Below are 109,983 nucleotides of genomic sequence, written 5' to 3' on the forward strand. Positions count from 1 at the left end.
GTCTTCTCCAGCAGCGCGGGCCATTTCGCTTGCGCCTCCTGGACGCGGTTCTCGCCGAACACGCGCTGGCCGGCATCGATCAGCGGCGTGATCGCCTCGACGGGCTGGGTTTTGGAGACCGCGATCAGCGTTGCCGATCCCGCGGGCCTCGCCGCGAGCGCGGCCGCGCGGTCGAACCGGCTCTCAATATCGGCAAGCCGCCGGGAAGCATCGCTGGTCGTCATCGCGGCTGCTATAGGCAGGGCGATGCGCGCCCGCCACCCCCTGCCCCGGCTATGGCTGATGACCGACGAACGGATGGGCGAGTCGCTCAGGGACGCGATCGAGCGGCTGCCGCGCGGTAGCGGCATCGTCTTTCGCCACTATGGGTTGCCAGCGGCGACCCGGCGCGCGCTGTTCCAACAGGTGATGCAGACCGCCAGGCGGCGTCGGCTGATCGTCGTGCGTGGCGGGGCCGATCGGCTCGGTCGTGGCGACTCGGGGCAGCATGGCCGCATCGCCCGGCGCGATCGCGGACTGAAGACCTGGCCCGCCCACAATGCCCGCGAGCTGATCGCGGGACAGCGCGCCGGCGCCGACCTGATCTTTGTGGCGCCGGTGTTCGCGACCCGGTCGCATCCGGGCGCCCGTCCGCTCGGGACGCTTCGCGCGCTGGCCCTGGCGCGGCAGGCCCGCGTCCCGGCGATCGCGCTCGGCGGGATGAACGCCAGGCGCGGACGGATGCTGATCGGTCTCGGATTTTACGGCTGGGCAGCGATCGACGCCTGGGCTGCGCCCAAAGGTTAGAAGCGGAGCGCCGTGCCGATATAGACGGCCTGGCTGTCGCGCCGGTTGTCGGCAAGCCGCTCGAGCCGGTTATTCTCGGTCTTGTAGCGAAGCCCCGCCGTCAGATCGACATTGCGGGTGAGCCGATACGAACCACCGACATCGACCGCATAGCTTGGATCTTCGCTGACCAGCTTGGGCCCGATCGGCAACGGACGATCGGCGGTCGCGGTGACGCGCCCCGTCACGCGCTTGCCGGCATAGCTCAGGCCCAGATCAAAGGCTTCGCGGCTGCCCGGCGCGTTGGCCAGCTCGACTCGCGTCACGTCTCCGGAAAGCGCGAATCGCTTCCAGCCGACCGAGACGCCAAGATTATAGGCGATCGGCGCCAAGCCGACCGACGCGCCCTGAATTTCCGGCTCGGCGCCATGCTGCGGGCCGATCACCAGCGATGACCGCGCGCGCACCGCGACGGTGACGGCACGGCTGACCGTGCGGCGCGATTCGGATGGGGTAAAGCGATAATCGCCGCCTTCGAGCCCGCTGCGTGCGATCAACGCGGCGAGCCGCGGATCGGCAGACGCCGGGGTAAAACTGGTGATGCTGCGGGTCGCGCTCAGCGACTCGACCGGAACCAGCCGGGCGTTGACGTCCGATGCCCCGATCGCCGGCGCGACGAAACCGGTGACGACAAGCGCCCCCACTATGGTTCCCGCGATCAGCCGACGACGCACGATGCAAAAGCCTCTCTTTATCTTCGTTTCGCCTAACACAATTCGATCGTGCCATACCACTGCCTTGATTCACTTTATTAGGGACTGTGGCATTCCGCCCACAATCGAAGCGCCCGGCTTCGATCGCGCCGCCCGGCGCCGCGCTTGCGGCGGGCGGCAGACCATCTATAGATGCCAGCCGATCGATTTTTTTCGTCCAGGATGTTGCCCATGACTCGCCTGTTGCGCACCGCGCTGATGGTTTCGCTCGTTTTTCCGGTAGCAGCCTGTGGCGGCGGCCGTGATCGCCCACGCGGCGATCTGGCGGCGTCCCGAGTCACCACGATCGGCGTCAACAGCTATTTGTGGCGCGCGACGCTCGACACGCTGAGCTTCATGCCCCTGCTCCAGACCGATTCGGCGGGCGGCGTGATCGTCACCGACTGGTATGCCAATCCCGCGGCCCCGGCCGAGCGGATGAAGGTCACCGTGTCGATTCTCGATCAGGATTTGCGCGCCGATGCGGTCCGTGTCGCCGTGCTGCGGCAGATCAATCGCAACGGCCAATGGATCGATGCCCCGGCCCGCGCCGCGACCGCGCAAAAGCTTGAAGACATCATCCTCACGCACGCCCGCGATTTGCGGCGTGCCGCGCTCGCCAGCTAGGCGCGGCCTATGGCGTCGCGCTTCAACGCGCTGAAGGCGGACGCGGCGTGGCAGGCGGTTTGGGAAGAACGCGGCACCTTCGCGGCTTCCGATACCAGTGATCGACCGCGAACCTTCATCCTCGAGATGTTCCCCTATCCCTCGGGGCGCATCCACATGGGGCATGTCCGCAACTATACGATGGGCGATGTGCTCGCGCGCTATCGCCGGATGACGGGCATGAACGTGCTCCATCCGATGGGGTGGGACGCGTTCGGCATGCCCGCCGAAAATGCCGCGATCGAAAAGGGCGTCCATCCCGGTGCCTGGACCCGCGCCAACATCGCGACGATGCGCGCGCAGCTCAAACGGCTCGGCTTCGCGCTCGACTGGAGCCGCGAACTGGCCACCTGCGAGCCCGATTATTACGGCCCCGAACAGGCGCTGTTCCTCGATCTTTACGAAGCCGGCCTCGTCTATCGCCGCGAATCGGCGGTCAACTGGGATCCGGTCGACATGACCGTGCTCGCCAATGAACAGGTGATCGACGGGCGCGGCTGGCGTTCGGGCGCGCTGGTCGAGCGGCGCAAGCTCAATCAGTGGTTCCTCAAGATCACCGATTTCGCCGACGACCTGCTCGACGGGCTCGGTGCGCTCGAAAACTGGCCCGATAAGGTCAAGCTGATGCAGGAAAACTGGATCGGCAAGAGCCAGGGGCTGCAGTTCCGCTTTGCGCTGTCCGACGGTGCCGATGTCGCCGTGTTCACCACCCGGCCCGACACGATCTTCGGCGCCAGTTTCGTCGCGGTCGCCGCCGATCACCCGATCGCGGCGGCGCTGGCCGAAACCAGCGCCGATGCCACCGCCTTCATCGCCCAGTGCCGCCAGGGCGGCACCACCGCTGCCGAGCTCGAAACCCAAGAAAAACTTGGCTTCGCCACCGGGCTGACGGCAACGCATCCCTTTGATCCGACCTGGCAATTGCCCGTCTATATCGCCAATTTCGTGCTGATGGACTATGGCACCGGCGCGGTGTTCGGGGTACCTGCGCATGATCAGCGCGATCTCGATTTCGCCCGCAAATATCGCCTGCCCGTGCGCCGCGTCGTCTCCGAAGGCGATCATGAGGATCCGGTGTTTCTCGGCGACACCGCCTATACCGGCCCGGGTACGCTGGTGAATTCGCATTTTCTCGACGGGATGGATGTCGAGGACGCCAAGCGCACCGTGATCCGCCGCGCCGAAGAAGATGGCTGGGGCGCCGGGCAGACCGTATACCGCCTGCGCGACTGGGGGGTCAGCCGCCAGCGCTACTGGGGCACGCCAATCCCGATCATCCACTGCGTCGCGTGCGGCGCGGTGCCGGTGCCGCACGATCAGCTCCCGGTCGTGTTGCCCGAGGACGTCAGCTTCGACGTCCCCGGCAACCCGCTCGAACGGCATCCAACGTGGTCGCACGTCGCCTGCCCGACGTGCGGCGGCAACGCCCGGCGCGAGACCGATACGCTCGACACCTTCGTCAATTCGTCGTGGTATTTCATTCGGTTCGCCAGCCAGCCGGGTGACAAGCCCTTCGACCGCATCGAGGCCGAAAAATGGCTGCCGGTGACGCAATATATCGGCGGGGTCGAGCATGCGATTCTCCACCTGCTCTATGCGCGCTTCTGGACCCGCGCGCTCCAGCGCACCGGCAAGCTCGACATTGCCGAGCCGTTCGAAGGCCTGTTCACCCAGGGCATGGTGACGCACGAGACGTACAAGTCGGCCGATGGCAAATGGCTGTCGCCCGACGAGGTCGTCGCCGACAATGGCGTGATGGTCACGCGGCTCGATCAATCGCCGGTGACGATCGGCCGTGTCGAGAAAATGTCGAAATCGAAGAAGAATACGGTCGATCCCGAGCCGATCGTCGATCAGTACGGCGCCGACGCGGTGCGCTGGTTCATGCTGTCGGACAGTCCGCCCGACCGCGACCTCCCGTGGAGCGAATCGGGCATCGAGGGCGCATGGCGCTTCGTCCAGCGACTGTGGCGGCTGTTCGACGCGCCGGTGACCGCCGCCTCGGACGCCGAGCGCGATGATGCGCTCGATCGCAAGCTTCACCAGACGATCGCCGGCGTGGCGGGCGATATCGAGGCGCTTGCCTTCAACAAGGCGGTCGCGCGGCTCTATGAACTGACCAGCGCGATCGAACGCGCCGCACCCTCGCCGTCGCGTACCGACGCGCTCGATACCCTGCTGCGGCTGGTATCGCCGATGGTCCCGCATCTCGCCGAAGAGGCCTGGGCGGTGCGCGGCGGCAGCGGCCTGATCGCCGATGCGGCCTGGCCTGCGGTCGACCCCGCCCTGCTCGTCGAGAATGACGTGACGATCGCGATCCAGGTCAATGGCAAGCTGCGCGACACGTTGACGCTGCCGCGCGGCACCGATCGTGCTATCGTCGAGGCGGCGGCGCTGGCATCGGACAAGATCGTCCGTCTGCTCGACGGCAAGCCGCCGCGGAAGGTGATCATCGTGCCCGATCGTCTGGTCAATCTCGTCGCATGACCCGCAGGATGAATCGCCCCCCGCTCGCGCTCGCGCTCGGTCTGCTGCTGGCGGGCTGCGGGCTGCATCCGCTCTATGGCGGCGGCGGCGGCGGCCGAGTGGCATCGATGCTCGGGCATATCGAGGTCGCGCCGATCGAGGGCAAGGCCGGCTGGCTGGTGAGCAATGCCGTCCGGGATCAGCTCGGCGCCGATCGCGGCACCTCGCCCACCTATCGACTCGAGGTCCGGCTCGACGACAAGGTGACCGGTCTCGGCGTACGCGGCGACGACACGATCACCCGCGAACGCCGCACCTTGCGCGCGCGTTATCAATTGATCGATCTCGCCAATGGCGCAGTGCTGCTCGATGCGACGGCGGGTTCGGACGCGGGCATCGATGTCGTTGGTTCGGAATATGCGACGATTGCGGCCGAGAATACCGCGCTCGAACGGCTTTCCGGAACGATCGCCAGCCAGATCGTCTCGCGAATCGCGCTTTACGCCGAACGGACGAGCCCCGCCGAACCGTGAAGGCCAATGTCAATCAGCTCCGCACGGCAATTGATTCGGGCAGCAGCGGCGTCCGCCTCTATCTCCTCCACGGGCCCGACGAATCGGGCGCGCGCGAATGGGCGGCGCGGCTCGCGCGGACGATGGGGCCCGATGCCGAGCGGGTCGATCTCGATGGCGCCGCGCTCAAGGCCGATCCGGGCCGGCTCGTCACCGAAGCCGCCTCGCTGTCGCTCTTCGGCGGCGCACGCCACATTCGAGTCACCGGCGCGGGTGAGGAGAGCCTCGAGGCCGTCGAGCTGCTGATTGCGGCGGAACGCGCGGGCAATCCGGTCGCGATGATCGCGCCGGGAATCAAGGGCACGGGCAAGCTCGTCAAATACGCGATTGCGACGCCGTCGATCCTCAGCCTGCAATGTTACCCGCTCACCGGCGCCGACAGCACCCAGCTCGCGACGATGATCGCCGCCGAACACGGCTTGCGCGCGACACCGACCGCCGCCGCGCGACTCGTCGCCGCGACCAACGGGGACCGTGCCGTCCTGACGCGCGAGGTCGAGAAGCTGGCGCTGTTTCTCGATGCCGCGCCCGATCGACCGGGCCCGCTCGACGACGCTGCGATCGACGCGATCGGCGCCGACCTTGCCGATGCCGAGATGGCGAGCGCCATCCAGGCAGCGATCGACGGCGACGCCGCCTTGCTCGGCAACGAACTCACGCGCCTGAGCGAGGCCGGCGTCTCCCCGATTCCGCTGCTGCGCGGACTGGTCCGCCGGCTGATGGCGCTCGCCGAGATGAGCGGCGAGGTGGCCGCCGGCGCGCCGATCACCACCGTGGTGGACCGGCACAACGTGTTTTTTCGAGAAAAGACGGGCACCGCGCGAGCGCTGCGGCACTGGACCCCGCGCCGCCTGAATGCCGCGATCGATCATCTCCGACGTGCCGAGCGCGCGATCATGGCGTCAGCAACCGCCGGGCAGGTCCTCGCCGATGCCGCCTTCGTCGCCGTCGCGCGCGCCGTTCAGCGCCGATAGTGGCTACAGCGGCTCGCCGCTTAGCCGCTGGCAGATCATGTCGAGCTGGTCGAGCGTTGAGTAGGTCAAGGTCACGCTTCCGCCCTTTGCGCCGAAGGTGACCCGCACCCCCAGCCCGAGCAAATCGGCGAGCTGGCTCTCGAGCGCGGCAACGTCATGGTCTTGCCCGTCGGCGCCCTTGTGGACCGTGCGCCCGGTCGCGGGCTTGGCAGTGCGCGCGAGCCGCTCGGTCTCGCGCACCGACAGCCCCTTGCTGACGATTTCACCCGCCAGTGCTTCGACATTGGCGGCGCCGATCAGCGCGCGGGCATGCCCCATCGTGATCGCGCCCTCGACGACCCTGCTCTGGACGCTCGCCGGCAGGTCGAGCAGCCGCATCAGATTGGCGACATGGCTGCGCGACTTGTTGACGATCCGCGCCAGCGCATCCTGGGTATGCCCGAAATCGCTGATCAGCCGCGCATAAGCCTCGGCCTCTTCGATGGCGTTCAGATCCTGGCGCTGGATATTCTCCACCAGCGCGACTTCGAGCGTTTCGGCATCATCGAAATCGCGAATGATCACCGGTACTTCATGGAGCCGCGCGCGCTGTGCCGCGCGCCAGCGGCGCTCCCCGGCGACGATCTGGAACCCCTTGCCGTGCGGGCGTACGACGATCGGCTGGATCAGCCCACGCGATCCGATCGAATTGGCGAGTTCTTCGAGCGCTGCCTCGTCGAATCGCCGACGCGGCTGGTTGGGGTGCGGCGTCAGCGACCCGACCGGCAACATCCGCAAGCCGGGTCCGGGAGTCGATCCGGGGGCGATCGGTTCCTCGCGGGCGATATCACCCATCAGTGCGTTGAGCCCGCGCCCCAGCCCTGGCCGGGGCTTGCGCGGGGCAACGGGGGTCGGAGCGGTTGGTTCGGTCATGCAGCTCTGGCGCTTCTGGGGGCGGGTTGGGGGGCATGATCGGGCAACCGCGCGATCAACTCACGGGCAAGGGCGATATAGGCTTCCGATCCGGGACAGCGATGATCATAGATCAACGCGGGCAGGCCATGGCTCGGCGCTTCCGAAAGCCGCACGTTGCGTGGGATGACGGTATCGAACACCACCCGGCCGAGCACCGCGCGAACATCGTCGGAAACCTGTTCGGTCAGCCGGTTGCGGCGATCATACATCGTCAGCGCGACCCCGAGAATCGACAGCCCGGGATTGAAGCGCGTGCGGATTCGCTCGACGGTGTTGAGCAGCTGGCTCAGCCCTTCGAGCGCGAAGAACTCGCATTGCAACGGCACCAGGAGCGAATCGGCCGCGACCATGGCGTTCATCGTCAGCAGCCCAAGCGACGGCGGACAATCGATCAGCATCACGTCCCAATCGCCTTCGGCGCGACGAATTGCCTTGTCGAGCCGGTGGGTGCGCTCCTCGAACTCGACCAGCTCGATTTCGGCGCCCGACAGATCGACCGTCGCCGGGATGATGTCGAGCCGCGGCACCTTGGTCGGGATCGTCGCCTCGTCGAGCGTCGCGTCGCCGACCAGCAGATCATAGGAGGAGCGTGCGCGATCGGCGCGGCTGATGCCGAGCCCCGTCGAGGCATTGCCCTGCGGATCGAGATCGAGCAGCAAGACCTTCATGCCCGTCGCGGCCAGCGCGGTACCGAGATTGATCGCGGTCGTCGTCTTGCCGACGCCGCCCTTCTGATTGGCAATCGTGATGCAGTTCATCGTCGGGCCACACCCTTTGCGGTGATGATGAGCGATCCGGCTTCGGTAATGCTGTGTTCCACGTGAAACGAACCATGCCACGTCTGCGCCGCGGCTGCCACCTCTTCCCGCGCTGAAGGACCTTTTGGCAGCAGCCATAAAGTCTCGCGATGTGACAGATGCGCGGCGGCGGCGAGCAATTCGGGGAGCTGCGCCACCGCACGCGCCGAAATCACCGACGCGGTCATCGTCACCTGCTCGGCGCGTCGGGCGTGGACGACGACGCGCCGCGCCAGCCCGAGCGTTTTTGCGGCATCGGTGAGGAAATCGGCGCGCTTGCGGCGCGGCTCGATCAGCGTCACCGGGCGATCCGAGAGCAAGGCGATGATCATCCCGGGAAACCCCGCGCCGGTGCCGATATCGATCCAGTGGCCATCCTCGGGCGCCCCGGCGAGCGCAAGCAATTGCGCCGAATCGACGATATGGCGCCGCCAGATCTGGTCCATGCTCGCTGCCGATACGAGATTCTGACGCGTCGATTCGGCGACCAACAGATTGACAAAACGCTCGACCAAGGTTTCACGTGAAACGCCGAAACGCTCGACGATCCAGCTGCGCGCCTCCTCCTCGGTCATGCCCTCTTCGGTCATGCCGCGCGACGGCGGCTGTGGAGCAGGATTGCCGAGAGCGCCGCCGGGGTAATCCCCCTGATCCGCCCCGCCGCCGCCAATGTCGTCGGCCCGGCGCGAGTCAAACGCTCGATCATCTCGGTCGACAGCCCAGGGATGCGCGCATAATCGATCTCGGTCGGCAAGGGCAGCGCCTCGTCGCGGCGCAGCTGGGCGATCTCGATCGTCTGGCGCTCGAGATAGGGCGCATAGCGCGCATCCTCGGCGATCTCGGCGAGTAATGCCGCATCGACATCGTCGATCAGCTCGGGGGCGACAGCGCTCACCGCCACGCCCGGAAACCGCAACCAGTCACGCGCGGTCCGCCGCACACCGTCCTGAACGACACCCGCCGCCGCGAGCGCGCCCGCAGGCAGCACGCGCTCGAGCGCTTCATCCACCCGCGCCGATTCCTCGCGCCGCACCCGATAGCGCGCGAGTCTGGCCTCGCTGAGGCAGCCGGCCGCGTCGGCAAGCGCGCCCAGCCGCGTTTCGGCATTGTCCGCGCGGAGCCGCAACCGATATTCGGCGCGCGCGGTCAGCATGCGATAGGGCTCGGTAACGCCGTGGAGCACCAGATCGTCGATCATCACCCCGAGATAGCTCGACGCGCGATCGAGCAGCACCGGCGCGGTATCGAGCGCGTGCGCCGCCGCATTCAACCCCGCGATCAGTCCCTGCCCTGCGGCTTCCTCATAGCCGGTGGTGCCGTTGAGCTGGCCGGCACAGAAAAGTCCCGGCATCGCCCGCAGCGCCAAAGTCGGGCTCAGCGCGCGCGGATCGATGAAATCATATTCGACCGCATAGCCCGGCACGGCGATCTCGGCTCGTTCCAGCCCGGCGATCGATCGGATCATCGCCGCCTGGACGTCGATCGGCAATGAGGTCGAGATACCGTTTGGATAGACCAGAGGATCGCCCAGCCCTTCGGGCTCGAGAAAGATCTGGTGCCCGTCGCGGTCGCCGAACCGGCTGACCTTGTCCTCGATCGACGGGCAATAGCGCGGCCCCGGTCCGCCGATATCGCCCGAATGGAGCGGCGAGCGATCAAGGCCTTCGCGGATGATGTCGTGCGTCCGGGCATTGGTCCGGGTGATCGCACAGAACAGCTGCGGTAGCGCACGCGTGCGCGTCAATGGCGACATCGTCCAGCCGTCACCATCGGAAGGCTGCTCACCGAGCAGGGCCCAGTCGATCGTCCGGCCGTCGAGCCGTGGCGGCGTCCCGGTCTTGAGCCGGCCCATCGGTAAGGCAAGCGCGCGAAGCTGCTCGCCGAGCTTTGTCGCGGCGAATTCATCGATCCGGCCGCCCGCCATGCGCTCCTCGCCACGGAACAGGCGCCCACCCAGAAAGGTGCCCGTCGCCAGCACGATCGATCGCGCTCGCATTAAGCTGCCGTCACCGAGCACGACGCCGGCAACACGCTCACCCTCGACGACCAGCGCCGCCGCTTCGCCGGCAACGATCGTCAGCCCCGGCTGCGCCGTGAGCATCGTGCGGATCGCGCGGGCATAGAGCAGCCGGTCGGCTTGGACGCGGGGGCCCTGCACCGCCGTGCCCTTGCTTCGGTTGAGCATGCGATAATGGATGCCGGCGGCATCGGTCGCCCGCGCGATCAGGCCGTCAAAGGCATCGACCTCGCGCACCAGATGCCCCTTGCCGAGCCCGCCAATCGCGGGATTGCATGACATCGCGCCGATCTTGGCGGGGTCGAAACTGATCAACGCCGTCCGCGCGCCACGCCGCGCCGACGCCGCTGCGGCCTCGGTGCCGGCATGACCGCCGCCAACGACAATGACATCGAAGTTTCCCATGCCGGTTCGCTAGGGCCTTCAAACACCCAAGTCAAAACTGTTCCACGTGAAACGCTATTTCCCGATGCAGAAGCGGCTGAACAGCGCATCGAGCATATCCTCGACCTGAGCCGCACCGGTGATGCGGTCGAGTGCCCCCCGCGCCAGCCGCAACTGTTCCGCCACCACCAGCATATCCTCTTCTTCCACCGCGGCGCGGAGCGCCGCCGCACAATCGGCACAATGTCCCCGCTGGCGCGCGTTCAACGCAAGTTGGTCCTCGCGCGGCACCAGCGAAGTCGCCCGGTCGACGATCGCCGCCCAAAGCGCCGATATCCCCGCCCCGGTCACCGCCGACACCGCCAGCCGACCCGTGGCCCCCGATCGGTCGAGCCGATCGGCCTGCGCAGCGAGCCAGAGTACCGAACTGCCTGCCGCTGGCGGATCCTCGCCGAGCCAGAGGACAAGGTCGGCACCCGCCATCGCTTCCTTCGCGCGCGCGACCCCGATTGCCTCGATCGCATCATCAGTTCCCTCGGCGAGCCCCGCCGTATCGGTCAGGATGAACGCCATCCCGCCACGTACGACACTTTGCTCGATCCGGTCGCGCGTCGTCCCCGCGATCGGCGAGACGATTGCAGCCTCGCGCTCGACCAGCGCGTTGAGCAAGGTCGATTTGCCGCTATTGGGCGGCCCCGCGAGCACCACGCGTACGCCATCTCGCAGACGCTCGACCGGTGGCGCGCCGAGCATCCGCTCGATCTCCTCCTTCAGCTCGTGCAACGCGGCGCACACCGCTGCAATGTCGGGCGCGCCAACATCATCCTCATCGGCAAAGTCGAGTGCCGCTTCGATCGTCGCCGCCGCGGCGAGCACGCGCAGCCGCCAGCCTTCGACCGCGCGGCTGATCGCCCCCTCGGCGACCCTCAGCGCGGCGCGGCGCTGGCTTTCGGTCTCGGCGGCCAGCAAATCGCCCAGCCCCTCGGCTTCGGCAAGATCGATCCGCCCGGCGATCAACGCGCGGCGGGTGAATTCGCCCGCCACTGCCGGCCGCACACCGTCCATCGCTGCGAGCGCCTCCGCTACCGCCGCGACCACAGCGCGCCCGCCATGGAGATGCAATTCGACCATATCCTCACCGGTCACACTGTTCGGCCCGGGAAACACGATCACCAGCGCCCGATCGAGCAGTGACCCGCGCGCCGATCGCAGCGCGCGCACGGCAGCGCGGCGCGGCGGCGGCAAGGTGCCCGCAAGCCGTGTCGCGACGTCGATCGCCAGCGGCCCGCTGATCCGCATCACCGCGATCGCGGCGGGCGGCGGGCCGCTTGCCACCGCGAAGATCGTCGCCATCGCTCAGCTCTTGGGCTTGGTCGCGCCGTCGAACAATTGCCGCCAGAAAGTCATGCCCGCCTCCCCCATCGGCGCCCAGCTGCGCATCACCGCTTCGATCATTTCGGGCTTGACGGTGCCGTCCATCGATTCGAGCAGATTGCCGACATATTTTTCGTGCAGCGGTGTCAGGTCGGGGAGCCCCATGAACCGGCGCGCCTCTTCGGGCGTGCATTCGACTTCGACGTTGATTTTCATCGGACTGACTGACTCCGCTTGAGCGACGGCCTGCCGACGGGCATAGCCTCGCCATGTCTTTGCGCGATCACGCTCAAATCGCAACGCCGATCGGTGTCATCTCCGTGACAGTGGACGGGCCGGTCCTGACGGCGGTCAGGATTGGTGCCGGCTCGGTTTCACGTGGAACATCGGCGCTGCTCGCCGAGGCGCTTGACCAGCTCAACCAATATTTTGCCGGCGAGCGCCACGCTTTCGATTTGCCGCTTGCTCCAGCGGCGACGCCGCGCGGCGGGGCGCTGCGCGCCGGGATCACTGGCATCGGCTATGGCCAGACGGCAAGCTATGGCGACCTTGCCCGGATGTTCGCATCGAGCCCGCGCGCGATCGGCCAGGCCTGCGCGCGCAATCCCTTCCCGATCATCGTCCCCTGCCACCGCGTCCTCGCCGCCAACGGCGCGCTCGGTGCCTATTCCGCCGGCGAAGGCCCCGCCACCAAGACGTGGCTGATCGCGCATGAACGACACCACCTCGGAGACCGACAATGAGCCAGATGATCACGATCGACACGCTTGGCGATGATCGCCAATTCGCCGCTTATTGCGCCGCCCCCGAGGGCGCGCCGCGCGCGGCGATCATCGTCATTCAAGAGATTTTCGGCGTGAATGCCGGCATCCGCCGCAAATGCGACCGGCTCGCGGCGCAGGGCTATCTCGCGATCGCGCCCGATCTCTTCTGGCGGCTCGAACCCGGCATTACGCTCGATCCCGATGTCCCCGCCGAATTTCAGCGGGCGCTCGGGCTGATGGGCGACTTCGATCAGGATCTCGGGGTGCGCGACATCGAAGCGACGATCCGTGCGGCACGCACGCAGATCGGCGGCGGCAAGGTCGGGCTGGTCGGCTATTGCCTTGGCGGCCGGCTCGCCTTCATGGCCGCTACCCGCACCGACACCGATGCGAGCGTCGGCTATTACGGTGTCGGAATCGATGGCCTGCTCGGCGAAAAACACGCGATCGCCCATCCGGTGCTGCTCCACATCCCCCAGGACGATCACTTCGTCGATGCCGCCGCGCAGCAGCGGATGCATGACGGGCTCGACGAACACCCCAAGGTGACGCTGTTCGATTATCCCGGCGAGGATCACGGCTTCGCCACCGAGATGGGCGCGCGCCGGTCCGAAGCCGCTGCCACCCTCGCCGATCAGCGCACCGCCGATTTCTTCGCCCGCACGATTGGGTGACCGGGCGTGATGGTCGAGCGGTTGGCGCGCGCGAGGCGCGCCCGGCCCGAGCTCAGCCCAACGTGGCCAGCATCGGCGTCATATCGTGCCAGCCTTCGAAGATCATCCGCCCGGCGACATAGAGGATGACGACGAGGCCGATCCACGCGATCCAGCGATAGCGCTCGATATATTTGGCGATGACATTGGCGGCGATCCCCATCAGCGCGACGGAGAGCACCAGACCGATCACCATGATCCCGGGATGCTCCTTCGCGGCGCCTGCTACCGCGAGGACATTGTCGAGGCTCATCGAGACATCGGCGACCGCCACCGCCCAGGCCGCGCTTAGAAAGCTCTTGGCGGCAGGAATGCCGCTATCCTCACCATCGGTATCGATCGGCGACGCCCGCGGCCGGAGCTCGCGATACATTTTCCAGCTCACCCAGAGCAGCAACAAGCCGCCGCCGAACACCAGCCCATATTGCTTGAAGCGATCGAGCCCGTAGATGATCGCGACCGCAAACACGATCCGCAGCACCAGCGCTGCGGCGATTCCGACGCCGATCACCCGGCGCCGCTGATCGGCGGGCAACCCGGCTGCCAGCGCGCCGACGACGATCGCATTGTCTCCCGCCAGCGCAATATCGAGCAGCACCACCGTGCCGAACGCGATCAGCGCCGAGGGTGACCCGAAATTGGCGAAGTCCGCCAGGATCTGCTGCCAGAGCGATCCCATCGTCACCGTCTCGGCGGCCAGCAGGGCGGCAATCACATTTGCCTCCTATTGGTTCATCGAATCGAAGAAATCCTCGTTGGTCTTCGAATCCTTCATCTTGTCGAGCAGGAACTCCATCGCGTCGATCGTCCCCATCTGCATGAGGATCCGGCGCAGCACCCACATCTTCGACAGCTTGCCCTTGTCGACGAGCAGTTCTTCCTTGCGGGTGCCCGATTTGCCGACGTCCATCGCCGGGAAGATGCGCTTGTCCGAAACCTTGCGGTCGAGCACGATTTCGGAATTGCCGGTGCCCTTGAACTCCTCGAAGATCACTTCGTCCATCCGGCTGCCGGTGTCGATCAGCGCAGTGGCGATGATCGAGAGCGATCCGCCCTCCTCGATGTTGCGCGCGGCACCGAAGAAGCGCTTCGGGCGCTGCAGCGCATTGGCGTCGACGCCGCCGGTCAGCACCTTGCCCGACGACGGGACGACGGTGTTGTAGGCGCGCCCGAGCCGGGTGATCGAATCGAGCAGGATCACGACGTCCTTCTTGTGCTCGACGAGGCGCTTGGCCTTTTCAATCACCATTTCGGCGACTTGGACGTGGCGTTGCGCGGGCTCGTCGAACGTCGAGGAGATCACCTCTCCCTTCACCGATCGCTGCATGTCGGTCACTTCCTCGGGCCGCTCGTCGATCAGCAGCACGATCAGAAACACTTCGGGGTGATTGTCGGTGATCGCGCGCGCGATATTCTGGAGCAGCATCGTCTTGCCGACGCGCGGCGGCGCGACGATCAGCGCGCGCTGACCCTTGCCTTGCGGCGCGACGATATCGATAACGCGCGCCGACTTGTCCTTGACGGTCGGATCCTGGGGATCGAGCGTCAGTTTTTCATCCGGGTATAGGGGAGTCAGGTTGTCGAAATTGACGCGATGACGCACGACATCGGGATCGTCGAAATTGACCGAGGTCAGGCGGGTCAGCGCGAAATAGCGCTCGCCGTCCTTGGGACCGCGGATTTCGCCCTCGACGGTGTCACCCGTCCTCAACCCGAATTTGCGGACCTGGTTGGGCGAAATATAGATGTCGTCCGGTCCAGCGAGATAATTGGCTTCTGGACTGCGCAAGAAACCGAAACCGTCGGGCAAGACCTCGATCGTCCCGAGCCCCATGATCTGCTCGCCATTTTCAGCCTCGATCTTGAGGATGGCGAACATCAGATCCTGTTTGCGCAGCGTCGACGCACTTTCGATCCCCAGCGCTTCGGCCATTTCCACGAGCTCGGCGGGTTTTTTCTTCTTGAGGTCAGCGAGATGCATCTAAATCGATCCGAAAAAAGGAGTAAGTGCCTGAGGAAAGCGTCAGTCTGCGAGGAAGCTACGCGACGATGCTGATAGGAAGGCCGGCCCATGACATGAAACGGCCATGGTGGTCAGGGCAAATTAGGTCCGACGCCGCCCCAAGTCAAGCAATCCTCGGTCAAGCACCGGATCCCGACCGGACGGAAGTCAGAAGGGCTGGACGATCACCAGGATCACGATCAACGCCGCCGCAACGCCCGGCACCTCGTTGAGCAGACGCAATTGCCGCCCGCTCAGCCGGCGCTCGCCCTTCGCCAGCTTCTTCGAATAAGCGGCAGCCCAGCCATGATAGCCGCTGAGAAGCAGCACCAGCGCGATCTTGGCATGCAGCCAGCCCAGGCCAGGCGCGCCGCTGAACAGCCCGAGATTGGCCGCCAGCACGAGCCCCAGAACCCAGACGATCACCAACGACGGCGTCAGGATGATCGAACGCAGCTTGTGCTCGCGATCGATCCAGCGCTCGGCCTCGGGCGATCCCTGTTCGGCTTCCTGATGATAGACCAGGTAGCGCGGCAGCATGAACAGCCCCGCCATCCAGAAGATCACGAAGATCAGATGCGCGGCCTTCACCCATGGATAGGCAGCGCCAAGGAACCCGATCATGCGACCGATTCCCGAACCGGGGTCCGCACCCGCGCGAGCAGCCGATCGACATGGGCGATGGGGGTGTCCTGCAAAATGCCGTGGCCGAGGTTGAAGACATGGGGTCGATCGGGGAACGCCGCGAGCACGCGATCGACCGCGCGGTCGAGCGTTTCGCCACCCGTGACCAGCGCGAGCGGGTCGAGATTGCCTTGCACCGGCATCCCGGCGGGCAGCACCTGATCGGCCCAGACGGGATCGAGCGTCTCGTCGAGCCCCACCGCATCGACCCCCGTCTCGCGCGCATAGGCGACGAGCTTCGCCCCCGCGCCCTTGGGGAAACCGATCACCGGTGTATCGGGATAGCGCGCGTGCAGCGCCGTCGTGATCGCCGCATTCGGCGCGATCACCCAGCGCTCGAACTGTGCAGGCGACAAACTGCCCGACCAGCTGTCGAACAGCTGCACCGCCTCGACACCCGCCTCGATCTGCTTGCCGATATAGCCGATCGTCAACGCCGCGATGGCATCGATGATCTCGGCAAAGGCGGCAGGATCGCGATAGGCGTACCGCCGGGTCTCGGCCTGATCCTTGCTCCCATGCCCGGCGACCATATAGGTCGCAACCGTCCAGGGGCTGCCGGCAAAGCCGAGAAAGGTCGTCGCGGGGTTCAGCATTGCCGCCACCCGGCGCACCGTTTCGTAAACGGGCTCGAGCCGTTCCGGCGCTGCCTCGAGCGATCCGAGCGCGGCGTCGATCAACGGCGGCGCCAGCGCGGGACCCTCGCCTACGCCAAAGCTCAGCCGCTGGCCCATCGCCGAAGGGACCATCAAAATATCCGAGAACAAGATGGCACCGTCAAAGCCGAAACGACGCAGCGGCTGCACGGTCACTTCGGCGGCCGCCTCGCTGTCGTTGACCAGATCGAGAAAGCCCCCCTTGTCGGCCCGCAGCGCGCGATATTCGGGGAGATAGCGGCCCGCCTGGCGCATCAACCAGATCGGCGGGATGGGCTGTCGTGCCCCGCGAAGCACGGCGAGCAAGGGCTTTGTGTCGGTCAGCGTCGGTCTCCAACTATTCAAGAAAGGAATCTTTAAAAGGATGTTGTGGTGATGGCACTGCCAAAATCGGGGCTTATGCGGCAATCCCGTAATTGCCAACAACTTGACCCGCCCTGATCGGCGGACAGCCGCCGAGTCCAGCTTTGCTATCCCCCTTGTCCACAGTCTGTTGAGCGACGATCCCCCTGTCGATGGCTGTGTGGATGATTGGCGTGTTATCCCCAGTGCGAGCAGGTTTGGCAGAAACAGCGGGTTGCGCTAGCGCTTGTCGGCATGTTGTCCACAGATTCCTCCCGATGACCCAGCTGCACCTGCATTTGCTGTCGGATTCGACGGGCGAGACGCTCGAAAACATCGCCAAGGCCGCGCTTGCCCAATATGACGACGTCGAGACGATCCGACATTTCTGGCCGATGGTGCGGAGCGAAACCCATCTCGAGCGAATTCTCCAGGAGATTTCGCAGAATCCGGGCCTGGTGCTGTTCACACTGGTCAACTTGCAGACCCGTCGGACGCTCGAGACGCGGTGCCGCGCCCTGGGTCTTCCTGCGGTCGCGCCCCTCGATACCGTCACCGATGCGCTTTCCGGGATGCTCGGCCAGCAGGCCAAGGCGCGGCCGGGTCGCCAGCATATGCTCGATGCCGCCTATTTTGCCCGGGTCGATGCCATCCAGTTCACCATTGCCCATGACGATGGCATCGCCAGCGAAGATTGGGAAGAAGCCGACATCGTTCTCGCCGGGGTATCGCGCTCGTCGAAGACGCCGACCGCAATCTATCTCGCCAATCGCGGTTTCAAGACCGCCAATATTCCGATCGTGATCGAAGTGCCACCGCCCGAAGCGCTTTATTCGCTCAAGCACCCGCTTGTCGTGGGGCTGACCACCAGCGTCGACCGGCTCGTCCAGGTACGCCGCAATCGGCTGCTCTCGCTCAACCAGGCGCCGGAGACGAGTTATGTCGATCATGATGCGGTCACCCGCGAACTCACTTATGCGCGCCGCATGTTCGCTGACAATGGCTGGCCGGTGATCGACGTCACCCGGCGCTCGATCGAGGAAACCGCCGCCGCGGTGATCGCCTTGGTCAATGATCGCCGGGCCGGGGGATGACCCTCATCCTCGCCTCGCACAGCGCCTCGCGCCAGGCGATGCTGGCGGCGGCGGGCGTGCCGTTCCAGGCGGTGCCGAGCCATGCCGACGAGGCAGCGATGAAGGCAGCGTTGCAGGCCGAAGGCGCGTCCGGCCGGACCCTTGCCGATGCTCTGGCCGAGCTCAAGGCGCTCCGGGTCGCCGCGCGCCATCCCGACGCGCTCGTGCTCGGCAGCGATTCGCTGCTGGTGCGTGATGATGGCGTGCTCCTCGACAAACCCGTCGATCGGGACGATGCCGCCGCACAGCTCCGCGCGCTCTCGGGCAAGCGGCATCAACTGGTCAGCGCGGCAGTGATCGTTGAAGCCGGGCGTCCGGTCTGGCGCTTCGTCGATAGCGCCCGGCTGACGGTACGGTCGCTGAGCGACAACTTCATCGACACCTATCTCGACGCCGAGTGGCCGGCAATTGCCGATTGCGTCGGGTGCTTCAGGATCGAAGGGCTCGGGGTTCAGTTGTTCGATCGTGTCGACGGCAGCCATTTCACCATCCTTGGCATGCCGCTGCTGCCCGTGCTCGATTATCTGCGACTGCGAGAGAAAATCTTGTCATGACCATGCCCTTTGCCGAAGTGATCGGTGATCCGATCGCCCAGTCTAAGTCACCGGTGATCCATCGATTCTGGATGGAGTCGCTCGGGATCGAAGCCGACTATCGCCGACGTCATGTCCTGCCGGCGGATCTGGGTGATTATATTCGCGCCGCGGCTGGCGATCCCGGCTGGCGAGGCTGCAACGTCACGCTGCCCCACAAGATCGCCGTGATGCCATTCGTCACCGATCCCGGCGACGTCGAAAGCAGCATCGGGGCGATGAACACGATCCTGCGCCAGCCCGATGGCCAGTTGATCGGCACCAACACCGACGCTGCCGGCTTTGCCGCGCCGCTCGCGGCAATCGATCTGACCGGGGTGCCCGTCGCGGTGATCGGTGCCGGCGGCGCCGCGCGCGCCGTTCTGTTCGCGCTCTCGAAGCTCGGCGTCGGCCCGGTCACGCTCTACAATCGAACCCCGCTCAAGGCGGCGGCGCTGCTCGCGCACTTCGGCCTCAAGGGCGACGTCAAGCCGATCGGCGCCCCGCTCCCGCCGGTGGCGCTCCTCGTCAACGCCAGTGCGCTCGGCATGGCCGGTCAGCCGCCGCTCGCGGTCGATCTGGCGCCGCTGCCCGAGGGCGCGCTAGTCTATGACATCGTCTATGCCCCGCTCGAAACGCCGTTGCTCGCACAGGCGCATGAGCAGGGTCTCGAGACGATCGACGGTCTCGAAATGCTGATCGGCCAGGCCGCGTTGGCCTTCGAGCTATTCTTCGGAATCGCCCCGCCGCGCGACCGCGACGAGGCGTTGCGCGCCCTGTTGACGGTATGATCAAACTGGGGATCACCGGGTCGATCGGGATGGGCAAATCGACCGTCGCGGCCATGTTTGCCGATGAAGGCGTGCCGGTGTTCGATGCCGACGCCGTCGTCCATCAAGTGCAAGGGCCTGGCGGCGCCCTGCTGCCCGCCATCGAATCGGCCTTCCCGGGCACGACCGGAATAGCGGGAGTCGACAGGGCGAAGCTCGGCGCTGCAGTGTTTCATGATGATGCGGCGATGAAGCGGCTTGAGGCGATCGTTCACCCTGTCGTGGCAGCCGCGCGCACGCGTTTTCTGGCCGATCATGGTGATCGGCCGCTGGTGGTGTTCGACGTGCCATTGCTGTTCGAAACCGGGGGGGACGCGCATGTCGACCGAATTGCGGTGGTCTCGGCGGCGCCTGCCGTGCAGCGCGCGCGCGTCCTCGAACGCCCTGCGCAGCATGTCGAAAAATTCGAGGCGATCCTCGCGAGGCAGCTCCCCGATACCGACAAGCGCGCGCGCGCCGATTTCGTCATCCCGACCGACGTGCCGATCGAACAGACGCGGGCGGCAGTGCGCGCGGTCATCGCTTGCCTGTTGGCCCAGACAGGTGAATAACGTCCCGAATGCGTGAAATCGTCTTCGATACCGAAACGACCGGTCTCAGTTTTTCCAATGGCGATCGTCTGGTCGAAATCGGCTGCGTCGAACTCGTCAACCGGGTCGAAACCGGGCGCACCTTCCATGCCTATGTCCACCCCGAGCGGCCGATGGCGCCCGAGGCGCAGGCGATCCACGGACTGAGCGACGCTTTTCTCGCCGATAAGCCGCTCTTTTCGGCGCTGTGTGACGATTTGCTCGATTTCCTCGGCGACTCGCCTTTGGTGGCGCACAATGCCAGTTTCGATTTCGGCTTTCTCAACGGCGAGCTCAAACGATCGGGCCGGTCGCCGCTGGCGATGCACCGGATGGTCGACACCGTCGCGCTCGCGCGCACCCGTCATCCCGGCGCCAAGCATTCGCTCGATGCGCTGTGCAGCCGCTATGGCATCGATCGCAGCCACCGTGTTCTCCACGGCGCGCTGCTCGATGCGCAACTGCTTGCCCAGGTCTATGTCGAGCTCACCGGTGGTCGCCAGATCGGCCTTGGTCTCGTCAGCGAGCAGGTGGTGACCACGGTTCAAACGAGCGTGACCGTTACGGCGGTTGCCAGACCGCCGCGATCGTTCGCCCCACGGCCCGACGAACTGGCGCGGCACGCGCTGTTCATGGCGAGCGTAACCAATCCGCTCTGGGGCGTTGTTGCCCCGGAGTGATGCGAGACTGGGCCGCTAGGTGCTGCAGCCCTTTTGTTGGAGAAAGACTATGGAAATTCGGCTCTCCGGCCATCAGGTCGATACAGGCGACGCGATGCGGCAGCATGTCAGAGACCGGCTCCAGGGCATCGCCGACAAATATTTCGCCCGCGCGATCAGCGCGCACGTGACGCTTGGCAAGGGGCCGCACGACAATGGCTTCACCTGCGATATCGTCGCGCATGTGATGCAGGGGCTGGTGCTCAAGGGCAGCAACAGCGCGATGGAAGCCCATGTCTCGTTCGACGGCGCCGCCGACAAGATCGAAAAGCAGCTCCGCCGCTACATGCGCCGGCTCAAGGATCGCCATGCGACGACCGCGAACGGCATCGAGGCCGCCGCTGCCGACATCGCGGCGGACAATGCCGGCTATACCGTTTTCTCCGAGGCGCCCGAAGAAGTCGAAGCGGTCGATTTTCCGGCGATCGTTGCCGAAACCCGCGTCGACGTCCCCGATGCAACCGTCTCGGATGCGGTGATGATGCTCGATCTGCGCAACACCAACGCGCTGCTTTTCCGCAACAACGGCACCGGCGCCTATAATATGGTCTATCGGCGGGGCGACGGTACGATCGGATGGGTCGAGCCAAACCGCGCCGCCTGACGCTTCCGTCGACGGCCGTTCGGCGGTATGCGCTCTGCTTCGCACGACGAGGCAAGATCGGCTCGATCAGTCGCGCGTGAAGGACGATAATGACCGATTTCAGTGATTTGCTCCTGCCGCAGACGGTACTTCAAAACGTCACGGCCGGCAGCAAAAAGGCCTTGCTGGGGCAGCTGGCAAGCGTTGCCGGCGACGTCTACGGCCTCGATGCCAAGATGGTCGCCGCCGTGCTTGGCGCGCGCGAGCGGATTGGGTCGACCGGCTTCGGCGCGGGAATCGCCATTCCGCACGGCAAGATTGCCGGAATCGATCAGGTCGTCGGCGTGTTTGCGCGAGTCGCACAGCCGATCGATTATCAGGCGATCGACGATCTCCCGGTCGATCTGGTCTTCATGATGCTCTCTCCGCCCGATTCGGGGGTGCATCATCTGAAGGCGCTGGCGCGGGTATCGCGTCGCATGCGCGATGCAGGCTTCGTTGCCAAGCTGCGCGGGACGGGATCGCCCGATGCACTCTATGCGCTCTGGACCAGCGACGAAGAGCGCGATGCCGCCTGATGCCGCGGGGGCGCCCGAAGGCGCCGACGCGCATTATCGGGCGCTCGAATCGCTTTACGCGGCCGCGCCGATCAACCAACTGTTCGAATCGAGCCTCACCATATCCAGGCGCGGCGAGGCGCGAATAAGCTTCGCGCTCGACCGCCGCTTCTTCCACGCCGCCGGTGCCGCGCACGGCACGAGCTATTTCAAGATGCTCGACGATGCCGCCTTTTATGCCGCCAACAGCCTCGTCACCGATCGATTCCTGCTGACGACCGCGTTCAACCTGTTGCTGACCCGCCCGCTCGGCGAAGGGCCCGTCGTTGCCGAAGGGCGCTGGATCAGCGGCCAGCGGCGCGTCTTGATCGCCGAGGCGCGGCTGATCGACGCCGACGGCGAAGAAGTTGCCCGCGGCACCGGCACGTTCATGCGATCGCGGATCGCGCTGGCGAGCCTGCCCGGCTATCGATCGGTTGACCGCTGATGTCCGATCGGTTGCCCAGCCAAATTCTGGTCGGCGCCCTGCTACGCCGGGTCAACGATGCCGGGGGGATTGGCGCGGTGCTGGCCAAGGGCGATCCCCAGGCGGGCGCGATCCTCGTGGTAACATGTGAAAAGGGCCGGAATTTCAAAGTCGTAGAGCGCGGCTTGACGGCAACGGGAGAGACTGGTCTGGTCACCGCCGGACCCGGAATGTCGCAGAATTCTGCGGATATCGACGCCTATTGGCGGCAGCGGCGCGCGCGCGATCCCGATTTGTGGGTCGTCGAGGTGGATATCGCAGCCGCAGAACGCTTCGCCGCTGAAACGATTATCGCGGGTTGACTATATTGCGGCGCACCATCAAAGGCCGCGCCTCGATTAAAGCGTTGTGCCGATCAGTGTGCGATACTGGCGGTGACGCAGTCGGGGGGTAGGCCCGGAACGATGCCGCAAGGCGATCGTCTGCCGCGCTCCCACCGCATTTTCAGCAGTATCAATGTCGAATATGTTTCGTGCCGCAACGATCACCGCGATTTGTTGCGTGCTCAGTTTTTCCACCGGAAGCACCGCCGGCCTGGCGATCGCTCCCGACAAGACCTTTCTGTCGGCCTCGCTTGGCGCCCTCGATCTGATCAACGTACCAACCACGCCGATCGTTCCCGTCGCCCCCAAGACCGATGCGCCGTCACCGCCGGTCTCCACCGACGACGAGTCGAACGACGACCCCCATCCTGCTTTCGCCTCGCTGTCCGAGGCGGTTGCCGCCCAGGAACGGCCGGCAACGATCGATCCCGAACTCGGCTGCATGGCTGGCGCGATCTACTACGAGGCCAAGGGCGAACCGCTCGCCGGCCAGCTCGCCGTCGCCCAGGTCATTCTGAACCGCACGACCTCGGGCCGGTTCCCGAGCTCGATCTGCTCGGTGGTGCTCCAGCGCGGTCAGTTTTCGTTCGTCAGAGGCGGAAGGATGCCCAAGGTCAGCTCGACCAATGCCGCCTATCGTACCGCGCTGGCGATCGCCCAGATCGCGATTGACGGGGCGTGGGATGGCCCTGCCCAGGCTGCGCTCTATTTCCACGCCAAGCGCGTGTCGCCCAATTGGGGACGCGCGCGCGTCGCCACCATCGGCCGGCACATCTTCTATCGCTGAGTCGATTGTCGCCCTGGCCGGGCCCTCGGGCGCCCGGCCATCGGGTGATGCGCGGCCGTTGCACCCTGCCGTGCAAGGTATAGCGTTGCGCCATGATCCCGATCACCGATCCCGATCCCGAGGCCGATCATGGCCCTTCCGAGGCGACGCGCCTGCTCCGCGCGACCGACGTTGCGCGGGGGGTGACGCGCCTGCTGCTTCGGCACGATCTGGTGGCGATGGCCGAAGTGCCGCTCGACAATGGGCGCCGGGCCGATTTGATGGCCATCGATTCGCGCGGGGGCATCGTCATCGTCGAGATCAAGGTCAGTCGGGCCGATCTGCTCGGGGACGCAAAATGGCCCGATTATCTGGCGCATGCCGATCGGTTCTTCTGGGCCGTTCCCGATGGGTTCGACCTCGCGCCGTTCGACCACGCCGCCCTGCTCCCCGATCGGACCGGGCTGATCATCGCCGATCGTTATGACGCTTCGGTGATCCGCGAGGCGCCGGTCTTCGCGCTTGCCGCCCCCGCGCGCAAACGCAACACGCTCGCCTTTGCGCGCCGCGCCGCGCGCCGGCTGATCCTGTCGATCGATCCCGATGCCGAAGCGATATAGGCGGCGTCAGCCGCGCGGGCGGGTCCACAAAGCCGGGTCGCGCGGAGCAGGCCGGTAGAGTCGCCGTCGTGCCGCTGCCTGGCCGCGTGCGGTCGCCATGAAAGCGATCTTCTGCCATGTCGAGGTGGTCACCCGGTGATCCCAGGCGTGCTCGCCCCGCGCCGCGACCTGGCGCCCGATCGCGCCGTAAATCGCCGCTGCCGCCAGGATCGCCCAGGCAGAACGGAAATCGAGCGCGGGGGTGCCGTAACGCGCGCTGTCCTCAAAAGCCGCCGCGCGATCGGCCAGTCGCTGCGACAGCACCGTAAGACGGGTGCGGAAGGGCGGTTTCATGTGCTGGCCCGGCGGGATGTCCATCTCGACCAGCCAGTCGATCGGCAGATAACAGCGCCCGACCCGATCGTCCTCCTCGATATCGCGCGCGATATTGGCAAGTTGGAAGGCCATGCCAAGGTCGCAGGCCCGGTCGAGCGTGACTTCGTCGTCGCGATCGACACCCATCACGATCGCCATCATGCAGCCGACGACGCCGGCGACATGATAGCAATAGCGCATCAGGTCATTCTCGCTGCGCGGTCGCCAGTCATCGGCGTCGAGCGCGAATCCCGCGATATGATCGCGGACGAACTGGTGCGGCAGGCGCGTTTCGGCGGCGACGAAGCGCAGCGCGTCGAAGGCGGGGTCGCCGACCCATTGGCCGGCCAGCGCCGCTTCGGTGCGCGCGGTCAGCAGCGCCAATCGGGCCTGGGGATCGGCAACGATGGTCATCCCGTGCCCATGGTCCTGCCCGTCGGCAAGATCGTCACAGGCGCGGCACCACGCATAGAGCAGCCAGGCGCGTTCGCGCGTTTCCGGCGCGAACAGGCGGCTCGCGGCAGCGAAGCTTTTCGAGCCGCGCGCGATCGATTCATGCGCGGTCGCGACGATCGCGGCGCGGGAAGGGCGGGCGGGGCTGCTCGACATTCGTCAGCTCAAACAGAACTCCGTTCGTGCCGAGCGGAGTCGGGACGCCTTAGCGCAGCGCTTGGGGCATGTCCCACGACTTCGCCCGAGACGAACGGCGGGTGGCGGACAGATCACAGGTCCCGGCTGCCGATCTGCGAGATCGTCGTCGCGGGCACATGCGTCGCCATCTTCGCGAGCAGGCCGTCGAGCGTGGCGTCGACGATCATCAGCCCGCGATGCTGCGGGCGGATGAACCCGACTTCCGCCATCTTGGCGGCAAAGGTGACCAGGCCGTCATAGAATCCAGCGACGTTGAGCAGGCCGACCGGCTTGGCGTGATAGCCGAGCTGCGCCCAGCTGAGCGCTTCCCACAGCTCGTCCATCGTGCCGGTGCCGCCGGGAAGCGTGACGAAGCCGTCGGAAAGATCGGTAAACGCCTGTTTGCGCTCGTGCATCGTCCGGCAGACGTGGAGTTCGGTCAGCCCGCGATGCGCCACTTCGGCATCGACCAGCGCCTGCGGGATGATGCCGGTCACTTCGCCGCCGGCGGCGAGCGCGCTGTCGGCGATCGCCCCCATCAGCCCGAGCCGGCCGCCGCCATAGACGACGCCGATGCCGCGCTCGGCAAGCGACCGCCCGACATGCCGGGCCGACTCGATGTACACCGGATCGGTTGGCGTGGCAGAGCCGCAATAGATGGCGAGACGATTCATCATGCCCCCGCTACTGGTGCCGGGTGCGCTTGTCGATTGCTAGCGTGCCTCTTCGAGCATCAACCGCGCGGTCGCCTTGGCGCTGCCGACGACGCCCGGAATGCCGGCGCCGGGATGAGTGCCCGCCCCGACGAAATAGAGGTTCGGGATATTGTCGTCGCGGTTGTGGACGCGGAAGAACGCCGATTGCAGCAGGATCGGCTCGAGGCTGAACGCACTGCCCAGATGGGCGTTGAGATCGGCGGTGAAATCGCTCGGCGCGTAGTGGAATTTGGTGACGATCCGATCGTGGATATCGGGGATCAACCGCTTGCCGACCTCGTCGAGCACGCGCTTTTCGAGGATCGGGCCGACTTCCTTCCAGTCGACCGGGAACTTGCCCTGATGCGGTACCGGGCACAGCACGTAAAAGGTCGAATGCCCCTCGGGCGCCATCGATGGATCGGTGACGGTCGGATGATGGAGATAAAGCGAGAAATCCTCGGCCAGCACGCCGTGATCATAGATGTCGGCGAGGAGACCCTTATAGCGCGGCCCGAACAGGATCATGTGGTGCGGGATGCCGGGCCAGGTGCCCTTGACGCCGAAATGGACGACGAACAGCGACGGCGAATAGCGCTTGCGTGCCAACCGCGCCTTGGTTCGTTGCGCGCTGCGCGAGGTCTTGAGCAGATCCCGGTAGCTGTGCATGACGTCGGCGTTGCTGGCTACCGCATCGGCGGCCTGCGACCAGCCGCTTTCGGTGGTGACGCCGGTGGCGAGATCACCGAGCGTATCGATGCTCGCGACCGGATCGCCGAGCCGCAGCACGCCGCCAAGTCGCTCGAACTGGGTGACCATCGCCGCAATCAGCTTGTTGGTGCCGCCCATCGCGAACCAGACGCCGCCGTCCTTCTCGAGCTTGTGGATCAGCGCATAGATGCTGCTCGTCGTCATCGGATTGCCGCCGACGAGCAGGGTGTGGAACGACAGCGCCTCGCGCAGCTTGGGGCTCTTCACGAAGCTCGAGACGATCGAATAGACGCTCCGCCACGCCTGGTATTTCATCAGGCTGGGCGCCGCCTTGATCATCGAGGCGAAATCGAGAAAGGCAGCATGGCCGAGCTTCAGATAGCCTTCCTTGTAGACCCCGGCCGAATAGTCGAGGAAACGGCGATAGCCGTCGACATCCTCGGGATCGAGCTTGGCGATCTCGGCGGCGAGCGCGGGTTCGTCGTTCGAATAATCGAAATTGGTGCCATCGGGCCAGTTGAGCCGGTAAAAGGGCATCACCGGCGCCAGCGTCACGTCATCGGCCATGTCACGGCCCGACAGCGCCCAGAGTTCCTTGAGGCAATCGGGATCGGTGATCACGGTGGGACCGGCATCGAACACGAAGCCGTCCTTTTCCCAGACATAGGCGCGCCCGCCCGGCTTGTCGCGCGCTTCGACGATGGTCGTCTGGACCCCGGCGGATTGCAGCCGGATGGCGAGCGCAAGGCCGCCGAAGCCAGCCCCGATGACGATGGCGGATTTCATGCCGGCTTGCTCCTGAGTGCCCTGATGGCATTGGTGATGGTCACCGGGGGTTTCCCGGTGAGAATCCGCGCCTGATCGAACATGGTGGTCTGTCCCGCATAGAAGCGCCCGATCAGCGCAGGGTTGAGCCGATAGAACCGCTCGAGAATGCGATATCGTTCATCGGGCTCACCCGCGCGATACAGCATTTTGTCCAGCATGCGATAGAAGCCGCGGCGCTGCCAGGTCTTCCTGGCAAAGCCGTGGGTCAATTCGTGCAGCGCCTCGCCCGAAAGATCGCTGGTCCTCGCGATCAGCGCGGCGGTGCGCACCGCATCGGGCAGCGAATAGCCGGTCGTCGGGTGAAACAGCCCGGCCCGCATCCCGGCCTTGGCGACGCGGTTGCCGCCCGAGCGCCAATATTGCTCGAAATCGCCCCCCAGCGCGACCGGGAGCGCGCCGCTTTCCTCGCGGATCACATGGTCGGTATGCCATCCCTTGGCGGCGGCATAGGCATCGACCCGCTGGGTCAGCGCGGCCCGATCGATCGTCGGCGTGTCGCTGTAATAAGTGTCCTCGACGAACATCCGCGTCGCCGCAAAGGGCAAACTATAGACGAATCGATAGCCATCGATCTGCTCGACGGTCGCATCCATCACGATCGGGCGGGCGAGATCGTGCGGCTCGCTCAGCGCATATTCGCGCCCGACGAATTTCTGCCAGCCGAGGTCGAGCTTGCCGAGATCCCCCGCGCCGCGGGCGTCGATCACACCCTTGGCCTCGATCCGGTCACCATCGGCGAGCACCACCGCCTTGGCCGAGGCGCCGAGCACCTTGCATCCGGTCATGATTGCGGTGTCGGGCAGCGTCGCGCGCACCAGCGCGTCGAGCCGTTCGGATTCGATCGAATAATAGCTCGCTTTGAGCATCCGGGCGTGCGCCGGGAAGGCGATGTCATACGAGGTCCAGCCATAGCTGATCAGCGGCGCGATCAGCCAGCGATCGGCCTCGGCGACGTCGCTCGCAAAGAACGACCAGAGATGATTGCCGCCGATCGACGCCGATCCCTCGATGATCCGGATATCAAGATCGGGCCGCGTCTTGTGGAGCGCGAGCGCGATCAGCCCGCCGGCGAGCCCCCCGCCGACGATCGCCAGGTCGCAGCGCAGATCGTTCCTCATACGCAAACCTCGCCACCCGACGCGCCCCGGCACCAGCCCGCCGCCCGTCCATGCCGCGGCAACGCATTCCCGACTTCGATCCCAAGGAAAAGCAACTATCGTCCCATCGGCATACCGCACGCTGCGCGGCAGGATCGCATCCCTCAATCCTGTTCCCGATACCGCCGGACAGGTCCCCGGCGGCACCGCTGATGTCCTGCACGATCCGGTTGGCGAACGCTACCCCGAACACGGTTTCGCGGATGCCATGCGGGCAGCGATGCGCCATTTTAAGGTGCATCGTCTGCGCGATCGGGCTAGCGCGTCACTTTCGGTGGCCGTTCAGGGGTTGATGACGCGATGGCGGGGGGTCTGGTAGCCTTGCTCGACGATATCGCCGCGCTGACCAAGCTGGCGGCGGCGTCGCTCGACGATGTCGCGAGCGCGACGGCTGGCGCAGGCAGCAAGGCGGCGGGCGTGGTGATCGACGATGCCGCCGTCACGCCGCGCTATGTCGTCGGCCTGACGCCCGATCGTGAATTGCCGATCATCGCCAAGATCGCGCTGGGGTCCCTCAAGAACAAGCTCGTCATCCTGCTGCCGGCCGCGCTGTTGCTCAGCGCCATCGCCCCCTGGGCGATCACGCCGCTGCTGATGCTCGGCGGCAGCTATTTGTGTTTCGAGGCCGCCGAGAAGATCCATGAAGCGCTGGGTGGCGGTCATCATGCCGAGCGCGCGACGGTGATCACCGATCCGCGCGTGCTGGAAGAGCGGCAGGTCAGCGGCGCGATCCGCACCGATCTCATCCTCTCGGCCGAGATCATGGCGATCGCGCTGGGCGAATTGCCCGCGCAAACGCTGGTGATGCAGGGCATCGTTCTCGCCCTGGTCGGCCTGGGGATCACGGTGGGCGTCTACGGGGTCGTCGCGCTGCTCGTGAAGATGGACGATATCGGGCTCCATCTCGCGCGCCGCCGCCATGTCACGCTCCAGGCGATCGGCCGCGGGTTGGTCAAGGCAATGCCGCTGGTGTTGCAGGCGCTGTCGACGATCGGCACGGCCGCGATGATATGGGTGGGCGGCGGGATCATTCTGCACGGCGGCGAAGCGCTCGGTCTGGCAGCACCGGCCGAATGGCTCCACCATCTCGCCGAAACGGCCGGGGCGGCGGTGCCGCTCGCCGGCGGCCTCGTTGGCTGGCTTGTCTATGCGCTTGGGGCGGCGGTCGTCGGCTTGCTGCTCGGCGCGGTGTTGGTGGCCGGCATCGGGCTTGCCACGAAACGGCGCGGCGCGGCATGATCCGCACGGTGCGCCGCAGCTGCCCGTTTCGTTGCGGCACCAGATCGGCTAGGCGGTCGCCATGGTAACGATGCCCGTGATATTCGCGCTGCTCTATGCGGCCATGGCCATGACGATCATCGTCGGCGGCCGCTATCTGATCGTCAGCGGGGCATTCGCGGCGCTGACGAGTTGGCGTTTCCCCGGCCTCTATGCCGGACTCGATCGCCAGATCAGGCGCGAGATCGGGTGGAGCCTGGCCAGCGCCGGGATTTACGGCCTGCCGACCGGGATCGTCGCCTGGGGCTGGCAAAATCGCGGCTGGACGCAAATCTACACCCCGATCGATGCGATGCCGCTCTGGTATCTGCCGGTCTCGATCCTGCTCTATCTGGCCGCCCACGATACCTGGTTCTACTGGACGCACCGGTGGATGCATCGCCCCGGCCCGTTCAAGCTCGCTCATGCCGTCCATCACGCCAGCCGACCGCCAACTGCCTGGGCTGCCATGGCATTTCATCCCATCGAGGCGCTCACCGGGGCGGTCGTGATCCCGTTCCTTGTATTTTTTATCCCCATCCATGTCGCCGCGCTCGGAATAGTATTGGCGGTCATGACCGTAATGGGTGTAACGAATCACATGGGGTGGGAGGTTTTTCCGTCGTTCATGTGGCGGGGCCCACTGGGCCGCTGGTTGATCACTGCGAGTCATCATCAGCGGCATCACGCCGAATACAGGTGCAATTATGGGCTATACTTTCGCTTCTGGGATCATGTCTGCGGCACCGATCGCGGGCTCGGCCGATTCGTCGATCGGTCCGGGTCAGCGATTCGCGCGTCGGCTGGGGGCAGCGCTGATGGTGGTCGCGTCGCTGCCGGGGGCAACCCAGACCGGCTCGCTTGACATCGGCATCGACAAGGTGCGGTCGACCAAGGGCGTGCTGCGCATCTGCCTGACCGCCGACCCAAAGAATTTTCCCGGCTGCATCGACGATGCCCGCGCCGTCACGCGAACGGTGCCCGCCAGCGACCGCAACGTCCGCATCGATGGACTGCCCTATGGCGGCTATGCGATCGCGATCATCCATGACGAGAACAACAATGCCAAGCTCGACACTTTTCTCGGTGTGCCGCGCGAGGGGTTCGGCTTTTCGCGCAATCCGGTGATCAGGTTCGGCCCTCCGAACTTCACCGCCGCCGAATTCGACGTGGGCGCCACCCCCGATCGGCAGCTCGTCAAGATGCGCTATCTTCTCTAGCGCACGCGCGCACGCGGATATTATGGGGCAGATCGGCGTTCAGCATCCGACGACATCGAGGTTGGAGAGATACGTGGCCCCCTTTAAAACTGTTTCCCTGGCGGTAATGCTTGGTTGTGGCGGCGCGATGCCCGCGCTGGCGCAGGACGCATCGTCGGGCTCGACCCAGTCGGCCCCCAAGCTGCAGGTCGATACCGCCGATCTCAACCGCGATACGCTCACGGTCGGCGGCGGGATCGGCTATGTGCCGAGTTATGAAGGCTCCGACGATTATGTCATCGTGCCGGCCGCGGCCATTCGCGGGCGCGTCAACGGATTCAATTTTTCGACGCGCGGACTCGAAGCATCGGTCGACCTGATCCGCGGCGCGTCGAAATGGGATTTTCAGGCAGGGCCGGCGGTTTCGCTGACCGTCAATCGCACCGGCAGGATCGTCGATCCCCGGGTGCGCGCGCTGGGCAAGCGCAAGGTCGCCTTTCAGGTCGGCGGCTTTGTCGGCATCAGCAAGACCGGCATCATCACCAGCCCCTATGATTCGCTCGGGGTGCGTGTCGAATATGCGCGTGACGTGACCAATGTGCATGAAAGCTATCTGATCAGCCCGTCGATCACCTATGCGACGCCGCTCAGCCGCCGCGCCTATGTCGCGATATCGGGGACGGCGTCGATCGTCGGCGACGGCTATGCCCGCACCTATTTCGCCGTCGATCCGGCGGGCAGCGCGGCGAGCGGCCTGCCCGTCTTCGCCAATCCGAAGGGCGGCGTGAAGAGCTATGGCGGCGTCGTCCTGGTCAATTACGCCCTGACCGGCGATCTGCTCCACGGGCTCGGCCTGTTCGCGACCGGATCGTACAACAAGCTGCAAGGCGATTTCGCGCGGTCTCCGCTGACCAGCGTCGCGGGATCATCGAACCAATGGTACGGGGCGGTCGGCCTCGGCTATACATTTTGATTGCCGGCGCCTAGATTGTCGCCATTCCCCGGGGGGACGCTGACGGGTGCCATCGAATCGCCGATTTGATGGATATCCGCCACGGCGTCTGAGAGGCGATCACGAGATCGCGACCCGCCGAACCTGATCCGGCTGACACCGGCGGAGGGAGGGAGCGGTTTTCTGACCCGAAACCCGTCCTCGCTCCGATTATTGGAGCATGACGACGATGGCAGATATCCCCGCCCGCACCGAAATCGGTGTAACCACCGGCCCCATTCGCGGCAGCCGCAAGGTGCATGTCGGCCCGCTCAAGGTCGCGATGCGCGAGATCATGCTCGAGCCATCATGCGGCGAGCCCCCCTTGCGCGTCTACGACACCTCGGGCCCTTACTCGGACCCTGACGCCATGATCGACATCGCGGCGGGCCTCCCCAATCTCCGCCGCGACTGGATAATCGCGCGCGGCGACGTCGAAAACTATGACGGGCGCGAGACGCGCCCCGAGGATAACGGCCTGTCCGGCCCCGATCGCTCGGCGGGCGTCCCGCAATTCCCGAACGTCGTGAAGCGCCCCTTGCGCGCCAAGCCCGGCATGAACGTCAGCCAGATGCACTATGCCCGGCGCGGCATCATCACGCCCGAGATGGAATATGTCGCGATCCGCGAGAATATGGGTCGCGAGGCGGCGCGCGAGGCGCTGATCCGCGACGGCCAGAGCTTTGGCGCGAGCATCCCCGATCATGTCACCCCCGAATTCGTTCGCGATGAAGTCGCCCGCGGCCGCGCGATCATCCCCAACAACATCAACCACCCCGAATCCGAGCCGATGGCGATCGGCCGCAACTTCCTGGTCAAGATCAACGCCAATATCGGCAACTCCGCCGTGGCATCGGACGTGGCCAACGAAGTCGACAAGATGGTCTGGTCGATCCGCTGGGGCGCGGACACGGTGATGGACCTGTCGACCGGCCGCAACATCCACGACACGCGCGAATGGATCATCCGCAACTCGCCCGTGCCGATCGGCACCGTCCCCATCTATCAGGCGCTGGAAAAGGTCGGCGGCGTGGCCGAGGACCTGACCTGGGAAATCTTCCGCGATACCCTGATCGAACAGGCCGAACAGGGCGTCGATTACTTCACCATCCATGCCGGCGTGCGGCTGGCGTACATCCCGATGACCGCCAAGCGCGTGACCGGCATCGTGTCGCGCGGCGGCAGCATCATGGCGAAATGGTGCCTTGCGCATCACAAGGAATCGTTCCTCTACGAACGCTTCGACGAGATCACCGAGATCATGAAGGCCTATGACATCGCCTATTCGCTCGGCGATGGCCTGCGCCCCGGCAGCATTGCCGATGCCAATGACGAAGCACAGTTCAGCGAGCTCTATACGCTGGGCGAGCTCACCCACCGCGCGTGGAAGAGCGACGTCCAGGTGATGATCGAAGGCCCCGGCCATGTGCCGATGCACAAGATCAAGGAGAATATGGACAAGCAGCTGGAAGTCTGCGGCGAGGCACCCTTCTACACGCTCGGGCCGCTGACCACCGATATCGCGCCGGGTTACGACCATATCACCAGCGGCATCGGTGCGGCGATGATCGGCTGGTACGGCACGGCGATGCTTTGTTATGTGACGCCCAAGGAGCATCTGGGCCTGCCCGACCGCGACGACGTGAAGGTCGGCGTGGTGACGTACAAACTCGCCGCCCACGCGGCGGACCTGGCGAAGGGCCACCCGGCGGCGCGGTTGCGCGACGATGCGCTGAGCCGCGCGCGGTTCGAATTCCGATGGAGGGACCAGTTCAACCTGTCGTTGGACCCGGATACGGCGGAGCAATATCACGATCAGACCCTCCCCGCAGAAGGCGCCAAGACCGCGCATTTCTGCTCGATGTGCGGGCCGAAATTCTGCTCGATGAAGATCACCCAGGAAGTCCGCGACTTTGCGGGCAAGCAGAACCAGGGGGTTGAGGGGTTTATCGCTACCGGCCCGACTGGCGCGGAGACGGCGGCGGCGAGTAAGGCGGCGGCGATCAAGGGGATGGAAGAGATGGCCGCCAAGTTCCGCGAGACGGGGAGCGAGATTTATATGGGGGCTGGCGGACGGGAGCGCGATTAGGCAGGCCGCGCATCCGGCGCAGCAGACTCATTTCCTCACTGCTTGATCCGTTCGTGCGAGCGTCACAAGTCTTTGAACTTGAGATTCCAAGCTACGCGCTCGAGCGAGACGTTAAGTGCGCGTGAGTTCGTCCTCTGCACGTCGAGCTTTCAGCCTCGCAGGCTGCAATTTCTTAATTACAGCGACAGTTTACGAAATGCACGAAACTCGAGGTGAAATGACGGTGACACGTGCAATACCACCAAAGCCGAATTCCGGGGCCACATTACTAGGTCCCAAACCTCAACCGACACCTGTTGCCCGGCGCGATCAGCAGTTCGCCCTGCCGCAGGATGTCCATCCCCAGCAGGACGTCGAAGCTGAAGCTGTCGAGTAGTTCGAATCCCACAACCTCTTCGAAGATATAGGGAAAGGTCGGTGCGTCATTGTCGGCCGCGCGACCGTCGAGGCCGATGCGGAAGATATAGCGGTCGATCTGCCGCTCGCCGCCGATTGTCGAAACCGGCCGTTTGCCGATGCTCCGCAAACCCAGGATTACGGTGACAGTGCACTAGGTCCCGCCCCTCACCGATAAACATCTGGGTGATAAATCACGGTTATCAGTTCCGCGGACATATTATTCCGCGGACATAATATCAAACTGATTGATCGTTGCCGCCAGGCCACAACCGGCGACCGACGTCGCGCGACACGAACCCGCCCCGACCGATTGCCCTCGCCCTGGCCGCCCCTTATGCTGCCGCCATGCCCGGCTTCCGCTCGCCCGTCGCCGCCAGCACGCTCGAGCCGCAGATGCTGCACCAGCTCGACGCGCAAGGCTATCTCCTCCTCCGCGCCGCCATCCCCGCCGACTGGCTGGCGCCCTTGCGTGCCGCGTTCGACGCCGGCGTGCTCGCGTCGGATCAATGGCCGGTGCCGCGCGGGGCGGAGTGGCGCCATGCGCAGGTGGATCTCGACCCCCATGTCCAGCGCGCGTGCCGGCTGCCGGCGCTGCTCGACGCCGTGCATCATGGCCTGAAAGGGCCGTTCTTCCTGTCGCAGCTCGAAGGGCGCGCGCCGCGGCGCGGCAATGCGCCGCAGCCCCTCCACCGCGATGCGCCCGGCGCGCCCGGGCAGCTGATGGCGGCGATGGTCTGGCTCGACGCCTTTGGCCCCGACAATGGCGCCACCCGGATCGTCCCGGGCTCGCATCGCGGCGACGATGCCGCGGGTGCCGTGGAGGTGTTGCGCGGGGCGGCGGGCGACCTGCTGGTCTTCGATCCCGATCTGCTCCACGGCGCGACGACCAACACCAGCGGCGCGCCGCGACGGTCGCTGCTGCTCTCCTATGCGCGCGCCGAGCAGCACGCGCAGCACCGCGCGACCGAGGCACTGCGCGGGGTGCGGATGGCGACGGGCGAGATCTTCGGCGATCGGGCGCTCGTTCCTCAGGGACATTGACTTATGATGGGGATACGGGCGCCGGTGACCGCCCAATTCAGTGCGACAATTCAACGCCATCGGCCCGGCAAAGCCGATGGCCCTGCGTCTGCGCCGGGCACCAGCAAGGATCGGAACCATCTGCCAGTGCGCCCGTTGGCGAAGGCATGAAACACGCTATTCGTGCCACCACCGCCCTCGCGCTCGGTCTCGCCGCCTGCGCACCGTCAGCCACCAATTCGTCCTCGACCGCCAATATGGCATCGACCGACACGATGGCGCCGATGACCAATGACATGGCCGCCGCCCCGGCCGACAATGCGCTGACCAATCCCGCGCCTGTTGCCTCGCCGGTGGCGATGGCGGGTCCAAAGGTGCTGACGCTCGAGGGTCTCGGGGCACTCAAGATCGGGCAGCCGGTGCCAAAGGACAGCGACTGGACGGTGCGCGGCGCACAGGAACCCAATGGGTGCGGTACCGTTTCGTCGCCCGATTATCCGGGTGTCTATGCGATCGTCGAGGGCGGCAAGGTCCGTCGCATCTCGGTCGGCGCGCGGTCGGACGTCAAGCTGCGCGAAGGGATCGGCGTCGGCGCGACCGAGAAGCAGGTCATGGACGTTTTCGGCGGCTTTCGCGCCACCCCGCACAAATATGAGGACGCTCCCGCCAAATATATCAGCGCGCCCAATGCCGAAAGCGGCGATTCGGCGCTGCGTTTCGAGATCGGATCGGACGGGAAGGTGAGCATCATCCACGTCGGCGCCGCGCCGGTGCTCCAATATGTCGAGGGGTGTTCCTGACGCTCGAGGGCCCCGTCCGCTCGCAGCCGACGTCTCGGTGGCATCGGTGCGGCTTCTCCTCCGCCCATTTCCCGCATTACCGCGAAGCGAACATGGGTTGGCAAGATAGAGTGACCCCGAAAGAAGTAAAACTGCACGCTATTCTGTTACGACGTTATCAATCTCCTGATATCCAAAATAGCTGAGACCGGCGCATCTCGTTTTAATATGAGTGCAAGGTATATTGGAATGATGAGTACATATGTAACTTGATATATTCATGAATATATAAATAATTATTTGGGCAGAGATTATCGATCATTCGATCTCATTCAGGATAAATATCGAAATACGGAACAATTGACCATCTTATCCGTTCAATAGGTATGCATTCACTCTAACAAGGAGATCGCCCCATGGCTTTCGATACCAACAGCAACACCCTCGAACGCACCGAAACCCGCGACCTGATCTCGTCGGACAAAGTCGACGGGACGGCGGTGTATAACCGCGAGAAGGAAAAACTCGGCACCATTCATCACTTCATGGTAGGCAAGCGCACCGGTAAGGTCGAATACGCCGTGATGAGCTTCGGGGGCCTGTTCGGCATGGGCGAGGATTATTATCCGCTGCCGTGGAAGATGCTCGATTATGATACCGACAAGGGCGGCTATTGCGTCAACATCAGCAAGGATCAGCTGACCAAGGAGGCGCCTACGTACAAAAAGGGCTCCGAGCCGAACTGGACCGGCGATTTTGGTGGTCGCGTCGATGCGCACTATGGCCGTATGGCGGCGTAATCGATTCCGCGAACCCAATGACCTGAAGACAAAAGGGCGGCCTGGCGGTCGCCCTTTTTGTCCGTGCGTGCCATCGGGCGCGTGCGTGCCTGCCGCGAAGCGGGTTTGGCGGTGCCGATGCGCCGCCAAGACGTGCGCCGCCACGCAAATGGGCGATCTTGCCGGCGCGAGACGGCACCGAATGTGGTACGTTGGAGTGCGACCGAATCGGGGGACGAGCATGGGGCGGCGATTGGCATGCGTTGCAGTGGCAGCTAGCGCAGCGGTAGCGATCGCCGCGCCGAACGTACCCGCCGGGGCGGCAACCGGCTGCCTCACCGATGCCGAGATCGATGCGACGATCGGCGCGCAGATCCGGGCGCGATCGTTCACGATCAACACTGGACCGCTCAACGATCGCCCGCTCTGTTCGGGGCTGACGCTTGCCCAGCGTGTCCAGCAGATGCGCGAGGCCACCTTCCCCGAAGAGCGGGCGGCCGCCGAGGCGCGCGCCGCAGAAACTGCCCGCCAACGGGCGCTTGCCGTCGCTCAGGCGGCCGAAGCACAACGGGCCGCCGATGCTCGAGCGGCGACCGCGGCGGCGCGCCCTGATCCGCGTCCAGAGCCGGTCTCGACGGGTACCGCGATGCGATCGTCAGGGCCGCTCGTCTTTACCACCGCGGCGCTGGGCATTTCGCTCGATACGCTGCTTGATCGCATCGTCGAGGCCGATTCGCAGTCGTGGATGGCCAATCGCTACCAGCGCGGCTCGATGCACGGCGCGCGCTACCTCACCAGTAACAAGGCGCACACGACCTATACCGCGCAGGGCAATTATTCGTTCAGTGGTTTCGCCAGCGGGACCGGGTGGGTGCGCGTCCGCGTCCGCGACGGCGCGCTCGATTGCCTCGAATTCTGGGACCAGGCCGGCAGTTGCCGCCCGCTCTATCATTCGCTCTCGCAGCAGAATTTCGTCGCCGGCGCGGTCGGGCTGATGACCAGTGGCGGCGGGAGCAGCAGCCAGCCGAGCCGCCCCGACGATTATGATCTCGATCGCAATCGCAATCGATCGAGCGACAGCCCGCCGCCGCCCCCGCCGCCGCGCGTTACTCCGATCGGCGGCGAAGGCGGGCTCTATGGCTGCGCGGCGCCGCCCTGCATGTAGCGCGGCGCACCCCGGGAGCGCTTCGACGAGGCAAACGGGGCGTGCCGGAGCATCGGCTCATCCCACCGGGGGCAGCGTCCAGTCGATCGGGGCGCGTCCGTGTCGCTCGAGAAACGCGTTGGCCTGCGAAAAATGGCGGCAGCCGAGAAAGCCGTTGTGCGCCGAGAGCGGGCTCGGGTGTGCGGCCTTGAGCACCAGATGGTGGCCGCCCGCCGCGACGCTCGATACGAAAGCCGCCTTTTTCTGCGCATAGCTGCCCCACAGCAGAAAGACGACGGGATCACTCTTCGCCGCCACCAGCCTGATCACGGCATCGGTAAAACGCTCCCAGCCGCGCTCCTTGTGTGCAGCGGCCTTCCCCATCTCCACCGTCAGCACGCTGTTGAGCAGCAACACGCCCTGCCGCGCCCAGCTTTCGAGGCAACCATGGCGCGGCGGCTCGATGCCGAGATCGGCTTTGAGCTCCTTGAAGATATTGCCGAGGCTCGGCGGCGGGCGGACGCCGGGCGGCACCGAGAAGCACAGGCCGTGCGCCTGGCCCGGGCCGTGATACGGGTCCTGCCCGAGAATGACGACGCGGACAGCGTCGAGGGGGGTCAGATCGAGCGCGCGAAACCATTGGCTGCCCGCCGGATAGATCCGTTTGCCCGCCGCCTTCTCGGCGACGAGATACGCGCGCAGCACGGTCATATAGGGTTGCTCGAATTCGGTCGCGAGCGGGGCGCGCCAGCTCTCGGCCAACGCCACTCTTGGCTTGCCATCCGCCATCAGTACCTCCTTCGCGTCGACGATGCGCGGACCGCAGCGCCGCCGTCAATCGTCCCGGCGCATGGATGGGCGACAAGGCCGGGTCGCTGCGCTAGCCTGTGCCGATGCTGCCAGCGTTCCTGATGATCGACGATTTCCTCGCCAACCCGGCCGAGGCGCGCCGCGCCGCCCTCGCGCTCGATTATGATCCCGCGCTCAAGCACGGCAATTACCCCGGGTTGTTGTCCGATCGTCCGCTCGTCATCGCCGGGCTAGAAGAAACGGTCGGGCGGTTGGTTGGCGTTCCGCTCACGCCCGCGCCCGGCACCAGCCACGGCCACTGTCGGCTGACGCTGAAAGGCGATCGCGGGATTTCGGGGGTACATGTCGATCCGTGCTTCTATTCGGGCATCCTCTATCTCAGTCGGCCCGAGGATTGCCGCGGCGGCACCGATTTCTTCCGCCATCGCCGCACCGGGCTCGATCGCATCGTCACCGATCCCGATGCGCTGGCGGCGATCGGCTATGCAGATCCCAACCGGCTGATCGAGGAGGTCGTCAATGCCGACACGCTCAAGCCCGGCAAGTGGGAAAAGAGCTTCACGGCGCCGATGCGCTACAACCGGCTGATCCTGTTTTCGCCCTGGATGTTCCACAATGCGGCGCCCGGGTTCGGCGAAACCGCCGATCATGGCCGGTTGGTGCACCTGATGTTCTTTGCAGCGCGTTGATGCGAGCGGTGGCGAAAGTGCCGTCCGCCAAGTCGAGATCCAGGGACCAATAATGACCTTGCCCGCTCTAAGACACTTGCCCGTAATGCCCATCTTGGCGCTCGCGCTGGCCGGGTGCGTCGCCACGCCACGGATCGGCCCGGTGGCGGCAGCCCCGGCCTTCGTCCCCAATGATTTTTTCAGCGGCCGGAGCGAAGGCACCGCCTCCCTCAAGGTGATCTTCCGATCGGCGGTGCCGGTGCGGGTCGAAAGCCTCGGCAGCATCAACGCCGATGGCGCGCTGGTGCTCGATCAGACCGTCTTCGAGGGAGACAAGCCGCCGCGCCAACGCCATTGGCTGATCCGCCGAACCGGCCCCAACCGCTATGCGGGCACGCTCAGCGATGCGACGAGCCCCGTCATCGGCGAGGTCACCGGCAACCGGCTGCATCTCGGCTTCGGGATGAAGGGCGGGATGCACGCGCAGCAATGGCTGACGCTCGCGCCCGATGGGCAATCGGCGCACAACATCATGGTGGTCCGCAAATTCGGCCTGACCCTCGCGGTGCTCGACGAGACGATCCGCAAGATCGATCCCGCCGGCTGACGGAGGTGCGCCGCTTCGCTGCCCTGCTCGATTCGCTGATCTACACGCGGTCGCGGCGCGCCAAACTCAAGCTGATCGCGGATTATCTGCGCGCCGTGCCTGATCCCGATCGCGGCTGGGCAATGGCGGCGCTGACCGGCGATCTCGACATGCCAGCGATCAAACCGGCGGTGATCCGTGCGCTGATCGAGGCGCGGGTCGATCCGGTGTTGTTCCGGATGAGCCGCGACTATGTCGGCGATACCGCCGAGACGGTATCCTTGCTCTGGCCCGATCCGACGGTCGCGGTCGTGCACGGCCCGCCATTGACGCTCGACCACATCGTCGGCACGCTCAGCAGCCTGTCGCGCACGGAGGCCCCGCCGGCGCTGGCCGCGATGCTCGATCGGCTCACCCCCGCCGAGCGGTTCGCGCTGCTCAAAATGGCGACGGGGGCGCTTCGGATCGGCGTGTCGGCGCGGCTGGCCAAGACCGCGCTCGCCGAGGCCTTCGGGCTGGACGTCGAGGCCGTCGAGGAAGTCTGGCACGGGCTCGAGCCGCCCTATCCGACGTTGTTCGCCTGGGCCGAGGGGCGCGCCGATCAGCCGCTCGCGGACGATCTGCCCGTGTTTCGCCCGTTCATGCTCGCGCATCCGCTCGAGGATTTGCGCGTCAGCCTCGATGACTATGCCGCCGAATGGAAGTGGGACGGGATTCGCGTCCAGATCGTCCATGTCGGCGGCGAAACCAGGCTCTACAGTCGCGCGGGCGACGACATCACCCGCAGTTTTCCTGAAATCGCCGCCAGCTTCGTCACCCCGGGCGTCGTCGACGGCGAACTGATGGTCAAGGGCGCGGCGCAGGGCAGCGACGACGAAGGCGGCAGCGCGGCGAGTTTCAACGCGCTCCAGCAGCGGCTCGGGCGCAAGCTCGTCTCGGCGAAAATGCTGTCGGCTTATCCGGCGTTTGTCCGGCTCTATGATGTCCTGTTCGACGGGCCGGCCGATCTGCGCGCGCTCGGCTGGACCGAACGGCGCGCGCGGCTCGAGGCTTTTGCAGGCGTGCTCGATCCGGAACGTTTTGATCTCAGCCGGCTGATCGATGCGCCCGATTTCACCGCGCTCGAGGCGATTCGCGAGGGCGCGCGCGATGCCGCGATCGAAGGGGTCATGCTCAAGCGGCGCGACGCCCCCTATGTCGCGGGGCGGCGGACGGGGCTGTGGTATAAATGGAAGCGCAACCCGCTCACCGCCGATTGCGTCATGATGTATGCCCAGCGCGGCAGCGGCCGGCGTTCGTCCTTCTATTCCGACTATACCTTCGGCTGCTGGACCGAAGACGGGGCGCTGCTCCCTGTCGGCAAGGCCTATTCGGGGATCAGCGATGACGAATTGAAGCAGCTCGACAAGTTCGTGCGCGATCACACGCTCGCGCGCTTCGGCCCGGTGCGCGAGGTCGAAAAAACGCTGGTGCTCGAAATCGCCTTCGACTCGATCCACGCCTCGACGCGCCACAAATCGGGCGTCGCGATGCGCTTTCCCCGAATCGCCCGGATCAGGACCGATAAGCCGGCGGCCGAGGCCGATACGATCGCTGGGCTCAAACGGCTGGTGACGTAAGGCCTCTTACCCCACCGCCTGCGCCGATTTCGACCGTGCAGCAAAGCTCTTGCGCAGCTTGTTGAGCTTGGGCGGGATCACCGCGATGCAGTACGGATTGCGCTGGCCTTCGCCGTCCCAATATTCCTGATGGTAATCCTCGGCGACGTACCAAGTGCTCAGCGGTTCGATCGTGGTGACGATCGGCGCCGGCCAATCGGCCGATGCGCGCTTGATCGCCGCGATCGCTTCTTCGCGCTGTTCGTCCGAATGCGGGAAGATCGCCGAGCGATACTGCGTGCCGACGTCATTACCCTGACGGTTGAGCGTCGTCGGGTCGTGCGTTGCGAAAAACATGTCGAGCAGGTCCCCATAGCTCAGTTGATCGGCATCGAAGGTGATCCGGATCGCCTCGGCATGGCCGGTATCGCCGCCGCACACCTGGCGATAGGTGGGATTGGGCACCGATCCGCCGATATAGCCGCTCTCGACCTTCTCGACGCCGATCACGTCGTTGAACACCGCTTCGGTGCACCAGAAGCATCCCCCAGCAAAGGTCGCGATCTCGGTCGTCATCACCCACTCCTCAATTGTCTCTCCACCTAGATAGGCATGGGCTCGCGCGAGACAATCGCCGTTGCTAGGGCGGACCCAACAAACGGGAGCGGCGATGATGCAAACGGGTTCGATATTGGTCACTGGTGGCGCTGGCTATATCGGCAGCCATGCCGTGCTCGCGCTGCTCGACGCGGGATGGCCGGTGGTCGTCGTCGACAATCTTGTCACCGGCTTCGCCTGGGCGGTAGATCCGCGCGCGACCTTGGTCGAGGCCAATATCGAAGATGACGACAAGGTTCGCGGCGCGATGCGCGCGCATGACGTGCGCGCGGTGATGCACTTTGCCGGATCGGTGGTGGTGCCCGAATCGGTCAGCGATCCGCTCAAATATTATCGCAACAACACCGTCGCCAGCCGCGCGCTGATCGAAAGCGCGGTCGCGTGCGGGGTGCCGCATTTCATCTTCTCGTCGACCGCCGCCACCTATGGCATTCCTGAAGTCGTGCCGGTGCGAGAGGACAGCCCGACCGTTCCGATCAATCCCTATGGCATGTCCAAGCTGATGACCGAGGCGATGCTCAAGGATGTCGCTGCCGCGTATCCGATCAACTTCTGTGCGCTCCGCTATTTCAACGTGGCGGGTGCCGATCCGCAAGGACGGTCAGGCCAGTCGACTGCGGGCGCCACGCACCTGATCAAGGTCGCGGTCGAGGCGGCGACGGGCAAGCGCGATCATGTCGGCATCTTCGGCACCGATTTCGCGACCCCCGATGGCACCGGCGTGCGCGACTATATCCATGTCAGCGATCTCGCCGCAGCGCATGTCGATGCGCTCGACCTGCTGATCGCTCGGCCGGGCGAGAGCCACATCATGAATGCTGGCTATGGCCGCGGCTATTCGGTCAACGACGTGCTCGATGCGGTCGATCGCGTCACCAACCGGACGATCGACCGCCGCAATCTGGGCCGCCGGGCGGGCGACCCCGATGCGCTCGTCGCCGACAACAGCACGATCCTGGCCACGCTCCCCTGGCGGCCCAAGCTCGACGATCTCGATACGATCGTCGCGCACGCGCTCGCCTGGGAACGGACGCTCGCCGAGCGCGGCTAGAGGCTGAAGCGCGCAGTGAGGCGGATGTCTCGCCCGGCGAGCGGGGCGAAATCCTTCAGGAAGCTTGCCGCGCGCCGCGCATCGACATCGAACAGATTGTTGGCGCTCAGCGTCAGCGTCGTCTTCTTGCTGGCGAACGGGCTGAGCGAAAGAGACGCGTTGACCAGCGTATAATCGCGGGTCGGGGTTTCGAATGCGGCGACGCGATTCTGTGCGAAGACATGCTCGGCCTCGATCCGGCCGCTCAGCAAATCGGATTGCGCCTCGATCCCGCCGAGCACCCGCCCTGCCGGAATGCGGGGCACCGGACCCTGGCCGACGATCGTCGCATGGACATAATCGCCCAGCGCGTCGACATTGACGGCATAGGCGCCCCATTGCGCCAGCTTCACCGAGCCGTCGAGCTCGAAGCCATAGTATCGGGCATCGGCCTGGGCCGACTGGAAACAGGGCAGATCGACGGTCCGGCCGCTGGCCGCGGCGGCGGCTTCGCACACGCTCTGCGGCGCCTGATTGTCCGAGATATAGTTGGCGAATGTGTTGTAATAGGCCGATCCGTCGAGACTGTAGCCGTCGCCATGGACATGGAGCGTCGCCTCGATCCCGTCGCTTTTCTCGATACGGAAATTGGGATTGCCAAGCTCATAGGCCTGCGTACCCGCATGGCCGCCATTGGCGAACAGCTCCTCGGCCGAGGGGGCCCGCTCGGTGTGCGAGAGGTTCACGCCGATCCGCACCGAGTCGCTGAGCGCATAGGAGCCCCCCAGCGCGCCCGAAAGTGCCTCGAAATGCCGTGCCCCGTTGAAGAATCGGGCGTCGCCCGGCAGCGCCCGCGAGTCGACATCGGTAACCTCATAACGAATCCCCGCCTCGATCTTGACCTTGCCGAAATCGAGCTGTTGCTGCGTGAAGATCCCGGTCTGCGCGGTCGCGTTGCGTGGCAGAAACGCCTCGTCGCCGATCACGTTGAACTCGCGATTGGAAAATTGCACGCCCGACGCGCCAAGCCACGGCCCGCGCCGCGCCTGAACGAGCTCGAGTCGGCCTTCGAACCCCTTGTTGAGAAAGGTGGTGGCGATCGCCCCGTTCGGCTGCAACTCGAACTGGCGATAATTGGCGGCGCCCGCGCGGAAGCGGATTTCCTTGAACACGTCGCCGCCGGTATCGACCGCCGCACGGATGTCGAGCCGGTTCTGGACGATGTCGATGCGCGGCGATTCCTGCCCTTGGCCGGGCAGCGTCGCATAGCGGATCGGGACGCCGTACAGGCTGTCATAATGGCTGTAGGAGACACCGAGACTGCCACCGTCGGTGATCAGCGCGGCACCGACACCGGCAGTCCAGGTTTCGCTCGCACTGTTGGGCAGGATACCGCGGATCGCGGCGTTGCCGGCAAAATCGATCATATCTTCACCCGGCGCCGGGGTTTGCGGCAGGCGGCTGGTGGCAAGCGCCTCGGCGCGCCGCTCGGGGGTGAGCGCGAAGCCGCCGATGCGTAGATTATCGGTCTTGAGATAAGAACCGTCGGCATGAAGCACGATCTGGTCGCTGAGCTTGACGTCGCTTGCCGCGCCGATCGTCCGTTCGTTCGCAGCCGAACCGTAGGTGGCGATTCCGTCGAGACGATAGCCGGCCGATGGCACCGAACGCGGGATACGTTTGTCGATCACGTTGACGACGCCGCCGACCGCCGACGAGCCATAGAGCAATGCGGCCGGTCCGCGCAGCACCTCGATGCGTTCGGCGAGCAGCGGATCGATGATCACCGCATGATCGACCGAGGTATTGGACACGTCGATCGAGCCGATGCCGTCGGTCAGCACGCGGATCCGGTCGCCCTGAAAGCCACGCAGGATCGGGCGCGATGCATTGGGACCGAACGAGGTGGCCGACACCCCCGGCTGGTGCGCAAGCGTTTCGCCGATCGTCGGCTGCAGCGAGCGGGTCAGTTCCTGGCCGCTGACGACCGAGGTGCCCGACAGCACATCGGCCTCGCTATGGACGATCGGGGCGCTGACGATGATGTCCTTGCTCTGGTCGATCGCTGCGGGCTGATCGCTCGATAGGGCAGCTGGCGGTACCGCTGTCGCCGCATCGGCCGGCGCGGCCGCCGCATTGCTTGCCTGCAAAGCCGCCAATGCTACTCCGGCAAGCATCATCGATCGCACCATCATGTCATCCCTTTGTCTCGATTGCTGCACCGCAATAGAGGTGATGGTATAAAGTATCAAACCCATTCACCGCTTCCGCGCCACGGCTCGGCCATGCTAGCGCGATGATGAACAACGCCGGAATGCCCATGACTCGTTTGCGCTCACTGCTTTTCGTCCCCGGAGACCGGCCCGAACGGATGGCGAAGGCGGCTCTGCTCGAGGCCGATGCCCTGATCCTCGATCTCGAGGATTCGGTGACTCCCGCCGCCAAGTCGGCCGCGCGCGCGGCGATTGCCGGCTTTCTCGCCGAGCCGCGCCGGCAAATGTTATTCGTGCGGGTCAACCCGCTCGATTCGGGGTTGCTCGATGACGATCTCGCTGCCGTGCTCCCCGCGCGCCCCGACGGCATCGTTCTGCCCAAGGCCGAAGGCGGCGCGTCGGTCGCCGCGCTGGCGGCGCGGCTGAGCGGTCCGGCGCTGATCCTGCCGATCGCGACCGAGACCCCGGCAGCGATCTTCAGCATGGGCAGCTATGTCGGGGTCAGCGAGCGGTTGTGCGGGTTGACCTGGGGCGCCGAGGACTTGCCCGCCGCGATCGGCGCGTCGTCGTCGCGCGAGGCCGATGGCAGCTATACCGCGCCCTATCAACTCGCCCGGTCGCTCACGCTGTTCGGCGCGCACGCCGCCGGGGTGCCCGCGATCGAGACGGTCTATCCCGATTTCCGCGACACCGAGGGGCTTGCCGCCTATGCCGCGCGCGGCCGGCGAGATGGTTTTACCGGCATGATGGCGATTCACCCCACCCAGGTGCCCGTGATCAACGCCGCCTTCTCGCCGAGCGAGGCCGAAATCGCCAATGCCCGCGCGATCGTCGATCTGTTCGCCGCGAATCCCGGCGCCGGCGCCCTCAGCTTCGACGGCAATATGATCGACGCGCCCCACCTCAAGGCAGCACAGGCACTCCTTGTGCGCGCCGGCTCTCTATCCGCCTGAGCCTGATCCAGCCCCCAAGCGACCACCACGCCAGCGCCCACAAGGTACCGAAACCCCATCCCGCGAGCACGTCGCTCGGCCAATGCACCCCCAGATAGATGCGGCTGACGCCGATCACGATCACCAGCAGCATCGCGACCGCAACCATGTACCAGCGCGCGATCCGGCTCTCGACGATCTGCATCAGCAGCAAGGCGACGGTCAGGTAGATGATTGCGCTATTGGCGGCGTGCCCGCTCGGAAAGCTCGCCGACCAGACCTGAACGATATGGTCGATCAGCGCGGGGCGGGGGCGCGCGACCGTCGTCTTGATCAGCGCCACTGCCCATGAGCCGCTGATCGTGCCACCGAGCACCAGCCAGAAGGTCAGCCAATGGCGCCGGATCGCGAGAAAGCCGGCGGTGATGATGACGATGATCGTCAGCACCGTCTCGCCGCCGAGCGCGGTCACGTCGACCATCACTTGTTTCAGCCATGTTGGCCCTTCAGGCACGCGCATATTCTCGGGCTCGCGCATCGCCAGCATGATCGCGCGGTCGAACGCGAACTGGTGCCCGCGCGCGATCGTCGCCCCGAGCACGGCGATGATGAGCACCGCCAGCGCCAGCGCGCCGGCGGCATAGAAAAGCCAGGGCGGGTGGCGGATGTCGTCGATCGGTGCTGGGTCTGGCATGCGATGGTAACCCCCAGCTAAGTTTGAGCCAAGCGTCGCCTCGTAGACGAATTTTCCCCACCTGGCCAAAAAATTCCCGGCCAGCTAATTGGGCCGGGCCGCGACATTGCCGGTTTGCTCTTGGCCGCCGTGATCGCACGGGTTCGAACGCCGCCTCCAGCATTCGTCGATCCGGGTCGTTCTTCCATCCCGAGGCTGCTAATCAGGCCGAAGGACGAACATTGGGATATGGTATAGGCACACCAAGCTGGCCCCAATCGCTGGCGGTTAGGTAGCGATGATGTTCCCGTCGCGATCGAACCTGCTCCTAGTTGCGGCATGTCTGCTGACTGCCTGTGGCAGCAAATCAACAACTTCGCCTCCCGCTCCTGCAAAGGCTGAGGCCGTCGCGCATGAAAGCGATTTGCTGCGGCTGACCTTGACGCGCGAGGCGCAGGTGCGGCTGGGCATCACCACCGTGCGGGCAGGCACGAGCAGCGCCAGCGTGACGCGCGCGACGAGCGGCGAGATCGTCGTGCCCGCTGGCGCCGGCGGCGTGCCGACCAATTCGATGAGTAATCTCCAGCAGCTCGGTATTCAGCAAGTCGCCGCCGATGGCGAGGCTGCGCGAACGCGGGCGCAGCTTAGGCTCGCGCGGATCGCGTTCGATCGTGCCGCCGCTCTGGTGCGCGAGGAAGCGGGCAGTCTTCGCGCACGAGACGAAGCCGCAGCCGCCCTTGCCGCCGCTAAGGCTGCTGCCGATGCGGCCCGTGCACAACGACGTTTGTTGGGGCCGTCCATTCGGTCGCTGGCGGACCAATCAACCTTGTGGGTCCGGGTGCCGGTATTCGGCAGCGATGTCGGTGCGGTCGAGCGCGGGCGGGCGGCGATGATCCGGCCTCTGGGCGACACCGGCGCGGCCCGCGCTGCCCGTCCGGTTCAGGCACCGCCATCGGCCAATGCCGTGGCCGGCACGGTCGATCTCTATTTCGCGCTCGACAATCGCGACCGCGCTTACCGCGTTGGCCAGCGCGTCGGCGTTACGCTGCCGATTGCGAGCGGCACGAACGATGGCCTGTCGCTGCCGACATCGGCGATCGTGCGGGATATCTATGGTGGCGAATGGGTCTATGCGAAGACCGCGCCCGGCGCCTTCATCCGCCAGCGGATCGAAGTTGCGTCGACACAAGGCGACCGGGCGATCCTCTCGCGCGGGCTAACGCCGGGCGCGGAAGTCGTCACGGCGGGTGCAGCTGAATTGTTCGGCACCGAGTTCGGCGTGGCGCACTGATGCTGGCGTGGATGGTTCGCGCCGCGCTCACCCAGCGCGTGCTGGTGCTTGCCTGTGCGGTGTTGCTGGTGGTGCTCGGGGTGCGCGCGTCGACCGATGTGCCGCTTGACGTCTTCCCCGAATTCGCGCCGCCCAAGGTCGAGATTCAGACGGAAGCACCGGGCCTGTCGACCGAGGAGGTCGAGAGCCTCATCACCGTGCCGATCGAAACCGCCGTCAATGGCGTGCCCGATCTGGCGACCTTGCGCTCCAAATCGGTGCTCGGCCTGTCGTCGGTGACGATTCTGTTCGATCGCGGCACCGATGTGATCCGCGCGCGTCAGTTGGTGCAGGAACGCGTCACGCAGGTGCAGAGCCGCTTGCCGAGCGCCGCCCGGCCGCCGGTAATGCTGCCGCCGCTGTCCTCGACCAGCCGCGCGATGAAGATCGGTATTTCGTCGAAGAAGCTTGACCAGATGCAGCTTTCCGAGCTGGTGCGCTGGACGATCCGGCCTCGACTGATGGCGGTGCCTGGTGTCGCCAATGTTGCGGTGTGGGGCTATCGCGACCGGCAGCTGCAAGTGCTCGCCAATCCCGACCGTCTGAACGCCGCGGGGGTGACGCTCAACGAATTGCGGCTCGCGACGGGCGATGCGGTGCTGGTTGGCGGCGGCGGCTTTGTCGACATGCCCAACCAGCGCCTCGCCGTGCAGCAGGCGGGCGCCATCCAGACCGCCGATGACCTGTCGCGCACGGTGGTCAAGATTGCCGGCGACGCACCGGTGCGGATCGGCGATGTAGCGCGCGTGGCTGAAGGGTTTGCCGCGCCGATCGGCAATGCGATCATCGATGATGGTCCCGGGCTGATGCTGATCGTCGAGAAGCAGCCAACCGGCAACACGCTGCAACTGACCCGCGATGTCGAAGCCGCCGTGGCCGAGCTTCGGCCCGGCCTCAAGGACGTCAAGGTCGACACGACGATCTTCCGCCCCGCCACCTTCATCGAACGGTCGATCGACAATCTGTCGCGCGCGTTGATGATCGGCTGCTTATTGGTGGCAATCGTCCTGTTCGTGTTCACGCGCGATTGGCGGCAGGCGGTGATCAGCCTGGTCGCGATCCCGCTGTCGCTGCTCGGCGCCGGGCTGATGTTGCTGTGGAGCGGGGCCACGATCAACACGATGGTGATCGCCGGGCTGGTGATTGCGCTCGGCGAAGTGGTCGACGACGCCATCATCGATGTCGAGAATATCGCGCGGCGGCTGCGGCTCAATCGCGAGGCGGGCAATCCGCGCTCGGCGTTCGACGTCGTGCTGGCGGCCTCGCTGGAGGTGCGCACGGCCGTCGTGTTCGCCTCGCTGATCGTGATGTTGGTGTTCCTGCCGATCTTCTTCCTTGGCGGGGTCGCGGGCACGTTCTTCCAGCCGCTGGCGATTGCCTATGTGCTGGCGATTGCGGCGTCTTTGCTGGTCGCGCTGGTGGTGACGCCCGCGCTCTGCCTGTTCCTGTTGCCGAATGCGCCGATCAAGGCGGAGGGTGACACGCGCTTGGTCGGCTGGTTGAAGCAGCGTTATGCCAACACGCTGCCTCGCCTGATCGCCCGGCCAAGCATGGCATTCGGTATCGTCGCGGGCGGACTGCTGCTCTCCGGGATCGGCTATGCTGGCTTCAAGGACCAGTTCCTGCCCGATTTCCGCGAAACCGATTTCCTGATGCACTTCGTCGAAAAGCCCGGCACCTCGATCGAAGCGATGGACCGCATCAGCATCCGGGCGTCGAAGGAATTGCGCGCGATCCCGGGGGTGCGCAATTTCGGTGCGCATATCGGCCGCGCGGAGGCCGCCGACGAAGTGGTCGGGCCGAACTTCACCGAATTCTGGATCAGCCTGGACGAGAAGGCCGATTACGATGCCAGCGTCGCGAAGATCAAGGCGGCGATCGATGGCTATCCGGGCCTCTACCGCGACGTGCTGACCTATTTGCGCGAACGGATCAAGGAAGTGCTGTCGGGCGCAGGCGCGACCATCGTCGTGCGTATCTTCGGCCCCGATCAGGAGGAGCTACGCGCCGCCGCGGAACGGGTGCGCGGGCGGGTTGCTGGCATCACGGGCGTGGCCGATCTCAAGGTCGAACAGCAGGTGCTGGTCCCGCAGATCCAGATCCGTCCGCGCCCCGCGGATCTCGTCATCTTCGGGCTGACACCGGGCGAAGTACGTCGGCAGGCGCAGACTTTGGTGGCGGGGCAGAAGCTCGGCGAGATCTACCGCGATCAGAAGTCGTTCGATGTCGCTTTGTGGGGCGAGCCCGCGGTGCGCGGCGACCAGCATGCGCTGGCCGACATGATGATCCAGACCCCAGCCGGTGCGCCGGTACGGTTGCGCGATGTCGCCGATGTGCTGGTCGTGCCCGCCCCCAACGAGATCAAGCGCGAGAACAGCCAGCGCCGCATCGATGTGACGCTCAATGTGAAAGGTGCCGATCTCGGCTCGGTCGCGCGCGCGGTCGACGCCGCAGTGGTGCAGGTGCCGTTTGCGACCGGATACCATCCGCAAGTGCTCGGCGAATATGCAGCACTTCAGGAATCGCGTCAGCGGTTGTGGACGATTGGCCTTGCCTGTCTGGTCGGTATCCTGCTGTTGGTTTGGCTGGAGTTTCGCTCGACCCGGATTACCGCGCTCGTCGGCGTCAGCTTGCCCTTCGCGTTGGTCGGCGGGGTGGTGGGCGTGGCGTTGACCGGGGGCGTGTTGTCGCTCGGGTCGTTGGTCGGCTTCGTCACGGTGATCGGAATCGCGGCGCGCAACGGCATCATGCTGTTGTCGCATTACGATCATCTCCGTCGGTTCGAGGGCGAGGCGTTCGGGCCGCAGCTCATCATCCGTGGTGCGGCCGAGCGGCTGGTGCCGATCCTGATGACGGCGCTGTGCGCGGGGCTCGCGCTGCTGCCACTGGTGGTTGCGGGCAATGCGCCGGGACATGAGATCGAGCATCCGATGGCGATCGTGATTCTGGGCGGATTGGTGTCGTCGACGGCGCTCAACCTGTTCCTGATGCCCGCGCTTTACGCACGCTTCGGTCAAGAGCGGCCGGCGCTCGACGCGCATCCCCAGGCGGTGACGGCGTGAAGCGCTTCGCTCCGCTGATGGCGCTGCTGGCGAGCGGCTGCATGACCGCGCCTTCGCCCCCACCCACCACCGCGCCCCCGACCGCAACGGGCGCCTTTGCCGATCTACCGAGCGCGTCGATCGATCCAGTGCCCGACGACTGGTGGCGGCTGTATGACGATCCGGTGCTCGACCGGCTGGTGCTCGCGAGCCTTGCCGCCAATGCCGACCTGCGCGTGGCCTATGCCAATCTCGACGGCGCGCGCGCGGCGCTGCGCCAAGCGCGGGCGGCACGATTGCCGCAGACGACGGTTGAAAGCGGACTGACCGTCGACAATACGGCGGGCCAGCCAAGCGCGTCATCCAACGTGCCCACCACCGATTATGATCTTGCGGTGACCGCGAGCTGGGATGCCGATCTGTTCGGGCGGCTGCGATCGGCGGCGCTTGCCGCGCGCGCCGATGCAGCCGCGCAGGAGGCGGCGCTGGACGGCGTCCGGGTTGCCGTGGTGGCGGAAACGGTGCTCGCCTATGTCGAGCTGTGCGGCGCGACACAGGCGCTCGGCGCGGTCGCCGAGCAAGTACAGGTTCAGCAGGATGCGGTGTCGGTCGCGCAGGACCAGTTGCGTGCGGGCGAAGTCTCGCCGCTGGAAGTGTCGCAGGCGACGAGCCTTCTGGCCTCGACGACCGCGCTCCAGGCACCGCTCGAAGCGGGACAGGCCAATGCCCGCTTCCGCCTTGCGACGCTGGCCGGGCGGCCACCGGCGGAGGCGCGCACGAACCCCGTCACCTGTGTGAAGCTGCCCAAGTTGCGCACCGCCGCGCCTGTCGGCGATGGTGCAGCGCTGTTGCTACGGCGCCCGGATATTCGCGAGGCTGAGCGCCGCCTTGCTGCCGCCGCCGCACGCATTGGCGTGGCGCGCGCCGATCTCTATCCGCGCGTCAATCTGGGCGGCGCGATCGGGTTGCTGACGGGGCGGTTGGTCGCGACCGGCTCGCCACTCGTCAGCTGGGCCTTCCCCAACCAGGCACCCGCGCGCGCGCGGCTTGCGCAGGCGCGGGCGAGCGAACGTGCTGCACTTGCCGGTTGGGACGTCGCCGTGTTGCGCGCGCTGCGCGAAGTCGAGACCGCGCTTGCCGCTTATGATGCGGAACAACGCCGCAATCACACGCTGGCGGAAGCGGACAAAGAGGCTCGGCTCACCGCCCGCCGCGCCGCCGCTCGGGTGCGCCTAGGCGATGCCGCGCCGCTGCTGCGCCTCGATGCGGATCGCACGGTGGCGCAGGCATCGCTCGCTGTCGCCCAGTCCGATCTTGCCATCGCTCAGGCGCAAGTCGCGCTGTTCCGCGCGCTCGGCGGAGGCTGGCGAACTGCTTCGCCGCCGTTAGAATGATGCGATGCGTATCTTGATCGTCGAGGACGACGCCGACACCAACCGCTTCGTCGCCCGTGGCCTCACCGAATTGGGGCACCAGATCGTCGCCAGCGCCGATGGCCGCGACGGGCTGTTCCAGGCGACCGAGGGCGGGTTCGATGCGCTGGTGGTCGATCGGATGCTCCCCGGCCTCGACGGGCTCTCACTGGTCAAGGCGCTGCGTGCTACCGGCGACACCACGCCCGTCCTGATGCTGACCGCGACCGACGGCATTGCCGACCGGGTCGAGGGATTGGAGGGCGGCGCCGATGACTATCTGGTCAAGCCCTTTGCGTTCAGCGAACTCGCCGCGCGGGTAATGGCACTGGGTCGTCGCCCGGTCGCGTCGGTGCAGCCGGCGCGGCTGGAAGTCGGCGATATCGTCCTCGACCTCGATCGCCGCACAGCCACGCGCGCCGGGCGCCGCGTCGCGCTCCAGCCGCGTGAATTCGTGCTGCTTGCCGAACTGATGCGCAATCCCGGGCGAGTGATGACGCGCACCATGTTGCTCGAGCGGGTCTGGGATTTCGACTTCGATCCCAAGACCAATATCGTCGAGACGCATCTGAGCCGGTTGCGATCCAAGATCAACGCCGGGTTCGATACCGACCCGATCGAGACGGTGCGCGGCGCGGGCTATATGATCCGGGGCGACGGGTGACACGCTGGTGGCGCGGCACATTCGGGCTGGTCGCGCTGGTCGCCTTCGGGTTTGCGCTGGCGACGCTGGCGATCGGCGTCGTGGCGTTCGAGACGACGCATGAGGCGCTCGAACAGCAACTCGATCACCGCATTGCTGCCGAGACGAAGGCGCTCATTGACGAGGGCGATGACGGGCCGACCGGCATCGCGATGGCGATCCGCCGGCGTGAGGCAGCGCGCAGCACCGCGAGCCTTACATATCGACTGGTGGATGCCGCCGGTCGGCAAGTCGCCGGGCAGCTCGACACTCGCGTGCCCAAGATACCGGGTTATGTCGAACTGCTGCCTTACACGTCGGATGGCGAGCGCCGCGTCGCACAGTCGCTGACGACAATCTTGCCGAGCGGGCACCGGCTGCTTGTCGCCGCCGATCGCGGGATCATCGACGAGATGGATGCCACGCTGCTGCGGCTGTTCGCCGGCGCGTTCGGCGCGATGCTGTTGCTCGGCATCGCCGCTGCGTGGATCGTCGGCGCGGTCACGCGCGCGCGGCTGGCCCGGATCGACCGCACGGCCTTGGCGATCATCGATGGCGACCTCACGCAGCGGGTGCCGGTCACTGGCAGCGGCGACGAGTTCGACGGGGTCGCCGCCACGCTCAACCGCATGCTCGACCGGATCGGTGGGCTGATGGACAATCTGCGCCAGGTGTCGAGCGACGTCGCGCATGACCTTCGCACGCCGCTTACACGCCTGCACAACCGCCTCGACGAAGCGCTGGCGAGCGACGACCGAGCCGTCCAGCGCGAAGCGATCGAGGCGGCCGCGACCGAAGCACGCGACTTGCTGGAGATCTTCGCCGCACTGCTGCGGATCGCCGAGGTCGAGGGCATGAGCGCCCGCGCCCATTTCACCGACGTGGCGCTGAGCGCACTCGTGACCGACGTCACCGAGGTTTATCGACCGGCCATGGAAGCCAGCGGGCATCGATTGGCAACTGCCATCGCCACGGGCATCATCATTCATGGCGATCGCCGGTTGGTCCAACGGCTGCTAAGTAATCTGCTCGACAACGCGATCGTGCACACGCCTGCCGGCACCAAAGTGACAGTCTCGCTCGAACGGATCGCCGCCCGGGTCCGGTTGAGCGTCGCCGACGACGGCCCCGGCGTGTCGCCCGAAGCGGCGGCCACCGTGTTCCAGCGTTTCGTGCGGGCGGACAGCAGCCGGTCGACCAGCGGACACGGGCTTGGTCTGGCAATGGTCTCCGCGATTGTCGTGGCGCATGGTGGGTCCGTCGCCGTTCAGCCGTCCCCCGGTTTCTCGATCACTGTCGATATCGACGGCAGATAGCCGAGGTCTAACTGCGTGCACCCGGTCTCGGCACAGTTTGCCCTGGGCTAGCCGTCACCCACATGAGCAAACCATGGGGTCGCCGATCTGATCTACTGTGACGTGTTGCAGGTCAGGCCGATCGGTGGGCTGATCGGTGCTTACAGCTTGAACCAGCGTTCCGCATTGGTCTGCATGAATTTGCGCTTGGTCTCCAGCGGCATGTCCATGGCATCCATTGCCCGAACCTCGTCGAGTTCGTACTGATAGGGGTAGTCCATCGCGTACATCACCCGGTCCACCCCCATCACCTCCTGGCAGAATTTGATGGCGGGCGCCCATGCCACACCGCTCGATGTTACCAGGATGTTCGACTGGAAATAGCCCTGGATCGTCTTCTGGAGCGGCTTCATGCGTTCGTAGCGCTGGCCGCGCACGCCCGCCTGATGCATCCAATCGAGGCGATAGAGCCAGTAGGGTAGCGCCTCTCCCATGTGCCCGACCATGATCTGCAGCGTTGGGTAACGATCGAAGATACCGATCGTGATCAGCCGGAGGAGATGCATGCCGGTTTCCACGCCGAAGCCGAAGATGGCACCGTCGAGCCCGGCCTCGAGCATCGGATCGATCATGGCGTCGGGTGGCGTCGAGGGATGGAGGTATAATGGTTGATCGGCCTCGGCGAGCGCGCGGAAGATGGGGTCGAACTTCGGCTCATCGAGATACTGGCCCTGCGTATGGCTGTTGATGATCGCGCCCTTGAAGCCAAGCTCGCGCGCGCCGCGAAGGATCTCCGCTGCCGACCATTCGGGATCCTGCGGGGCGACGGCGGTCAGCCCGACGAAGCGATCGGGATGCGCCTGCACGGCAGCGGCAAGCTGTTCGTTGGCGTCGCGCGCGAGCGCACAGGCCTCAGCCACGTCGCGAAAGGGCTGGACACCCGGCGCCGTTAGCCCAAGGATGGCGAGGTCGATGCCCGCCGCGTCCATGTGCGCGATCCGCTGGGTGCCGAGGTCGAGCAGGCGGTCGAGCACCTCGGTCGCCCGCTGCGACGGGCTCGTGCCGTAAAAGCCCCAAAGCGAGCGAATGCCTTTGTCCGCCGTGCCGTCGCGCAGGCTGCGCAGGATGGCATCGACCTGCCCTCTGGTGGCGAATGTTTCTTCGGTCGCGATCCGGAGGTAGCCCCGATCGCCGCCGGTGTTCAGTTCGTGCGACATGCTCGTTCCTTGTGCTTGTTTGTTGGTCTCGGTGCCTGGTCACAACGACGACCGGGCCAGGTTGATGGTCTGGCGGGCTGAGCCCGGCTTATGTAGCGGAGGGCTCGGCGGCCTCCGCGATTCGAAAACTCCCGGTACGACGCCGCGTGATGACGCCGATCGCCAGTGCGCCAAGCCCTCCCAGCAGCATCGGCCCCGCCAGCGCGAGCAAGAGCACAGTCACCGGAACCTTCATCGCGAGCATTTGCGCCCCGAAGAGCGGGCCGAGCACCGACCCGATCCGTCCCACGGCAAGTGCCGTTCCCACCCCCTTGGCGCGGCAGGGCGTGGGATAAAGCAGACCCGCCGTGACGTTACAGCCAAACTGCGCGCCAAGGATCGCGAAGCCAGCAAAGCCGGCGAGCAGGCCGAGCCAGAATGCGGGGATCTGCGGCAGACCGAAGGCGATCACGGCAGGGGTCGCGAGCAGCAGCAGCACCGCGACCGCAAGCATCCCGAACCGGCCGAGCAGCGCCGCCATCGCAACGCCGCCAAGCGTACCGCCAATATGAAAGCAGGTGACGATGAGCGCTGCATTGCGGTCGGTCACGCCTTTCATCTCGAGCAGCAGCGGGAGCCAGCTATTGAGAAAATAGTTCGCCATCAGTGCAGTCGCGAAGCAGAGCCACAGGAGCAACGTGACCGGCGCCAACCCGCCACGAAACAAGGCCCGGATCGACGCGTCGTCGGCGCGCTGCTCGGGAGGCGGCGCGAAGCGCGTGCCGTCGGGCAGTGCCACGTCGCGGCGCATGCGGCGCAGCACGTGCAATATTTCGGTATCGCGTCCGCCGCGGCGGTGCAAATATTTGACTGATTCGGGCAGGAAAAAGAACAGCCCGATGGCGGCGACAATCGCCACCGCGCCACCGACGACGAAGATGAGCCGCCAACCATAGTCAGCCATCCCCCAGAGCGCGACCAGCGGCGGCGTGGCGCTGCCGGCACTGATCCCAAGGAACATCAGCGTGACCAACGCCGCCCGCAGCCGCTTCGGGCTGAGTTCGGAATTGAGCGCGATCGCATTCGGCATGACGCCGCCCATGCCGATCCCGGTCAGGAAACGCAGCATGGTGATCTGCTGGACGCCGTTCGCGAAGGCAACCGCGAATGTTGTAACCCCGAACAGCAGGCATCCGACGATGATCGCCTGGCGACGGCCGTAACGGTCTCCCAGCGTGCCGAGCAGCGGCGCGCCGATGAAGATGCCGACCAGGCTCGCGCTCAACATCGAGCCGAGGCTGCTCGCGGGCACACCCCATTCGCGGATCAGGTGCGGCGTCGCGAGGCCGAGTGACGAAATCTCGAAACCGTCCGCGAAAAGGGCGGCGAACGACCAAAACAGGAGGCCCAGATTGAACGCACCGAAGCGCTGCCCGTCGACAAGCGTGTCGATGTCAGCAGCCGGGCGCACGGCGGCGATCATGGCTTCGGAGTCCACTGCGCAGCGGCACGGAAAAAGGCAACCGCTTCAGCGGCAACCTCTCGCCCGGCATCCGGGGGATAGTAGCTCAGCTTGACGATCACCGTGCGAGTCGCGGGATCGACATAGATATATTGTCCCTGCTGGCCGACGGCGGCATAGGCGGTGCTATCGTCGAGCCGCCAGAGCTGAAAGCCATAGCCGCTGCCAGGCGCGCGCTCGCCGTCGGGCGTGAAGGGTACGATCGTCGTCATCTGATCGACCCAGCCCGCAGGCAGGATCCGGCGACCGCCTGGTCCGATTCCCTTGGTCAACATCAACTGGCCAAGGCGCGCATAATCCCTGAGCGTTGCATTGAAGCCCATGCCGTTCATTTCTCGCCCGACACCCGGCGGCCCGTCGGCAAGGAAATAACCATAGGATTCCATCCCGGCGGGCTCCCACAGCCAGGTGGTCATGAAGGTCGCGAGCGGTTGTCGTACGGCGCGCTCCAAGACCCAGCCCAGCATCGCGGTATCGAAGGTCGAATAGTTGAACCGCGACCCTGGCGGCGCCGCACGCGGCGCCCCGAGGGCAACCTCGGCGAAGCGCATCCGGCTGGCGACCACGACGTCGTCGAAGACGCGCTGCCCCTCCGTCGGTCGGCCGTTCACCAAGCCGCGATTCTCCCGCACGTCGGCGCCCGATCGCATCTGAAGAAGCTGTCGGATCGTGACGCCGTCATAGGCGGTGTTCTTGAGTTCGGGAACGTAATCGGCGGCGCGGTCGTCGATCGACCGGATCAACCGCTTGTCCAGCGCGATGCCGATCAGCATCGCGGTGATCGTCTTCGACATCGAATAGGCGATGTAGTGATCACCGTCGCCGCCATTGTTGAAATGACGCTCGAAAACGATTCTGCCATCCTTCATGATCAGCAGCGCGTTGGTGAAAGTTCGGTCGATGAACGCTTCGCCCGGGTAAAGTGTCGAGCCGCACGTGTAGCTGGGCAGCGCATCGGCGTCTCGGCGCGGCAGCGTCCACACCGGGCCGCTGCGCGGCACCACGCGCGTGTCGAAGATTTCGTCCATGTTGCGGAACGTCAGCGCATTGACCGTCGCGTCGACGCGGTGTCGCCGCAGTTGCTGAACCGCTGGCGGCACCTGCCCGTCGTCCGTGTACGAGGCGGGCGGCGTTTGGGCCTGGGTCGGCACAATCGGTGCCACCGCGAGAACGACCCCTCCGGCGATCCGGCACCAACTAATCCTTGCCATCCGCCCATGCTCCACCGTGCGCATCAGAACGCCACCCGGGCGCCCAGCTTGAAGCGCCGGCCTATCAGATCGTAGGGATTGCCAGTCAGGATGCCGGTCGCGGCAAAGGTGGGCGGCGGCTTGTCGAGGAGGTTCTCGACCAGGCCGAACAGGGTGAACTCGGTCCCACCGGCCGTGACGCGCTGCTGCAGGCTGAGGTCGAGGTACACGGCGCTGGGGAATTTGTTGATGTTGACGCTGTTCGGCAGCGTCGGGCTGTAGGCCGGGTCGTCGGGCCCAATGCGCGTGACGTCGTTGATAGCCGCCTGGATATAACGTCCACTGAGCGTCGAGGAGAAGCCCCCAAGGGCATAAGTGAGATCGGCCGTGGCGACCCATTTGGGCAAGCCGCCATTCGCCAGCGAGCCCGCCCGCTCGATCACCGTGCCGCGGTCATAGGTCTTCAGTTCCAGGATTCGCGTGGCAAGCACGTGGAGGTCGAGGCGGCCGGCGCTTTTGGGCAGCGGCACGCGATACGCGAGCTCGAAATCGAGCCCTCGTGTCCGTAAACGGTTGAGATTGAAAGACAGCTGCTGAACATTTGCGATCCCAAAGGTCGAATTGTCGAACTGGATCTGCGGGCAGTACACCGTCTCGCCCGCAAAGCAGCGCGCGATCACCTGCGTACCGGCGACTTGGGTGATGAGCCCGCGGACGTCGATGTCGAAATAGTCGACCGATAGCTTTAATCCGCGCGCCCAATCCCACTCCGGCTGGAACACGATGCCGAAGCTCTTCGTCCGTGCGACTTCGGGTGCGAGATTCGGATTGCCGTTGCTCGAAGTGGCGAGCGCACCCGTCTGGTTGTTGAAGGGGTTGACCGTGCTGTTCACTGATACACCCGACCCTGTGTACGCGAACAGCTCGGAAAGATTGGGCGCGCGGATGTCCCGCGACCAGGTGCCGCGCAGGCGGATGGCGGAAATGGGCTCATAGGTGATGCCCACCTTCCACGTCGTGACGGCGCCGCTTGTGCTATAGTCGGTACGGCGGAACGCGCCGTTCAGGTCGAGCGATTTGGCGAAGGGCAGATTCCTTGCCAGCGGAATGCCGACTTCACCGAAGAATTCCGACACATTGACGCGCCCGCTATAGGCCCCATAGTTGCCCGCCGCAGCGATCGCGGCGAGCGAATAGGGATCGGACGTCGCGATCAGCTCGTCGCGTCGCCACTCGCCACCAACCGCGACCTGGACGTCGCCCGCCCAAGTCGCAAAAGGCGTTCCGCGCAGATTCGCCGCTCCCACAAATCGGCGATTGCTCCAGTTGTGATAGGTCTCCGGTCCGATATAGGCGATCGCGGCGGCGGATGGGGAACCCTGGCCAAAGATGTTGATCGGCACGCAGCCCGGCTGCACTTGCAAGCGCTGCGCCGGCGTTAGATTTGGATTTGTCGCGATCGGACCACAGACGATGTTGCCGCTGGCATCGCGCACCGCATTGACTGCCGCGCGGTAGTTCGCGGGGATGATCTGCGAAAGGAACCGGAACTGGTTGTTTGATTCGCCGTACTGAACGCTCGCGTCCCAGCTCCACTTGCTTCCCAAACGTCCGGAAAGGCCACCGATGATGCGCCACGTTTCGAAGCTATTGCGCTGGGGAACGCCGCCATTCTCGGTGAGAAGTCGACCGACCGTGATCGTTTGCAGATTGTTCGCGACCATCGCCGCGCGCGTGGCGGCTGGCAGATAGGCATTGTCGCGCGAGATGATGAAGCTGCTCTGATTGAAGCCGGTATAAGTCTCCGCAACGGTTCGGCCATAGCTGCCGACCAGCGAGGCGGTGATGGCGTCGGTCAGTTCATATTCGACGCGGCCAAGCGCGGCGATGCGGTCGAGCGGCGTCACCAAAGGCCAGTGGAACACTTCGCTGCCCGGGTTCGACCCGCCGACCATGAGGTTGCTGTAGACCGTGCCATATTGAAACGGGTAAGTGCTGCCGTCGGGAGCGAATGCTTGGCCGCGCAAGGGACCCGCCGTGATCAGCCCTCCAACCGACTGCGCCGAATAGTTGACGCCGGTGACGAGCCCCAACGCGGGCGTGCCGGCGGGGCGGGGCGTTCCGTAGGTGATCTGTCCCGGCAGTTGCCTGCCGAACTCGCGATCCAGGATGACGCCGACACCGTCGTTACGCGTTGCTTCCAGGCCAGCGATGATATGGCCGCGACCGCCGGCGAACGAGGTGCCTGCCGCCAGGCTGATCGCCGGCGATGCACCGTCGCCGCGTTCGGTGATTCCGGTCTGCGTCGATATGCGCACCCCGCTCAGCTTCCTGGCGAGCACGAAGTTGACGACGCCCGCGACCGCATCGGAACCATAAGCGGCCGAAGCGCCGCCAGTCACGACGTCGATTCGCTCGATCAGCCCGATCGGGATCAACGCCGTGTCGACCGTGCCATCCTCGAGCGTGGGCGTGAAGCGGTTGCCGTCGACAAGCGTCAGCGTGCGGACGGGGCCGAGCCCGCGCAGGTCAACCGGCGACGTGCCGCCGCCGAACTGACGCTGGTTGGAAGACGGGCTGACCGAGTTGCGGACAGCGGGCAGTCGATTGATCACTTCCGCGATCGACACCGGCGCGCGAGATGCGATGACGTCGGCGCCGACCACCGTGGTCGGCGTTGGTGCGGTGAAGCCCGCACCCTGCAGGCGCGATCCGGTGACGACGATATCCGAAGCCGAACCGTCGGCGCGCGCGCCTTGTTGCGCTTGCGCGGGGTCAGTCGCTTCCTCGCGCTCGGTCGCGGGGATCTGCTCGGTTGGCAGTGGCGTGGCTGGCGGCGTTTCCTGCGCCCGCACTTCCGTTGCGCCGACGGTGGCCGTGACAGCCAGCGCCAGACGCAGCGCCGCACTCGCCCGCAAGCGGCTGCGCAACAATGAATGCCTCACGATTCCTCTCCCCTTTTTCCGGTTCTCAACCCGCAGTGGCGTTCTTGCCGCTCACCGATGTCCCGGGCCGGTCCGTTTCGATATTGTTCGGACAAGATTCACATCTCGTAGACGTATCGCGGCGCAGCAGGCCTGGCGGTCGGGTATCTTCCGATCCCGACAGGGTCATGATGCCCGCGATAAGCCTAGGGCTAGGCACTCCGATCCGCGGCGTCCAATACCGAGTTGCTTTCGGAGCTAAAAGCTGGTGTTATAGCTCGTATGGCGTTGGATCTTCGCTGGTTGCGGGCCTTTTCGGCGATTGCACAGGAAGGCAGCTTCGTTGCCGCAGCGGGAAAACTGCACCTTTCGCAGCCCGCGCTCGGCCAGCAGATCCGCAAGCTTGAAGAGCATCTCAGTACGCGGCTGCTCGCGCGGCACGCGCGGGGGGCGCGGCTCACGGAAGCGGGCGCCCTGTTTCTGCCCCATGCGACCGCGATCCTGCAGCGGGTGACTGAAGCCGAGCACGCAATGCGCAAGCGCGCAGGCGGGCGCGGGCGCAAGTTGGTCCTGGGCGCCACACCCGCGGCGGCGCGCGCCTTTGGGCCGCATATCATGGCTGCATGCGCGGGTCAGGACGATCTCGAACTCGGCATCCGCAGCGTCATGACCGCAACGGCGCTGCAGCAGTTCGGCGAGGGCAAGCTCGATCTGGTCATCTGCTACCTGCCCCCGCCCAAGGCGGTCCGGGTGGTGCCGTTATATCAGGAGGCCTTCTGCCTGGTCGGCCCCGCCCCGCTGCTGCCCGAGGGGGGCACGACGATACCGCTGCGCGCGCTGGGCAGCTTCAGGTTGATCCTCGACCCCACCAACCGCATCCTCGTCGAGGAGCTGTACCGCGCCAATGCCGCCCCCCTCGACGTCGCTGCCGAGGTCGAGCCGGCGGGGATCACGCCCGACTTGCTCGAGCGGAGCGGTTGCTGCTCGATCCTTTCGCGCGCGCTGTTCGCCGACGAAATTGCCGTTGGGCGTTTGCGGTGCCTGACGATCGTCGATCCCGCGCTGATCCGCACCATCTCGTTCAGCGCGCGCGCGGAGGTCCCTCCCGACGACATCGAGCTGGTGCTGAGGGTCGTGTCGGAGCGGGTCGATCAAGAAATTACCGCTGGCTTGCGCGGCTGGCTCCCGCCGCAGCGAGCACGCGCAGAGGATCCCCTCACGTTGGCGTGAACCCGGATACCGACCATCTGGATTTGAACGCCCCTGATGTCCTTGCCGGCACGTTCGGTGCCTTTGCCCGAAGTGCGGCTCCAGAGCGTGAGTGGCTCAGGTTGACGGACGAATGGGCGCGCAAACACTTGCAAAAGGTCAATCAAGACTTTGGGAAATCCTATGGCTATCCCGTAGACCCTCGCCGTCCCCGCCAAATACTCCACCAAAGCCCATTCTTTGGCCTATCATGGGCAAAGATCGCCAATTAAACGAGGTTAAAGCAGAGGCTGCTGCACTTGCGGATGGACGCCTTACCGTCCCGGACCTCGTCAACTCGGCTTGGCGGCTAAAATCCTAGGTCCGACGTTTGGCGTGATCAGCCGCGTTGCAAGCTAGCTTCTTCGTCCGGGCACGCCTTTCCGTGCGCCGAGCTTCTCAGTAAGACGTGGCTTGCGCCATCCGCTGGGAGGCGGCGAGGCCCACCATTCGAGATCGGCGGCAAAGCGTGGAAAACGCTGGCCGAGCACCTCGCCATCCTCTCGCTGAAGGCCACCTTGGGCATGCGTGCCTCGTCGACGTGAGCGAGCACGAGCGCGTTCGAGATGACGACCATGCCAGCTCCGACAGCGTCGGATGCCAGGCCATTGCCGCGCATGCACCGCCAATCTGTCCAGGCGAAGAGCGGTGCGCCACGCTGGCTGACAGGGCCTCGCCTGCTCCGGCAAGCGAGGCCCGTCATTTCGGGGTCGTCAACCTGAGGATCGGCTCAGTTGCCGTGATGGACGTCGGACGACAGCAACACCGCGGCGACCTTGCCGTGGTTGATCCAGTAATGCGAAATGCCGTCGGCTTCGCGCGCAACGTCGCCCGCCTTGTGGAGGATCGGCACCGTGCAGCTGCTGCGATATTCGGTGATTTGGCCGCTCACGGTGTAGATCAGCGCCGGGCGGTCCTTGTGGCTGTGCAGCGGAACGATGCCGCCGGGTTGAACGACGAGGCGCCGCGTGCGCAGCTGGCGATCGGGCACGCCGATTTCGGCATTGAGGTCGACCGAGCCGATCACGGTATCGGTTACGCCTTTGGGCATGGTCGGGGCGCCGGTCAGCAGGCTGGCGCCTGCCTTGTTGGCCGGGCACTCGCCCGCGAAGGCGGGCGTGGCGAAGGTGGTCGCGGCGAGCAGTGCGCATACGGCGCCCTGAATGATCGTTCTGGTCATGATCGGTCTTCCTGTTGGTGGCCATGGGGTGGGCAAGTCGGCGGGCCGGCTTGCTGACACGCCCTGGATTTACGCCGCAGCCTGGCGGGCACCCAATCGCTTTGCCGTATCGAGTCGATGCAGAAACGGCATTTCAAATTGATCGCCGGTATCGGCAGTTTCTGGTCATCATTTTCAAAAAAAGGATGCCCGTCATGGACTTGCCGCCCACTGCGCTTTCCTCCCCGAAACCACTCGCCCGGCGAGTCGCCGTCGTTACCGGATCGACCAGCGGAATCGGGCTGGGAATTGCTCGTGCCCTTGCCGAAGCCGGCGCCGACCTCGTGATCAATGGCCTGGGCGATAGCGACGCGATCCAGGCGACCTGCACGGCGCTGGCGCTACATGGCGGGCGCGTTGCCTATGACGGGGCCAACCTGCTCGATGCCGTCGGTGCTGCCGGCCTGATCGAGAACAGCATCGCGCGGTTCGGTCAGGTCGACATTCTCGTCAACAATGCCGGCATCCAGCATGTTTCGCCGATCGAGAATTTTCCCGTCGACAAATGGAACGCGATCATCGCACTCAACCTCTCGGCGGCGTTCCACACGACCCGCACCGCTTTCGCAGCCATGAAAGCGGCGGGATTTGGCCGCATCGTCAACGTCGCCTCGGCGCACGCGCTTGTCGCCTCGCCGTTCAAGAGTGCCTATGTCGCGGCGAAGCACGGCGTGCTTGGGCTCACCAAGACGGTTGCGCTCGAAGGCGCGGAGGTCGGCGTCACCTGTAACGCGATTTGCCCGGGCTACGTATGGACTCCGCTGGTGGAGAACCAGATTGCCGACACCGCCCAGGCTCGCGGCATCGATCGCGAAGCGGTGATCCGTGACGTGCTGCTCGCCGCGCAGCCGACGAAGCGGTTCGCGACGGTCGAGGAACTTGGCGCGCTCGCGGTGTTCCTATGCGGACCGGGTGCCGCTTCGATCACCGGCGCCGCGCTTCCTGTCGATGGCGGTTGGACCGCTCAATAACGACAAGGCGTGCGTCTGGTTGGCGGCGCGCGGACATCATCGCTGATCAGGAGAGACCAAAATGAAGACCCTTCACGACGAGATTTCGAGCTACGGCCAGATCGTTCTGGTGCTCCAAGGCGGCGGGGCGCTCGGCGCCTATCAGATCGGCGTCTATCAGGCGCTGGCTGAGGCAGGGATCGCCCCCGACTGGGTGGTTGGCACGTCGATCGGTGCGATCAACGCGGCGCTGATCGCGGGAGGCCCTGCCAACGACGGCCTTGCCCGGATGCGTGAATTCTGGAAGCGCGTCGAGAGCGACCGGTTCATGGGCATGCCGCTCCCCAGCTGGTTTCCGGTGGCGGCGCGCAACATGATGGCCGTCACCACCGGCATCCCATCCTTCTTCCGACCCAACACGGCCGCCTTTGTCAGCGCGCATTCGCCGCTCGGCGCCGAGAGCGCCGGCTATTATTCGGTCGCGCCGCTCGCCGAAACGCTGACCGAGCTGGTCGATTTCGACCAGATCAACAATGGCCCGATCCGGCTGACGGTCGGCGCGTCCAACGTCCAGACCAGCGAAATGACCTATTTCGACAGTCGCGATCGGACGATCGATCTCCGCCACGTCATGGCATCGGGCGCGCTGCCGCCCGCCTTCCCGGCGGTGCGGATCGACGATCAGCTCTATTGGGACGGCGGAATCCTGTCGAACACCCCGGTCGAAGTCGTGTTCGACGACAATCCGCGCAAGAACGGGATGGTTTTCGCGGTCCATCTCTGGAACCCGCACGGCAAGGAGCCCGAGACGATCTGGGAAGTGATGAACCGCCAGAAGGACGTGCAATATTCGAGCCGCTCGGCCTCGCACATCCGGCGTCAGCGCCAGCTCCACAAGATGCGCCACATCATTGCCGAAATGACCGCGCTCATTCCGGAGGAAGCGCTGGAAAGCCTCAAGCAGCGCGGCCTCACCGGCTATGGCTGCACCACGCAAATGCACGTCATCCGCCTGCTGGCGCCCGCGCTCGACTATGAGGATCACGCCAAGGACGTCGATTTCAGCGCCGACGGTATCCGCCAACGCTGGGAGGCGGGTTATCGCCACACCTGCGAGACCCTCGAGAAAGCGCCGTGGCGCGCCGAGGTCGATCCGAGCGAGGGGTTCGTCCTGCATGAAGCCTGTGCCGGGGAGATGGTCGAGACCGCCGCCGCCAAATGATGGGCGCTCTACCCACGCAGGATTGGCGTGTGGTACGAGCTTTCGAGGAGACCCATCAATGACCCATCCGCTCGTCGCAGCCCTTGAAGACGCCTTCCAGGAAGTTCGGAATCGCGATCTCAGCTTGGGCGAACGACTGAAGTACGTCGCCGATTGTGTCCGCACCAAAGGCCCCGACTTTGCCGCCGCGGTCGACGCGTTCGTCGGTCGGCTGGAGGCGGCGCAGGCCGGCAGTACCGCGCCGATGGTCGGCGAAGCGATGCCCGATTTCTGCCTGCCCGACCATGACGGACGGCTGGTCACGCTCGAAGCGCTGCTGGAGCGGGGGCCGGCGGTGCTCGCCTTTCACCGCGGGCATTGGTGCCCTTATTGCCGGCTCAACATGGTTGGCCTGGCCGAAATCCAACAGGCGGCAAAGCCGGCGCAGATCGTCGCGATTTCGTCCGAAGTGCAGCACTATACGCGCGTGTTGCGGGCCGAGGCAGGCGCCGAATTTCCGTTCCTGACCGATGTCGGCGGCGGCTATGCGCTATCGATCAACCTGGCGATCTGGGTCGATGAAGCGATGTCCGGCATGATCGGCGGGGCGGGATGGGACGTTCCCGGCTATCAGGGGGGCACGCCCTGGGTTTTGCCGGTTCCCGCCGTGTTCGTCGTCGGCCGCGACGGGATCATCGCCGCGCGCCATGTCGATCCGGACTATCGCCGCCGGATGGAACTCGACGCGTTACTCGACGCCGCCAAGCTGGTGAGCGCCTAAGGCGCGCGACCAGTCTGCCGACCTGACCAGATTGAGCAGCGCGGCGGCTTCGCGCGAGCGCGCCCGGCCCGCCACCGAATAGATCGCGACCGTCCGCCGCAGATCGAGCGCCGAGCAGGCAAGATGTCGCACCCGTGCCGAATTCATCGCGCTTGCCGGCATGATCGCGACCCCGAATTCAGCCACCACCAGCGCCTCGAGATCGCGATCGGAATCGACTTCATGGGCATGGTCGAGGCTGATGCCGGCCGCATCGAGCCGCCCGGTTTCGAACTCGGCCATGTCGGTATCGCCATGAATCAGAAATCGCGATTCACGGATCAGTTCGACGTCGAGGTCGATCTCGTTGCTCATCGCCAGCGGGTGGTTCACGCCGACGACCAGATCGAACGCCTCGCTGAACATCGGCCAAGTCTCGAGCCGGTCCCAGCTTTCGCCGATCGGCCCGCCGATCGCGAGATCGACTTCGCCATTCCTGAGCATCGCGGCGATCTGCGCGCCGGTGCCACGGCGCAGCTTGAGTTGCAGTCCCGCAAGGCTGCGGTGCATTTCACTGAGTGGCCGCATCAAGTGGACCAGATCGAGCGTCCGCGAGACCGCCAACGACAGCGACGGTACTTCCCCCTTGCGGATTCTGGTGGCCAGCGACTTGGCGGTAAGCGCGCTGTCATAGCATTGCTGAAGCAATGGGTGCATCCGGTTGCCAAGCGCGGTCAGGTGGGTGTTGCGTCCCTCGCGGCGGATCAGGTCGCCGCCGAGCTCGTCCTCCAACTGCTTGATCGCGCGCGTTAAAGCGGGCTGTGTGACATTACACTCTTCAGCGGCGCGCGTGAAATTGAGCACGCGCGCGACCGACAAGAAATAGCGGACCTGTTGCATTTCCATCGAATGCAGCCCCCTCCCCGGGGCGACCGCTGCGCTCTAGCAGCAAGCGCGATTACTGACTAGCGCACGGCGAAGCGCCGCTCGGCGATCCGACCGACGGCGATCGCGATGGCCATGCTCGCGACGGCCAGCACGGCATAGGGTTGGAGCAGTGGAATGCCGACCAGCAGCAACTCGTCGTTGCCGCCCGGGATGAGCAGGCTGCCCCAGCCCATCAGGACGCCGCCGCCAAGGCAGCGGACCGCCGCCTCGGGTGTTGGCGCGTGCAGCGTCAGCCGCCCCGCGGTCCATCCGCCGATCAGTGCACCGGCGAACAGCATCGCAAGCAACACGAGTTTGACAACCACGCCGTCGCTGCGGCCCTGCGCCAGCGATAGCAGGGCATAGGTATAGGCCCAAGGTCCGATCGCGATCAGCGAGATCGCGAAGACGATTCCGATCACCGCCGTCGCCCGGTGCGGCGTCCAGACATGGGCCGCGAACATTCGGGTACCGCCGGCGCGGATCGCCTCGACCGCGCGCCAGACGACGAAAACGCCGAAGGGCACCAAGAGCCATTTGGCGCCGAACAGGGGCGAATCGAGGCGCATTGGCGGAAATTTGCCGATCAGCGGCCAGATCGTCGCACAGCCCAGATAAAACCCGATCGGCGTCAGCAGATAGGCCCATTCGCCCGAGCCAAACCGGGCGATCGCGCCGAACACGCACGCGCGGGCGACGAAGGCGCCAAGGCCGAGCAACAGCCCGCCCGCCACCGCTGCGAGCGTTGCCGGATAGCCGATCGGGAGGGTTTCATGCCCGCCGATCGCGCGCCAGAGCAGCACGCCGCCGGCGACCCACAGCGCCGCCTCGGCCAAGGCGAGAAGGCGCCAGCCGGTACGCTTGGTCAGCACCTCGTCGACCGCCGCGACCATGCAGGTCGCGCCGCGCTGGATCGCATAGCCCATGATCGCTGCGCAGATCGCGGCGACCAGAAAGGCGAGACTCAGCAGCGCGACCGACATCGTCATCGTTTATTTGGCAGCATCGGCGGCAATGGCACGGGCGACCCCGGCCGCCATCTTGAACTGCGCGTCCTGCGTGGTGATGCCGTAGCGCTTGGCCATGAAGGTGAAATCGGTCCAGGCGAGCCATACACTGCCATCGGCCTCTTCGACGACAAGCATCCGCACCGGCCAATCGAGCCCGGCATAGCGGTTCGCCTGAAGGAATTGCACGCCGAGCGGCGGATTACCGAAGCGCACGATCACCGACTTGCCGATCGTCAGATTGGCTTCCTTGCCGAGCGCCTGCTGGTCGAGCGCATCGAAAAAGCGGACGCCTTTGGCGGCAATCGCTGCCTTGAGGCGATCGACCGTGTCGTCGAAGCCGTGATTGCTGCGGATCCGCACGATGCCCTCCGCCTTGGTGGCGGAGGCGGGCAACTGGGCGACCTGCCGCGCTTCGGCAGCGGTGGCGGAGACGGTCAGGGCAAATGCGAGAAGGATGGGGCGAGCGGGCATCAGTCGATCTCCGTTGCGGCGGGGGCTTCGCCGGGACGATCGCGTTATCGAGGATCACCCGCGCAAACTGGAATAGCAATGTCGCATCGAGTTGATGCCCGACTGCTATCGCTGCCGATGACTTGCGGCGTCGAACGACCGGGATGAGAGCGCTTCGCTGGCTGTCGGCTCAGCATCAGGAAACGTACGCTTTGGCCATCCGAGCCCCCGAAAGCGGCCGTTCGGCTCTCCCACCCATTGAAACCAAGGATGCTGCCGCGATCTGATCCGGAACTTGGGCTTAGACCCGGCGCCCAAGGACCTGGAGAGTCCCCTTGCCCAGTGAATCACCCGGTTGGCCCAGCGCTAACTGGGATTTGGCACAGACCAAGCTGGGGGTCACAGCGATGTTCCGGATGGTGGGCCCGTCGGGATTCGAACCCGAGACCTACAGATTAAAAGTCCGTTGCTCTACCGACTGAGCTACGGGCCCGCACCGTGGCGGACAATCGCGTGGCTGTGCCGTTAGGAGCGCAGACGCCGGCGGTCAACCGCGCAACCGGTGCCGGAGCTGCCCGACCCGCAATCCTGTGACCGGGTCGCGCCAGTCACGCGCGATCGCCGCCAGTGGATCGAGCACGAAGGCGCGGCCGCGAAACTGCGGATGCGGGAGCGTCACCGCGCGGTCGACCCAGCACCCGCCCGACCACAGGATGATATCGAGATCGATCACCCGTGCCCCCCATCGCCGTCCCCGGCGTCGCCCATAGGCGCGTTCGATCGCCTTGAGCCGGCGCATCAGCTCGGGGGGCGACAGCGTACTCTCGATGATCGCGACCATGTTCGCAAAGCGCCGGATCGACGGACCAATCGGCGGCGTGTCGATGATCGGCGAGGCGGCGATCACCCCGCCGATCGCCCGCAGCGCGGCCCGCACCTCTTCGCGCGGCGATCCGTGGCGGCCGCGTCGGTTCGATCCCAGGGCGATGGCATAGCTTTGCATCGGCATGGCTTGCGCCTATCGACCGATGATGTTCGCGCCAAGCCCGATCCCCGCCAGCGAGCCGCCGCACGATTGCCCGCGCTGCCCCCGGCTGGTCGCGCTGCGCCACGAATTGCGCATCGAGCATCCCGATTGGTGGAACGCGCCCTGCAATGCGTTCGGCGATCCCGACGCGTGGCTGGCGATCATCGGGCTTGCCCCCGGCAAGCACGGCGCCAACCGCACGGGGCGGCCCTTTACCGGCGATGCGGCGGGAGACCTGCTGTTTTCCACCCTCGCCAAATTCGGGTTGAGCGATGGGCAATATGAAGGGCGCACCGACGACACGCTTGGGCTGAAGGGCGCAATGATCGTCAACGCGGTCAAATGCCTGCCCCCCGCCAACAAGCCGACCCCGACCGAGATCCACGCCTGTCGCCCGTTTCTGGAGGGGCAGATTGCCGCGCTCCCCAACGCCCGCATCTTCGTGGCGCTCGGCCAGATCGCGCATCAGTCGGCGGTCAAGGTCCTTGGCGGGCGGTTGCCCAAGGCGCGCTTCGGGCATCTCGCCGAACACCTTTTGCCGAGCGGTGCGGTGCTGATCGATAGCTATCACTGCTCGCGCTACAACCAGAATACCGGGCGGCTGACGCCCGAGATGTTCGAGGCGGTGTTCGCGCGGGCGCTTGCTGTCAGGGAAGCGGGTTAGGACCGGGTCAGCCGGATATCGATCTCGCGATCCACAAATGCCCATTCGGCGCACGCCCTGAGCCGCTCGAGCATCTGGTCAAACGCTGCCTCCTGATCGGGCGCGAATTCGAACCAGGTGAGGAAATCGAAATCCTCGCCAAGATCGCGCGAATGATACAGCTTGCGCGCGATGCCGGGCAGATAGTCCAGCCCGATCGGCAAATGGCGTCCGGCGTCGTAGATGGCGCGGCGCTCGTCCTGTGCCATCGCCCACCAGTCTTCCGACTTGCGGATCGGGATCAACGCCGCCCGAGTCGATCCAGGGCGTCCCAGCCCCTCCTGCCTGGCGCGCAGGGCAAGCCGCTCGGGCGCCGTCGTATAACGAAGATGGCTCGCGGTGCCGTTGAGCGTCCACACCCCGTCAGCACCGCCTACAGCAACATGGGCCACCCTCGCCAAACCGGCACCGACCACCGGGGTATTCGAATCAACCCGCCACTCGCCCGCTTCGGCGCCGGCGAAACAGGTGATCGCAAGAGGCGGGCGGTGCGTCATTGGGCGAGACCATAGTGCCGGGCGTGTTGAGAAGATTACCGATTCTTGCTATGCCAGTGATGCCGAAGAATGGGATTTTGACCGTGCATCGCTTTTCGATCGCTGCCTGCGTTCTGTTGACGGTTTCCGCGACGGCGGCAAGCGGCGCGCCGCACGCGCCCGCCGCAGCCCGCCCGATCTGTCAATCGACCGCGGCCAAGGCCGCTGCCGATGCCAAGCCGCTGCGCGCCCACCCGATGACAGAGGAACCCAATGCCCGGGAGATCCTGACGGTCCTTCGCACGATCGACGGCTGTTCTCGGCCCGTCGTCATCAGGGATGATGTCGGCGCTGAACCCCGCCGCTAGAGCAGGATGACACTTGGTCGATTCATCCACTATCCGGGTGAAGTCATCAGACTTTAGATATCCTGGACCAGCCGCCCATAGAGTTCGGGTCGGCGATCGCGAAAGAAGCCGAAGGCGGCACGGTGGCGCTTGACGCGGTCGAGGTCGAGCGTTGCGGTGATCACGCCTTCCTCCTCGCGGCCGAGCTCGGCGAGGATGTCGCCGCGTTCGTCGGTGATGAAGCTGGTGCCGTAGAAGGTCTGGCCCCCTGGTTCTCCATCGGGCTCCGTACCCACGCGATTGGCCGCTACCACCGGTACGACGTTCGACACCGCATGCCCGACCATCGCCCGCCGCCACAGCCGTGCAGTATCGAGCCCCTCGTCATGCGGTTCGCTGCCGATCGCGGTCGGGTAGAACAGGACCTGCGCGCCCATCAGCATCATCGCGCGCGCCGTCTCCGGATACCATTGGTCCCAGCAGATGCCGACGCCGAGCGTGGTGTCGGCAGTGCCGGAGGGCCCGGGCCACACCTTGAAACCCGTATTGCCGGGGCGAAAATAGAATTTCTCCTCATAGCCCGGCCCGTCGGGGATATGGCTCTTGCGATAGACTCCCTCGACCTTGCCGTCGGGGCCGATCATCGCGAGGCTGTTGTAATGGTGCGGGCCGTCCGCCTCGAAGAAGCTGGTCGGGATGCTGATCTTCAGTTCGGCAGCGAGCGCCTGCATCGCCAGCACCGCCTTGTGTTCGCCGACCGGCTTCGCCGTCGCGAACAGGCCCTCGTCCTCGACGCGGCAGAAATATTCGCCCTCGAACAGTTCGGGCGGCAGCACGACCTGCGCGCCGCGCGCTGCCGCCTCGCGTACCAGCCGCGCGACATGGGCGATATTGGCATCGATATCGGGGCCGAACGCGAGCTGAAGCGCGGCAACGGTGATCTCAGTCATCGGCATGATCCTATAGCGTGACGCCGAACCGGGCGGCGATGATTGCCGTTGCGAGATAGAGTAGCACGGTCAGTGCGCAACCCGTTGCCAGGCTGGCCCAGAACGAAATGCCGTGGCGGAGCAACGCCGGGATCAGCGCGAACATCGGCAGCGAGGGGATGACGTACCACAGCGTCGCCCCGGCATGCGACGCCAGCCTTTCGGGGTCATGCGTGTCGCGCCACAGAAAGATCATCCCCAGCACCGAAACCAGCGGCAGCGACGCGACGACCGCGCCGGCCACCGGGCTGCGCCGGGCGATCAGCGCGACGGCGGCGACGATCGCCCCGGCGAGCAACGCCCGGGCGACGAACGCGAAGATCGTCATCCCGGAATCTGCTGGCTGATGCAGTGGAAACTGCCGCCGCCGGTCAGGATATGATCGGCGCGCTGGCCGACGACCTGCCGGCTCGGGAAAAGCTCGGCGAAGGCCGCCACCGCCGCGTCGTCATTGTGCGATCCATAAAGCGGCACGACGACGGCTGCGTTGCCGATGTAGAAATTCATGTAACTTGCCGGCACGATCTCCTCGTCGTGCAGGATCCGCCCGGGCGACGGCACCCGCACCACCTCGACCCCGAATGCCTGGGCCTTCTCAGCGGCAAGCTGATAGATGCGCCAGTTGGGGTCGTTGTCGGTCCCTTCGGGGATCGCCAACCGCCCTGGCGCCACGAATCGCGCGAGATTGTCGACATGCCCGTCGGTATGATCGTTGAGCAGCCCCTCGCCGAGCCAAAGCACGTCGCTGAAGCCCAGGTCGCGCTTCAGATGGTCGGCGATGACCGCGCGTGACAGCCCCGGGTTGCGATTGGGGTTGAGCAGGCACTGCTCGGTGGTGACGGCAAGGCCCGTGCCGTCGCCGTCGATCGCGCCGCCTTCGAGTACCCAGTCGCATTCCCGGAGCGCGACGCGGCGGCTGCGCCCGAGCCGCGCGCCGATATCATCGTCGCCGGGCAGATCATATTTGCCGCCCCAGCCATTGAACTGAAAATTGCGCGCCTCGTGCGGTGAGACGAAGATCGGCGCGGTATCGCGCAGCCAGATGTCGCCGAACGGTTCGACGATCACCTCGGCGAAGGGCGCGAGCTTGGTCGCAGCCCGGCGCGCTTCGGCATCGGCAGCAACGAGGATTACTTTCTCGCCAGCCCCTGCTGCATGGACGGCCTCGGCAAAGGCGGCAACCTCGGCGCGCGCCGGGCCGATATCGTCGGCCCAGAGCTCGGGATGGCTGGGAAAGCCGATCCAGACCGCCTTGTGGGGCGCCCATTCGGCAGGCTGGACTGGCCTCGTCACGCTCGGCGCCCCTATTGGCCTTGGCGCGATTTGTCTCGAATCACGCGGAATTCGGCGGTCTTGTACCAGTTGGGCCAGCTCGTGCCCTCGGCCAGCTCGCGTCCCAACCGGTAGTAGAGCGTCAGATCGGCGACCGCGCCCGACCAGTCCCAGTTGGCGTCATATTCGTCCTGCGGCTTGTGATAGCGATTGGTGACATAATCCTCCGCCGCGGCATGGCCCGCGGCGCTTCCGCCCTTGACCAGATCCTCGCCCGACCCGCCGTCGAGCATCGGTACGCCGAGCTTGGCGAAACTGAAATGGTCGGAACGGAAATAGCCGCCGCGCTCGGGGTTGGGCTCGGGCTTGATCACCCGGCCCTGCGCTGCCGCGAGCGGGACGATCAGGTCCTCGAGTTCGGATTTGCCCGCGCCGGTGACCACGAAATCCTTGGTCAGGCCAAGCACGTTCAGGCTGTCCATATTGACCCCGCCGACGGTGTGCGACAGCGGATAGACCGGGTGTTCGGCATAATATTGCGACCCGAGCAGCCCCGATTCCTCGGCCGTCACCGCCATGAAGGCGATCGAGCGCCGCGCCGGCCCCGCCTTCACATTGGCCTCGGCGAGCGCGACCAGCCCGGCCATGCCGCTGGCATTGTCGACCGCGCCATTGCAGATGTCATCGCCCTTGACCGCATCGCAGCGGCCAAGATGGTCCCAATGCGCGGTATAGAGGACATAGTCCTGCGGCGCCGCCGTGCCGGGCAGCACGCCGATGACGTTCTTCGATGCCTGGCGGCGGATGCTGTTGCTGAACGACACCGACGCGGTCACGCCGAGTGGCACGGCCTTGAACCCCTTGACCTTCGCTGCTGCCGACAGCGCGTCGAAATCCTTGCCGGCGCTTGCGAACAGTGCCTTGGCGCTCGCCAGCTGGATCCAGCCGATCGCCTGGCTCTGGTCGAGATGGTCGCCCTTGGCATCGAGTTCGAGCTGCGGCCCGGTCCAGCTCGACTGCACCACGCCCCAGCCATAGGCGGCGGGTTCGGTATCGTGCACGATCAGCACCGCGGCGGCCCCCTGCCGCGCGGCTTCCTCGAACTTGTAGGTCCAGCGCCCATAATAGGTCATCGCCCGGCCCTCGAACAAACCGTCGAGCGTCGGCGTCTGCCAGTCGGGATCGTTGACCAGCACGACCACGGTCTTGCCCTTGACGTCGAGCCCGGCATAGTCGTTCCAGCCGCGCTCGGGGGCGTTGATGCCATAGCCGACGAACACCACCGGGCTGTCCTTCAACGCCACCTTGGGCGTCACGCGATAGGTGCCGACGACCATGTCGGTGCGATAGGCCAGGCTGAGCGGGGTCTTGCCGCCCGCGAAGGTGATCGGCGACACGTCGCTGCCGGTGATCTCGACCAGCGGCACGTCCTGCACCCAGCTGCCCTTATTGCCCGGCTTAAGCCCCGCCGCCTTGAAGCGGTCGATGATATAGGCAACCGTCTTGTCCTCGGCCGGCGTCGCGGGTGCGCGCCCCTCATAGGCGTCGGAGGACAATTCCTTGTCGACGGTCTTCAGCGTTTCGACCGAAATCGGCGACACCTGTTGCGCGCTGGCCATGCCGGCAGTGGAAAGCAAAAGCAGGATAAGCAACGCGCGCATCGACAGATACTCCGGTGGGACGGGCAGGCGGGGCCCTTGTGACAAGCGGCCATGCGCTTGTCCACCGGCAGGCGCACCAGCGAACCGGTGGGCAAGTTCATTCGACCCGATCCGAGCCCATCGACCGGTTGACCGCGATCGATCCGGGCATATCGTAAAGGCGTAACAGGTTGGGGGAAAAGCTGATGCGGCAGATGGTGCGCCTGCTTGGGCCGGCGGTGCTGGCGTGCCTGCCGATGATTGCCGCGCGTGCCGACGAAGGCGCCGCCGCGCGATTCGGCGCGCGCGAGAATGTCCAGGACATCAGCCTGTCGCCTGATGGCAAACGTGTGGCATTTATCGTGCCCAGGGCAGGCCAGGGCACCACCCTGTTCGTCGCCACTCTCGATGGCCCGCCGCCCAAGCCGATCATGACGAGTTCGGGCAAACCCGAACGCCTGTCGAAATGCAACTGGACGTCGACGACCCGACTCGTTTGCCGCATCTTCATGATTCTCGACGGCGCTGGCGACAATCTGTTCTTCACGCGCGTCATCGCGGTCGATGCAGACGGGTCGAACGTCAAGCTGCTCACCCCGCGCGATAGCTGGCGCGCCCTGGGCATCGTGCAATCAGGGGGTACCGTGATCGACTGGCTCGGAGAAGAGGGAGCGACGAGCGTGCTGATGACGCGTGCCTATGTCCCCGAGGACAATCGCGGCACCCTGATCGCCGAGGATCGTAAGGGGCTCGGCGTCGACCGGGTCGATACCGTGTCGCTCAAGCGAAGCGTTGTCGAAGGCCCGCGCCGCAACGCCGCCGAATATATCAGCGACGGCCATGGTGAAATCCGGGTGATGGGAATCCAGATCAAAGCGGACGAGACCTACAACGCTGATCGGATCGAATATACCTATCGCCTGCCGGGCGATCGCAGCTGGAAGAAGCTGAGCAGCTTCACCTATGACGGCGGCAAGGGCAGAGGATTCAATCCCGATGCGGTCGATCGCGATCTCAACATCGCCTACGGCTTCGATGATGCCAATGGCCGTCTCGGACTGTACCGGGTCACGCTCGACGGAACGCTCAAGCGCGAACTCGTCTATGCGCGCGACGACGTCGACGTCAGCGGGCTGATCCGGATCGGCCGCGACAGGCGCGTCGTCGGTGTCAGCTACGTCACCGACAAGCGGTCGGCGGTGTTCTTCGATCCCGAGCTGAAAAAGCTCGCCGCGTCGCTGACCAAGGCGCTGCCTGGCCAGCCGCTGCTCACCTTTGTCGATGCAAGTGCTGGCGAGCAGCAATTATTGCTGTTTGCCAGCAGCGATGTCGATCCAGGGCATTATTATCTCTTCGACAAGACGACGCACAAGCTCGGCGAAGTCCTCCCTGCCCGCCCCGAACTCGCGCAGACCAAGCTCGCGACGGTCAAGCCGGTGACCTTCGCCGCAGCGGATGGCACTCAGATCCCGGGCTTTCTCACTCTGCCGGTCGGGGGTACGGGCAAGAATCTGCCCGCGATTGTCATGCCGCACGGCGGCCCCGGCGCGCGCGACGAATGGGGATTCGACTGGCTGGCGCAATTCTTCGCGCATCAGGGTTATGCCGTCCTCCAGCCCAATTTTCGGGGCTCGACCGGCTATGGTGAAGGCTGGTTCCAGGATAATGGCTTCAAATCGTGGCGCACGGCGATCGGTGACGTCAACGATGGCGGGCGCTGGCTGGTCGCGCAGGGGATTGCCGCGCCCGACAAGCTCGCGATCGTGGGCTGGTCCTATGGCGGCTATGCCGCGCTCCAGTCGCAAGTCCTCGACCCCGATCTGTTCAAGGCGATCGTGGCGATCGCCCCGGTCACAGATCTCAACATGCTCCGCGAGGAATCGCGCAACTTCACCAACTTCATCTCGGTCGACAATTTCATCGGTCAGGGGCCGCATGTCCGCGAAGGATCGCCGCTGCAACATGTCGACATGATCAAGGCGCCGGTGCTGATCTTTCACGGCGACAAGGATCTCAATGTCGGCGTGGGCGAATCCCGCGCGATGACGGGTCGCTTGAAAAGCGCGGGCAAGTCAGTCGATTACGTCGAATTCCACGGTCTCGATCACCAGCTCGACGACAGCGCGGCGCGGACGGAGATGCTTGGCAAGGCCGATGCGTTCTTGCGAACGGCGCTCGGCATAAAATGACCAAAAAAAGGGGCGGCCCCGGTGGGACCGCCCCTCTTGTCGAGTTGAGCGCCGTTAGGCGGGACCGCGGTCCTGCCAGTCGTTCGCAGGGATTATCCGGACCAGCGAGCGATCGTCCGCCGTCTCAGCGCGAATAGAATTCCACCACCAGGTTCGGCTCCATCTTCACCGGATAGGGCACTTCGTCGAGCGTCGGCACACGAGTGAAGGTGACCTTGGCCGCACCGTCGGGGGCGACATATTCGGGGATGTCGCGCTCGGCGAGGCTCTGCGCTTCCATCACCAGCGCCATTTCCTGCGCCTTGCTGCCAAGCGTGATCTCGTCGCCCGGGAAGCAGCGGCGCGAGGCGATGTTGCACTTCACGCCATTGACCTTGACGTGGCCGTGGCTGACCAGCTGGCGCGCGGCGAAGATCGTCGGCGCGTACTTGGCGCGATAGACGATCATGTCGAGCCGCTGTTCGAGCAGCCCGATCAGGTTCTGGCCGGTATCGCCCTTCATGCGCGCGGCTTCGTGATAACAGGCGCGGAACTGCTTTTCGGTGACGTCGCCATAATAGCCCTTGAGCTTCTGCTTGGCGCGCAGCTGGATACCGAAGTCGGACACCTTGCCCTTGCGGCGCTGGCCGTGCTGGCCGGGGCCGTATTCACGCTTGTTGACCGGGCTCTTCGGGCGACCCCAGATATTCTCGCCCATCCGGCGATCGAGCTTGTACTTGGCGCTTTGGCGCTTCGACATGAGTATTCCTTTGCAATTGCCAACGACGACCGCGTGCCCGGTCGGGCGCGCGATATCCCGGTCATCGCTCTGTGCTGATCTTTGGGGGATCGAACCAGGGCCACCGCTTCACCGGGGTGCGGGGCCATTTGCGAAGGCGCGCGGGTAGCCGGGCCGGCGGCATGAGTCAAGCTGGACAGGCGCGCGGCGCTTCGCCAGAAGCGCGGGCCATGAGCGACACCATTCTGCCTGAAGCGATTAAACCGGGGCCCGACTGCACCAGCATGGTCGAGGTCCGGGCCGGCGTCGACCAGGTCGACCGCGAGCTGATCGCGTTGCTCGACCGGCGCTTCGCCTATATGGCGGCGGCGGCGCGGATCAAGCCGACCCGGGACAAGGTCCGCGACGAGGCGCGCAAGGCGCAGGTAATCGGCAACGCCCGCGCCGATGCGGCGCGGCGTGGCCTGCCGGATGAGGCGATCGCGGCGCTGTGGAACGATCTGGTCGAGGCGTCGATCGCCTATGAGATGGACCTGTTCGACAAGCGTTAGGAGCGGGGTCTATCCGCCGCGCCGCGGCCTTGGCCGGTCGAGCGTCGAGAGCACCCCGCGCATCGTCCGCACCTCCTGCGTCGACCAGCCGGGCTTGGTGAGCAGCGTGCGCAACGTCCGCTTGGTGGTCACCGTCCGATCGGGCGGGAAGAAATAGCCCGCGTCGGTCAGCATGGCGTCGAGCTGGTCGAGCATCCCTTCCAGCTCCTCCTGCGGCGCGGGCGGGGGCAGGTCGGTTTCGGGCGGACTGGCGAGCGCCACCCCCTTGCTCCATTCATAGGCGACCAGAATCACCGCCTGCGCCAGGTTGAGCGAGCCGAATTCGGGATTGATCGGGACGGTGATGATCGTCCGGGCGAGCGCGACATCGTCGGTCTCAAGCCCGGCGCGTTCGGGCCCGAACAGGATGGCCGCGCGCGACGATGCCGCGTGGATATCGCACGCGGCCTGTTCGGGGGTGACGACCGGCTTGGTGACGCCGCGCTTGCGTACCGTCGTCGCGTAGACCTGCCCGCAATCGGCGACGGCAGCGGCGACGCTGTCGAACACCGTCGCGTTCTCAAGCACGATATCAGCGCCTGAAGCAGCGGGCCCGGCGGAGGGATTGGGCCAGCCATCGCGCGGGGTGACCAGCCGTAACTCGGTGAGCCCGAAATTGAGCATCGCGCGCGCCGCCTTGCCGATATTCTCGCCGAGCTGGGGGCGGACGAGGACGATGACGGGGGGTGGGGCAGGTGGAATGGACTGTGTTTCACCAAGATCCCGCTCGCCCCGAGTAGGCGTCGAGCTTGTCGAGATGCCGTATCGAGGGGGCCGTGCCGCAAAGCGCTTCTTGGCCGCAGCCGATACTGCGGCCCAATCCGATCGAAACAACGCCTCCTTTTTGGCGCGTGACGAGTCGTTGACCTGAGCCTCGGCTTCCAATGCCTCGATCCGCGATGGAAACGCCTGCGACCACATCAACGTGACGGGTCGCCTTGAATGGGTATAGCCCTCAAAGGTGCCGCTGTCATGCTGGCTAAGGCGTTGTTCGAGATTATCGGTATGTCCGGTGTAGTAGGTGCCGTCGGCACAGCGCAGGATGTAGGCCCAGAATGTCACGTGCGTGGCATATCCCTCGATGCGCCATCTCGACAAGCTCGATGGCTACTCGGGACCAGCGGTGTGTTTTGGGCATGGTGGCAGATCGCAGGCACACCCTTCACCCCTTGCCCACCTCCGCCACATTCCCGGCGAATTCCTCGAAATCGCGGGCCTCGCGGAAGTCCTTATAGACGCTGGCGAAACGGATATAGGCGACCGAATCGAGCTCCTTGAGGCCATCCATCACCAGTTCGCCGATCCGCTTCGACGGGATTTCGCTGTCACCCAAGGTTTCGAGCTGGCGCTGGATGCTGGTCACGAGCTTCTCGATCCGAACCGCGTCGATCGGCCGTTTGCGGCAGGCGATCGATACCGACCGCATCAGTTTTTCGCGCTCGAACGGTTCGCGCCGATCCTCGCTTTTCAGGACATAGAGGTCGCGCAGCTGGATCCGTTCGAAGGTCGTGAAGCGCGCCGCGCAGCCTTCGCACTGCCGCCGCCGGCGGATCGCCGCGCCGTCCTCGGTCGAGCGGCTGTCCTTGACCTGGCTGTCGTCATGACCGCAAAAAGGGCAGCGCATTCAGCCCCGCTTCTTCGCACGGTAATAGGTATAGCCCGCCCCCGCGAGCGCGCCGAAAATCGGTCCGACAAACGGCACCGGAATCGCGATCACCGCCCCGATGCCGGCGCCGATCGCCATTTTCCGGCGCAGCGCCTTTTCGTCCACCGTCATCGTCGGGCTCCCTCGGGTCACATTCCTTCGGGATAGATGGGGAAGCGCGCGCACAATGCCAGCACCCGCTCGCGGACATTGGCCTCGACCTGTGCGTCGCCGGCTTCGCCATTCTTGGCGAGACCATCGAGCACGTCGGCGACCATATGGCCGATCTCGCGGAATTCGGCCGGGCCGAAGCCGCGCGTCGTGCCGGCGGGCGAGCCGACGCGGATGCCGCTGGTCTTGGTCGGCGGCAGCGGGTCGTTGGGGATGCCGTTTTTGTTGCAGGTGATGCCCGCGCGTTCGAGCGCCTCGTCGGCGTCCTTGCCGGTCACGCCGAGCGGGGTCAGATCGACCAGCGCGAGATGCGTGTCGGTGCCGCCCGCGACCAGATCGCAGCCGCGTTCTTTCAGTGTCGCGGCGAGCACCTTGGCGTTCTCGACGACGGCGGCGATATAGCTCTTGTAGCCGGGCTCGAGCGCCTCGCCGAACGCGACCGCCTTGGCAGCGATGACGTGCATCAGCGGGCCGCCCTGCAGCCCCGGGAACACCGCCGAGTTGAACTTCTTGCCCAGCGCCTCGTCGTTGCTGAGGATCATGCCGCCCCGCGGCCCGCGCAGGGTCTTGTGCGTCGTCGTCGTGACGACATGCGCGTGCGGCAGGGGCGAGGGGTGCGCGCCGGCCGCCACCAGTCCGGCGAAATGCGCCATGTCGACCAGGAAATACGCCCCCACGTCATCGGCGATCGCGCGGAATCTGGCGAAATCGATCTGGCGCGGATAGGCCGAGCCGCCGGCGATCAGCAGCCGCGGCTGATGCTCGCGGGCCAAGGCCGCGACCTCGTCATAGTTGATCAGGTGGGTTTCTGGGTCGACGCCATAGGAGACCGCGTTGAACCACTTGCCCGACATCGCCGCCTTGGCACCATGGGTCAAATGCCCGCCCGCGTCGAGGCCAAGCCCCATGATCGTCTCGCCCGGCTTGACCAGCGCCAGCATCACCGCGCCGTTCGCCTGCGCGCCCGAATGCGGCTGGACATTGGCATAGGCGCAGCCGAACAGCTGCTTGGCGCGGTCGATCGCCAACTGCTCGACGACGTCGGACGGGTGGCAGCCCTGATAGTAGCGCTTGCCCGGATAGCCTTCGGCATATTTGTTGGTGAAGACCGACCCTTGTGCCTGCAACACCGCCTTGGAGACGATATTCTCGCTGGCGATCAGCTCGATCTGGGTCCGTTCGCGGGTCAGTTCCTGCTCGATGCCGGCGAAGATCGCGGGATCGCTCTCGGCCAGGCCGCGGGTGAAAAAACCGTCGGGCTGAACGTCGCTCAGGATCTGCGGATTGGTGCTCATGCCGAAATTCCTTCCAGGGGGGCCACGCCGAGCTTGTCGACGCGATGTTGATGGCGACCGCCGGCAAAGGGGGTGGCCAGAAAAGCGGTGATACAGGCGCGCGCCATTTCCTCGCCGATCAGCCGGGCACCCAGCGCGATCGCGTTGGCGTCGTTGTGCGACCGGGCGAGCGCGGCGGACAATGGCTCCGACACGTGCGCACAGCGGCACCCCGGGTTACGGTTGGCGGCGATCGCGATGCCGATGCCCGACCCGCAGAGCGCAATGCCGCGATCGGCATGGCCGCCCGCGACCGCATCGGCCAGCGCCGCGCCATAATCGGGATAGTCAACGCTTTCGGGACCGTGGGTGCCGAGATCGAGCGTCTCGTGACCCTGCTCGGCCAGCCAGGGGAGCAGCGCCTGTTTGAGCGCGAAAGCGGCATGATCGGACGCGATGGCGATGCGCATGGCGGCGCAGGACTCCATGGGATGGCGGTTTGTTGGCGGGCTTCTAGTCAAACCCGGCTCGGAACGCCACACCCGATCGACCCCGATATCGTCGTGTGCTAGCGGCACGCCACCCGGCAATCACATCACGATAGCGCCACAAGGCCGTTGTCGGCGACGATCGGTGCGGCTAGGCACAGCGCTTGCCATGAACGCCTCTGCCGATCCCGCCGCCGCCCGGGCGCATCTCGTCGACGTGCTCGTGCGCACCGGCAACGAGGATCGCGCGGCGCTCAGCGAACTCTATTCGCTGACCTCGGCAAAACTATTTGGCATCGTCTTGCGTATCTGCGGGGAGAGGCAGGCAGCGGAAGACGTGTTGCACGAAGTTTATCTCACGGTGTGGAAGCGGGCGAGCGGCTATGAGCCGGGGCGCGCGAGCCCGATCACCTGGCTGGCGACGATCGCGCGCAACCGCGCGATCGACTGGCGCCGCGCGCAGGGCGTGCGGCAATCGATGCCGATCGAAGACGCGCCGCCAATCGCCGACAAGGCACCACTCGCCAGCGAGTCGATGGTCACCGACGAGGAAAACCGGCGGCTCCACCTCTGTCTCGACACGCTCGACGACCCGCAGCGCGTCGCGATCCGCACTGCCTTTTTCGAAGGCGTGACCTATGCCGAACTCGCCGAGCGCCAGTCGGTCCCGCTCGGCACGATGAAAAGCTGGGTCAGGCGCGGCCTGCTCCGCTTGCGGGAGTGCGTCGAGTCATGACCGATCAAGTCCTGCCCGATGGCGATCCCGACGTGATGGCCGCCGAATTCGCGCTCGGACTGCTCGAGGGCGAGGCGCTCGCGGCGGCGATGCGGCGGACCCTTGAAGAGCCGGGCTTTGCGGCCGAGGTCGAACGCTGGCGCCTGCATTTCGGCACGCTGTTCGAGTCATGGCCGGCGGCGACCCCGCCGGCGAACGGAATCGACCGGCTCGACCGCGCGCTCCGCCCGGTGCCGGCCAAAGATGCCGCCAACGACGATGCCCCGGGCCTGCCCCGGATCCGGCTCTGGCAAGGGATCGCCGCTGCCACCAGCGCGCTCGCGGCCAGCCTGTTGTTCGTGGTGATGTTCCGCCCGGCGCCGCCGTCGTTACCGGTCGCGCCGGTGGTGGCGGCCCGCGCGCCAATCCTCGTCGCCGCGATCGTGCCGGTCAAAAACGGCGCGCCGATCCCGGCGGTGTTCGATCCGGCATCGGGAGATTTGCGCGTCGCGGCCACTACGCTGACCGATCCGGCGCATAGCGCCGAGCTGTGGATCATCGCGGCCGACGGCGTGCCGCACTCGCTCGGTGTGCTCGCTCCCGATCAGCCAGAAGTCGTTTCCATCCGCGGCCCGCAGCGGACGCGCTTTGCCGCCGGATCGACGCTCGCCGTCACGATCGAGCCGATCGGGGGATCGCCCTCGGGCAAGCCAACCGGCGCGGTGATCGCCGCGGGCGCACTCGCGCTTATCTGATCGCTGATCTGCAACGGTTCGTCTCAAGTGCAGCCGATAGAGGCGTCCGGGGCAACGGCCCCGCCGTAGCTCTGCCCGCATCCGCCCCGGGATGCGCTGAGGAGTTCAGTCTCATGAAATCTGTTTTTCGTCTGTCGATTGCCGCCGCCGCGCTTGCGCTTGGTGGCGGGTCGCTCATCGCCGGTTCGTCCAACCCGATGGTTGGCGGCGCGGCCATGTATCCCACCAAGAACATCATCCAAAACGCCGTCAACTCGAAGGATCACACCACGCTCGTCGCGGCGGTCAAGGCCGCCGGGCTGGTCGAGACGCTGTCGGGCCCGGGACCGTTCACGGTATTCGCCCCCACCAATGCCGCTTTCGCCAAGCTGCCGGCCGGCACGGTCGATACGCTGCTCAAGCCCGAAAACAAGAGCACGCTGACGTCGGTGCTGACCTATCACGTCGTGCCCGGCAAGATCAGCGCCGCGCAGCTCGCCGCCAAGATCAAGGCAGGCGGCGGCAAGGCCAGCCTCACCACCGTTCAGGGTGGTAAACTGACCTTCGCCAAGGCGATGGGGGGCTACACTGTTTCCGATGCCAAGGGCGATACCGCCAAGATCACGATCGCCGATGTCAACCAATCGAACGGCGTCATTCATGTGATCGATGGCGTAATGCTACCATAGCGCCTTGGCCGCGAAGGCGTTCGCGATGGATCGTCCTACCATCGTCGACGTCCAATAAAAAGCGAGGTCGCCGCATCCTTCCCTGTGGCCGCGCCGTAGCTTCGATGCTTTCTCCCAGAGAAAGTCATGGGGTGCTCGTCCCTCCCAGTGGCACCCTTGAGCCTGCCGTCGCCCCCCGACGGCAGGCTCTTTTGTGTTTTCGCCGCGTCCGCAGGGCGGAAACGCCTTTGCTTTGTCCCGGCCGGGCGGTATCGGGGCCTAGCTTCGGCACCCAGGAGAGCTCAGCATGAAAGCCCCGCGCAATCGCGCCGTTCGCAGTGCGGTTCACCGCCACGATCATTTGAGCAAGCAGGGCCTGCTCGAACGCGCCTTCACCTTTGCGTTTCGTGGCCTGGTCTATGCGCAGATCTGGGAAGACCCGGCGGTGGACATGGAGGCGCTGGCGATCACGCCCGATTGCCACATCGTCCAGATCGCCTCGGGCGGTTGCAACGTGTTGAGCTACCTCACCGCCGATCCGCGCGCGATCACGGCGGTCGATCTCAACACCGCGCACATCGCGCTCAACAAGCTCAAGCTAGTCGCAGCCCGCGAACTGCCCGATTACGAAGCGTTCAACCGCTTTTTCGCGCGCGCCAATTCGAAGCAGAACATCGCCGCCTACAAGCGCTATGTCCGCCCGCATCTCGATGAGCCGACCAGAAGTTACTGGGAAGGCCGCGACATGATCGGCCGTCGGCGGATCGGCGGCTTTGCCAAGGGCGTCTACAAGCGCGGGCTGCTCGGAAATTTCATCGGTGCGGCGCATTTTCTCGCGCGGCTGAACGGTGTCAATCCGCGGGTGATGCTCGCCGCCAATTCGATGGAGGAGCAACGCGAGATTTTCGACCGGGACATCGCCCCGGTGTTCGACAAGGGCTTCATCCGCTGGCTGACCGATCAGCCGGCATCGCTGTTCGGGCTCGGCATTCCGCCGGCGCAATATGAGGCGCTCGCCGGCGACAACAAGATGGCGGTGGTGCTGCGCCAGCGGCTCGAAAAGCTGGCGTGCGATTTCGATCTCAAGGACAATTATTTCGCGTGGCAGGCCTTTGGCCGGGGCTATGGCGAAGGGCCGCTGGCCTCGCTGCCGCCCTATCTCCAGCAGGAGAATTATGCCGACATCGTCGCCCGCGTCGATCGGGTCGAGGTGCGCCATGCCAATTTCATCGATTATCTGCGCAGCATGCCCGACGGCTCGCTCGACCGTTATGTGCTGCTCGATGCGCAGGACTGGATGACCGACGCTATCCTGACCAATTTGTGGAGCGAGATTACCCGCACCGCCAAGCCGGGCGCGCGCGTGCTGTTTCGCACCGCCGGCATCGAGACGATCCTCCCCGGTCGCGTGCCCGAGCCGATACTGTCGCGCTGGGATTATCGCGCCGAGCAATCGCTGGATTACACCAAGCGCGATCGCTCCTCGATCTATGGCGGCGTCCACCTCTATATTCTGAAAGCGGCCTGAGCACGGCCATGACCGAGGCCAGCCATGCCGGGCATATGGATGCGATCTACCGGACGCAGCGCCATTTCTATGATCTCACCCGCAAATATTATCTGCTCGGGCGCGACCGGCTGATCCGCGACCTTGCTCCCCCCAAGGACGGCACCGTGCTCGAAATCGGCTGCGGCACCGGGCGCAACCTGATCGCGGCGGCGCGGGCATGGCCCGAGGCACGCTATTTCGGGATCGATATCTCGGCGGCGATGCTCGAAACCGCGCGCGCCAAGGTCGCGGCGGCGGGCCTGAACGACCGGATCACGCTCGCGCAGGGCGATGCGACCGCGTTCGACGCGCCGGCGCTGTTCGGTGTCGCGGCGTTCGACCGCATCTTTCAGAGCTATACGCTGTCGATGATCCCCGATTGGCAGGGCGCGCTACGCGAGGGCGCGGGCAAGCTGGCCCCCGGCGGGCGGCTCGACATCGTCGATTTCGGCCAGCAGGAGCGGTTGCCCGGCGCATTCCGGTCGATGTTGTTCGCATGGCTCGCCCGGTTCGATGTCGAGCCGCGTCAAGCCCTGCCCGAAGCGCTCGATCAGATCGCGGCGGCGCAGCGACTGCGCGCCCGCTTCACGCCGCTCTATCGTGGCTACGCCTGGGCAGGCCGAATCGCCGCATGACGCCGCCGTCTTTCGCCCGCCTGCTCGGGGCCGCCGGCTTGTTGCCGCAACTCGCGGTCGCCTTCGTGCTGCTCGAACATAACAACGAACTACGCTTTTCCGCGCTGGCGATGGGCTATGCCTATGCCGCACTGATCCTCAGCTTTCTGGGCGGACTGTGGTGGGGATTGGCGGCCAAGACGGCGGCGGCACCGGCGTGGCTCTGGGCAGTGGCGGTGCTGCCGTCGCTGATCGCGCTGGGCAGCGCGGCGCCCTGGGCGGTCGGCGAGCCGTGGCCGGGGCCGTCGCTGATCGTTCTGGGCGTCGCGCTGATCGCCGCGCTGGGGGTCGACTGGCAGCTTCAGCGCACCGCGATCGCGCCGCCGTGGTGGTTGAAGCTGAGGGTGCCGCTGTCGGCGGGATTGGGCACGCTGACGATCCTGCTGGCGTATCTGTAGGGACTTTTGGCTGCAAGAAGCGTATGTTATGCACCAGCTTCGATCGGGAATGCTGAAACATGCCGCGGCTATCCAGAGCTATCATCGCGTTGGCGAGCCTGTTCTTGTCGGCGCAAGCGCACGCCGAATGGCTGGAGGCGAAGACCAGCCGCTTCACCATCTATGGCAACATGTCGACGAAGAAAATGCAGCTGTTCGGCGATCGGCTCGCCCGGTTCGATGCCGTCCTGCGCAGCCTGCTGACCCTACCGCCCGCCGAGCCCGGCGAGAATAATCCCGTCACCATCTACGTCGTGCGCGATATCGCCGCGGTGCAGCGGCTGCACGGCCGGAGCGGCGGCAATATCGCCGGCTATTACGACGCCGTGGCCAGCGGCCCCTATGCGGTGATGCCGCAGACGACCGACGACGGCGATTTCACGTGGCAGGTCCTGTTTCACGAATATGTCCATCATCTCACGCTGGGCAACAGCGACGCCTATTATCCGGGCTGGGTGGCCGAGGGGCTGGCCGAATTCTTCGGCACGCCCGATCTCGACCGCGACGACAGCGTCAAGATCGGCCTGCCCAACAACGTCCGCGCCGCATCGATCCTGAGCGGTTCGCCGATGCCGGTGGCCATGCTGGTCGCCGACCGCTGGCTGCCCGATGGTCCGGCGGTCGATCAGAAATATGCCCGCGGCTGGCTGCTGATTCACTATCTGCTGCTCGGCCACAAACGCCCCGGCCAGTTCAAGCGCTACATGGTCGCAGCGAATAGCGGCATGACGTCGCTCGAGGCGGCCAAGGCGGTATTTGGCGATCTCCACAAGCTGGACGGCGAACTCAATGCCTATCGGTCGGGCAAGATCACGGTCGCGGTCCTTCCCGTTGCCGATCTCCATCCCGAGCCGGTCACGCTGCGCCGCCTCGACCCGGCCGAAACCGCAATTATGCCACTGCGGATCCGCTCGGCGACGGGAGTCGATGTCAAAGAGGCCGCCGCGCTGGTCGATCCCGCCCGCCGCATCGCCGAAGCCTACCCCGATCACCCTTGGGTGCAACGGGTGGCGGCGGAAATCGATCTCGACGCGGGGCGCGACGCCGATGCCGAGGCTGCCTGCGATGGCGCGCTCGCAGTCGATCCGCGCAACGTCGACGCGCTGATCATCAAGGGCCGGATCCACAGCCGCCGCGCCGTCGCCGCCAAAGCGGCATCGCCAGAGATCTGGCGCGAGGCGCGCAGTTGGTATCTCAAGGCCAACCGGATCGATCCCAATTACGCGCTGCCGTTCATGCTGTTCTACGACAGCTTTGTCGCGGCCGGCCAGCCGCCCACCGCCAATGCCGTGGAGGGGCTGCTGCGCGCCGCCAAGCTGGTGCCGCAGGATGACGGGCTGCGCATCCGGGTGACGATGGCGATGCTCGCCCGGGGCAATCTGCCCGCCGCGCGGCAGATGTTGCGGCCGCTTGCCTATGGTCCGCATCGCGGCGGCGACAATCCGGCCGCCAAGCTGCTGGCGCTGCTTGAGGCAACGAGCGATCCGAACGTCGCGCGCGCTGCCGCTGCCGAGGCGGGGCTCAAAAGCGATCCCGAATAGCGCCGCCGATCATTGCGCGCGACGACACAGCCTTGTCCCGCTTGCCCGGCGATCGCCTAAAGCTGGACGAGTTGGCCCAGGCCAAAGCGCGCGAGCGCCGGTCCAAGCGCCCGCGCCGAGTCGTCGAGTCGGGTAAAGACCGCGACGCCATCGCCCGTCAGCTCGGGCCACGCCTGTCCCTCGGTGAGCGCAGCGATCCGTCGCGCGATCCCGGCGCTGCCGTCGATAAAGCCGATCGGGTGCGGCGCGGCAGCGACGAGATCGGCCTCGACCAGGGGGAAATGAGTGCACGCCAGCACCACGGTATCGATCCGGTCGCCGCCGGGCTGATCGAGCAAGCCGTGGAGTGCAGCAGTGAAACGGGCGGGGTCGACCGCCTCGCCGCGCAACCGCGCCTCGGCTGCCTCGACCAGATCGGCCGAGCCGTGGCGGATGATCAGGCAGTCCTGTCCGAATTCAGCGGCGAGATTGTCGACATAGGCCTGGCGCACCGTCGCCTGCGTGCCGAGCACGCCGATCGCGCGCGTGCGGCTGGCACGTGCCGCCGGCTTGATCGCTGGCACCGTCCCGACGATCGGCAGATCGAGCGCCGCCCGCACCGACCCAAGGGCGATCGTCGATGCGGTGTTGCATGCGATCACGATCAGTCGCGGCTGATAGCGTTCGGCAAGTCGCCCGAGCAGCGCCGGCACCCGCGCGGCGATTTCCGCCTCGCTGCGCGTTCCGTAGGGAAATCCCGCCGAATCGGCGGCATACACGATCGGCGCGCGGGGCAGGAGCGCGCGGGCAGCCGCGAGCACCGAGAGCCCGCCGACGCCCGAATCGAAAAACAGGAGCGGTCGATTGTCCATGCGACGTGCTTAGCCAATGCCGTCGTGCTGGCAACGCCCGCCGAAATGAGCGAGATTGTTGCGCCCCCGGCGCGGGCGACTATTCTGGCGCCACTGCAGAGGATTTGCGATTTGCCCATCGACCCCAACTTGATCGCTGCCTTGGCCGCCATGCTGCTTGGTTATCTGCTCGGGTCGATCCCGTTCGGCGTCCTCCTGACGCGGGCTGCAGGCGCGGGCGATCTGCGCCAGATCGGCTCGGGCAATATCGGTGCCACCAACGTGCTGCGCACCGGGCGCAAGGGGCTCGCCGCCGCCACGCTTCTGCTCGATGCCGCCAAGGGCTGGGCCGCCGTGGTGCTCGCCGAGCGGCTCTGGCCCGGTACCATGCTGGGGACGTCGATCGGGGTACTTGCGGCCGCCGCCGCCTTTATCGGGCATTGCTACCCGGTCTGGCTGGGATTCAAGGGCGGCAAGGGCGTCGCGATCCTGATGGGAATCGTCCTCGCGCTGCACCCGCCGAGCGCGCTCGTCTATGCGGCCGTGTGGCTCGTGCTGCTCGCTGGGCTGCGCATTTCCTCGGTTGCCGGAATCGGGGCCGCGATCAGCGCCCCAGTCGCCGTCGCCTGTTTTGGCCGCTTCAATCTCGTCCTGCTGCTGCTCGGGCTGAGTGCGATCGTGCTGTGGAAACACCGTGCCAATATCGATCGGCTGATGAAGGGGGCCGAACCACGCATCGGCGCCAGCCATGGCTGAAGACGCGGCAGCGCGTCTTCGACTGATCCGGTCGGCCAATATCGGCCCGGTGACGTACCGTCAGCTGATCGCGCGATTCGGCGATGCAGCGGGGGCCGCCGCGGCGATCCCGATGCTCGCCGCGCGGGGCGGCGGGCGTCCGCCCGATCTCGCCGATCCCCGCCTGATCGCCGATGAAATGGCGACGACGGCGCGCCTGGGCGCGACCTATCTCTTCATCGACGACGCCGATTATCCCCCCTTGCTCGCCGCGCTCGACAACGCCCCGCCGGCGCTGATCGTGCGCGGCAACCGGTCGTTGCTGCGCCGGCCAGCGGTGGCGATCGTCGGCGCGCGCAACGCATCGGCGGCGGCGTGCCGCTTTGCCCGCCAGCTCGGCCATGATCTAGCGGGGGACGAGTGCGCCGTGGTCTCCGGACTCGCTCGGGGCATCGATACCGCCGCGCATGTCGGCGCGCTGTCGGGCGGCACGATCGCGGTGATCGCCAGCGGCATCGACATCGCCTTCCCGCCCGAAAATGCCGAGCTTCAGGAAAAAATTGCGCGTGAAGGCCTGCTGATCGCCGAGCAACCGCCGGGCACCGAGCCGCGCGCGCGCCACTTTCCCTATCGCAACCGGATCATCGCCGGGCTTGCGCTCGGGACGGTGGTGGTCGAGGCGGCGCCCAAATCGGGCTCGCTGATCACCGCGCGGCTGGCGGCTGAGGCGGGCCGCGAAGTGATGGCCGTTCCGGGAAGCCCGGCAGATCCGCGCGCGCAGGGCTGCAATCTGCTGATCCGCGAGGGCGCCACGCTCGTGCAAAACGCCGCTGATATCCTCGAACAGATCCGGCCTCTCGATCCGCGCATGGTGCGTTCGCCGGGCAATATCTTTGCAGGCGCCCCGCCCGACGACGCAAGCGAATCGGATCGGCTGACGATCGTCGGGCTGCTCGGGCCGGTGCCCGTCGCGGTGGACGAACTCGTCCGGCAATCGGGGTTGATGTCGGCGATCGTTCAGACGGTCCTGCTCGAATTGGAACTCGCCGGGCGGCTGGAGCGCCATGCCGGCGGTCGCGTGAGCATGGCCTGAGCTACATTTTTTCCTTGACGCCCGCCCGGATCAGCCACCAGTTCGTCGGATAGGCGGTGGCGAAGCCGCCCAGCATCGCCAGCTGCATCAGAAACCAGAATTCGGGCGTATTGACCTCGGCGATGCCGCCATAAGCCGGGGCGAACCACAGAAACTGGCCGATCGCCATCACGCCGTACATGCCGATCTGCCACGAACCGATCGACAGGAAATCGGCCTTTGCCGCTTCGACGATCCCCTCGCCAGGCGACAATCCCCGCATCGGCGCGATCGTGAAATACTGAAAGGCAACGCCGATCGCAAAGGCGACGATGTAATCGGGAATCCAAACCGCGATCATTTTTTCTTCGGTCCAGTGACGCCAGCCGAACGCCACCGCGAGCCCGGGCCACGCGAACGCCGCCCATTCGACGATCAGATCGCCGAGCGTGCAGCCGGCGCCGCAATGCGAGGCCGCTTTGGCAACGGCGATAGGCATCGGCGTTTCGTCGGGCGGCTTGCCGCGGTTGCGGCCGAACGCATAATATAAGCCCAGCCAGATCACGCTGCCGAACAGCGCCGTGATCGGCCAGACCAACGCCATGATCGGCATCTTCGGGGGGAATCGCCGCACGTCCAGCGTTATGGCGACGGCGCAGCCAGCGGCGATGACGAGCGACGCGATCGCAACGATATGCAGCCATAAGGGAAACGCAGCCATGGCCGACCAACGGCCGGCATCGCTTGCGGTTTCCGATCCACGCACTAGTTGCGCTTGACGCCCGCCGCTGGAGCCGCATCCTCGCGCGTACACGTAAGGAATTCGATCACCCCATGCAGCTTGTCATCGTCGAATCGCCCGCCAAGGCGAAGACCATCGAGAAATATCTGGGCTCGGACTACCGCGTGCTGGCCAGTTACGGCCATGTCCGCGACCTGCCGCCCAAGGACGGATCGGTCGATCCCGACCATGAATTCGCGATGACCTGGGAAAATTACGCCGACAAGGCCAAGCAGCTGAAGGCGATCACCGATCTGGCCAAGACCGCCGACCGGCTGATCCTCGCGACCGATCCCGATCGCGAGGGCGAGGCGATTTCGTGGCACGTGCAGGAAGTGCTGCGCGCCAAGAAGGCGCTGCCCAAGGACGTCCAGCGCGTCACCTTCAACGCCATCACCAAGGCGACGGTGACCGAAGCGATGCAGCACCCGCGCGAGCTCGATACCGATCTGATCGATGCCTATCGGGCACGCCGCGCGCTCGATTATCTCGTCGGGTTCACGCTGTCGCCGGTGCTGTGGCGCAAGCTGCCCGGCGCGAAATCGGCGGGGCGGGTCCAGTCGGTGGCGCTGCGGCTGATCGTCGAGCGCGAGCGTGAGATCGATGTGTTCCGGCCGCAGGAATATTGGTCGGTCACGGCCGACATGGAGCATGACGGCACGCCGTTCACCGCGCGGCTGACCAGATGGCGCGGCGACAAGATCGACCGGCTGACGATCGGCAGGGAAGGCGACGCGATGGCCGCCAAGGCCGATGTCGAGGAAGGGAGATTCTCGGTCGCGAGCGTCGAGACCAAGCCCGCGACGCGCAATCCGCCGCCGCCCTTTACAACCTCGACGCTGCAGCAGGAGGCGGCCCGCAAGCTCGGCTTTTCCGCCGATCACACGATGCGGATCGCGCAAAATCTGTACGAGGACGGCGCGATCACCTATATGCGCACCGACGGCGTGCAGATGGATTCGAGCGCGATTTCCGCCGCGCGCCTCGCCGTCGCGAACCGCTATGACGCGAGCTATGTCCCCGACAAGCCGCGCCAGTACCAGACCAAGGCGAAGAATGCGCAGGAAGCGCATGAGGCGATCCGACCGACCGATTTCGGTAAGGACAAGACTGGGTCAGGCGATCATGCCCGGCTTTACGAGCTGATCTGGAAGCGCGCGCTCGCCAGCCAGATGGCGTCGGCCCGGATGGAGCGTACGACGATCGAACTGACCGACGGCAGCGGCCTGCATGGCCTGCGCGCGACCGGGCAGGTCGTGCTCTTCCCCGGCTATCTTGCGCTCTACGAAGAGGGTTCAGACGATACGGCGGATGAGGAAGCCCGCCGCCTGCCGCGGCTGCGCGAGGGCGATGCGCCCGCCAAGAAGGCGGTCAACGCCGAGCAGCATTTCACCCAGCCGCCGCCGCGCTTTTCGGAAGCTTCGCTGGTCAAGCGTCTCGAAGAACTCGGCATCGGTCGCCCCTCCACCTATGCGTCGATCATCAAGACGCTGAAGGACCGCGCCTATGTCCGCGTCGAGAAGAACCGCTTCTTCGCCGAGGAGAGCGGGCGGCTGGTGACGGCCTTCCTCGAGCGCTTTTTCGAGAAATATGTCGGCTATGATTTCACCGCCGGCCTGGAGGACGAGCTCGACGAGGTGTCGGGCGGCCGCGCGCAGTGGCAGGCGGTGCTCGATGCCTTCTGGAAGGATTTCAAGCCACGCACCACCGAGGTGATGGACTTCAAGCCCTCCGAAGTGACGGCGGAGCTCGACACCTTCCTCGAACCCTATCTGTTTCCGGCGAAGGAAGACGGCAGCGATCCGCGCCTCTGCCCCAATTGCCATGTCGGGCGGCTCGCGCTGCGCGGGGGAAAATTCGGCGCGTTCGTTGCCTGCTCGAATTACCCCGAATGCAAATATACCCGCCGCTTCGCCCAGCCCGGCGGCGGCGAAGGCGACGATACCGGGCCCGAAGTGCTCGGCACCGACCCCGAGACCGGGCTTGAGGTGTCGCGGCGTTCGGGCCGGTTCGGGCCCTATGTCCAGCTGGGAGAGGGCAAGGACGCCAAGCGTGGCTCGATCCCAAAGGATCTGCCGGGCGAGCTCGATCTCGAATGGGCCTTGAAGTTGATCAGCCTGCCGCGCACGATCGGCATGCACCCCGAAACCGGCGCGCCGATCACGGCGTCGATCGGACGCTATGGACCCTATCTGGCGCATAACGGCAAATATGGGCGGCTGACTTCAACCGCCGAGGTGTTCGAAACCGGCATGAACGCGGCGGTGGTAAAGCTGGCCGAGGCAGCGGCAGGCGGCGGCCGCCCGCAGCGCGGCGCACAGGCGCCGCTCAAGGTGCTGGGCGCGCATCCGCGCACCGAGCTTGAAATCAAGCTGATGGAGGGGCGCTACGGTCCTTACGTCACCGACGGCACCACCAATGCGACGATCCCAAAGACGGTCGACAAGGACCAACTGACGCTGGAGGAAGCCGCGCAACTGATCGACGCGCGCGCGGCGGCGGTACCGGCGAAAAAGGGCAAGACGCCAGTGAAGAAGGCGGCAGCGAAGAAGGCCCCGGCGAAGAAGGCCCCAGCGAGGAAGGAAGGTGCGAAGAAGGCCCCCGCAAAGAAGCCGGCGACGAAGGGCTGAGGTTAGCTAAACCCCTCCTGTTAAGGGGGAGGGGCTTGCGCACAGCTCCCACGGCCCGGGCACGCTGTCCGTATGACTTCCCGGCCCCTGCCCCACCCCCGTGCAGCCGGGCAGACCACACCGTTCTACCGGCCGAGAATCGGCCCCAGCACCGTCGCGACCAGCCACAAGGCCAGCCCGAGCAGGATCAGCAGCGTGCCGACAATGCCGATCGAGCGGGCGGGTCCGGGCGGCCCGGGTGGGTTGAACAGACCGATCGCATTGAGCATGCGGCAGACGACGAAGCCGCCCGCCAGTCCTGCCAATAGCGTGAAATTGACGCCGCTCGCTTCGAGCATGGCGATAAGGGTGATGCCGATCGGCATATATTCGGCCAGATTGCCGTGCGCGCGGATCGCCGACGTCAGGTCCTGATGGCCGTGGTCGCCAAAGGCGGCGCTGTATTTCATCTGCAACCGGATCGTGTTGATCGCCAGCCCGACCAGCAGGATGGCAAGCGCCGACGCGGTCAGCGCGGTGATGATCAGATGCATGGCGGCTCCCGTTGGCTCGGAAGCGAAACTATGCGCTTTGCGTGCGACCGTAAATCAGCCGGGCCGACTCAGGCCGCGCGGCGGCTCGTCGCCTGCAGGAAAGCGCGCGCGGCGCGCTGCGCCTCGGCGATTTCGCGTGCGGTCATGTCCTCGGCGATGTCGGCGCGGCATTGCTGCGCTGCTTCGCTGCCGCTGACCGCGGCCAGGTTGAACCATTTATGTGCCTCGATCAGGTCGATGCCGATCCCGGCAGCTCCGGTCGAATAGACGATGCCCAGATCGTAACAGGCGTTGAAATCGCCGCGCGCGGCATCGGCGATCCGGCTTTCGATCAGGAACGTTGCGCTCTTCAGGCTGTTCGCCATTTTCGCCACTCCTCATGATGCCCCATTGGCACCCCGGTTTGTGACGAATCACGGTCAACAAATAGTTAACCACGTTCACCGTATTTGTCCGGTTCAGGGTTAGCCCGGATCGGCAGCCGCCACGGCGATATTGTCGATCAGCCGCGTGCCCGCGATCCGGGCGGCGGCAAGCAATCGGCGCGGGCGAGTCGGTTCGGGCAACGGCATCAGCGTCTCGGCATCGACCAGTTCGACATAGTCGACGCTGTCGAACCCGGCGCTGAGCAACGTTTCGCGCGCGCTGGCCAATGTCTGCGCCACATCGCCGCCCTGGCCGATCAGCCGTGCCGCGACGCCCAGCGCCCGTGGCAGCGCAACCGCCCGGGCGCGATCCTCGGGCGCGAGATAGGCGTTGCGCGACGATAGCGCGAGGCCGTCGTCATCGCGCTGGGTCGGCACGCCGACGATCTCGATGGCGAAATCGAGATCGGCGACCATCTGGCGGATGACGACCAGCTGCTGGAAATCCTTCTCGCCGAACAGGGCGACATCGGGGCGAATCTGGTTGAACAATTTGGCGACCACCGTCGCCACGCCGTCGAAATGTCCGGGCCGCGCGGCGCCGTCGAGCGGCTCGCTCACCCGGGCGACGGATACCGTCGTCGCAAAGCCGTCGGGATAGATATCCTCGACGCCGGGCAACCACAGCACGGCGCAGCCAGCCTCGGCGAGCATGCGCGCATCGGCCGACTCGCGGCGCGGATAGCGGCCGAGATCTTCGTTCGCCCCGAACTGCTTGGGGTTCACGAAGATCGAGGCGACGACCTTGTCGGCGACCAGCTTGGCCTGCTCGATCAACGCGATGTGGCCAGCATGGAGCGCGCCCATGGTGGGGACGAGGGCGATGCGGGCGCCGGCGGCGCGATAGGAAGCGACGGTTTCCCGAAGCGGGACGATCTGACGGATGGTTTGCACGCGCAACAGGCCTTCGATAAGGACGGGGCGGGCCTTCTATGGGGGGCGGATCAAACGATCAACAAGGGAAGTGAGCGGCTTGTCCAGCAATCCGGGAAAAGCGCATGTGATCGTGTTCGCCAACGAAAAGGGCGGCACCGGCAAATCGACCACGGCGGTGCATGTCGCGATCGCCCTGGCGGCGCGCGGATCGCGGGTCAGCGCCTATGATCTCGATCATCGCCAGCGCACTTTGGGCCGCTATCTCGACAATCGCACCGAAACGATCAAGCGAATCGGTCGCGATCTGCCAATGCCGCGTTTTCTGACGCATGATGGCGACAGCCTCCCGCGCTTCACCGAGCAGCTCGATGCGTTGACCGAGGATGCCGATTTTCTGGTGATCGACACGCCGGGTCGCGACGATCGCTTCGCGCGGATGGCAGCGCAGCGCGCTGACACGCTCGTCACGCCGATGAACGATAGTTTCGTCGATTTCGATCTGATCGGCCAGGTCGATCCGATCACCTACAAGGTCACCCGACCGAGCTTTTATGCCGAGCTGATCTGGGAGGCGCGCAAGGCGCGGGCAAAGGCCGATGGCGCGACGATCGACTGGGTGGTGCTGCGCAACCGGCTCCAGCATATCGAGGCGCGCAACATGCGCCGCGTCTCGGATGCGCTCGACCAGCTCGCCAAGCGGGTGGGTTTCCGGATCATCCCCGGGCTTGGCGAACGCGTGATCTATCGCGAGCTCTTCCCCAAGGGGCTGACCATGATCGATTCGCGCGATTTCGGCGAGATGGGGCTCGCCCATGTTGCCGCCAGACAGGAATTGCGCGAGATGATGTCGGCGCTGGGCTTGCCCGAGCCCGCGCTGCCTTTGTTCGCATGATCGTCAAGCTGCTCGTCGGGTTGCTCGTCGTCTATGTCGGCTGGCTGGCCTGGCGCGGTCCTGCGAAGCGCCGGCCTCGATCGGTGCCGCCGCGTGCCCCCGATGCCGAGCTCGCCGCCGCGCGCAACCTGTTGGGGGTAGCGGCAGACGCCAGCGACGCCGAAATACGCGCCGCCTATCGCCGGATTGCCGCCGCTGTCCATCCCGATCGCGGCGGCTCGGCCGAGCTTGCCCGCCGGGTCAATGCAGCCCGCGATACGCTGCTCAAGCGTGGCCCCGATCGCGCCGCCTGAGCGTTGTTCCCATCCGTTACCCAGCCGTTTCCAGGAGCTAGATACCCATGTCGCACCAGTTCGATCGCAGCTCGCTTCGCGAATATGATATTCGCGGCATCGTCGGCAAAACGCTTGGCCCAGCCGATGCCGTGGCGATCGGGCGCGGCTTCGCGACGCGGATCAGGCGCGCGGGTGGTACGCGCGTCGCGGTCGGTTACGACGGGCGGCACAGCTCGCCCGCGCTGGAGGCAGCATTGATCGAAGGGTTGACCGCCTCGGGCGTCGATGTCGTGCGGATCGGGATGGGGCCGACGCCGATGCTCTATTATGCCGAGGCGACGCTCGAAGTGGATGGTGGCATCCAGATAACCGGCAGCCACAATCCCGCCGAATATAATGGCTTCAAGATGGTGCTGCAGCACCTGCCCTTCTATGGCGCGGACATCCAGGATCTCGCGAAGCTGGCGAGCGAGGGCGATTGGGAAACCGGCGAGGGGCAAGTCACCCAGGCCGATATCGTCGACAATTATGTCGGCCGGCTCGTCGCGGGTTATGCCGGCGGCGCCTATCGGATCGGTTGGGACGCCGGCAATGGCGCCTCGGGCCCGGTGATCGAGAAGCTCACCAAGCTGCTGCCGGGTGAGCATCACCTGCTGTTCACCGACGTTGACGGCGATTTTCCGAACCATCATCCCGACCCGACCGAAGAAAAAAATCTCGCCGATCTGAAGGCGCTGGTCGCCGAAAAGCAGCTCGATTTCGGACTGGCTTTCGATGGTGACGGGGACAGGATCGGCGCGATCGACGGCGAGGGCCGGGTGATCTGGGGCGATCAGATACTCTCCATTCTGGCGGTTCCCGTGCTGCGCGAACTGCCCGGTGCCACCATCATCGCCGACGTGAAGGCCTCGCAGATGCTGTTCGACCGAATCACCGAGCTGGGCGGTGTCCCGCTGATGTGGAAGACCGGGCACAGCCTGATCAAGACCAAGATGAAAGAAACCCATGCCCCGCTCGCCGGCGAGATGAGCGGGCACATCTTCTTCGCACATGACTTCTACGGCTTCGATGACGCGCAATATGCTGCGGTCCGATTGATTCGCGCGGTCCACATGATCGGCAAGACGATGACCGAGATCAGGGGCGCGATGCCCGACTTCGTCAACACGCCCGAAATGCGGTTTCAGGTCGACGAGAGCCGCAAATTCGCGGTGGTCGATGAAGTCCTCGACCGGCTCGAGGCCGAAGGCGCCGACGTCAATCGTACCGATGGCGCGCGCGTGAGCACGCCTGACGGCTGGTGGCTGCTGCGCGCCTCAAATACGCAAGACGTGCTGGTCGCCCGGGCTGAAGCGCGCGACCAGGCCGGGCTCGATCGGCTGATGGCGATGATCGACGCGCAATTGGCGGCGAGCGGGCTGCAGCGCGGGGCCCAGGCCAGTCATTGAATAGTGAAGCGGCGCGCCTCGATAAAAGCGTGTCAGGGCCGCTGCTTGACTACCCAGTTACGCTTGCCGAGCCGTTGCATCGGCACGCCGCAATAGCTGCAGACGCTTTCATAATGATCGGCGCCATCTGGCTTGCGCGCACGCTTGTTCGAACGTTCATGCTTGCCCCTCAGGCAGTTCAGCCGCCCTGCGATCCACTTTATCACGCGTTTTGAATCCATTCTATTCTGGGCCGACGCCGTTGCGCGCAGCCTCTTCATCTCCCGCACGCGGCCTATAGCCACTATTTGATAGGGATTGAAAGTGGCTGGCATTCCAGCTGCTAAAGCGCCACCTAGCGGTCATGGCCAATCCAAGCATCATCCGCGTGATCGATCTCGAAACCACGGGCCAGTCGCCGCCGGCGCACGGCGTGTGCGAAGTGGGCTGGCAGGATGTGGCGCTCGGCGATGATGGCCGCTGGGCATTGATGGGCGAGGGCGGCAGCTTTCTGGTCAATCCCGGGTGCCCGATCCCGCCGATCACGCAGGCGATCCACCATATCCTCGACGAGGAGGTGGCCGATGCACCGATGTGGCAGGATTGCGCCCGGCCCGTCCTCGATCCCTATCCGCGGCGCCTCGCGCTCGCGGCACACCGCGCCGATTTCGAAGCGAAATTCTGCTCGCCCGCAATGACGCGGGGCGCCGACTGGATCTGCACGTGGAAGTGCGCTTTGCGGCTCTGGCCCGATTGCCCGAGCTTTTCGAACCAGGTGCTGCGTTATTGGCGACGGCCGGAGGGCATCGAGCACCAGCGTGGGCTTCCCGCCCACCGCGCCTTTCCCGACGCCTATGTGACGGCGTTCCACTTGCGCGACATGCTCAACGAGGCAAGCGTCGCCCAGCTGATCGAATGGTCGAGACTGCCGGGCCTGTTGCCGCGCGTCCGCAACGGGCCTGATCGCGGCAAGGACTGGCGGGAACTCGAAGAGGAGACGCTGGCCATGTTCGCCGCCGATCGCGACCCCGACGTGCGCTATACCGCACTGAGCGAACAGGCGCGCCGACGCGGCGGCGGCGAGATCGGACGGCAGAGTTTGCAAGGCGCGCTGCTGTAGCCGGCGGTCCGGCCCCGCCCGCCCCGGCAATTGCTCGCGCTGATCGAGGCCTTACTGCAGCGGCTTGCGGAACTTCAGCATGAACTGATCGGTGTGGCCGCGCACCGCCGGATCGAACACATTCTTACTGTGGTCGTCTTCCGAGTTGGCGAGCGCGTTGCTTTCGCCCGCCAGCACGAATCCCGCCTTGAGCACTTCAGCCTTGACGGCGGCCGGATCGATCCGGTGCTTGGTCTCAGTGCCCGACAGGCCCGTCTCCGGGGCATCGGCATGATCGATCACGACATAGGTGCCGCCGGGCTTGAGCGCGTCGAAAACCCCCTTGTTGAGCAAATCGATTCCGGCCTCGCCGACGCCCTTGTTGGGGATGTCGTGATAATTCTGCACGGTCAGCACGATATCGACCGGGGTCGGCGCAGCGACCCTGTTGGTCGGCAACACTTCGGCAGTCATATTGGCGAGACCAAGCGCCCGCAGCGCCGGCAACGGCTTCTCGGCATATTTGGCGCCGCCGGCGGGCCACAGCGCGTAGACATGGCCGGTCGGCCCGACGACGCCCGACAGGATCCGCGTCCAATAGCCCTGGCCGGGCAGGAAATCGATTACGGTAGAGCCGGGGCCGGCGCCGGTGAAGGCGATCACCTCGGCGGCATGGCGGCGGGCATCGTCTCCCGCCTGATCGGCGCGCCCGGGTGCCGCGAGTGCCGCAGCCACTTGCGCCGGGCTCGCCGGATGCTTGCCGTCATGGGCGATCGCCACGGTCGCCAGGGCGACCAGCGCGATCGGCGCGATAGCTTTCAGTGCCTTCATCTTCGTTCTCCCAAGATCAGACGTCGAGATTGGCGACGCTCAGCGCATTGTCTTGAATGAATTCGCGGCGTGGCTCGACGACGTCGCCCATCAGCCGGGTGAAGATCTCGTCGGCAACGTCAGCCTGTTCGACTTCGACGCGCAGCATCGAGCGGTTCTGCGGATCGAGCGTGGTTTCCCAGAGCTGGTCTGCGTTCATCTCGCCCAGGCCCTTGTAGCGCTGGATGGCGAGCCCCTTGCGACCCGCCGCGAGGATCGCATCGAGCAACTGGCTGGGGCGGGCGACCATCGTCTCGCCCTTGCCGATCGTCACGGGGGCGTCATCATCCTCATCGGCTGCCGCGTCGGCCTCAGCCTGTGCGGTCGCTGCCGCCTTGGTCGAGACCAGCTTGGCGGTTTGTGCGAATGCATCGCCCTGCTCGACAGCGAGCGCATGCAGCTTGCGTGCTTCGGCCGAACCGAGGAACGCGGCTTCGATGATGTGGTGATCGGTCACGCCGCGCCAGACACGCTTGAAATGAATGCTGCCCTCTTCGGTCAGGCTGGCCGACCAGCGCGCATCGGCATCGGCCGCGTCGAGCCCGGTGACGGCGGTCGCCAGCAACGCCGCACGACCGTCGGTACCGAGCGACGGATCGAGCACCCCGCCCATCGCCAGCGCCTCCACGATCGTCGGATCATAGCGGCGGGGTACATAACGCATCAGCGTCCGCATCCGCCGAGCGTGATCGACCAGACTACGCAGATCGGCGCCTGACCGCGCGCCGCCCGCACCTTCGAGCACCGACAGCGCGACGCCGTTCTCGACGAGATACTCGTCGAGCGCGTTGTCGTCCTTCAGATAGACTTCGGATCGCCCGCGCGTCGCCTTGTAGAGCGGTGGCTGGGCGATGAAGAGGTGCCCCTGGGTGATGATCTCGGGCATCTGCCGGTAGAAGAAGGTCAGCAGCAACGTGCGGATATGCGCGCCGTCCACATCCGCGTCGGTCATGATCACGATCTTGTGATAGCGCAGCTTTTCGACGTTGAAATCGTCGCGGCCGATGCCGGTGCCCATCGCCTGGATGAGCGTGCCGATCTCGCGGCTCGACAGCATCCTGTCGAACCGCGCGCGTTCGACGTTGAGGATCTTGCCGCGCAACGGGAGGATCGCCTGGAAATGGCGATCACGGCCCTGCTTGGCCGAGCCGCCAGCCGAATCGCCCTCGACCAGGAAGAGTTCGGACTTGGCGGGGTCGCGCTCCTGGCAGTCGGCGAGCTTGCCGGGCAGCGAGGCGATGTCCATCACGCCCTTGCGTCGGGTCAGCTCGCGCGCCTTCTTCGCGGCCTCGCGCGCGGCGGCGGCATCGATCACCTTGCCGACGATCGCCCGGCCATGCGCGGGATTCTCTTCGAGCCACTCGGCCAGCTTGTCGGCCATCAGGCTTTCGAGCGGCTGGCGCACCTCGGAGGAGACCAGCTTGTCCTTGGTCTGCGAGGAGAATTTCGGGTCGGGCAGCTTCACCGAGACGATCGCGGTCAATCCTTCGCGCATGTCGTCGCCGGTCAGCGTGACCTTTTCCTTCTTCAGCAGCCCCGATTTCTCGGCGTAATTGTTGATCGTGCGGGTCAGCGCTGCGCGGAACGCGGCGAGATGCGTGCCGCCGTCGCGCTGCGGAATGTTGTTGGTGAAGGCGAGGACGTTCTCGTAGTAAGAATCGTTCCATTCGAGCGCGACGTCGATCGTGACGTCGTCGCGGGTGCCGTTGATCGCGACGGGCTCCGGCATCAGCGGCACCTTGTTGCGATCGAGATATTTTACGAACGCCGCGATCCCGCCCTCATAATAAAGCTCGACGGTCTTGACGTCCTCATGCCGCGCATCGCTCAGGAACAGCCGCACCCCCGAATTGAGGAAGGCGAGCTCGCGGTAGCGATGTTCGAGCTTGTCGAAATCGAATTCGGTGATCTTGAAGGTGGCAGGGCTCGGGAAGAAGGTGACGCGGGTGCCTTTCTTGCCGGGCGCGGGGCCAACCACCTTCAGCGGGGCGACCGCGTCGCCGAACGCGAAGCGCATATAATGCTCGGTCTCGTCGCGCCAGATCGTCAGGTCGAGCCATTCGCTCAGCGCATTGACCACAGACACGCCGACGCCGTGCAATCCGCCCGACACCTTATAAGCATTGTCGTTCGAAGTGTTCTCGAACTTCCCGCCCGCGTGGAGCTGGGTCATGATCACCTCGGCGGCGGACACGCCTTCCTCGGTGTGGATACCCGTCGGAATCCCGCGGCCATTGTCGGTCACCGAGACCGATCCGTCGGGGTTGAGGACGATGTCGATCCGGTCGCAATGCCCGGCAAGCGCCTCGTCGATCGCGTTGTCGCTGACCTCGAACACCATGTGGTGTAGACCGGAACCATCATCGGTATCGCCGATATACATGCCGGGTCGTTTGCGGACCGCATCGAGGCCCTTGAGCACCTTGATCGAATCGGCGCCATAGTCGTTGGTATTGGGGTCTTCTGCCATGGCAAGCATATAGGGTCGGTGCCGGCGAAACGGAAGCAAAATGGCATCGATCGCGCGACCCCGGTTGCAGATGATTAGATATCGAAGTATCTGATGCGATATCTAATCAATTGAGGTCCGCCATGCCGCTTTCGAGACGGTCGATCATCCTCGGTGCTGGGGGCGGCATCGGCCTGGCTCTGGTCGGGGCGGGAGCCGCATGGCGGGTGATGCGCACGCCAACCACGGCGATCGCGCCGTGGCGGATCGACCCGCGTCCGGGCGCCGACCCGCGCCTTGCCGCTTTGCGCTATGCGATCCTCGCCCCCAATCCCCATAATCGCCAGCCGTGGCTGATCCATCTGATCGACAGCGATCGCGTCGCGCTGACCTGCGACCTCGCCAAGCGTCTGCCCGAGACCGATCCGTTCGACCGGCAGGTCACCATCGGCTTTGGCACCTTTATGGAGCTGGCGCGGATCGCGGCGGCCGAGCGTGGCTATGCGCTCGATGTCACGCCTTTCCCCGAGGGCGATCCTCAGCCCCGGCTCGACGCGCGACCGATCGCGCTGCTGCGCTTTCACCGCGACGCGTCGGTCCGCCGCGATCCGCTGTTCGCGGCGATCGTTCGGCGCCACACCAATCGCAACATCTATGATCCGACCCCGCCGACGGCCAGGCAGCTGGCGCTTGTCGGCCAGGATGAGGCGAAGACCAGCGCGGACCCCGACTTCCTCGCCGGCCTACGCCGCCTCACCGTTGGCGCGATGACGACCGAAACGCTCAACCACCGCGTCTTCATGGAAAGCGTTGACGTCATGCGGATCGGCGCCGCCGAAATGGACGCGACGCCTGATGGGCTGCCCGTCGGCGGGCCGCTGATCGAGGCGATGCACGCGATCGGCCTGCTCGACCAAGCGAGCTTGGCTGATCCATCGTCGATGGGCTTCAAAGCGGGGCTCAAAATGGTGCAGGACCAGTGCGGCTCGGTGCCGGCGATCGTCTGGATCGCGACGCCGGGCAACAGCCGCGCCGAGCAGCTCGAGGTCGGGCGCCGCTATGTCCGCGCGACGCTGCGCGCGGCCGCGCTCGGGCTGGAGATCTGCCCGATGAGTCAGGCGCTGCAGGAATATCCCGAGATGGCCGATGATTTCGCGCGCATCCATGCGCTATTCGGGTTGAGCGGGGCGCAGCGGTTGCAGATGCTCGCGCGGATCGGTACCGCCGCACCGGTCTTGCCCGCCCCGCGCTGGCCGCTGGACCATCATCTCGTATGAACGCCCCGTATCGGGACCCGATCGGGTTCGAATTGTTCAACGAGATCGGCATCATCGACCAGCTCGGCGGTACCCTGCTGGCGCGCGCGCTGACACCGGGGATGACTCGTGCGCAGTTCGCGGTGCTCAACCATTTCGTCCGGCTCGGCCATCGTGAACGCTCGCCCGCGCAGCTCGCCAATGCCTTTCAGGTCACCCGCCCGACGATGACGAGCACGCTCGGCCGGCTCGCGCGCGGAGGACTCGTCGCGATTCGCGACGATCCCGCCGATGGCCGCGCCAAGCTGGTATCGCTCACCGATCGGGGGCGCGCCGCGCGCGACGCCGCGATGGCCGCCGTCGCGCCGTTGATGCCGATCATCGGCGCTATCCTCAGCGACGCCGAGATCGAGGCGGTGCTGCCGACGCTGCGCCGCTTGCGCATCGCGCTAGACGCGCTGCGTGACCCGCCCGCAAGCGACTTCGAAGCGGGAAGCAGCGCTCTCGATCCCCTCGAATAGCCCGGGCTCGGTTCCCGTCATCCATACCTGGCCGATCCCCGCCAGCCGATCGAACAGCGCCGCCCGCCGCATCGGATCGAGATGAGCGGCGACCTCGTCCAGCAGCAGCACCGGCGCCGTGCCCCGGCGGGCCGCGACCAGATCGGCATGCGCGAGCACGATCCCGAGCAACAACGCCTTTTGCTCGCCGGTCGAGCACAGCGCGGCGGGCTGGCGCTTGCCGAGATGGGTGACGCCCAGATCGGTCCGGTGCGGCCCAGCCAGCGTCCGCCCGGCGGCGGCATCGCGACGGCGCCCGTTCGCGAGATCGGCAGCGAGCGTGTCGCCGGCCCCGGTCCAGCCTTCGAGCACCAGCCCCGCGCGCGCAAAAACACCTTGGGGATGGTCGGCGAGCGAAGCGCCGAGCGCGCCGACGGTCGCTGCCCGTGCGGCATCGATCGCCGCGCCATGCTCGGCCATTTGCGCTTCGAGCGCGCCCAGCCAGTCGGCATCGGTGGGCCCCTCTTCGCCGAGCAGGCGGTTGCGCGCGCGCATCGCGGCTTCGTAGCGATTGGCATGGACGGCATGGCCGGGGCTGAGCGCCAAGGTCAGCCTGTCGAGGAAGCGCCGCCGCTCGCCGGCAGGTTCGGTGAACAGCCGGTCCATCGCGGGGGTCAGCCACAAGACCGTCAGCCAATCGGCCAGCGCGGTCGCAGCGGTCGGCGCGCCCTGGACCCGGACGATCCGGCGCTCGGGCGCGCTCGGCTGGGTGCCGGTCGCGAGGTCGGTCGCGTCGGCGAGCCGCGCCGCCACGCCGAAGCCGCCGCTCCCCCCATGTCGCGCCATCGCCGCCAGCGCCGCGCGGCGCAGACCCCGGCCGGGCGCGAGCAGCGACACCGCCTCGAGGATATTGGTCTTGCCCGCGCCATTATCCCCGGTCAGCACGACGAAGCCGGGGCCTGGCTGGATCGTCAGATCGGCATGGTTGCGGAAATCGGTCAGGACGAGGCGGCCAAGCATTGCTGCTGCCTTAGCGCAACTCCGCCGCTGTCGCGCAACTTTCGCACCCGCGTGCTTGGTGGAACCATCGCTCGCCCCGGCCGCTTGGGGCATGCCCTGATGGAGATAGCCGATGCGCCTGCCCCTGATCCCCCCCGCCGACCTCACCCCCGAGCAGCAAGCGCTCTACGCCGATATGAAGGCGGGTATTTCGAGAAACTTTAGCGATTTCAAGACGGTCCGGGAGGATGGTGCGCTAATGGGCCCTTGGAACCCTTGGCTGCACGAGCCCGCCATCGGTAAGGCGGTGTGGGACCTGACCAAGGCGATGACCGCGCAGGCGAGTCTGCCCGATCCGGCGCGCCAGATCGCGATTCTGGTCACGGGGGCGCATTTCGATGCGGCCTATGAACTTTACGCGCATATCGCCGTCGCCGAGCGCGAGGGAATGCCGGCGCAGCGCCTCTCCGAACTCTGCGCCAATGTGAAGCCCCATGATCTCCCCCACGAACAGGGCGTCGCCTATGACGTCGCCTTCGCGCTGGTGAATGGCGGGGTGCTGCCCGAACCCTGCTACCGGCTCGCCGTAGAGACGTTCGGCCAGCGCGGCGCGAACGAGCTCATCTATCTCGTCGGGCTTTACGCACTGGTGTCGATGACGCTCAACGGCTTCAACGTGCCGGTGCCCGAGCGCGACTAGCTCAGGTGGTGGCCGGGGCGGCGACGGGCTTCGGCTGGCTGAGATAGGAGGCGAGCGCACCTAGCTCGCGCTGCGCCTTCAGATAGGCGACCGGCGTCGTCAGCCCCAGCCGCGCACGAGCTGAGTCGATCGGCTCGTGGAGCAAGTGCTCATAATCCTCGGCGATCAGCCATTTCGCCCTGCGACCCCGAGCATAGCCTTCCCACACCGCCTTGGCGAACAGCAGGTTGCCGGTCACGCCGATACTCTTGAGCGCGGCGGCCGCGGCGATGAACGCCCAGCCGAGCCCGCCGACCTGAGCATAGCTGAAGGCGACCAGGGCGCCTTCGCCGAGCGACTCGTCGGCCTTGTAGCCGTTGAGCACATGCCAGAGATCATGCGTGTCGCGCACCCGGCGCCCGAACCAGGCATAGGGGTGCATCATCTCGTCTTCGCTGATCACCTTGCTGACTTCGGCCAGCCCGTCGGCCGAATAGCCGGTCGTCGCCAGAAAATCGCGATAAGCTGCACCGACCGTGCCGGGCGCGAATTGCGCGACATAGGCGGGATCGGCGAGTTTGCGCGCGAGTTCGACGCGTTGATAAGCCATCCTTCCGCCCTCGGCGGTCGCGATGAAGCGCGCATAGTTCTTGGGCGCGTTGCCGACGTTGAGCGCGCGCATGATCAGGAAGACCTGCGTCGTGTCGTCGCCATTGTTCATTAGCTTGCGGACGGCGGCAAACGCCGTCTTCCAGTCGCGCCGACCGGTGGTGCCGGGAAAGGGAGGAAGCTTCGCCATCGAGTCGATCCTTACTGACATCGATGTTAATAAATTATCCGGTCATTGCCGTCAATGATGCGCGGCGGGCGCCGATCCATTCACCGATCGGGAAGCTTCACCCGCGCTTTGCCGATCGAGGCTTCATACTCGGCAAGCCGTCTTTCGTAATCCTCGCGGGCCGCCTTGGCTTTGGCGACGGCAGCGTCGTTCGCTGCCTTGTCGGCGAGATATTGGGCCTGGGCGTTCCGGAATTTGGCCTGCTCGGCTTCATAGGCCTGCTGCTTTCGCGCCGCTTCGGCGGCGACGGCTTCGCTGCGCTGCTTGGCTTCGTCGTAAATCTTCTGCGTCTTCTGACGATCGGCCGCGTCGGCTTCGGCCTTGGCCCTGGCTTGCTCGGCGTTCGACGTCAGGCTTGAACCGGCGGGCCAGGGTGCCGGAAACGCCTGGATATGGAACCGGCCGAGCAGATGCTCGACCATGTCCCTGCGGCGCCAAACGTCCTGGCCGTTCGTGTAGGTATGTTGGATCAGGTCCTTCTCATGGCGATCGAGCGAGGTGATGGCCACGGTCTGGTGATCGCATCCCAGCGCGTCGCCAGGCTCGGCACGTGCGCCGGGCGCCTCGAACGGGTAAAGCGCGCCGTCGGGCCCCGACACTTGGCCTGAAAAACGGATCGCCTCGATGCGGCGCTCGGGCACCGGATGGAGCGAATAGGACAGCATGATCGCCCCGCCGCAGAGGAATATGCGTGTGTTGACCTGGACGAACGCCGACTCACCGGACGACGGCGTCAGCGGGACCGTCACCAACACAGGAAGCGGGGCGCCAAGTTCTGCGGGAAGCGAGTCACTGGACGCCGGAGCGGGCGGCTCGGGTGCCGCCGCTGGTTGCGCCGCAGCCTGCGCCTCCTCAGCGCGCAACCGTGCGACATCGGCCTCGGCATCGCGGAGCAGGTCGCGCCAGCCCTGCTTGATATTCTCCGGCATGCCGGTCGAATCCATGTCGCGCACGGCCTGGCGCATCTGATCGAGCTGCCGCTCGGCCTCCTGAAGATCCTGGGCTCGGGCTGGGGCTGAGGAAATCCCGTACATCGCGAGGCAAGCAACCAACGCCACGAATAAACGCATACTTCCCCCCGTTCAGGTCCCCAATTTGGCATCCCGCGATCGATCGGCAGTCCCCTGTGCCGACTCACCCCGGTCCGTTACACCCGCATCGGCATGATCACGTAGAGCGCCGGCGCCTTGTCGTTCTCGCGGATCAGCGTCGGCGCCGCGGCGTCGGCGAGGTGGACCTCGACGGTATCGCCATGCACCTGGCCCAGAATGTCGAGCAGATAGCGGCTGTTGAAGCCAATCTCGAACGGCGCGGCTGCATAATCACCCGAGACTTCTTCGGCCGCTGTGCCGTTTTCGGGACTGGTGACCGAC

115 protein-coding genes, 1 tRNA gene and 1 riboswitch (2 of these 117 only partly in view) are annotated in these 109,983 nt (G+C 65.7%); of the genes, 62 read left to right on the forward strand and 54 right to left on the reverse strand.

From position 1 onward, the window contains the following. On the reverse strand, positions 1-224 hold the 5' portion of the coding sequence (locus B7Y43_RS00505) for a YggS family pyridoxal phosphate enzyme (RefSeq protein WP_374129651.1). It extends 445 nt beyond the left edge of the window; the window shows 224 of its 669 coding nt (coding positions 1-224); its start codon is at positions 222-224; the stop codon falls past the left edge of the window. Between the two features lie 22 nt (positions 225-246). On the opposite strand from B7Y43_RS00505, the gene B7Y43_RS00510 reads away from it, so the two are divergent. Beyond that, on the forward strand, positions 247-786 hold the full coding sequence (locus tag B7Y43_RS00510) for a thiamine phosphate synthase (RefSeq protein WP_374129652.1): 540 nt from the start codon (positions 247-249) through the stop codon (positions 784-786). On the opposite strand, the gene B7Y43_RS00515 is transcribed toward B7Y43_RS00510, so the two are convergent. Next, a complete protein-coding gene (locus B7Y43_RS00515; protein WP_374129653.1) occupies positions 783-1,499 on the reverse strand; it encodes a hypothetical protein in 717 nt (238 codons plus the stop codon). The genes B7Y43_RS00510 and B7Y43_RS00515 overlap by 4 nt on opposite strands. 210 nt (positions 1,500-1,709) lie before the next feature. Here B7Y43_RS00515 and B7Y43_RS00520 point away from each other — a divergent pair, with 210 nt between their 5' ends. The 4 genes from B7Y43_RS00520 to holA are packed head-to-tail and all read left to right on the forward strand — an operon-like array spanning position 1,710 to position 6,195. After that, complete coding sequence (locus tag B7Y43_RS00520; protein WP_374129654.1) at positions 1,710-2,144, forward strand: DUF3576 domain-containing protein; 435 nt, start codon at positions 1,710-1,712, stop codon at positions 2,142-2,144. 9 nt (positions 2,145-2,153) lie between these two features. Then, positions 2,154-4,670, forward strand: coding sequence for a leucine--tRNA ligase (gene leuS / locus B7Y43_RS00525; protein WP_374129655.1), 2,517 nt, complete (start codon positions 2,154-2,156; stop codon positions 4,668-4,670). A gap of 8 nt (positions 4,671-4,678) precedes the next feature. Next, positions 4,679-5,182: an LPS assembly lipoprotein LptE gene (lptE, locus tag B7Y43_RS00530; RefSeq protein ID WP_374129656.1), complete on the forward strand. Its 504-nt coding sequence runs from the start codon at positions 4,679-4,681 to the stop codon at positions 5,180-5,182. Then, positions 5,179-6,195, forward strand: coding sequence for a DNA polymerase III subunit delta (gene holA, locus B7Y43_RS00535; RefSeq protein WP_374129657.1), 1,017 nt, complete (start codon positions 5,179-5,181; stop codon positions 6,193-6,195). Before lptE ends, holA begins: the two co-directional genes overlap by 4 nt. A gap of 3 nt (positions 6,196-6,198) precedes the next feature. On the opposite strand, the gene B7Y43_RS00540 is transcribed toward holA, so the two are convergent. Genes B7Y43_RS00540 through B7Y43_RS00565 form a run of 6 tightly spaced genes read right to left on the reverse strand, consistent with a single transcriptional unit; the run spans position 6,199 to position 11,937 of the window. Further along, a complete protein-coding gene (locus B7Y43_RS00540; RefSeq protein WP_374129658.1) occupies positions 6,199-7,107 on the reverse strand; it encodes a ParB/RepB/Spo0J family partition protein in 909 nt (302 codons plus the stop codon). Next, positions 7,104-7,907 carry a ParA family protein gene (locus tag B7Y43_RS00545; RefSeq protein ID WP_374129659.1) on the reverse strand — a complete coding sequence of 268 codons (804 nt, stop codon included), beginning with the start codon at positions 7,905-7,907 and terminating at the stop codon, positions 7,104-7,106. The genes B7Y43_RS00540 and B7Y43_RS00545 overlap by 4 nt, the downstream gene beginning before the upstream one ends. Continuing rightward, a complete protein-coding gene (rsmG, locus tag B7Y43_RS00550; protein ID WP_374129660.1) occupies positions 7,904-8,536 on the reverse strand; it encodes a 16S rRNA (guanine(527)-N(7))-methyltransferase RsmG in 633 nt (210 codons plus the stop codon). Before rsmG ends, B7Y43_RS00545 begins: the two co-directional genes overlap by 4 nt. Then, positions 8,533-10,368, reverse strand: a complete 1,836-nt coding sequence (gene mnmG / locus B7Y43_RS00555) for a tRNA uridine-5-carboxymethylaminomethyl(34) synthesis enzyme MnmG (RefSeq protein WP_374129661.1) — start codon at positions 10,366-10,368, stop codon at positions 8,533-8,535. The genes rsmG and mnmG overlap by 4 nt, the downstream gene beginning before the upstream one ends. Positions 10,369-10,422: 54 nt before the next feature. Beyond that, positions 10,423-11,700, reverse strand: coding sequence for a tRNA uridine-5-carboxymethylaminomethyl(34) synthesis GTPase MnmE (gene mnmE, locus B7Y43_RS00560; RefSeq protein ID WP_374129662.1), 1,278 nt, complete (start codon positions 11,698-11,700; stop codon positions 10,423-10,425). 3 nt (positions 11,701-11,703) lie between these two features. Continuing rightward, positions 11,704-11,937, reverse strand: a complete 234-nt coding sequence (locus B7Y43_RS00565; protein ID WP_374129663.1) for a DUF6489 family protein — start codon at positions 11,935-11,937, stop codon at positions 11,704-11,706. A gap of 53 nt (positions 11,938-11,990) precedes the next feature. On the opposite strand from B7Y43_RS00565, the gene B7Y43_RS00570 reads away from it, so the two are divergent. Beyond that, on the forward strand, positions 11,991-12,464 hold the full coding sequence (locus B7Y43_RS00570) for a methylated-DNA--[protein]-cysteine S-methyltransferase (protein WP_374129664.1): 474 nt from the start codon (positions 11,991-11,993) through the stop codon (positions 12,462-12,464). Next, positions 12,461-13,159, forward strand: coding sequence for a dienelactone hydrolase family protein (locus tag B7Y43_RS00575; protein ID WP_374129665.1), 699 nt, complete (start codon positions 12,461-12,463; stop codon positions 13,157-13,159). The genes B7Y43_RS00570 and B7Y43_RS00575 overlap by 4 nt, the downstream gene beginning before the upstream one ends. Before the next feature lie 52 nt (positions 13,160-13,211). Here the strand turns inward: B7Y43_RS00575 and B7Y43_RS00580 are convergent, their stop codons facing one another. The 4 genes from B7Y43_RS00580 to hemE form a co-directional block, all read right to left on the reverse strand. Beyond that, positions 13,212-13,877, reverse strand: a complete 666-nt coding sequence (locus B7Y43_RS00580; RefSeq protein WP_374129792.1) for a YjbE family putative metal transport protein — start codon at positions 13,875-13,877, stop codon at positions 13,212-13,214. A 45-nt stretch (positions 13,878-13,922) separates the two neighbouring features. Further along, positions 13,923-15,179, reverse strand: a complete 1,257-nt coding sequence (rho, locus tag B7Y43_RS00585) for a transcription termination factor Rho (protein ID WP_374129666.1) — start codon at positions 15,177-15,179, stop codon at positions 13,923-13,925. Between the two features lie 189 nt (positions 15,180-15,368). Beyond that, positions 15,369-15,824, reverse strand: coding sequence for a CopD family protein (locus tag B7Y43_RS00590; RefSeq protein WP_374129667.1), 456 nt, complete (start codon positions 15,822-15,824; stop codon positions 15,369-15,371). After that, positions 15,821-16,885, reverse strand: coding sequence for a uroporphyrinogen decarboxylase (hemE, locus tag B7Y43_RS00595; protein WP_374129668.1), 1,065 nt, complete (start codon positions 16,883-16,885; stop codon positions 15,821-15,823). Before hemE ends, B7Y43_RS00590 begins: the two co-directional genes overlap by 4 nt. A gap of 275 nt (positions 16,886-17,160) precedes the next feature. Here hemE and B7Y43_RS00600 point away from each other — a divergent pair, with 275 nt between their 5' ends. The 11 genes from B7Y43_RS00600 to B7Y43_RS00650 all read left to right on the forward strand — a co-directional run bounded on the left by B7Y43_RS00600 (position 17,161) and on the right by B7Y43_RS00650 (position 24,080). Then, positions 17,161-17,976, forward strand: a complete 816-nt coding sequence (locus tag B7Y43_RS00600) for a pyruvate, water dikinase regulatory protein (RefSeq protein ID WP_374129669.1) — start codon at positions 17,161-17,163, stop codon at positions 17,974-17,976. Further along, positions 17,973-18,569 carry a nucleoside triphosphate pyrophosphatase gene (locus B7Y43_RS00605; RefSeq protein ID WP_374129670.1) on the forward strand — a complete coding sequence of 199 codons (597 nt, stop codon included), beginning with the start codon at positions 17,973-17,975 and terminating at the stop codon, positions 18,567-18,569. Before B7Y43_RS00600 ends, B7Y43_RS00605 begins: the two co-directional genes overlap by 4 nt. A gap of 2 nt (positions 18,570-18,571) precedes the next feature. Continuing rightward, positions 18,572-19,378 carry a shikimate dehydrogenase gene (gene aroE, locus B7Y43_RS00610; RefSeq protein ID WP_374129793.1) on the forward strand — a complete coding sequence of 269 codons (807 nt, stop codon included), beginning with the start codon at positions 18,572-18,574 and terminating at the stop codon, positions 19,376-19,378. Then, positions 19,375-19,968, forward strand: coding sequence for a dephospho-CoA kinase (coaE, locus tag B7Y43_RS00615; RefSeq protein WP_374129671.1), 594 nt, complete (start codon positions 19,375-19,377; stop codon positions 19,966-19,968). The genes aroE and coaE overlap by 4 nt, the downstream gene beginning before the upstream one ends. Before the next feature lie 8 nt (positions 19,969-19,976). Further along, on the forward strand, positions 19,977-20,666 hold the full coding sequence (gene dnaQ, locus B7Y43_RS00620; protein ID WP_374129672.1) for a DNA polymerase III subunit epsilon: 690 nt from the start codon (positions 19,977-19,979) through the stop codon (positions 20,664-20,666). Positions 20,667-20,715: 49 nt separating this feature from the next. Further along, positions 20,716-21,309: an HPF/RaiA family ribosome-associated protein gene (gene hpf / locus B7Y43_RS00625; RefSeq protein ID WP_374129673.1), complete on the forward strand. Its 594-nt coding sequence runs from the start codon at positions 20,716-20,718 to the stop codon at positions 21,307-21,309. 89 nt (positions 21,310-21,398) lie between these two features. Continuing rightward, positions 21,399-21,866 (forward strand): PTS sugar transporter subunit IIA, encoded by a 468-nt coding sequence (locus tag B7Y43_RS00630; RefSeq protein ID WP_374129674.1) that lies wholly within the window; start codon positions 21,399-21,401, stop codon positions 21,864-21,866. After that, entirely contained in the window at positions 21,856-22,332 is a 477-nt protein-coding gene (locus B7Y43_RS00635; protein WP_374129675.1) for a PaaI family thioesterase, read from the forward strand. Before B7Y43_RS00630 ends, B7Y43_RS00635 begins: the two co-directional genes overlap by 11 nt. Further along, on the forward strand, positions 22,332-22,673 hold the full coding sequence (locus B7Y43_RS00640) for a DUF1491 family protein (protein ID WP_374129676.1): 342 nt from the start codon (positions 22,332-22,334) through the stop codon (positions 22,671-22,673). The genes B7Y43_RS00635 and B7Y43_RS00640 overlap by 1 nt, the downstream gene beginning before the upstream one ends. A gap of 154 nt (positions 22,674-22,827) precedes the next feature. Then, positions 22,828-23,481: a cell wall hydrolase gene (locus B7Y43_RS00645; protein ID WP_374129677.1), complete on the forward strand. Its 654-nt coding sequence runs from the start codon at positions 22,828-22,830 to the stop codon at positions 23,479-23,481. A gap of 92 nt (positions 23,482-23,573) precedes the next feature. Then, the gene (locus tag B7Y43_RS00650) at positions 23,574-24,080 is read left to right on the forward strand and encodes an MmcB family DNA repair protein (RefSeq protein ID WP_374129678.1); all 507 of its coding nucleotides are present in this window, start codon (positions 23,574-23,576) and stop codon (positions 24,078-24,080) included. Positions 24,081-24,086: 6 nt separating this feature from the next. Here B7Y43_RS00650 and B7Y43_RS00655 read toward each other — a convergent pair whose 3' ends face one another. From B7Y43_RS00655 to crtY, 4 genes are all read right to left on the reverse strand, one after another. Further along, positions 24,087-25,043, reverse strand: a complete 957-nt coding sequence (locus B7Y43_RS00655; protein ID WP_374129679.1) for a phytoene/squalene synthase family protein — start codon at positions 25,041-25,043, stop codon at positions 24,087-24,089. Between the two features lie 113 nt (positions 25,044-25,156). Continuing rightward, positions 25,157-25,738: an LOG family protein gene (locus B7Y43_RS00660; RefSeq protein WP_374129794.1), complete on the reverse strand. Its 582-nt coding sequence runs from the start codon at positions 25,736-25,738 to the stop codon at positions 25,157-25,159. Between the two features lie 39 nt (positions 25,739-25,777). Further along, entirely contained in the window at positions 25,778-27,256 is a 1,479-nt protein-coding gene (locus B7Y43_RS00665) for a phytoene desaturase (protein ID WP_374129680.1), read from the reverse strand. Next, the gene (crtY, locus tag B7Y43_RS00670) at positions 27,253-28,416 is read right to left on the reverse strand and encodes a lycopene beta-cyclase CrtY (protein ID WP_374129681.1); all 1,164 of its coding nucleotides are present in this window, start codon (positions 28,414-28,416) and stop codon (positions 27,253-27,255) included. Before crtY ends, B7Y43_RS00665 begins: the two co-directional genes overlap by 4 nt. 339 nt (positions 28,417-28,755) lie before the next feature. Here crtY and B7Y43_RS00675 point away from each other — a divergent pair, with 339 nt between their 5' ends. From B7Y43_RS00675 to thiC, 5 genes are all read left to right on the forward strand, one after another. Then, a complete protein-coding gene (locus B7Y43_RS00675; RefSeq protein WP_374129682.1) occupies positions 28,756-29,694 on the forward strand; it encodes a DUF808 domain-containing protein in 939 nt (312 codons plus the stop codon). Between the two features lie 70 nt (positions 29,695-29,764). Then, the gene (locus B7Y43_RS00680) at positions 29,765-30,577 is read left to right on the forward strand and encodes a sterol desaturase family protein (RefSeq protein ID WP_374129795.1); all 813 of its coding nucleotides are present in this window, start codon (positions 29,765-29,767) and stop codon (positions 30,575-30,577) included. Further along, positions 30,531-30,932 carry a DUF2141 domain-containing protein gene (locus B7Y43_RS00685; protein WP_374129683.1) on the forward strand — a complete coding sequence of 134 codons (402 nt, stop codon included), beginning with the start codon at positions 30,531-30,533 and terminating at the stop codon, positions 30,930-30,932. Before B7Y43_RS00680 ends, B7Y43_RS00685 begins: the two co-directional genes overlap by 47 nt. Before the next feature lie 73 nt (positions 30,933-31,005). Continuing rightward, positions 31,006-31,884 (forward strand): MipA/OmpV family protein, encoded by an 879-nt coding sequence (locus B7Y43_RS00690; RefSeq protein ID WP_374129684.1) that lies wholly within the window; start codon positions 31,006-31,008, stop codon positions 31,882-31,884. Between the two features lie 19 nt (positions 31,885-31,903). After that, positions 31,904-32,051, forward strand: a riboswitch (TPP riboswitch). A 41-nt stretch (positions 32,052-32,092) separates the two neighbouring features. Beyond that, complete coding sequence (gene thiC / locus B7Y43_RS00695; RefSeq protein ID WP_374129685.1) at positions 32,093-33,991, forward strand: phosphomethylpyrimidine synthase ThiC; 1,899 nt, start codon at positions 32,093-32,095, stop codon at positions 33,989-33,991. A gap of 268 nt (positions 33,992-34,259) precedes the next feature. Here thiC and B7Y43_RS00700 read toward each other — a convergent pair whose 3' ends face one another. After that, on the reverse strand, positions 34,260-34,517 hold the full coding sequence (locus B7Y43_RS00700) for a hypothetical protein (protein ID WP_374129686.1): 258 nt from the start codon (positions 34,515-34,517) through the stop codon (positions 34,260-34,262). A gap of 218 nt (positions 34,518-34,735) precedes the next feature. Between B7Y43_RS00700 and B7Y43_RS00705 the strand changes: the two genes are divergently transcribed. From B7Y43_RS00705 to B7Y43_RS00720, 4 genes are all read left to right on the forward strand, one after another. Beyond that, positions 34,736-35,431, forward strand: a complete 696-nt coding sequence (locus B7Y43_RS00705; protein WP_374129687.1) for a phytanoyl-CoA dioxygenase family protein — start codon at positions 34,736-34,738, stop codon at positions 35,429-35,431. Positions 35,432-35,577: 146 nt separating this feature from the next. Then, positions 35,578-36,210, forward strand: coding sequence for a hypothetical protein (locus B7Y43_RS00710; RefSeq protein ID WP_374129688.1), 633 nt, complete (start codon positions 35,578-35,580; stop codon positions 36,208-36,210). Between the two features lie 395 nt (positions 36,211-36,605). Beyond that, a complete protein-coding gene (locus tag B7Y43_RS00715; protein ID WP_374129689.1) occupies positions 36,606-36,989 on the forward strand; it encodes a PRC-barrel domain-containing protein in 384 nt (127 codons plus the stop codon). 220 nt (positions 36,990-37,209) lie between these two features. Beyond that, positions 37,210-38,133: a hypothetical protein gene (locus tag B7Y43_RS00720; protein WP_374129690.1), complete on the forward strand. Its 924-nt coding sequence runs from the start codon at positions 37,210-37,212 to the stop codon at positions 38,131-38,133. A 57-nt stretch (positions 38,134-38,190) separates the two neighbouring features. Here B7Y43_RS00720 and ung read toward each other — a convergent pair whose 3' ends face one another. After that, the gene (ung, locus tag B7Y43_RS00725) at positions 38,191-38,901 is read right to left on the reverse strand and encodes a uracil-DNA glycosylase (RefSeq protein WP_374129691.1); all 711 of its coding nucleotides are present in this window, start codon (positions 38,899-38,901) and stop codon (positions 38,191-38,193) included. Between the two features lie 104 nt (positions 38,902-39,005). Between ung and B7Y43_RS00730 the strand changes: the two genes are divergently transcribed. The 3 genes from B7Y43_RS00730 (at position 39,006) to B7Y43_RS00740 (ending at position 41,795) form a co-directional block, all read left to right on the forward strand. Beyond that, on the forward strand, positions 39,006-39,611 hold the full coding sequence (locus B7Y43_RS00730) for a DUF6445 family protein (protein ID WP_374129692.1): 606 nt from the start codon (positions 39,006-39,008) through the stop codon (positions 39,609-39,611). 85 nt (positions 39,612-39,696) lie between these two features. After that, positions 39,697-40,197, forward strand: coding sequence for a DUF3833 family protein (locus tag B7Y43_RS00735; RefSeq protein ID WP_374129693.1), 501 nt, complete (start codon positions 39,697-39,699; stop codon positions 40,195-40,197). A 5-nt stretch (positions 40,198-40,202) separates the two neighbouring features. Then, positions 40,203-41,795 carry an ATP-dependent DNA ligase gene (locus B7Y43_RS00740; RefSeq protein WP_374129694.1) on the forward strand — a complete coding sequence of 531 codons (1,593 nt, stop codon included), beginning with the start codon at positions 40,203-40,205 and terminating at the stop codon, positions 41,793-41,795. Between the two features lie 6 nt (positions 41,796-41,801). Here the strand turns inward: B7Y43_RS00740 and msrA are convergent, their stop codons facing one another. Continuing rightward, positions 41,802-42,350 carry a peptide-methionine (S)-S-oxide reductase MsrA gene (gene msrA / locus B7Y43_RS00745; protein WP_374129695.1) on the reverse strand — a complete coding sequence of 183 codons (549 nt, stop codon included), beginning with the start codon at positions 42,348-42,350 and terminating at the stop codon, positions 41,802-41,804. A gap of 97 nt (positions 42,351-42,447) precedes the next feature. Between msrA and galE the strand changes: the two genes are divergently transcribed. Continuing rightward, positions 42,448-43,443 carry a UDP-glucose 4-epimerase gene (gene galE / locus B7Y43_RS00750; RefSeq protein WP_374129796.1) on the forward strand — a complete coding sequence of 332 codons (996 nt, stop codon included), beginning with the start codon at positions 42,448-42,450 and terminating at the stop codon, positions 43,441-43,443. Here the strand turns inward: galE and B7Y43_RS00755 are convergent. Then, positions 43,440-45,614 carry a TonB-dependent receptor gene (locus tag B7Y43_RS00755; RefSeq protein ID WP_374129797.1) on the reverse strand — a complete coding sequence of 725 codons (2,175 nt, stop codon included), beginning with the start codon at positions 45,612-45,614 and terminating at the stop codon, positions 43,440-43,442. The genes galE and B7Y43_RS00755 overlap by 4 nt on opposite strands. A gap of 128 nt (positions 45,615-45,742) precedes the next feature. On the opposite strand from B7Y43_RS00755, the gene B7Y43_RS00760 reads away from it, so the two are divergent. Beyond that, positions 45,743-46,588, forward strand: coding sequence for a CoA ester lyase (locus tag B7Y43_RS00760; protein WP_374129696.1), 846 nt, complete (start codon positions 45,743-45,745; stop codon positions 46,586-46,588). On the opposite strand, the gene B7Y43_RS00765 is transcribed toward B7Y43_RS00760, so the two are convergent. Further along, the gene (locus tag B7Y43_RS00765) at positions 46,539-47,261 is read right to left on the reverse strand and encodes a phosphatase PAP2 family protein (RefSeq protein WP_374129697.1); all 723 of its coding nucleotides are present in this window, start codon (positions 47,259-47,261) and stop codon (positions 46,539-46,541) included. The two genes, B7Y43_RS00760 and B7Y43_RS00765, sit on opposite strands and share 50 nt — an antisense overlap. A 403-nt stretch (positions 47,262-47,664) precedes the next feature. On the opposite strand from B7Y43_RS00765, the gene B7Y43_RS00770 reads away from it, so the two are divergent. Genes B7Y43_RS00770 through B7Y43_RS00790 form a run of 5 tightly spaced genes read left to right on the forward strand, consistent with a single transcriptional unit; the run spans position 47,665 to position 55,021 of the window. Continuing rightward, positions 47,665-48,531: an efflux RND transporter periplasmic adaptor subunit gene (locus tag B7Y43_RS00770; RefSeq protein WP_374129698.1), complete on the forward strand. Its 867-nt coding sequence runs from the start codon at positions 47,665-47,667 to the stop codon at positions 48,529-48,531. Beyond that, the gene (locus B7Y43_RS00775) at positions 48,531-51,632 is read left to right on the forward strand and encodes an efflux RND transporter permease subunit (RefSeq protein WP_374129699.1); all 3,102 of its coding nucleotides are present in this window, start codon (positions 48,531-48,533) and stop codon (positions 51,630-51,632) included. The genes B7Y43_RS00770 and B7Y43_RS00775 overlap by 1 nt, the downstream gene beginning before the upstream one ends. After that, a complete protein-coding gene (locus B7Y43_RS00780) occupies positions 51,629-53,005 on the forward strand; it encodes an efflux transporter outer membrane subunit (protein ID WP_374129700.1) in 1,377 nt (458 codons plus the stop codon). Before B7Y43_RS00775 ends, B7Y43_RS00780 begins: the two co-directional genes overlap by 4 nt. 4 nt (positions 53,006-53,009) lie before the next feature. Further along, positions 53,010-53,687 carry a response regulator transcription factor gene (locus B7Y43_RS00785; protein WP_374129701.1) on the forward strand — a complete coding sequence of 226 codons (678 nt, stop codon included), beginning with the start codon at positions 53,010-53,012 and terminating at the stop codon, positions 53,685-53,687. Beyond that, complete coding sequence (locus B7Y43_RS00790) at positions 53,684-55,021, forward strand: HAMP domain-containing sensor histidine kinase (protein ID WP_374129702.1); 1,338 nt, start codon at positions 53,684-53,686, stop codon at positions 55,019-55,021. The genes B7Y43_RS00785 and B7Y43_RS00790 overlap by 4 nt, the downstream gene beginning before the upstream one ends. A gap of 140 nt (positions 55,022-55,161) precedes the next feature. On the opposite strand, the gene B7Y43_RS00795 is transcribed toward B7Y43_RS00790, so the two are convergent. The 4 genes from B7Y43_RS00795 to B7Y43_RS00810 all read right to left on the reverse strand — a co-directional run bounded on the left by B7Y43_RS00795 (position 55,162) and on the right by B7Y43_RS00810 (position 61,853). Continuing rightward, positions 55,162-56,217: an amidohydrolase family protein gene (locus tag B7Y43_RS00795; RefSeq protein WP_374129703.1), complete on the reverse strand. Its 1,056-nt coding sequence runs from the start codon at positions 56,215-56,217 to the stop codon at positions 55,162-55,164. Between the two features lie 88 nt (positions 56,218-56,305). Further along, entirely contained in the window at positions 56,306-57,679 is a 1,374-nt protein-coding gene (locus tag B7Y43_RS00800) for an MFS transporter (protein WP_374129704.1), read from the reverse strand. Continuing rightward, positions 57,676-58,929 (reverse strand): serine hydrolase domain-containing protein, encoded by a 1,254-nt coding sequence (locus B7Y43_RS00805; RefSeq protein ID WP_374129705.1) that lies wholly within the window; start codon positions 58,927-58,929, stop codon positions 57,676-57,678. The genes B7Y43_RS00800 and B7Y43_RS00805 overlap by 4 nt, the downstream gene beginning before the upstream one ends. Before the next feature lie 23 nt (positions 58,930-58,952). After that, complete coding sequence (locus B7Y43_RS00810) at positions 58,953-61,853, reverse strand: TonB-dependent receptor domain-containing protein (protein ID WP_374129706.1); 2,901 nt, start codon at positions 61,851-61,853, stop codon at positions 58,953-58,955. 282 nt (positions 61,854-62,135) lie between these two features. Here B7Y43_RS00810 and B7Y43_RS00815 point away from each other — a divergent pair, with 282 nt between their 5' ends. Then, entirely contained in the window at positions 62,136-63,062 is a 927-nt protein-coding gene (locus B7Y43_RS00815; protein ID WP_374129707.1) for a LysR family transcriptional regulator, read from the forward strand. 748 nt (positions 63,063-63,810) lie between these two features. On the opposite strand, the gene B7Y43_RS00820 is transcribed toward B7Y43_RS00815, so the two are convergent. After that, on the reverse strand, positions 63,811-64,260 hold the full coding sequence (locus B7Y43_RS00820; protein ID WP_374129708.1) for a cupin domain-containing protein: 450 nt from the start codon (positions 64,258-64,260) through the stop codon (positions 63,811-63,813). Positions 64,261-64,454: 194 nt separating this feature from the next. Here B7Y43_RS00820 and B7Y43_RS00825 point away from each other — a divergent pair, with 194 nt between their 5' ends. From B7Y43_RS00825 to B7Y43_RS00835, 3 genes are all read left to right on the forward strand, one after another. Then, positions 64,455-65,270, forward strand: coding sequence for a 3-hydroxybutyrate dehydrogenase (locus B7Y43_RS00825; protein WP_374129709.1), 816 nt, complete (start codon positions 64,455-64,457; stop codon positions 65,268-65,270). A gap of 61 nt (positions 65,271-65,331) precedes the next feature. Then, a complete protein-coding gene (locus B7Y43_RS00830; protein ID WP_374129710.1) occupies positions 65,332-66,471 on the forward strand; it encodes a patatin-like phospholipase family protein in 1,140 nt (379 codons plus the stop codon). 58 nt (positions 66,472-66,529) lie between these two features. Then, positions 66,530-67,231, forward strand: a complete 702-nt coding sequence (locus B7Y43_RS00835) for a peroxiredoxin-like family protein (protein ID WP_374129711.1) — start codon at positions 66,530-66,532, stop codon at positions 67,229-67,231. Here B7Y43_RS00835 and B7Y43_RS00840 read toward each other — a convergent pair. The 5 genes from B7Y43_RS00840 to folK form a co-directional block, all read right to left on the reverse strand. Continuing rightward, positions 67,199-68,116: a LysR family transcriptional regulator gene (locus B7Y43_RS00840; protein WP_374129712.1), complete on the reverse strand. Its 918-nt coding sequence runs from the start codon at positions 68,114-68,116 to the stop codon at positions 67,199-67,201. The genes B7Y43_RS00835 and B7Y43_RS00840 overlap by 33 nt on opposite strands. Before the next feature lie 59 nt (positions 68,117-68,175). Beyond that, entirely contained in the window at positions 68,176-69,126 is a 951-nt protein-coding gene (locus B7Y43_RS00845) for a YeeE/YedE thiosulfate transporter family protein (protein ID WP_374129713.1), read from the reverse strand. A 3-nt stretch (positions 69,127-69,129) separates the two neighbouring features. After that, entirely contained in the window at positions 69,130-69,618 is a 489-nt protein-coding gene (locus tag B7Y43_RS00850) for a DUF302 domain-containing protein (protein ID WP_374129714.1), read from the reverse strand. Positions 69,619-70,014: 396 nt separating this feature from the next. Further along, positions 70,015-70,090: transfer RNA gene (locus tag B7Y43_RS00855), tRNA-Lys, on the reverse strand. Positions 70,091-70,144: 54 nt separating this feature from the next. Then, positions 70,145-70,606 carry a 2-amino-4-hydroxy-6-hydroxymethyldihydropteridine diphosphokinase gene (folK, locus tag B7Y43_RS00860; protein WP_374129715.1) on the reverse strand — a complete coding sequence of 154 codons (462 nt, stop codon included), beginning with the start codon at positions 70,604-70,606 and terminating at the stop codon, positions 70,145-70,147. Between the two features lie 19 nt (positions 70,607-70,625). On the opposite strand from folK, the gene B7Y43_RS00865 reads away from it, so the two are divergent. Next, on the forward strand, positions 70,626-71,288 hold the full coding sequence (locus tag B7Y43_RS00865; RefSeq protein WP_374129798.1) for a uracil-DNA glycosylase: 663 nt from the start codon (positions 70,626-70,628) through the stop codon (positions 71,286-71,288). On the opposite strand, the gene B7Y43_RS00870 is transcribed toward B7Y43_RS00865, so the two are convergent. Further along, positions 71,285-71,824 (reverse strand): chlorite dismutase family protein, encoded by a 540-nt coding sequence (locus B7Y43_RS00870; RefSeq protein ID WP_374129716.1) that lies wholly within the window; start codon positions 71,822-71,824, stop codon positions 71,285-71,287. The two genes, B7Y43_RS00865 and B7Y43_RS00870, sit on opposite strands and share 4 nt — an antisense overlap. A gap of 83 nt (positions 71,825-71,907) precedes the next feature. Here B7Y43_RS00870 and B7Y43_RS00875 point away from each other — a divergent pair, with 83 nt between their 5' ends. Beyond that, on the forward strand, positions 71,908-72,171 hold the full coding sequence (locus B7Y43_RS00875) for a hypothetical protein (protein WP_374129717.1): 264 nt from the start codon (positions 71,908-71,910) through the stop codon (positions 72,169-72,171). 53 nt (positions 72,172-72,224) lie between these two features. Here B7Y43_RS00875 and aguB read toward each other — a convergent pair whose 3' ends face one another. Genes aguB through B7Y43_RS00895 form a run of 4 tightly spaced genes read right to left on the reverse strand, consistent with a single transcriptional unit; the run spans position 72,225 to position 76,072 of the window. After that, entirely contained in the window at positions 72,225-73,100 is an 876-nt protein-coding gene (gene aguB / locus B7Y43_RS00880) for an N-carbamoylputrescine amidase (RefSeq protein ID WP_374129718.1), read from the reverse strand. A gap of 10 nt (positions 73,101-73,110) precedes the next feature. After that, a complete protein-coding gene (locus B7Y43_RS00885; protein WP_374129719.1) occupies positions 73,111-73,467 on the reverse strand; it encodes a DUF3147 family protein in 357 nt (118 codons plus the stop codon). Beyond that, positions 73,464-74,432 carry an agmatine deiminase family protein gene (locus B7Y43_RS00890; protein WP_374129720.1) on the reverse strand — a complete coding sequence of 323 codons (969 nt, stop codon included), beginning with the start codon at positions 74,430-74,432 and terminating at the stop codon, positions 73,464-73,466. The genes B7Y43_RS00885 and B7Y43_RS00890 overlap by 4 nt, the downstream gene beginning before the upstream one ends. 11 nt (positions 74,433-74,443) lie before the next feature. Beyond that, complete coding sequence (locus tag B7Y43_RS00895) at positions 74,444-76,072, reverse strand: M28 family metallopeptidase (protein ID WP_374129721.1); 1,629 nt, start codon at positions 76,070-76,072, stop codon at positions 74,444-74,446. Positions 76,073-76,257: 185 nt separating this feature from the next. Between B7Y43_RS00895 and B7Y43_RS00900 the strand changes: the two genes are divergently transcribed. Further along, a complete protein-coding gene (locus B7Y43_RS00900) occupies positions 76,258-78,240 on the forward strand; it encodes an alpha/beta hydrolase family protein (protein ID WP_374129722.1) in 1,983 nt (660 codons plus the stop codon). A 124-nt stretch (positions 78,241-78,364) separates the two neighbouring features. Here the strand turns inward: B7Y43_RS00900 and rpsD are convergent, their stop codons facing one another. Further along, positions 78,365-78,979, reverse strand: coding sequence for a 30S ribosomal protein S4 (gene rpsD / locus B7Y43_RS00905; RefSeq protein WP_374129723.1), 615 nt, complete (start codon positions 78,977-78,979; stop codon positions 78,365-78,367). A gap of 209 nt (positions 78,980-79,188) precedes the next feature. On the opposite strand from rpsD, the gene B7Y43_RS00910 reads away from it, so the two are divergent. Continuing rightward, positions 79,189-79,509 carry a chorismate mutase gene (locus B7Y43_RS00910; protein ID WP_374129724.1) on the forward strand — a complete coding sequence of 107 codons (321 nt, stop codon included), beginning with the start codon at positions 79,189-79,191 and terminating at the stop codon, positions 79,507-79,509. A gap of 9 nt (positions 79,510-79,518) precedes the next feature. Here the strand turns inward: B7Y43_RS00910 and B7Y43_RS00915 are convergent, their stop codons facing one another. The 5 genes from B7Y43_RS00915 to rpiB all read right to left on the reverse strand — a co-directional run bounded on the left by B7Y43_RS00915 (position 79,519) and on the right by rpiB (position 83,108). Beyond that, the gene (locus B7Y43_RS00915) at positions 79,519-80,610 is read right to left on the reverse strand and encodes a TrmH family RNA methyltransferase (protein WP_374129725.1); all 1,092 of its coding nucleotides are present in this window, start codon (positions 80,608-80,610) and stop codon (positions 79,519-79,521) included. A 100-nt stretch (positions 80,611-80,710) separates the two neighbouring features. After that, positions 80,711-81,172, reverse strand: a complete 462-nt coding sequence (nrdR, locus tag B7Y43_RS00920; RefSeq protein WP_374129726.1) for a transcriptional regulator NrdR — start codon at positions 81,170-81,172, stop codon at positions 80,711-80,713. Continuing rightward, entirely contained in the window at positions 81,173-81,325 is a 153-nt protein-coding gene (locus tag B7Y43_RS00925; RefSeq protein WP_374129727.1) for a hypothetical protein, read from the reverse strand. It lies immediately after the preceding gene. Between the two features lie 17 nt (positions 81,326-81,342). Next, the gene (gene glyA / locus B7Y43_RS00930; RefSeq protein WP_374129728.1) at positions 81,343-82,659 is read right to left on the reverse strand and encodes a serine hydroxymethyltransferase; all 1,317 of its coding nucleotides are present in this window, start codon (positions 82,657-82,659) and stop codon (positions 81,343-81,345) included. Then, positions 82,656-83,108, reverse strand: coding sequence for an RpiB/LacA/LacB family sugar-phosphate isomerase (rpiB, locus tag B7Y43_RS00935; RefSeq protein WP_374129729.1), 453 nt, complete (start codon positions 83,106-83,108; stop codon positions 82,656-82,658). The genes glyA and rpiB overlap by 4 nt, the downstream gene beginning before the upstream one ends. 187 nt (positions 83,109-83,295) lie before the next feature. On the opposite strand from rpiB, the gene B7Y43_RS00940 reads away from it, so the two are divergent. The 7 genes from B7Y43_RS00940 to B7Y43_RS00970 all read left to right on the forward strand — a co-directional run bounded on the left by B7Y43_RS00940 (position 83,296) and on the right by B7Y43_RS00970 (position 89,444). Continuing rightward, positions 83,296-83,862, forward strand: a complete 567-nt coding sequence (locus B7Y43_RS00940) for a sigma-70 family RNA polymerase sigma factor (protein WP_374129730.1) — start codon at positions 83,296-83,298, stop codon at positions 83,860-83,862. Continuing rightward, the gene (locus B7Y43_RS00945) at positions 83,859-84,596 is read left to right on the forward strand and encodes an anti-sigma factor domain-containing protein (protein ID WP_374129731.1); all 738 of its coding nucleotides are present in this window, start codon (positions 83,859-83,861) and stop codon (positions 84,594-84,596) included. The genes B7Y43_RS00940 and B7Y43_RS00945 overlap by 4 nt, the downstream gene beginning before the upstream one ends. A gap of 113 nt (positions 84,597-84,709) precedes the next feature. Further along, positions 84,710-85,264, forward strand: a complete 555-nt coding sequence (locus B7Y43_RS00950; RefSeq protein ID WP_374129732.1) for a fasciclin domain-containing protein — start codon at positions 84,710-84,712, stop codon at positions 85,262-85,264. Between the two features lie 286 nt (positions 85,265-85,550). Continuing rightward, on the forward strand, positions 85,551-86,771 hold the full coding sequence (locus tag B7Y43_RS00955) for a DUF3419 family protein (RefSeq protein WP_374129733.1): 1,221 nt from the start codon (positions 85,551-85,553) through the stop codon (positions 86,769-86,771). 8 nt (positions 86,772-86,779) lie between these two features. Beyond that, a complete protein-coding gene (locus tag B7Y43_RS00960) occupies positions 86,780-87,427 on the forward strand; it encodes a class I SAM-dependent methyltransferase (protein ID WP_374129734.1) in 648 nt (215 codons plus the stop codon). Beyond that, positions 87,424-87,864, forward strand: a complete 441-nt coding sequence (locus tag B7Y43_RS00965; protein WP_374129735.1) for a DUF3429 domain-containing protein — start codon at positions 87,424-87,426, stop codon at positions 87,862-87,864. The genes B7Y43_RS00960 and B7Y43_RS00965 overlap by 4 nt, the downstream gene beginning before the upstream one ends. 59 nt (positions 87,865-87,923) lie before the next feature. Next, positions 87,924-89,444, forward strand: coding sequence for a DUF1570 domain-containing protein (locus B7Y43_RS00970; protein ID WP_374129736.1), 1,521 nt, complete (start codon positions 87,924-87,926; stop codon positions 89,442-89,444). Between the two features lie 56 nt (positions 89,445-89,500). Here the strand turns inward: B7Y43_RS00970 and murI are convergent, their stop codons facing one another. Further along, positions 89,501-90,295 carry a glutamate racemase gene (gene murI, locus B7Y43_RS00975; protein ID WP_374129737.1) on the reverse strand — a complete coding sequence of 265 codons (795 nt, stop codon included), beginning with the start codon at positions 90,293-90,295 and terminating at the stop codon, positions 89,501-89,503. A 150-nt stretch (positions 90,296-90,445) separates the two neighbouring features. On the opposite strand from murI, the gene plsY reads away from it, so the two are divergent. Both plsY and dprA read left to right on the forward strand, forming a co-directional pair. Next, entirely contained in the window at positions 90,446-91,030 is a 585-nt protein-coding gene (gene plsY, locus B7Y43_RS00980; RefSeq protein WP_374129799.1) for a glycerol-3-phosphate 1-O-acyltransferase PlsY, read from the forward strand. Next, positions 91,023-92,102 (forward strand): DNA-processing protein DprA, encoded by a 1,080-nt coding sequence (dprA, locus tag B7Y43_RS00985; RefSeq protein ID WP_374129738.1) that lies wholly within the window; start codon positions 91,023-91,025, stop codon positions 92,100-92,102. The genes plsY and dprA overlap by 8 nt, the downstream gene beginning before the upstream one ends. A gap of 1 nt (position 92,103) precedes the next feature. On the opposite strand, the gene B7Y43_RS00990 is transcribed toward dprA, so the two are convergent. After that, positions 92,104-92,802 carry a DUF4396 domain-containing protein gene (locus tag B7Y43_RS00990; RefSeq protein ID WP_374129739.1) on the reverse strand — a complete coding sequence of 233 codons (699 nt, stop codon included), beginning with the start codon at positions 92,800-92,802 and terminating at the stop codon, positions 92,104-92,106. A gap of 113 nt (positions 92,803-92,915) precedes the next feature. On the opposite strand from B7Y43_RS00990, the gene topA reads away from it, so the two are divergent. Further along, complete coding sequence (gene topA / locus B7Y43_RS00995; RefSeq protein WP_374129740.1) at positions 92,916-95,492, forward strand: type I DNA topoisomerase; 2,577 nt, start codon at positions 92,916-92,918, stop codon at positions 95,490-95,492. A 125-nt stretch (positions 95,493-95,617) separates the two neighbouring features. Here the strand turns inward: topA and B7Y43_RS01000 are convergent, their stop codons facing one another. The 3 genes from B7Y43_RS01000 to panC all read right to left on the reverse strand — a co-directional run bounded on the left by B7Y43_RS01000 (position 95,618) and on the right by panC (position 97,344). Further along, entirely contained in the window at positions 95,618-96,025 is a 408-nt protein-coding gene (locus tag B7Y43_RS01000) for an MAPEG family protein (protein ID WP_374129741.1), read from the reverse strand. A 68-nt stretch (positions 96,026-96,093) separates the two neighbouring features. Then, positions 96,094-96,390: a hypothetical protein gene (locus B7Y43_RS01005; protein WP_374129742.1), complete on the reverse strand. Its 297-nt coding sequence runs from the start codon at positions 96,388-96,390 to the stop codon at positions 96,094-96,096. Between the two features lie 99 nt (positions 96,391-96,489). Beyond that, entirely contained in the window at positions 96,490-97,344 is an 855-nt protein-coding gene (gene panC, locus B7Y43_RS01010) for a pantoate--beta-alanine ligase (RefSeq protein ID WP_374129743.1), read from the reverse strand. A 79-nt stretch (positions 97,345-97,423) separates the two neighbouring features. On the opposite strand from panC, the gene B7Y43_RS01015 reads away from it, so the two are divergent. Genes B7Y43_RS01015 through pgmG form a run of 3 tightly spaced genes read left to right on the forward strand, consistent with a single transcriptional unit; the run spans position 97,424 to position 99,941 of the window. Continuing rightward, positions 97,424-98,218: a division plane positioning ATPase MipZ gene (locus B7Y43_RS01015; RefSeq protein ID WP_374129744.1), complete on the forward strand. Its 795-nt coding sequence runs from the start codon at positions 97,424-97,426 to the stop codon at positions 98,216-98,218. After that, complete coding sequence (locus tag B7Y43_RS01020) at positions 98,215-98,511, forward strand: DnaJ domain-containing protein (protein WP_374129745.1); 297 nt, start codon at positions 98,215-98,217, stop codon at positions 98,509-98,511. The genes B7Y43_RS01015 and B7Y43_RS01020 overlap by 4 nt, the downstream gene beginning before the upstream one ends. 47 nt (positions 98,512-98,558) lie before the next feature. Beyond that, the gene (gene pgmG, locus B7Y43_RS01025) at positions 98,559-99,941 is read left to right on the forward strand and encodes a phosphomannomutase/phosphoglucomutase (protein WP_374129746.1); all 1,383 of its coding nucleotides are present in this window, start codon (positions 98,559-98,561) and stop codon (positions 99,939-99,941) included. A 32-nt stretch (positions 99,942-99,973) separates the two neighbouring features. Here pgmG and B7Y43_RS01030 read toward each other — a convergent pair whose 3' ends face one another. Beyond that, on the reverse strand, positions 99,974-100,147 hold the full coding sequence (locus tag B7Y43_RS01030; RefSeq protein ID WP_374129747.1) for a hypothetical protein: 174 nt from the start codon (positions 100,145-100,147) through the stop codon (positions 99,974-99,976). Positions 100,148-100,284: 137 nt separating this feature from the next. Between B7Y43_RS01030 and B7Y43_RS01035 the strand changes: the two genes are divergently transcribed. Beyond that, the gene (locus B7Y43_RS01035; protein WP_374129748.1) at positions 100,285-101,040 is read left to right on the forward strand and encodes an exonuclease domain-containing protein; all 756 of its coding nucleotides are present in this window, start codon (positions 100,285-100,287) and stop codon (positions 101,038-101,040) included. Between the two features lie 51 nt (positions 101,041-101,091). Here B7Y43_RS01035 and B7Y43_RS01040 read toward each other — a convergent pair whose 3' ends face one another. Beyond that, positions 101,092-101,850, reverse strand: a complete 759-nt coding sequence (locus tag B7Y43_RS01040; protein ID WP_374129749.1) for a class I SAM-dependent methyltransferase — start codon at positions 101,848-101,850, stop codon at positions 101,092-101,094. Between the two features lie 16 nt (positions 101,851-101,866). After that, positions 101,867-104,359 carry a DNA gyrase subunit B gene (gene gyrB / locus B7Y43_RS01045; RefSeq protein ID WP_374129750.1) on the reverse strand — a complete coding sequence of 831 codons (2,493 nt, stop codon included), beginning with the start codon at positions 104,357-104,359 and terminating at the stop codon, positions 101,867-101,869. A gap of 122 nt (positions 104,360-104,481) precedes the next feature. On the opposite strand from gyrB, the gene B7Y43_RS01050 reads away from it, so the two are divergent. Both B7Y43_RS01050 and B7Y43_RS01055 read left to right on the forward strand, forming a co-directional pair. Further along, complete coding sequence (locus B7Y43_RS01050; protein ID WP_374129751.1) at positions 104,482-105,615, forward strand: hypothetical protein; 1,134 nt, start codon at positions 104,482-104,484, stop codon at positions 105,613-105,615. Next, entirely contained in the window at positions 105,612-106,115 is a 504-nt protein-coding gene (locus B7Y43_RS01055) for a MarR family winged helix-turn-helix transcriptional regulator (RefSeq protein ID WP_374129752.1), read from the forward strand. Before B7Y43_RS01050 ends, B7Y43_RS01055 begins: the two co-directional genes overlap by 4 nt. Here B7Y43_RS01055 and recF read toward each other — a convergent pair. After that, positions 106,044-107,114 carry a DNA replication/repair protein RecF gene (gene recF / locus B7Y43_RS01060; protein ID WP_374129753.1) on the reverse strand — a complete coding sequence of 357 codons (1,071 nt, stop codon included), beginning with the start codon at positions 107,112-107,114 and terminating at the stop codon, positions 106,044-106,046. The two genes, B7Y43_RS01055 and recF, sit on opposite strands and share 72 nt — an antisense overlap. A 112-nt stretch (positions 107,115-107,226) precedes the next feature. Between recF and B7Y43_RS01065 the strand changes: the two genes are divergently transcribed. Further along, complete coding sequence (locus tag B7Y43_RS01065) at positions 107,227-107,793, forward strand: carboxymuconolactone decarboxylase family protein (protein ID WP_374129754.1); 567 nt, start codon at positions 107,227-107,229, stop codon at positions 107,791-107,793. A 1-nt stretch (position 107,794) separates the two neighbouring features. On the opposite strand, the gene B7Y43_RS01070 is transcribed toward B7Y43_RS01065, so the two are convergent. The 3 genes from B7Y43_RS01070 to dnaN form a co-directional block, all read right to left on the reverse strand. After that, on the reverse strand, positions 107,795-108,571 hold the full coding sequence (locus B7Y43_RS01070) for a Coq4 family protein (RefSeq protein WP_374129755.1): 777 nt from the start codon (positions 108,569-108,571) through the stop codon (positions 107,795-107,797). Between the two features lie 80 nt (positions 108,572-108,651). Further along, positions 108,652-109,680 carry a hypothetical protein gene (locus B7Y43_RS01075; protein WP_374129756.1) on the reverse strand — a complete coding sequence of 343 codons (1,029 nt, stop codon included), beginning with the start codon at positions 109,678-109,680 and terminating at the stop codon, positions 108,652-108,654. Between the two features lie 77 nt (positions 109,681-109,757). After that, a protein-coding gene (dnaN, locus tag B7Y43_RS01080) for a DNA polymerase III subunit beta (RefSeq protein WP_374129757.1) crosses the window boundary here: on the reverse strand, positions 109,758-109,983 show its final stretch. Its footprint extends 887 nt past the window's final position; only the last 226 of its 1,113 coding nucleotides appear in the window; its start codon lies beyond the right edge, outside the window; its stop codon occupies positions 109,758-109,760.

It is taken from the genome of Sphingomonas sp. 28-62-20 (assembly GCF_002281505.1).

Bases quoted from the DNA above. Each gene is read 5' to 3' on its own strand.
- B7Y43_RS00825 (WP_374129709.1), top strand. From the start codon at position 64,455: ATGGACTTGCCGCCCACTGCGCTTTCCTCCCCGAAACCACTCGCCCGG.
- B7Y43_RS00520 (WP_374129654.1), top strand. From the start codon at position 1,710: ATGACTCGCCTGTTGCGCACCGCGCTGATGGTTTCGCTCGTTTTTCCG.
- B7Y43_RS00940 (WP_374129730.1), top strand. From the start codon at position 83,296: ATGAACGCCTCTGCCGATCCCGCCGCCGCCCGGGCGCATCTCGTCGAC.
- rpiB (WP_374129729.1), bottom strand. From the start codon at position 83,108: ATGCGCATCGCCATCGCGTCCGATCATGCCGCTTTCGCGCTCAAACAG.
- B7Y43_RS00685 (WP_374129683.1), top strand. From the start codon at position 30,531: ATGGTGGTCGCGTCGCTGCCGGGGGCAACCCAGACCGGCTCGCTTGAC.
- gyrB (WP_374129750.1), bottom strand. From the start codon at position 104,359: ATGGCAGAAGACCCCAATACCAACGACTATGGCGCCGATTCGATCAAG.
- folK (WP_374129715.1), bottom strand. From the start codon at position 70,606: ATGCCGATGCAAAGCTATGCCATCGCCCTGGGATCGAACCGACGCGGC.
- B7Y43_RS01050 (WP_374129751.1), top strand. From the start codon at position 104,482: ATGCCGCTTTCGAGACGGTCGATCATCCTCGGTGCTGGGGGCGGCATC.
- B7Y43_RS00910 (WP_374129724.1), top strand. From the start codon at position 79,189: ATGAGCGACACCATTCTGCCTGAAGCGATTAAACCGGGGCCCGACTGC.
- B7Y43_RS00775 (WP_374129699.1), top strand. From the start codon at position 48,531: ATGCTGGCGTGGATGGTTCGCGCCGCGCTCACCCAGCGCGTGCTGGTG.
- coaE (WP_374129671.1), top strand. From the start codon at position 19,375: ATGATCAAACTGGGGATCACCGGGTCGATCGGGATGGGCAAATCGACC.
- leuS (WP_374129655.1), top strand. From the start codon at position 2,154: ATGGCGTCGCGCTTCAACGCGCTGAAGGCGGACGCGGCGTGGCAGGCG.
- B7Y43_RS00900 (WP_374129722.1), top strand. From the start codon at position 76,258: ATGCGGCAGATGGTGCGCCTGCTTGGGCCGGCGGTGCTGGCGTGCCTG.
- B7Y43_RS00885 (WP_374129719.1), bottom strand. From the start codon at position 73,467: ATGACGATCTTCGCGTTCGTCGCCCGGGCGTTGCTCGCCGGGGCGATC.
- B7Y43_RS00765 (WP_374129697.1), bottom strand. From the start codon at position 47,261: ATGCCAGACCCAGCACCGATCGACGACATCCGCCACCCGCCCTGGCTT.
- B7Y43_RS00635 (WP_374129675.1), top strand. From the start codon at position 21,856: ATGCCGCCTGATGCCGCGGGGGCGCCCGAAGGCGCCGACGCGCATTAT.
- dprA (WP_374129738.1), top strand. From the start codon at position 91,023: ATGGCTGAAGACGCGGCAGCGCGTCTTCGACTGATCCGGTCGGCCAAT.
- B7Y43_RS00545 (WP_374129659.1), bottom strand. From the start codon at position 7,907: ATGAACTGCATCACGATTGCCAATCAGAAGGGCGGCGTCGGCAAGACG.
- thiC (WP_374129685.1), top strand. From the start codon at position 32,093: ATGGCAGATATCCCCGCCCGCACCGAAATCGGTGTAACCACCGGCCCC.
- topA (WP_374129740.1), top strand. From the start codon at position 92,916: ATGCAGCTTGTCATCGTCGAATCGCCCGCCAAGGCGAAGACCATCGAG.
- B7Y43_RS00605 (WP_374129670.1), top strand. From the start codon at position 17,973: ATGACCCTCATCCTCGCCTCGCACAGCGCCTCGCGCCAGGCGATGCTG.
- B7Y43_RS00660 (WP_374129794.1), bottom strand. From the start codon at position 25,738: ATGAATCGTCTCGCCATCTATTGCGGCTCTGCCACGCCAACCGATCCG.
- B7Y43_RS00710 (WP_374129688.1), top strand. From the start codon at position 35,578: ATGAAACACGCTATTCGTGCCACCACCGCCCTCGCGCTCGGTCTCGCC.
- B7Y43_RS00865 (WP_374129798.1), top strand. From the start codon at position 70,626: ATGATGTTCGCGCCAAGCCCGATCCCCGCCAGCGAGCCGCCGCACGAT.
- B7Y43_RS00965 (WP_374129735.1), top strand. From the start codon at position 87,424: ATGACGCCGCCGTCTTTCGCCCGCCTGCTCGGGGCCGCCGGCTTGTTG.
- B7Y43_RS00755 (WP_374129797.1), bottom strand. From the start codon at position 45,614: ATGGTGCGATCGATGATGCTTGCCGGAGTAGCATTGGCGGCTTTGCAG.
- B7Y43_RS00945 (WP_374129731.1), top strand. From the start codon at position 83,859: ATGACCGATCAAGTCCTGCCCGATGGCGATCCCGACGTGATGGCCGCC.
- B7Y43_RS00870 (WP_374129716.1), bottom strand. From the start codon at position 71,824: ATGACGCACCGCCCGCCTCTTGCGATCACCTGTTTCGCCGGCGCCGAA.
- murI (WP_374129737.1), bottom strand. From the start codon at position 90,295: ATGGACAATCGACCGCTCCTGTTTTTCGATTCGGGCGTCGGCGGGCTC.
- B7Y43_RS00600 (WP_374129669.1), top strand. From the start codon at position 17,161: ATGACCCAGCTGCACCTGCATTTGCTGTCGGATTCGACGGGCGAGACG.
- B7Y43_RS00925 (WP_374129727.1), bottom strand. From the start codon at position 81,325: ATGACGGTGGACGAAAAGGCGCTGCGCCGGAAAATGGCGATCGGCGCC.
- B7Y43_RS01005 (WP_374129742.1), bottom strand. From the start codon at position 96,390: ATGGCGAACAGCCTGAAGAGCGCAACGTTCCTGATCGAAAGCCGGATC.
- B7Y43_RS00650 (WP_374129678.1), top strand. From the start codon at position 23,574: ATGATCCCGATCACCGATCCCGATCCCGAGGCCGATCATGGCCCTTCC.
- B7Y43_RS00640 (WP_374129676.1), top strand. From the start codon at position 22,332: ATGTCCGATCGGTTGCCCAGCCAAATTCTGGTCGGCGCCCTGCTACGC.
- ung (WP_374129691.1), bottom strand. From the start codon at position 38,901: ATGGCGGATGGCAAGCCAAGAGTGGCGTTGGCCGAGAGCTGGCGCGCC.
- hpf (WP_374129673.1), top strand. From the start codon at position 20,716: ATGGAAATTCGGCTCTCCGGCCATCAGGTCGATACAGGCGACGCGATG.
- B7Y43_RS01065 (WP_374129754.1), top strand. From the start codon at position 107,227: ATGCGCCTGCCCCTGATCCCCCCCGCCGACCTCACCCCCGAGCAGCAA.
- B7Y43_RS00630 (WP_374129674.1), top strand. From the start codon at position 21,399: ATGACCGATTTCAGTGATTTGCTCCTGCCGCAGACGGTACTTCAAAAC.
- B7Y43_RS00950 (WP_374129732.1), top strand. From the start codon at position 84,710: ATGAAATCTGTTTTTCGTCTGTCGATTGCCGCCGCCGCGCTTGCGCTT.
- B7Y43_RS00680 (WP_374129795.1), top strand. From the start codon at position 29,765: ATGCCCGTGATATTCGCGCTGCTCTATGCGGCCATGGCCATGACGATC.
- B7Y43_RS00805 (WP_374129705.1), bottom strand. From the start codon at position 58,929: ATGGCAAGGATTAGTTGGTGCCGGATCGCCGGAGGGGTCGTTCTCGCG.
- B7Y43_RS00705 (WP_374129687.1), top strand. From the start codon at position 34,736: ATGCCCGGCTTCCGCTCGCCCGTCGCCGCCAGCACGCTCGAGCCGCAG.
- B7Y43_RS00540 (WP_374129658.1), bottom strand. From the start codon at position 7,107: ATGACCGAACCAACCGCTCCGACCCCCGTTGCCCCGCGCAAGCCCCGG.
- aroE (WP_374129793.1), top strand. From the start codon at position 18,572: ATGCCCTTTGCCGAAGTGATCGGTGATCCGATCGCCCAGTCTAAGTCA.
- recF (WP_374129753.1), bottom strand. From the start codon at position 107,114: ATGCTTGGCCGCCTCGTCCTGACCGATTTCCGCAACCATGCCGATCTG.
- plsY (WP_374129799.1), top strand. From the start codon at position 90,446: ATGCTGCTTGGTTATCTGCTCGGGTCGATCCCGTTCGGCGTCCTCCTG.
- B7Y43_RS00675 (WP_374129682.1), top strand. From the start codon at position 28,756: ATGGCGGGGGGTCTGGTAGCCTTGCTCGACGATATCGCCGCGCTGACC.
- mnmE (WP_374129662.1), bottom strand. From the start codon at position 11,700: ATGGCGACGATCTTCGCGGTGGCAAGCGGCCCGCCGCCCGCCGCGATC.
- rpsD (WP_374129723.1), bottom strand. From the start codon at position 78,979: ATGTCGAAGCGCCAAAGCGCCAAGTACAAGCTCGATCGCCGGATGGGC.
- B7Y43_RS00575 (WP_374129665.1), top strand. From the start codon at position 12,461: ATGAGCCAGATGATCACGATCGACACGCTTGGCGATGATCGCCAATTC.
- B7Y43_RS00990 (WP_374129739.1), bottom strand. From the start codon at position 92,802: ATGGCTGCGTTTCCCTTATGGCTGCATATCGTTGCGATCGCGTCGCTC.
- B7Y43_RS00840 (WP_374129712.1), bottom strand. From the start codon at position 68,116: ATGGAAATGCAACAGGTCCGCTATTTCTTGTCGGTCGCGCGCGTGCTC.
- B7Y43_RS00845 (WP_374129713.1), bottom strand. From the start codon at position 69,126: ATGACGATGTCGGTCGCGCTGCTGAGTCTCGCCTTTCTGGTCGCCGCG.
- B7Y43_RS00795 (WP_374129703.1), bottom strand. From the start codon at position 56,217: ATGTCGCACGAACTGAACACCGGCGGCGATCGGGGCTACCTCCGGATC.
- B7Y43_RS01035 (WP_374129748.1), top strand. From the start codon at position 100,285: ATGGCCAATCCAAGCATCATCCGCGTGATCGATCTCGAAACCACGGGC.
- B7Y43_RS00645 (WP_374129677.1), top strand. From the start codon at position 22,828: ATGTCGAATATGTTTCGTGCCGCAACGATCACCGCGATTTGTTGCGTG.
- B7Y43_RS00570 (WP_374129664.1), top strand. From the start codon at position 11,991: ATGTCTTTGCGCGATCACGCTCAAATCGCAACGCCGATCGGTGTCATC.
- B7Y43_RS00835 (WP_374129711.1), top strand. From the start codon at position 66,530: ATGACCCATCCGCTCGTCGCAGCCCTTGAAGACGCCTTCCAGGAAGTT.
- B7Y43_RS00785 (WP_374129701.1), top strand. From the start codon at position 53,010: ATGCGTATCTTGATCGTCGAGGACGACGCCGACACCAACCGCTTCGTC.
- B7Y43_RS00510 (WP_374129652.1), top strand. From the start codon at position 247: ATGCGCGCCCGCCACCCCCTGCCCCGGCTATGGCTGATGACCGACGAA.
- B7Y43_RS01020 (WP_374129745.1), top strand. From the start codon at position 98,215: ATGATCGTCAAGCTGCTCGTCGGGTTGCTCGTCGTCTATGTCGGCTGG.
- B7Y43_RS00655 (WP_374129679.1), bottom strand. From the start codon at position 25,043: ATGTCGAGCAGCCCCGCCCGCCCTTCCCGCGCCGCGATCGTCGCGACC.
- crtY (WP_374129681.1), bottom strand. From the start codon at position 28,416: ATGAGGAACGATCTGCGCTGCGACCTGGCGATCGTCGGCGGGGGGCTC.
- B7Y43_RS00730 (WP_374129692.1), top strand. From the start codon at position 39,006: ATGCTGCCAGCGTTCCTGATGATCGACGATTTCCTCGCCAACCCGGCC.
- B7Y43_RS01070 (WP_374129755.1), bottom strand. From the start codon at position 108,571: ATGGCGAAGCTTCCTCCCTTTCCCGGCACCACCGGTCGGCGCGACTGG.
- B7Y43_RS00800 (WP_374129704.1), bottom strand. From the start codon at position 57,679: ATGATCGCCGCCGTGCGCCCGGCTGCTGACATCGACACGCTTGTCGAC.
- B7Y43_RS00665 (WP_374129680.1), bottom strand. From the start codon at position 27,256: ATGAAATCCGCCATCGTCATCGGGGCTGGCTTCGGCGGCCTTGCGCTC.
- galE (WP_374129796.1), top strand. From the start codon at position 42,448: ATGCAAACGGGTTCGATATTGGTCACTGGTGGCGCTGGCTATATCGGC.
- B7Y43_RS00895 (WP_374129721.1), bottom strand. From the start codon at position 76,072: ATGCGCGCGTTGCTTATCCTGCTTTTGCTTTCCACTGCCGGCATGGCC.
- B7Y43_RS00590 (WP_374129667.1), bottom strand. From the start codon at position 15,824: ATGATCGGGTTCCTTGGCGCTGCCTATCCATGGGTGAAGGCCGCGCAT.
- B7Y43_RS01055 (WP_374129752.1), top strand. From the start codon at position 105,612: ATGAACGCCCCGTATCGGGACCCGATCGGGTTCGAATTGTTCAACGAG.
- rsmG (WP_374129660.1), bottom strand. From the start codon at position 8,536: ATGACCGAAGAGGGCATGACCGAGGAGGAGGCGCGCAGCTGGATCGTC.
- B7Y43_RS01000 (WP_374129741.1), bottom strand. From the start codon at position 96,025: ATGCATCTGATCATCACCGCGCTGACCGCGTCGGCGCTTGCCATCCTG.
- dnaQ (WP_374129672.1), top strand. From the start codon at position 19,977: ATGCGTGAAATCGTCTTCGATACCGAAACGACCGGTCTCAGTTTTTCC.
- B7Y43_RS00970 (WP_374129736.1), top strand. From the start codon at position 87,924: ATGCCGCGGCTATCCAGAGCTATCATCGCGTTGGCGAGCCTGTTCTTG.
- mnmG (WP_374129661.1), bottom strand. From the start codon at position 10,368: ATGGGAAACTTCGATGTCATTGTCGTTGGCGGCGGTCATGCCGGCACC.
- B7Y43_RS00760 (WP_374129696.1), top strand. From the start codon at position 45,743: ATGACTCGTTTGCGCTCACTGCTTTTCGTCCCCGGAGACCGGCCCGAA.
- nrdR (WP_374129726.1), bottom strand. From the start codon at position 81,172: ATGCGCTGCCCTTTTTGCGGTCATGACGACAGCCAGGTCAAGGACAGC.
- lptE (WP_374129656.1), top strand. From the start codon at position 4,679: ATGAATCGCCCCCCGCTCGCGCTCGCGCTCGGTCTGCTGCTGGCGGGC.
- pgmG (WP_374129746.1), top strand. From the start codon at position 98,559: ATGTCGCACCAGTTCGATCGCAGCTCGCTTCGCGAATATGATATTCGC.
- rho (WP_374129666.1), bottom strand. From the start codon at position 15,179: ATGCATCTCGCTGACCTCAAGAAGAAAAAACCCGCCGAGCTCGTGGAA.
- msrA (WP_374129695.1), bottom strand. From the start codon at position 42,350: ATGACGACCGAGATCGCGACCTTTGCTGGGGGATGCTTCTGGTGCACC.
- B7Y43_RS00955 (WP_374129733.1), top strand. From the start codon at position 85,551: ATGAAAGCCCCGCGCAATCGCGCCGTTCGCAGTGCGGTTCACCGCCAC.
- glyA (WP_374129728.1), bottom strand. From the start codon at position 82,659: ATGAGCACCAATCCGCAGATCCTGAGCGACGTTCAGCCCGACGGTTTT.
- B7Y43_RS00820 (WP_374129708.1), bottom strand. From the start codon at position 64,260: ATGACCAGAACGATCATTCAGGGCGCCGTATGCGCACTGCTCGCCGCG.
- B7Y43_RS00830 (WP_374129710.1), top strand. From the start codon at position 65,332: ATGAAGACCCTTCACGACGAGATTTCGAGCTACGGCCAGATCGTTCTG.
- aguB (WP_374129718.1), bottom strand. From the start codon at position 73,100: ATGACTGAGATCACCGTTGCCGCGCTTCAGCTCGCGTTCGGCCCCGAT.
- B7Y43_RS00960 (WP_374129734.1), top strand. From the start codon at position 86,780: ATGACCGAGGCCAGCCATGCCGGGCATATGGATGCGATCTACCGGACG.
- B7Y43_RS01040 (WP_374129749.1), bottom strand. From the start codon at position 101,850: ATGAAGGCACTGAAAGCTATCGCGCCGATCGCGCTGGTCGCCCTGGCG.
- B7Y43_RS00720 (WP_374129690.1), top strand. From the start codon at position 37,210: ATGGGGCGGCGATTGGCATGCGTTGCAGTGGCAGCTAGCGCAGCGGTA.
- B7Y43_RS00565 (WP_374129663.1), bottom strand. From the start codon at position 11,937: ATGAAAATCAACGTCGAAGTCGAATGCACGCCCGAAGAGGCGCGCCGG.
- B7Y43_RS00580 (WP_374129792.1), bottom strand. From the start codon at position 13,877: ATGGGATCGCTCTGGCAGCAGATCCTGGCGGACTTCGCCAATTTCGGG.
- B7Y43_RS00735 (WP_374129693.1), top strand. From the start codon at position 39,697: ATGCCCATCTTGGCGCTCGCGCTGGCCGGGTGCGTCGCCACGCCACGG.
- B7Y43_RS01075 (WP_374129756.1), bottom strand. From the start codon at position 109,680: ATGCGTTTATTCGTGGCGTTGGTTGCTTGCCTCGCGATGTACGGGATT.
- B7Y43_RS00715 (WP_374129689.1), top strand. From the start codon at position 36,606: ATGGCTTTCGATACCAACAGCAACACCCTCGAACGCACCGAAACCCGC.
- B7Y43_RS00850 (WP_374129714.1), bottom strand. From the start codon at position 69,618: ATGCCCGCTCGCCCCATCCTTCTCGCATTTGCCCTGACCGTCTCCGCC.